Source organism: uncultured Gimesia sp., assembly GCF_963976445.1.
Taxonomy (GTDB): Bacteria; Planctomycetota; Planctomycetia; order Planctomycetales; family Planctomycetaceae; genus Gimesia.
The window spans coordinates 1-115,343 of the sequence record NZ_CAXBKP010000002.1 but is presented as its reverse complement, the minus strand read 5'-3'; the positions used below and the strand labels follow the sequence as shown (position 1 = coordinate 115,343).

Annotated in this window: 94 protein-coding genes and 2 tRNA genes (1 of these 96 running past the window's edge); 42 read left to right on the top strand and 54 right to left on the bottom strand. The window is 48.6% G+C overall.

Annotation, left to right across the window (positions count from 1 at the left end; all coding sequences use genetic code 11):
- Positions 1-239 carry the 5' portion of a helix-turn-helix domain-containing protein gene (locus AAC022_RS02985; protein ID WP_339727829.1) on the bottom strand. It extends 502 nt beyond the left edge of the window, so only the first 239 of its 741 coding nucleotides appear in the window; it begins with the start codon at positions 237-239; its stop codon lies off the left edge, out of view.
- Positions 240-329: 90 nt separating this feature from the next.
- On the opposite strand from AAC022_RS02985, the gene AAC022_RS02980 reads away from it, so the two are divergent.
- Genes AAC022_RS02980 through AAC022_RS02970 form a run of 3 tightly spaced genes read left to right on the top strand, consistent with a single transcriptional unit; the run spans position 330 to position 4,715 of the window.
- Positions 330-1,874, top strand: a complete 1,545-nt coding sequence (locus tag AAC022_RS02980) for a sodium:solute symporter (RefSeq protein ID WP_339727827.1) — start codon at positions 330-332, stop codon at positions 1,872-1,874.
- Positions 1,871-3,454 carry an FAD-dependent oxidoreductase gene (locus AAC022_RS02975; protein WP_339727824.1) on the top strand — a complete coding sequence of 528 codons (1,584 nt, stop codon included), beginning with the start codon at positions 1,871-1,873 and terminating at the stop codon, positions 3,452-3,454. The genes AAC022_RS02980 and AAC022_RS02975 overlap by 4 nt, the downstream gene beginning before the upstream one ends.
- A 13-nt stretch (positions 3,455-3,467) precedes the next feature.
- Positions 3,468-4,715, top strand: coding sequence for an exo-alpha-sialidase (locus AAC022_RS02970; RefSeq protein ID WP_339727822.1), 1,248 nt, complete (start codon positions 3,468-3,470; stop codon positions 4,713-4,715).
- Between the two features lie 4 nt (positions 4,716-4,719).
- Here the strand turns inward: AAC022_RS02970 and AAC022_RS02965 are convergent, their stop codons facing one another.
- From AAC022_RS02965 to AAC022_RS02955, 3 genes are all read right to left on the bottom strand, one after another.
- On the bottom strand, positions 4,720-5,070 hold the full coding sequence (locus AAC022_RS02965) for a DUF6122 family protein (RefSeq protein WP_339727820.1): 351 nt from the start codon (positions 5,068-5,070) through the stop codon (positions 4,720-4,722).
- A gap of 97 nt (positions 5,071-5,167) precedes the next feature.
- Positions 5,168-5,416: a histidine kinase gene (locus AAC022_RS02960; protein ID WP_339727818.1), complete on the bottom strand. Its 249-nt coding sequence runs from the start codon at positions 5,414-5,416 to the stop codon at positions 5,168-5,170.
- A gap of 60 nt (positions 5,417-5,476) precedes the next feature.
- Positions 5,477-5,653, bottom strand: coding sequence for a hypothetical protein (locus AAC022_RS02955; protein WP_339727816.1), 177 nt, complete (start codon positions 5,651-5,653; stop codon positions 5,477-5,479).
- Positions 5,654-6,063: 410 nt separating this feature from the next.
- Here AAC022_RS02955 and AAC022_RS02950 point away from each other — a divergent pair, with 410 nt between their 5' ends.
- The gene (locus tag AAC022_RS02950; RefSeq protein ID WP_339727814.1) at positions 6,064-6,312 is read left to right on the top strand and encodes a hypothetical protein; all 249 of its coding nucleotides are present in this window, start codon (positions 6,064-6,066) and stop codon (positions 6,310-6,312) included.
- 251 nt (positions 6,313-6,563) lie between these two features.
- A complete protein-coding gene (locus tag AAC022_RS02945; protein WP_339727812.1) occupies positions 6,564-7,334 on the top strand; it encodes a DUF1559 domain-containing protein in 771 nt (256 codons plus the stop codon).
- 144 nt (positions 7,335-7,478) lie between these two features.
- On the opposite strand, the gene AAC022_RS02940 is transcribed toward AAC022_RS02945, so the two are convergent.
- Complete coding sequence (locus AAC022_RS02940) at positions 7,479-7,739, bottom strand: SRPBCC domain-containing protein (protein ID WP_339727809.1); 261 nt, start codon at positions 7,737-7,739, stop codon at positions 7,479-7,481.
- 204 nt (positions 7,740-7,943) lie between these two features.
- Between AAC022_RS02940 and AAC022_RS02935 the strand changes: the two genes are divergently transcribed.
- Both AAC022_RS02935 and AAC022_RS02930 read left to right on the top strand, forming a co-directional pair.
- Positions 7,944-9,011, top strand: a complete 1,068-nt coding sequence (locus tag AAC022_RS02935; RefSeq protein ID WP_339727807.1) for a DUF1559 domain-containing protein — start codon at positions 7,944-7,946, stop codon at positions 9,009-9,011.
- A gap of 374 nt (positions 9,012-9,385) precedes the next feature.
- Complete coding sequence (locus AAC022_RS02930; RefSeq protein ID WP_339727805.1) at positions 9,386-9,973, top strand: hypothetical protein; 588 nt, start codon at positions 9,386-9,388, stop codon at positions 9,971-9,973.
- 191 nt (positions 9,974-10,164) lie between these two features.
- Here the strand turns inward: AAC022_RS02930 and AAC022_RS02925 are convergent, their stop codons facing one another.
- The 5 genes from AAC022_RS02925 to AAC022_RS02905 all read right to left on the bottom strand — a co-directional run bounded on the left by AAC022_RS02925 (position 10,165) and on the right by AAC022_RS02905 (position 12,880).
- A complete protein-coding gene (locus tag AAC022_RS02925; protein WP_339727803.1) occupies positions 10,165-10,569 on the bottom strand; it encodes a hypothetical protein in 405 nt (134 codons plus the stop codon).
- A gap of 631 nt (positions 10,570-11,200) precedes the next feature.
- On the bottom strand, positions 11,201-11,701 hold the full coding sequence (locus AAC022_RS02920) for a host-nuclease inhibitor Gam family protein (protein ID WP_339727801.1): 501 nt from the start codon (positions 11,699-11,701) through the stop codon (positions 11,201-11,203).
- Positions 11,679-12,209, bottom strand: coding sequence for a hypothetical protein (locus AAC022_RS02915; protein ID WP_339727799.1), 531 nt, complete (start codon positions 12,207-12,209; stop codon positions 11,679-11,681). Before AAC022_RS02915 ends, AAC022_RS02920 begins: the two co-directional genes overlap by 23 nt.
- Positions 12,206-12,478 (bottom strand): hypothetical protein, encoded by a 273-nt coding sequence (locus AAC022_RS02910; protein ID WP_339727798.1) that lies wholly within the window; start codon positions 12,476-12,478, stop codon positions 12,206-12,208. Before AAC022_RS02910 ends, AAC022_RS02915 begins: the two co-directional genes overlap by 4 nt.
- A 114-nt stretch (positions 12,479-12,592) precedes the next feature.
- Positions 12,593-12,880 (bottom strand): hypothetical protein, encoded by a 288-nt coding sequence (locus AAC022_RS02905; protein ID WP_339727797.1) that lies wholly within the window; start codon positions 12,878-12,880, stop codon positions 12,593-12,595.
- A 61-nt stretch (positions 12,881-12,941) separates the two neighbouring features.
- Here AAC022_RS02905 and AAC022_RS02900 point away from each other — a divergent pair, with 61 nt between their 5' ends.
- The 5 genes from AAC022_RS02900 to AAC022_RS02880 all read left to right on the top strand — a co-directional run bounded on the left by AAC022_RS02900 (position 12,942) and on the right by AAC022_RS02880 (position 18,085).
- Positions 12,942-13,139: a hypothetical protein gene (locus AAC022_RS02900; protein ID WP_339727796.1), complete on the top strand. Its 198-nt coding sequence runs from the start codon at positions 12,942-12,944 to the stop codon at positions 13,137-13,139.
- Positions 13,140-13,469: 330 nt separating this feature from the next.
- Positions 13,470-16,013 carry a hypothetical protein gene (locus AAC022_RS02895; protein ID WP_339727795.1) on the top strand — a complete coding sequence of 848 codons (2,544 nt, stop codon included), beginning with the start codon at positions 13,470-13,472 and terminating at the stop codon, positions 16,011-16,013.
- Positions 16,014-16,181: 168 nt separating this feature from the next.
- Positions 16,182-16,634 carry a VOC family protein gene (locus AAC022_RS02890; protein WP_339727794.1) on the top strand — a complete coding sequence of 151 codons (453 nt, stop codon included), beginning with the start codon at positions 16,182-16,184 and terminating at the stop codon, positions 16,632-16,634.
- A 389-nt stretch (positions 16,635-17,023) separates the two neighbouring features.
- A complete protein-coding gene (locus AAC022_RS02885) occupies positions 17,024-17,212 on the top strand; it encodes a hypothetical protein (RefSeq protein ID WP_145311502.1) in 189 nt (62 codons plus the stop codon).
- A 267-nt stretch (positions 17,213-17,479) separates the two neighbouring features.
- Positions 17,480-18,085: a hypothetical protein gene (locus AAC022_RS02880; protein WP_339727786.1), complete on the top strand. Its 606-nt coding sequence runs from the start codon at positions 17,480-17,482 to the stop codon at positions 18,083-18,085.
- A 105-nt stretch (positions 18,086-18,190) separates the two neighbouring features.
- Here the strand turns inward: AAC022_RS02880 and AAC022_RS02875 are convergent, their stop codons facing one another.
- The gene (locus tag AAC022_RS02875; protein ID WP_339727785.1) at positions 18,191-18,982 is read right to left on the bottom strand and encodes a hypothetical protein; all 792 of its coding nucleotides are present in this window, start codon (positions 18,980-18,982) and stop codon (positions 18,191-18,193) included.
- A gap of 420 nt (positions 18,983-19,402) precedes the next feature.
- On the opposite strand from AAC022_RS02875, the gene AAC022_RS02870 reads away from it, so the two are divergent.
- On the top strand, positions 19,403-19,885 hold the full coding sequence (locus AAC022_RS02870) for a hypothetical protein (protein ID WP_339727784.1): 483 nt from the start codon (positions 19,403-19,405) through the stop codon (positions 19,883-19,885).
- A gap of 321 nt (positions 19,886-20,206) precedes the next feature.
- On the opposite strand, the gene AAC022_RS02865 is transcribed toward AAC022_RS02870, so the two are convergent.
- Positions 20,207-20,662 (bottom strand): hypothetical protein, encoded by a 456-nt coding sequence (locus AAC022_RS02865; protein ID WP_339727782.1) that lies wholly within the window; start codon positions 20,660-20,662, stop codon positions 20,207-20,209.
- Positions 20,663-21,028: 366 nt separating this feature from the next.
- Between AAC022_RS02865 and AAC022_RS02860 the strand changes: the two genes are divergently transcribed.
- A complete protein-coding gene (locus AAC022_RS02860; RefSeq protein ID WP_339727779.1) occupies positions 21,029-21,283 on the top strand; it encodes a hypothetical protein in 255 nt (84 codons plus the stop codon).
- Positions 21,284-21,348: 65 nt separating this feature from the next.
- Here AAC022_RS02860 and AAC022_RS02855 read toward each other — a convergent pair whose 3' ends face one another.
- From AAC022_RS02855 to AAC022_RS02810, 10 genes are all read right to left on the bottom strand, one after another.
- Entirely contained in the window at positions 21,349-21,768 is a 420-nt protein-coding gene (locus tag AAC022_RS02855) for a hypothetical protein (protein ID WP_339727778.1), read from the bottom strand.
- 52 nt (positions 21,769-21,820) lie between these two features.
- Complete coding sequence (locus tag AAC022_RS02850) at positions 21,821-22,123, bottom strand: hypothetical protein (protein ID WP_339727776.1); 303 nt, start codon at positions 22,121-22,123, stop codon at positions 21,821-21,823.
- A gap of 61 nt (positions 22,124-22,184) precedes the next feature.
- A complete protein-coding gene (locus AAC022_RS02845) occupies positions 22,185-22,487 on the bottom strand; it encodes an ASCH domain-containing protein (RefSeq protein WP_339727774.1) in 303 nt (100 codons plus the stop codon).
- 58 nt (positions 22,488-22,545) lie between these two features.
- Positions 22,546-22,725, bottom strand: coding sequence for a hypothetical protein (locus AAC022_RS02840; protein WP_339727772.1), 180 nt, complete (start codon positions 22,723-22,725; stop codon positions 22,546-22,548).
- A 22-nt stretch (positions 22,726-22,747) separates the two neighbouring features.
- Positions 22,748-22,924: a hypothetical protein gene (locus AAC022_RS02835; RefSeq protein WP_339727770.1), complete on the bottom strand. Its 177-nt coding sequence runs from the start codon at positions 22,922-22,924 to the stop codon at positions 22,748-22,750.
- A 71-nt stretch (positions 22,925-22,995) separates the two neighbouring features.
- Positions 22,996-23,226 (bottom strand): hypothetical protein, encoded by a 231-nt coding sequence (locus AAC022_RS02830; protein ID WP_339727768.1) that lies wholly within the window; start codon positions 23,224-23,226, stop codon positions 22,996-22,998.
- Between the two features lie 362 nt (positions 23,227-23,588).
- A tRNA-Phe gene (locus AAC022_RS02825) sits at positions 23,589-23,661 on the bottom strand.
- Positions 23,662-23,886: 225 nt separating this feature from the next.
- Positions 23,887-25,248, bottom strand: a complete 1,362-nt coding sequence (locus AAC022_RS02820; RefSeq protein ID WP_339727766.1) for an HD domain-containing phosphohydrolase — start codon at positions 25,246-25,248, stop codon at positions 23,887-23,889.
- Positions 25,249-25,495: 247 nt separating this feature from the next.
- On the bottom strand, positions 25,496-26,740 hold the full coding sequence (locus AAC022_RS02815; protein WP_339727765.1) for a hypothetical protein: 1,245 nt from the start codon (positions 26,738-26,740) through the stop codon (positions 25,496-25,498).
- A gap of 21 nt (positions 26,741-26,761) precedes the next feature.
- On the bottom strand, positions 26,762-27,610 hold the full coding sequence (locus AAC022_RS02810) for a sugar phosphate isomerase/epimerase family protein (protein WP_339727764.1): 849 nt from the start codon (positions 27,608-27,610) through the stop codon (positions 26,762-26,764).
- 278 nt (positions 27,611-27,888) lie between these two features.
- Between AAC022_RS02810 and AAC022_RS02805 the strand changes: the two genes are divergently transcribed.
- Together AAC022_RS02805 and AAC022_RS02800 are read left to right on the top strand one after the other, a co-directional pair.
- Complete coding sequence (locus AAC022_RS02805; RefSeq protein WP_339727761.1) at positions 27,889-28,359, top strand: universal stress protein; 471 nt, start codon at positions 27,889-27,891, stop codon at positions 28,357-28,359.
- 91 nt (positions 28,360-28,450) lie between these two features.
- Entirely contained in the window at positions 28,451-30,064 is a 1,614-nt protein-coding gene (locus tag AAC022_RS02800) for an SLC13 family permease (protein WP_339727759.1), read from the top strand.
- Positions 30,065-30,073: 9 nt separating this feature from the next.
- Here the strand turns inward: AAC022_RS02800 and AAC022_RS02795 are convergent, their stop codons facing one another.
- From AAC022_RS02795 to AAC022_RS02785, 3 genes are read right to left on the bottom strand one after another with little or no spacing between them, the layout of a single operon-like run.
- Positions 30,074-31,456, bottom strand: coding sequence for a GTPase (locus tag AAC022_RS02795; protein WP_339727756.1), 1,383 nt, complete (start codon positions 31,454-31,456; stop codon positions 30,074-30,076).
- A gap of 24 nt (positions 31,457-31,480) precedes the next feature.
- Positions 31,481-33,619: a membrane protein insertase YidC gene (gene yidC, locus AAC022_RS02790; protein ID WP_339727753.1), complete on the bottom strand. Its 2,139-nt coding sequence runs from the start codon at positions 33,617-33,619 to the stop codon at positions 31,481-31,483.
- 2 nt (positions 33,620-33,621) lie between these two features.
- Positions 33,622-34,368, bottom strand: coding sequence for a metallophosphoesterase family protein (locus AAC022_RS02785; protein ID WP_339727750.1), 747 nt, complete (start codon positions 34,366-34,368; stop codon positions 33,622-33,624).
- 1,075 nt (positions 34,369-35,443) lie between these two features.
- Here AAC022_RS02785 and AAC022_RS02780 point away from each other — a divergent pair.
- Positions 35,444-36,838, top strand: coding sequence for a sigma-54 dependent transcriptional regulator (locus AAC022_RS02780; RefSeq protein WP_339727747.1), 1,395 nt, complete (start codon positions 35,444-35,446; stop codon positions 36,836-36,838).
- A 234-nt stretch (positions 36,839-37,072) separates the two neighbouring features.
- Positions 37,073-38,245, top strand: coding sequence for a hypothetical protein (locus tag AAC022_RS02775; RefSeq protein ID WP_339727746.1), 1,173 nt, complete (start codon positions 37,073-37,075; stop codon positions 38,243-38,245).
- A 21-nt stretch (positions 38,246-38,266) separates the two neighbouring features.
- Here the strand turns inward: AAC022_RS02775 and cmk are convergent, their stop codons facing one another.
- Both cmk and AAC022_RS02765 read right to left on the bottom strand, forming a co-directional pair.
- Positions 38,267-38,929, bottom strand: coding sequence for a (d)CMP kinase (gene cmk, locus AAC022_RS02770; RefSeq protein ID WP_339727745.1), 663 nt, complete (start codon positions 38,927-38,929; stop codon positions 38,267-38,269).
- A 3-nt stretch (positions 38,930-38,932) separates the two neighbouring features.
- Positions 38,933-41,827, bottom strand: a complete 2,895-nt coding sequence (locus tag AAC022_RS02765) for a hypothetical protein (RefSeq protein WP_339727744.1) — start codon at positions 41,825-41,827, stop codon at positions 38,933-38,935.
- Between the two features lie 672 nt (positions 41,828-42,499).
- Here AAC022_RS02765 and pilM point away from each other — a divergent pair.
- The 3 genes from pilM (at position 42,500) to AAC022_RS02750 (ending at position 48,691) form a co-directional block, all read left to right on the top strand.
- Complete coding sequence (pilM, locus tag AAC022_RS02760) at positions 42,500-44,632, top strand: type IV pilus assembly protein PilM (RefSeq protein ID WP_339727743.1); 2,133 nt, start codon at positions 42,500-42,502, stop codon at positions 44,630-44,632.
- Between the two features lie 103 nt (positions 44,633-44,735).
- Positions 44,736-46,442, top strand: coding sequence for a hypothetical protein (locus tag AAC022_RS02755; protein ID WP_339727741.1), 1,707 nt, complete (start codon positions 44,736-44,738; stop codon positions 46,440-46,442).
- A 65-nt stretch (positions 46,443-46,507) separates the two neighbouring features.
- A complete protein-coding gene (locus tag AAC022_RS02750) occupies positions 46,508-48,691 on the top strand; it encodes a hypothetical protein (protein ID WP_339727739.1) in 2,184 nt (727 codons plus the stop codon).
- Between the two features lie 110 nt (positions 48,692-48,801).
- Here the strand turns inward: AAC022_RS02750 and AAC022_RS02745 are convergent, their stop codons facing one another.
- The gene (locus AAC022_RS02745; protein ID WP_339727737.1) at positions 48,802-50,241 is read right to left on the bottom strand and encodes a folylpolyglutamate synthase/dihydrofolate synthase family protein; all 1,440 of its coding nucleotides are present in this window, start codon (positions 50,239-50,241) and stop codon (positions 48,802-48,804) included.
- Positions 50,242-50,447: 206 nt separating this feature from the next.
- Here AAC022_RS02745 and AAC022_RS02740 point away from each other — a divergent pair, with 206 nt between their 5' ends.
- A complete protein-coding gene (locus AAC022_RS02740; protein ID WP_339727735.1) occupies positions 50,448-50,936 on the top strand; it encodes a DinB family protein in 489 nt (162 codons plus the stop codon).
- Between the two features lie 167 nt (positions 50,937-51,103).
- A complete protein-coding gene (locus AAC022_RS02735) occupies positions 51,104-51,433 on the top strand; it encodes a hypothetical protein (RefSeq protein ID WP_339727734.1) in 330 nt (109 codons plus the stop codon).
- Positions 51,434-51,459: 26 nt separating this feature from the next.
- Here the strand turns inward: AAC022_RS02735 and AAC022_RS02730 are convergent, their stop codons facing one another.
- The 6 genes from AAC022_RS02730 to AAC022_RS02705 all read right to left on the bottom strand — a co-directional run bounded on the left by AAC022_RS02730 (position 51,460) and on the right by AAC022_RS02705 (position 59,397).
- The gene (locus AAC022_RS02730; protein ID WP_339727732.1) at positions 51,460-52,671 is read right to left on the bottom strand and encodes an AAA family ATPase; all 1,212 of its coding nucleotides are present in this window, start codon (positions 52,669-52,671) and stop codon (positions 51,460-51,462) included.
- 87 nt (positions 52,672-52,758) lie between these two features.
- Entirely contained in the window at positions 52,759-54,531 is a 1,773-nt protein-coding gene (locus AAC022_RS02725; protein ID WP_339727730.1) for a type II and III secretion system protein family protein, read from the bottom strand.
- Positions 54,532-54,682: 151 nt separating this feature from the next.
- Positions 54,683-55,747, bottom strand: a complete 1,065-nt coding sequence (gene cpaB / locus AAC022_RS02720; protein ID WP_339727729.1) for a Flp pilus assembly protein CpaB — start codon at positions 55,745-55,747, stop codon at positions 54,683-54,685.
- A gap of 310 nt (positions 55,748-56,057) precedes the next feature.
- Positions 56,058-56,609: an A24 family peptidase gene (locus tag AAC022_RS02715; protein ID WP_339727728.1), complete on the bottom strand. Its 552-nt coding sequence runs from the start codon at positions 56,607-56,609 to the stop codon at positions 56,058-56,060.
- Between the two features lie 559 nt (positions 56,610-57,168).
- Positions 57,169-57,342, bottom strand: coding sequence for a Flp family type IVb pilin (locus AAC022_RS02710; RefSeq protein WP_002649391.1), 174 nt, complete (start codon positions 57,340-57,342; stop codon positions 57,169-57,171).
- 606 nt (positions 57,343-57,948) lie between these two features.
- A complete protein-coding gene (locus tag AAC022_RS02705) occupies positions 57,949-59,397 on the bottom strand; it encodes a hypothetical protein (protein ID WP_339727727.1) in 1,449 nt (482 codons plus the stop codon).
- 308 nt (positions 59,398-59,705) lie between these two features.
- Here AAC022_RS02705 and AAC022_RS02700 point away from each other — a divergent pair, with 308 nt between their 5' ends.
- Entirely contained in the window at positions 59,706-60,620 is a 915-nt protein-coding gene (locus AAC022_RS02700) for a glycosyltransferase family 2 protein (RefSeq protein ID WP_339727725.1), read from the top strand.
- 36 nt (positions 60,621-60,656) lie between these two features.
- On the opposite strand, the gene AAC022_RS02695 is transcribed toward AAC022_RS02700, so the two are convergent.
- The 5 genes from AAC022_RS02695 to AAC022_RS02675 form a co-directional block, all read right to left on the bottom strand.
- Positions 60,657-62,396, bottom strand: a complete 1,740-nt coding sequence (locus tag AAC022_RS02695) for a divalent metal cation transporter (RefSeq protein ID WP_339727723.1) — start codon at positions 62,394-62,396, stop codon at positions 60,657-60,659.
- A gap of 599 nt (positions 62,397-62,995) precedes the next feature.
- Positions 62,996-65,731: a pitrilysin family protein gene (locus AAC022_RS02690; RefSeq protein WP_339727722.1), complete on the bottom strand. Its 2,736-nt coding sequence runs from the start codon at positions 65,729-65,731 to the stop codon at positions 62,996-62,998.
- Positions 65,732-65,864: 133 nt separating this feature from the next.
- Entirely contained in the window at positions 65,865-66,776 is a 912-nt protein-coding gene (locus tag AAC022_RS02685) for a rhomboid family intramembrane serine protease (protein ID WP_339727720.1), read from the bottom strand.
- Between the two features lie 80 nt (positions 66,777-66,856).
- Positions 66,857-67,873, bottom strand: a complete 1,017-nt coding sequence (locus AAC022_RS02680) for a hypothetical protein (RefSeq protein ID WP_339727719.1) — start codon at positions 67,871-67,873, stop codon at positions 66,857-66,859.
- A gap of 45 nt (positions 67,874-67,918) precedes the next feature.
- Positions 67,919-70,231 (bottom strand): transglutaminase family protein, encoded by a 2,313-nt coding sequence (locus tag AAC022_RS02675; RefSeq protein WP_339727718.1) that lies wholly within the window; start codon positions 70,229-70,231, stop codon positions 67,919-67,921.
- A gap of 207 nt (positions 70,232-70,438) precedes the next feature.
- On the opposite strand from AAC022_RS02675, the gene AAC022_RS02670 reads away from it, so the two are divergent.
- The 5 genes from AAC022_RS02670 (at position 70,439) to AAC022_RS02650 (ending at position 78,691) form a co-directional block, all read left to right on the top strand.
- Positions 70,439-71,878 (top strand): sulfatase-like hydrolase/transferase, encoded by a 1,440-nt coding sequence (locus AAC022_RS02670; RefSeq protein WP_339727716.1) that lies wholly within the window; start codon positions 70,439-70,441, stop codon positions 71,876-71,878.
- A gap of 356 nt (positions 71,879-72,234) precedes the next feature.
- A complete protein-coding gene (gene csrA, locus AAC022_RS02665) occupies positions 72,235-72,468 on the top strand; it encodes a carbon storage regulator CsrA (RefSeq protein WP_339727715.1) in 234 nt (77 codons plus the stop codon).
- Positions 72,469-72,979: 511 nt separating this feature from the next.
- Complete coding sequence (locus AAC022_RS02660) at positions 72,980-76,219, top strand: hypothetical protein (RefSeq protein WP_339727713.1); 3,240 nt, start codon at positions 72,980-72,982, stop codon at positions 76,217-76,219.
- 345 nt (positions 76,220-76,564) lie between these two features.
- Positions 76,565-77,965: a DUF1501 domain-containing protein gene (locus AAC022_RS02655; RefSeq protein WP_339727712.1), complete on the top strand. Its 1,401-nt coding sequence runs from the start codon at positions 76,565-76,567 to the stop codon at positions 77,963-77,965.
- 108 nt (positions 77,966-78,073) lie between these two features.
- The gene (locus AAC022_RS02650) at positions 78,074-78,691 is read left to right on the top strand and encodes a hypothetical protein (protein WP_339727711.1); all 618 of its coding nucleotides are present in this window, start codon (positions 78,074-78,076) and stop codon (positions 78,689-78,691) included.
- 169 nt (positions 78,692-78,860) lie between these two features.
- Here the strand turns inward: AAC022_RS02650 and AAC022_RS02645 are convergent, their stop codons facing one another.
- The 3 genes from AAC022_RS02645 to AAC022_RS02635 form a co-directional block, all read right to left on the bottom strand.
- Positions 78,861-79,793, bottom strand: a complete 933-nt coding sequence (locus AAC022_RS02645) for an SMP-30/gluconolactonase/LRE family protein (protein ID WP_339727709.1) — start codon at positions 79,791-79,793, stop codon at positions 78,861-78,863.
- Between the two features lie 98 nt (positions 79,794-79,891).
- Positions 79,892-80,431: a hypothetical protein gene (locus tag AAC022_RS02640; RefSeq protein ID WP_339727707.1), complete on the bottom strand. Its 540-nt coding sequence runs from the start codon at positions 80,429-80,431 to the stop codon at positions 79,892-79,894.
- A 952-nt stretch (positions 80,432-81,383) separates the two neighbouring features.
- Positions 81,384-81,457 (bottom strand) — tRNA-Arg (locus tag AAC022_RS02635).
- 299 nt (positions 81,458-81,756) lie between these two features.
- Between AAC022_RS02635 and AAC022_RS02630 the strand changes: the two genes are divergently transcribed.
- Positions 81,757-83,421, top strand: a complete 1,665-nt coding sequence (locus AAC022_RS02630) for a Na/Pi cotransporter family protein (RefSeq protein WP_339727705.1) — start codon at positions 81,757-81,759, stop codon at positions 83,419-83,421.
- A gap of 19 nt (positions 83,422-83,440) precedes the next feature.
- Here the strand turns inward: AAC022_RS02630 and AAC022_RS02625 are convergent, their stop codons facing one another.
- Both AAC022_RS02625 and AAC022_RS02620 read right to left on the bottom strand, forming a co-directional pair.
- Positions 83,441-84,541: an acyl-CoA dehydrogenase family protein gene (locus AAC022_RS02625; protein WP_339727704.1), complete on the bottom strand. Its 1,101-nt coding sequence runs from the start codon at positions 84,539-84,541 to the stop codon at positions 83,441-83,443.
- 128 nt (positions 84,542-84,669) lie between these two features.
- Positions 84,670-85,962: a hypothetical protein gene (locus AAC022_RS02620; protein WP_339727702.1), complete on the bottom strand. Its 1,293-nt coding sequence runs from the start codon at positions 85,960-85,962 to the stop codon at positions 84,670-84,672.
- 237 nt (positions 85,963-86,199) lie between these two features.
- Between AAC022_RS02620 and AAC022_RS02615 the strand changes: the two genes are divergently transcribed.
- The 3 genes from AAC022_RS02615 to AAC022_RS02605 all read left to right on the top strand — a co-directional run bounded on the left by AAC022_RS02615 (position 86,200) and on the right by AAC022_RS02605 (position 90,169).
- Positions 86,200-87,297, top strand: a complete 1,098-nt coding sequence (locus AAC022_RS02615; protein WP_339727700.1) for a tetratricopeptide repeat protein — start codon at positions 86,200-86,202, stop codon at positions 87,295-87,297.
- Positions 87,298-87,860: 563 nt separating this feature from the next.
- Positions 87,861-89,039, top strand: coding sequence for a trypsin-like peptidase domain-containing protein (locus tag AAC022_RS02610; RefSeq protein ID WP_339727698.1), 1,179 nt, complete (start codon positions 87,861-87,863; stop codon positions 89,037-89,039).
- Between the two features lie 203 nt (positions 89,040-89,242).
- Positions 89,243-90,169: a thiamine-phosphate kinase gene (locus AAC022_RS02605; RefSeq protein WP_339727696.1), complete on the top strand. Its 927-nt coding sequence runs from the start codon at positions 89,243-89,245 to the stop codon at positions 90,167-90,169.
- 393 nt (positions 90,170-90,562) lie between these two features.
- On the opposite strand, the gene rpoN is transcribed toward AAC022_RS02605, so the two are convergent.
- The 4 genes from rpoN to dnaX all read right to left on the bottom strand — a co-directional run bounded on the left by rpoN (position 90,563) and on the right by dnaX (position 95,029).
- Positions 90,563-92,053, bottom strand: a complete 1,491-nt coding sequence (gene rpoN / locus AAC022_RS02600) for an RNA polymerase factor sigma-54 (protein WP_339727694.1) — start codon at positions 92,051-92,053, stop codon at positions 90,563-90,565.
- Positions 92,054-92,119: 66 nt separating this feature from the next.
- On the bottom strand, positions 92,120-92,746 hold the full coding sequence (gene recR, locus AAC022_RS02595) for a recombination mediator RecR (RefSeq protein WP_339727692.1): 627 nt from the start codon (positions 92,744-92,746) through the stop codon (positions 92,120-92,122).
- Positions 92,747-92,828: 82 nt separating this feature from the next.
- Positions 92,829-93,182, bottom strand: a complete 354-nt coding sequence (locus AAC022_RS02590; protein ID WP_339727689.1) for a YbaB/EbfC family nucleoid-associated protein — start codon at positions 93,180-93,182, stop codon at positions 92,829-92,831.
- Positions 93,183-93,184: 2 nt separating this feature from the next.
- Positions 93,185-95,029 carry a DNA polymerase III subunit gamma/tau gene (dnaX, locus tag AAC022_RS02585; RefSeq protein WP_339727686.1) on the bottom strand — a complete coding sequence of 615 codons (1,845 nt, stop codon included), beginning with the start codon at positions 95,027-95,029 and terminating at the stop codon, positions 93,185-93,187.
- Between the two features lie 424 nt (positions 95,030-95,453).
- Between dnaX and AAC022_RS02580 the strand changes: the two genes are divergently transcribed.
- A complete protein-coding gene (locus AAC022_RS02580; RefSeq protein ID WP_339727683.1) occupies positions 95,454-96,779 on the top strand; it encodes an amidase in 1,326 nt (441 codons plus the stop codon).
- Positions 96,780-96,852: 73 nt separating this feature from the next.
- On the top strand, positions 96,853-97,482 hold the full coding sequence (locus AAC022_RS02575; RefSeq protein WP_339727682.1) for a hypothetical protein: 630 nt from the start codon (positions 96,853-96,855) through the stop codon (positions 97,480-97,482).
- Between the two features lie 451 nt (positions 97,483-97,933).
- On the opposite strand, the gene AAC022_RS02570 is transcribed toward AAC022_RS02575, so the two are convergent.
- The 3 genes from AAC022_RS02570 to AAC022_RS02560 form a co-directional block, all read right to left on the bottom strand.
- Positions 97,934-98,938, bottom strand: coding sequence for a fatty acid desaturase (locus tag AAC022_RS02570; RefSeq protein WP_339727679.1), 1,005 nt, complete (start codon positions 98,936-98,938; stop codon positions 97,934-97,936).
- A gap of 221 nt (positions 98,939-99,159) precedes the next feature.
- Entirely contained in the window at positions 99,160-99,894 is a 735-nt protein-coding gene (locus AAC022_RS02565) for a response regulator transcription factor (RefSeq protein ID WP_339727677.1), read from the bottom strand.
- Positions 99,891-100,898: a HAMP domain-containing sensor histidine kinase gene (locus tag AAC022_RS02560; RefSeq protein WP_339727675.1), complete on the bottom strand. Its 1,008-nt coding sequence runs from the start codon at positions 100,896-100,898 to the stop codon at positions 99,891-99,893. The genes AAC022_RS02565 and AAC022_RS02560 overlap by 4 nt, the downstream gene beginning before the upstream one ends.
- Before the next feature lie 366 nt (positions 100,899-101,264).
- Here AAC022_RS02560 and AAC022_RS02555 point away from each other — a divergent pair, with 366 nt between their 5' ends.
- The 3 genes from AAC022_RS02555 (at position 101,265) to AAC022_RS02545 (ending at position 103,653) form a co-directional block, all read left to right on the top strand.
- Entirely contained in the window at positions 101,265-101,699 is a 435-nt protein-coding gene (locus AAC022_RS02555; protein ID WP_339727673.1) for a DUF2784 domain-containing protein, read from the top strand.
- Positions 101,700-101,830: 131 nt separating this feature from the next.
- A complete protein-coding gene (locus AAC022_RS02550; protein WP_339727671.1) occupies positions 101,831-102,559 on the top strand; it encodes an SDR family oxidoreductase in 729 nt (242 codons plus the stop codon).
- Positions 102,560-102,597: 38 nt separating this feature from the next.
- Positions 102,598-103,653 carry an alpha/beta fold hydrolase gene (locus tag AAC022_RS02545; RefSeq protein WP_339727669.1) on the top strand — a complete coding sequence of 352 codons (1,056 nt, stop codon included), beginning with the start codon at positions 102,598-102,600 and terminating at the stop codon, positions 103,651-103,653.
- Positions 103,654-103,681: 28 nt separating this feature from the next.
- Here AAC022_RS02545 and AAC022_RS02540 read toward each other — a convergent pair whose 3' ends face one another.
- A complete protein-coding gene (locus AAC022_RS02540) occupies positions 103,682-105,118 on the bottom strand; it encodes an aldehyde dehydrogenase family protein (RefSeq protein ID WP_339727667.1) in 1,437 nt (478 codons plus the stop codon).
- A gap of 148 nt (positions 105,119-105,266) precedes the next feature.
- On the bottom strand, positions 105,267-106,370 hold the full coding sequence (locus tag AAC022_RS02535) for a hypothetical protein (protein WP_339727664.1): 1,104 nt from the start codon (positions 106,368-106,370) through the stop codon (positions 105,267-105,269).
- A gap of 470 nt (positions 106,371-106,840) precedes the next feature.
- Between AAC022_RS02535 and AAC022_RS02530 the strand changes: the two genes are divergently transcribed.
- The 3 genes from AAC022_RS02530 to AAC022_RS02520 all read left to right on the top strand — a co-directional run bounded on the left by AAC022_RS02530 (position 106,841) and on the right by AAC022_RS02520 (position 110,032).
- Positions 106,841-107,380 carry a GNAT family N-acetyltransferase gene (locus AAC022_RS02530; protein ID WP_339727662.1) on the top strand — a complete coding sequence of 180 codons (540 nt, stop codon included), beginning with the start codon at positions 106,841-106,843 and terminating at the stop codon, positions 107,378-107,380.
- A 182-nt stretch (positions 107,381-107,562) separates the two neighbouring features.
- Positions 107,563-108,813 (top strand): pitrilysin family protein, encoded by a 1,251-nt coding sequence (locus AAC022_RS02525; RefSeq protein ID WP_339727660.1) that lies wholly within the window; start codon positions 107,563-107,565, stop codon positions 108,811-108,813.
- The gene (locus AAC022_RS02520; RefSeq protein WP_339727658.1) at positions 108,800-110,032 is read left to right on the top strand and encodes a pitrilysin family protein; all 1,233 of its coding nucleotides are present in this window, start codon (positions 108,800-108,802) and stop codon (positions 110,030-110,032) included. The genes AAC022_RS02525 and AAC022_RS02520 overlap by 14 nt, the downstream gene beginning before the upstream one ends.
- A gap of 31 nt (positions 110,033-110,063) precedes the next feature.
- On the opposite strand, the gene AAC022_RS02515 is transcribed toward AAC022_RS02520, so the two are convergent.
- Positions 110,064-114,332 (bottom strand): hypothetical protein, encoded by a 4,269-nt coding sequence (locus tag AAC022_RS02515; RefSeq protein ID WP_339727656.1) that lies wholly within the window; start codon positions 114,330-114,332, stop codon positions 110,064-110,066.
- 197 nt (positions 114,333-114,529) lie between these two features.
- Between AAC022_RS02515 and AAC022_RS02510 the strand changes: the two genes are divergently transcribed.
- Complete coding sequence (locus tag AAC022_RS02510) at positions 114,530-115,114, top strand: thioredoxin-like domain-containing protein (protein WP_339727654.1); 585 nt, start codon at positions 114,530-114,532, stop codon at positions 115,112-115,114.
- The last annotated feature ends 229 nt before the right edge of the window (positions 115,115-115,343 follow it).

Genomic DNA, 115,343 nt, shown 5'->3' with positions numbered 1-115,343 from the left:
AATTCCACAAACAGATACGACACAGGCTTCCGCTTCGAATACCGGTTTTCACGCAGCCCCGGCGAAAGCAGTCCCAGCCAGCTGGACTGCACCGCAAACTCCTCTCCGGAGATTTGAAACTCCCCACACCCCGATTCCACAAATAGAAATCGATAATGATTAATCCGCCGCGGCCGGAGGTGCAATTCCTGATGAAACCGCACTTGGTTACTGGCTATATACCGCAAAGAGTCTCCCATAGCTGCCTCTTTCCCAATGATCGTTTTTGACAAATAAATAAACGATTCCGACATTCCTTGCAAGCGAGTCGAACGCTAGGATTATTCATTATGACAAATGTGCTCCTAATAAATTCGGTCCACTTTCGCCCCCTTGACCTGGTGGTGATCGTCGTCTACCTCACACTGATGGCGGGCATGGGCATCTGGTTTTCGCGTCGCAATCAATCGACCGAACACTATTTTCTCGGCGATCGTAATTTTCCTGGCTGGGCCATCGGCCTCTCCATGCTGGGCACGTCCATCAGCTCCGTCACCTTTCTGGCATTTCCAGCCGCCGCCTATGCACTTGACTGGCGCCAGCTGATTTCCAATCTTACTCTGCCACTGGTCGCCGTCCTGGCCATCATTGTCTTTATTCCGTTTTTCCGTCGCGGAAATACCACCAGCGCGTTCGAATATCTTGGCGATCGCTTTGGCACCATCCCGCGACTGTATGGCACGCTCAGTTTCATCCTGCTGCAATTGATCCGCTTGGGTAAGGTCTTGTTTCTGGTTTCAATCCCCGTCAGTCTGCTTACCGGCTGGGACATTCGACTCGTCATCATTGGCGTCGGCATCTTCATCTCGTTCTATACCATCGCCGGCGGCATCGAAGCCGTCATCTGGACCGACGTTATTCAAACCATCGTCCTCTGGCTCGGTGGCATACTCTGTTTCACGATCATCGTTCTGCAACTTCCCGGCGGTCTGGGGCAGGTCTTCGAGGTCGGCGCCGCGCAAGGCAAATTCAACGTCGGCTCGTTTGACTTCAATCTCACCGAACGCACCTTCTGGACGGTCTCCCTATTAGGCATCATCAACTGGCTCACGATCTACTCCAGCGATCAGAACGTCGTCCAGCGTTTCATCGCGGCTCGCAGCCTCAGCGAAGCCCGCAAAGCAACTACCCTATATTCGATTCTGGCCGTCTTCACCTGGTCCTTCTTCTTCCTGATCGGTACCTCTGTATTCGTCTTCTATCAGATCCATCCCGATCCCGGAGTCAAAGGTCTTCAGGCCGACGAAATCTTTCCCTGGTTCATCCTGACGCAGGTTCCCGCGGGTCTTGCCGGCCTGGTCATATCGGGAGTGATGGCCGCTGCCATGTCGAGCCTCGATTCCTCAATCAACTCGATTTCGACCGTCATGACAGTCGACTTAATGAAACCCTGGCTCGCTCCAGGCCGCGACGATCGCTTTTATCTCCGCATGGCACGACTGATCGCGATCCTCGCTTCAATTCTGATGATCGCCGGAGCGATTTTCTTCAGTTCCATCGAAAAGGAAAGCATGAACGACTTAAGCTGGATCATCGCCTCGGTCTTCGGCGGCTGTCTGCTTGGCCTGTTCATGCTCGGTTTCTTCACCCGTCGCATCGACAACACGGCCGCCATCATCGGACTGATCGGCGCCGTCGTCGTCAATCTTTACCTCGGACTCAGTTCCGGCGGCTGGCTACCAGAAGACTGGACGCTCCCCATTCATTCCTACTGGGTCGGTCTCCTCGTCAATCTGGCGTTCATCTTCATCGCTGTTGTAGTGAGTCTCTTCCGCGGTACCAATCCACGTGAACTTCACGGCCTGACCGTCTGGACTCTGAAGGAGAAATCATGAACGTACCACTGCAGACAGACATCGCCATTCTTGGCAGCACGCCCGGCGGCATTGCGGCTGCGATCGCGGCGGCCCGCCTGGATCGCTCAGTATTGCTGATCGAACCACAAGCCCATATCGGCGGCATGTCAGCCAGCGGTCTCGGCAAAAGCGACGTCGAACGGCGTGACCTCATCGGAGGCCTGTTTCAGGAATTTACAAATCGCATCCACCAGTATTACCTCAATCAAACTGGTCCCGATTCAGAAAATGAAACGCTCTGCCAGAACGGATATTTCTTCGAACCCTCGGTCGCAGAAACGATCTTCGAGGAGATGCTCGCAGCAGAACCCCAGATCACGCTGCTCAAAAATCACCGTCTTCAATCCGCGACTAGCATTAAGAAGCGTCTAACAGAAATCAGCGTTTCTCAAACCCAAACCGGAGAACGAAAAACCATCCGGGCACACGCCTTCATCGACGCGACCTACGAAGGCGATCTGCTCGCTGCCGCCGGTGCTGAATTTCGACTGGGTCGCGAAGCCCGCGATGATTTTCATGAACCACACGCCGGTGAAGTCTACTTCGACTACCATCAGCAAACGTTTCTTCCCGGCAGTACGGGCAGGGGAGACGATCGGCTGCCCGCTTACACATACCGGCTCTGCCTGACGACTGATCCCGCGAACGCAGCCCCGATAATAGAGCCGCCCCCTAATTATAACCGTACCCACTATCTGGGGTACTTCGACGATCTCGACGCGGGACGACTCGCAGGGCCGACTTCGTTCAAACCGGGACGCGGCTACGAACCGGCTCACTTTAACACCCTGGTCCGCGCACTCAGTGTCACGCCGCTTCCGAATCAGAAAACCGACGTGAACATCAACCCGCGCCCGCTCGGTTTCCCCTTTCCGGAAGAGAACCGCGATTACCTGACCGGCGATGCCGCGACCCGTGAGGAAATCTGCACACGCATTCGCAATCTGACATTGGGACTGCTCTGGTTTCTGCAACAAGACGCACAAATTCCGGCCGAACAACGAGCACTCGCCAATCAGTATCACTTGCCGAAAGATGAATTCACCGACAACGGTCATTTTCCGTTTCAGCTTTACATCCGTGAAGCACGTCGGCTGGTTGGCGAATTCACCCTCACCGAACGGCACATCACCCATCAACCGGAGCAGGGGATCAACGAGAGTGAAACCGAAACGTTTCCCGATACCATCGCTGTTGGTGAATTTCCGATCGACAGCTTTCCCTGTCGCAAACGTCAACCCGGCGACACGATCGTACTCGAAGGTTACCTCGGCATGCTCGATCACATCACACGTCCCTACGAAATCCCGTACCGGATCATAATTCCACAAATAATTGACGGACTGATTGTTCCGGTCGCCGCATCGACCACGCACGTTGCGTTTTCTTCGATCCGCATGGAACCAACCTGGATGGCCCTCGGGCAAGCCGCCGGCGTCGCCGCACATCTGGCGATCGAACACCAGTGCTTACCCCGGAACATTCCAATTCACGAACTGCAAAACCAACTGGCCCAAGACGGCCAGGTCCTGAAACATCAGCCTGTGATTTCAAAATAAAGGAACCCAATCCATGAGAAAACACTTACACACACTGTTCACTGTTCTGACTCTGCTACTTCTGAATACTCCTTCCCATGCCGCTGATAAATCTACGTCGCCGGTCCCGGTCCTCAACCTGCCCGGTTCCGGCACCGATGTGAAAGCGATCGACTATTCCAAACTCCCACGTCTGACCGGCGAGCACACAATCATCAATCCGGCTGCTCTCGGCCCTTATCCAAAGAAATCGAATAAAGTCGACCTGCGCGACCTGCGACTGAATCTGCACAATTACCTGATTCATCATGACGGCAAGTTCTGGTGTATCTGGAGCGACGGCCCACGAATCGAAGACGAACCAACACAGGAAATCAAATACGCCACCAGCGCCGATGGCCTGCACTGGAGCAAAGCCAAGTCGGTCACTGGCACTCCCGAGAAACCAAACGCGTTCATCGCCCGCGGTCTCTGGATTCGAGATGGAAAACTCCTGACACTGGCAGCAAAATACCAGGGACACGGTGCCTTCGGACCCCCAGCAAAAAAGCAGTTGGAACTGGTCGCCTATCGCTGGGAACCCGCGCAAGATAAATGGGTGTATGAGGGACAACTGTATGACAATGCGATCAACAATTTCCCACCACAGAAACTCCCTTCAGATAACTGGATCCTGACCCGTCGCGATTCCCGGTTTAACGTCAGCGTGCTGATTGGCGGCGTCAAAGCGCTCAACGATTGGAAGTCTTTCCCCGTCGTCGGCGTCAAACAGGTCAAAGGTTTTCGCCCCGATGAACCGATCTTCTGGGTCCTGCCTGACAACAGCCTGTATGCACTCTTCCGAGACAACGGCGGCTCGCAGCGATTGTTCTTCTCCACTTCCAACGATGAAGGACGTACCTGGAAATCTCCTGTGCTCTCAAATTTCCCCAACTCCAGCAGTAAGCTCTATTCGCTACCAACCAGCCATGGCTATCGCGTCCTCGTCCTCAACGCACATCCCGCCGTCAACCGCCGCGAACTCTATCTGGCCGTCAGTCCCGACAACAAAACCTTCACCCGCCTGGCGAAACTGGAGATCCCATCGCCGGATGAATTACCTGAAGAGGTCGTATCACTAAAAAAGAAGTTCAGCGCGGGCATCGCCAGCCTGCAATACCCGCACGTCATCGAACACGATGGTTATCTCTACATCGCCTTCTCCCGCGGCAAAGTCCAAACCGAAGTCTTTCGTGTGAAGCTGTCTGATATTGATGCATTACTGAAATCAAATAACAATTGAAGGTTCAGCAAAACAGACAATGTCCACCGAGCAGACAGTCAATTCCGTCAGTCGCCAGATGCCATAAGCAGCCGACGGCGACCGCCCGCCATCTCCAGGAGGGAATGAACAACAAGACGGCATAAACGGCGGCAGCCCACCAGTTATGCAGCGGGTGAAAACCGAGACTACAGCGGTTGGGATCAAAAATGGGATCGGCCAGCAGATGATCGACGTCGATCAGCATCGTCGTCAGCATGATCAACCCCGCCTGCACCCAGTGTTCTTTCCAGAACAGCCGCGCAATCAAAAACGGCACCAGCAGGTGGCACGAATAATGAATCAGATGCCGCACGACATCAGGAACAGGTTCCATTCTATCTGTGAATCCTTAGACCGTTTTACTATATGAAATCTATTATACTTGAGCCTTACGGTCCTATATGAGAAATGAGGACTCATCTTAGTATGAGCTACTTTGCATCATACCCGAGCAGAAACTTGACCACAAACACGCCTTTGCCTTGTTCTTCGTGGCTCCAGCGCATCATTTCGGTCATGCATTCCATCAATCGATCATAGTCCCCCACAACATAAGTCGAGGTCGAACCCGCCGTCACGCGCAGATCCGAATAGCCCTGCAGTTTGGCAATGAATCCCTTGATCAGGGATTTATAGTTTTCCTGAAGCGGATACAGGCTAATTTCGGCGGTACTGATCATTGACGTCATTTCCTTATCATTAATTCCCCTGTCAGAGAGCAGGGGAGTTCCATTGCTCAATCACCCTGATCGTATCAGACACCAACAGGCTGTCAATAAACGTCTCAAAGCAACACAATGAGACAACATCATTGCATGCCAGTCATCTTGACCAGAACCACTGAGTACCGTCGCCTGTCCGGGGACGGGCAGGCGAAACTCATACATCGCGGCATCACTGGAATCGACCTCTGTCATTCACACACCTGAATTGGTTCGGCTGTTCAATCTCAACTGATTTCATGAGGCAGACTGCCCGGTTTATCCCCCGGCATGCCTGTGGTCCATGATAGTATTTACGCAACAATTTAAATATATTATTCTGCAGTGGTATCCCTCATTCAAGTCGTTTCCAGTAAACATCTTACCACCACATGATTCACACTGCAAAGGCTGCGACCTCTTTGGCGGTTACAGCAAGTGTAACAAGCGTGGAGACCGCGACTGGGGGATTTCCCCCATATTGAACTAAACCTACCCGGTGTTCATGTCGATAGTAAACTATTATTGAAACGGCAAGGCAAGTTCCTAAGCCTTGCCAGCAGGCACTTTATCAAATCATCTACCTTGACCAACAATATAAAGAGTTACCGAGAAGAGAGATTAAAATGATTGTCCGGAAAGATAAAGCTTTTACTGCTGTAACGGGAGCAGGCGAAACCATCCATATCACGAGTTACAAAAAAGTCCATCACGAGTACGACCTGAGAGTCGGCTTTTATGAAGTCGAAGATGAGAACCGCTTCCTGCTGGACGAGTCCGGCAGACCCGTCAATTGTATTGAAAAAGGGAATTATCAAATCATTGATGGCAACGAGCTCATCGACGCCGTTTCTGCTGACCCCAATGCTCTGTAATTCGAACAGACTTGCGACTTGAAGTGACCGGGTAAGACGTCTTGCTCGGTCACTTTTTTTTGTCAACCGCATTTGTCATTCCAGATGAGTTTGATTTTATAAGCTCATATACTGGCTAACATTCATTCCGCAGGACATTTCTAGTTTCTTGTTGGCCCGCGTTATTTTTTTCCTATAATGGAAACAGACTCATATTAATCGATGGCTCTGAAGCACAGATTAGAATCTCTTGCGAGGAAAGGGGATTTGAAATGAACGCCCCCAACGAGATGGCTCCGGATAAAGATAAGAAATCTATCACGCGATGGCTTCTAGATCATAAAGCCATACTGCTGATCGTCGTTCTTATTACGGCATTCGCTGTTCATTTTGTGACTCTTTTAAATAGAGCAGTCGCGAAACAACGCGCAATAAATCAGCTTCGCCATATTGGCCTCGCAGCCATCAATTACAGTTCTGGTGCGGCAGGGAATTTTCCGATGGGAGGCACAACAGACCAGGCCGGAAATCCACAACATGGCTGGATGACAACCATTCTCCCTTTTATGAAACAAGGCATACTGGCAGAACAGATCAATTATGATAAGCCGTGGACTGCACCTGAAAATGAGCACGTTTTCAAAACGATGATCCCCGCTTATCTCAATCCTGAAATTCACGACCCCCTAACGAATTCAAAAGGATATGCCCTGTCTCACTACGCAGCAAATCCACACGTATTTGGAATCAATAAGTCTGCCAATATCGGCACTATCGGTTTAGCAGGGCGGATAACAAATACAATACTCATGGGTGAGATTAACGCGAACTATCCTGCCTGGGGATCAACCAAAAACATGCGCGACCCTGCGAAAGGACTTAACGGCGGCCCTGACCGTTTTGGCAGTCCTTCAGGTGAAGGGGCTACAGTCATATTCGTTGATGGAAGTGGAAAATTTCTGAATAAAAACATTAGCCCCCTCATCCTCAAAGCAATCAGCAACCCCACCGGCAAAGGCCCCGTTCCGCCTAACGCGTTTTAGCGGGCTGAATCTAAAAGAGATTTACCAGCCGCATTGACTAGTGGAGTGTCATGTTTAAATTTGGGGTTGATAGATATTACGAGAGTGCGACAACGGAGCACGTAAACAACACCCCCAACCCTCAATTCCTAGCTTGACAAAGCACTAGTCGGGAATCTCTGGTTCAACCAGACTTGCCAGAAACGCCAGCGACTCCTGCCAGCCGAGATAGCAGGCTTCAGTAGGAATGACTGCGGGAATCCCTGCTTGAACAATGCTGAGTTCTGTCCCACAGGAGACCTGTTTCAGAATGAGCTCCATAATCCGTTTGGCCTGCTGGTCAGTTATTCCAAATTCCGAGCCCCGGAAACGGGAAATTATGGTGCAACTCACAGGAGGATGAATTGCAAAGCCGATGGCTTGCATTCACACCTGCCCCTTCGTACAGTCCGCACTAAGCCTTTGTTCTAGTTACTGGGCATTGAATGGGCCGCTGGCGTCAGCCGTCCATGGGTAACTCAAGGCAGGACGCCTGGATGATGACGACGATTCGCGTTTTCCAGGCCAGCCCCAGTTTGTGTCGGGTCGTGTTGAAACGGATTGTCAGGAATTGCACTTGGAAGGGAATCAATGATATCTTGTCACGAAAGTCGGAAACAATTGCAGCGTCGAAGTGGTTTCACTCTGATAGAACTGCTCGTTGTCATTGCGATTATTGGAATGCTTGTCTCGCTACTTTTACCTGCGGTTCAGCAGGCGCGCGCAGCCGCACGACGGGCTCAATGTAAGAATCATCTGAAGCAATTAGGGCTGGCGCTACACAATTTTGCATCGACTTACGACGGCGACTTTCCGTTGATTGGAATTCCCGCCGGTGACCCGGGTGAGTATCGCTCGTGGGCGATCACGCTGCTGCCGTATCTCGAACAGAGTAACGTTTATGAATCCTTGAAGCATAACCCGGCATTCGATTTGAGCAACGTCTCGATCCCTGTTTATACGTGTCCCGATGACGGCTCGGCATCAGGTGTACCGGGCCAATTGACCTACGTGGTCAACTTTGGCTATACGGGCCGCGGTTCATACAACGGGACCCCGACCCCAACAGGATTCATCCAAAAGCCTGGTTATGTCCATCCGGGTATCCCGTTTAGTGTCATCGCGTCAAACCGACATAATACGGAGACAGCCGACGGCGGATGGGTGACAGGAATGTTCTGGTCTGACAGGCATGTAAACCTCTCGTACGTCAGCGGTGGCGACGGTACGTCGAACACGGTTGCGATGACAGAAAATCTGTATGCCGGCAGTTGGGCGCAGACGGTAATCTATTCCGACAGCATTGTCCCGGTCTCCGGGCATACCAGCGTGTGCCAAGTCGCATTCGGCATTGGTGACGACGGCATCTGGCTGGAAGGGGAATCGTCTGTCGGTAACGACATGGCATTTCCAACGTCGCTGCAGATCATCTCAACCAATCTGGAACGTTATGGAATCAACGCGGCTGTTTCGCATTCTGCCGGCGGATTTGACCGTTTGATGCCAGCGCCCAATTCACGGCACACCGGCGGTGTGAACATGTTGTGGGTTGACGGCCGCGTGACGTTCGTCAGTGAGAACATAAACCAGGAAGTTTACGCGGAGTCACTCACCTGGAACGGCGGCAGCCAGAGCGGAAGAAATAACAAGGAATATTGATCCACTTCTTTTGCGTTCCGTTCGCACTCAAATCGATTCCTCATTCATTCCACGCAGCGATTGAACCACCCACGCGGCTGGGGACGTTGTATGTTGGTGAGCAAACAACCCGTGAGTCGCGTCGAGAGCAGGGGACGGTGAAGACCATTCGGGATCCACAACTCATCGTTTGGACTGCAATTATTTCACGGACTTGTCGATTGCGACACAGCAAGTACACCAACCGTTTTAAAAGACACCGTTTAAAATAATGACCGGGTAATAGCTGTCACCCTGGAGAGAACATCGAACCACCTTACGTCAGTTGATAATAGGCAGAAATCCTGATAGATTTAGACAGAATCAAATTCTATCTATCAATAGTTATGCCTTAAATGAACCTACAGAATGAAACACTTTCATTAGCCACTCTTGTCATTGACGACAAGAGCACGTTCAACGCAATTGGCGTCGATGTTGTGTTGACGGACTGCGTCGTTAAGAGTTCCGTTCCCGCCAGAGCTCTTAGCATACGCGCAACGTTCGTGGGCGGTGAATTTAAAGCCAACGTACAACTTAACGGCTTCTATTGGTGCGAGGCCCGAATTGAACGAGTGAAATTCAGCGGACGGTACAGCAACAACAGATTCGGGCATCTGCCCGAGTATGGCAAAAAAGGTGCAGTAGAATCGTGCGACTTCTCGTCAGCCACACTTCTCGATTGCGAATTCTATGATTGCAACGTCGATTCATTGATTTACCCTGTCTGGCCCCATCTTACGATCCTACATCCTAAGCAAGTTCTAACTGAGCTTGAGTCACATACCGTATCGCCCACGATACGCGACTTCTTTGAAATCCTTGAGTATCTTGATGATGACTGCGATGCCATTGTCCGTAATGTCGATAGTCTTGGGCTGTCGGATGATTTTCCGTATACTGAACTGCGCAGCCTCGTCTCTGCTTTGCCAAATCTTCGCTGAAAGCCGAACGATTCACCCCAATAAGCTTTACGATCCACCAGAGTATTCATACAGGAAGAGAACACGACAATACTTTCGTGAAGATTGTTCTCGATCGCGCTAATCTCTATTAAGGCCTCTTTGAATTAATGACCGGGTAACGAACATTACCCGGACATTATTTTAAACCACCTTTAGAAAGGCTGAGGACGTCATTGGGCAATCAACACTGGCCTCATCACGACCATTAACTGCTTTCCCATTTTCGGAGCACATCGATGACCTCGAGGAAGCAAAAACGTCGAACGCTCCGTGTAACTGTCTACCGCCATTCCATCCACGCGCTCATTTGAAGATTCGTAAACCAAGCTTATGCGGAGAATGTCATTGGGAAGCGCCGTCGCCAAGATGGTGCAATCCTTGTCCTTGTCGAGGCTCACGCACTTGGGCGTGGCTGCAATCAACTGTATCTCTCCGAGGTCTTTCACGGGCATGTCAACAGGGATGGAGAAGTCTCGGCGTAGCGCGGCTTCTTCCGGTGTGGTCCCGGAGCAGGAAACGGCAAGGGCTGCGAACAGTACCGCTGCCGCAATCGTGATGATGTGTTGTATGCGCATGGCGTGTGGAGCGACCTAACTTGTTATTCACCTGCATGGATTTGTTGATATATGAAGCTGATCTGGAACAAATACGTATGAAATGACCAGTTTTTGTTCAGATATGATTCCACTGCAGCTTCATCTCACACATAGGTGCTGGTTATGGTTCCAGCATGCTGTATATGATACCAGTCGCAAAAAGCATTTCAACAGGTATTTCCCATTTGGTTTGAGCCTGGAACTGCTCCAAGCATACTTCGTGCATTATTTTAACATTGCGTGTCCCCGTGCAAAACACCTGCTGAATTTTCTGTCAATTTTCACAGCCTCGCCAAGTGACAGTACCGGCTGAGGCCGGACATATTTTGTGCGCGAGCTGGCCTAATCTCTCTGATGTCCAGGAAACGAGAGTTACCCAGGCATTTTCCTTTTGCAGGATCGTTAATTAATGACTGGGTAAATGATGTTACCCGGTCATTTTATTTTCTGTCTCAGAAAATTCAAACTATAAACACCTAGTGGCCAAGAAGTATCAGCTTGAAATGCTTTTGGTAACTGGCATCATGTGCAGCGGTCTAAGACTCTAGTCAGAATCTATGTGGCATCTTATATAAACAAGGGCGTGCAGGTGAATCATAAGTCCGGTGGCTTAATGGTCAACAGCATGATGGTTCGGTCGAATCGTCTTCATCCATGTGATGAGCATCACGATCAACGGAGTTCTCAACAGCTCATCCAACATATCGAAACTAGCTTTGACGTCGACACCTTTCTTGTAGCTGATCGAGTCCCGCTGCTTGTTGAAGCTGATCGCACCGTGAGGAAACTTCTTTGTCTTCGTTTTCCCACTGATCATATTCTTCTTATTGGATTTGCAATACTTCTTCGCTAACTCTTCGAGCTGCTCGACCCGTTTCTGAATGGTCATCGTCTGATCTTCAGACTCACCAAAGTGGATGACCTTACGCTGTTCGTGTTCTTCTTTTGCGGCTTCGATCAGTTCATTGATGCGAGCGTCGACTGACTTGTTGACGGCGTTCAAGTACGACAGCTCATAAAGCACAATGTCCAGATCGTCATCAGTCTCGATCGTGGGATCGATACCGAGAAACTCTGCAGGACGAGCTTTAGCGCTTAGAGTCTTTGACATCCTGACTGCTTCCTTTCAGCATTTTGAAAGCGAGATAGATCAAGACGATCATCCCAATGATTAAAACACTCCATGTACCAAGACCAGAGCTGGTCTCATCGGTGGGAGGATTGTCGGTCTCAATGTCCGGAGCTGCGAACAATGGATCGATCTTCGGCTCTATGATCTCTGCGACCTGTGGATCAGACGCAGTTGTTTTCGGCAAAGGATCAATCTTCTCAATCAAATCCATTGCATCATCGACCAAGACTTCGGTGACTGCCGGCACTGGTGTCTTTTCAAGAACATCGTCGACGCGGATAGCTGCCTCATGGATCGCCGGCCGGATCTTGCCAACGGGATTGGCATCTGGTGCAGGGGGCTCAACAAACGGCTGATACGACTGCTTGTCTGCCTGGCAACCAGGTAGAGTGAATAAGAGCACAACGAACGCGATGATCAACACAATGACAATACAGATCGAATCGCGTATTTTTGATTCTTCCGGATCCGGATAGATCGACATCATTCGTGGTCGCTCCCGTATGGCCCCTTTTGCCAGTGAGGGGCGTACTCATTGAAAAGAGGAGTGGAAAACAGCCAGCCATCGAAAGGAGCTGGTTCGCCCTGGCCGAGCAGCTGCGGTACCGTTTGATCTGGTACTGATATGACATCGGGAGCCGGTTTGCGTTCGTACCGTTCGAAGATATTACAGCCGCTTGTTACGGTGAGTACGAGCAGCAGTGCGCCAGCGATTGAAACGAGACTGAACCGCCTGTTCGTTGCCTTTGGTCGCATCCTGTTGAATCCTTTCAACTTCTTCGAGTCGTTCGTTTTCGTCGCAGTGCTTTTTCTTAGTCCAAAAACAGAGCAGCTCCAAAACGATCGCTATGATTCGTAGAAGACCGCCCATCAGTTGCTGGTTGATTTATCGATCTTGTGACCGATCGTGGTGATACCCAGCGCGGCAGCAATGCCCATGAGCGCTTCGTTCGTTGGGATCTCACCAATCAGTAAACCGCAAACGCAGTAAAGCACGGTCAAGCCGGCGACGACGTACGTCTTCTTACCATTGAGGGGGAGCTTATCCAGCATCGTTACGGCTTCCTTGCCAGGGAAAGAAATGTTATAAAACGGAGTCGCATCCATGCTCGTCCGCTCTTGAAATTTACCGGCGATTCCCGTTCCATCAGTAGGCACCGGCTTTTTCCTTGCACGTACAATTTCGCGTTGTATCGTTTCAAAAAGTCAAGGGCAGATTATGAAGAGAAAAACAAAGCCGGTTCAGATCGAACTCGATATTGATGAATGGTGGCCGCTAAGTCGTTATGCAGCAAAAGAGAAAACATCCATTCGTCGGCTTGCAAAACAGCAGTTGATGCCGTTGATCAATGAGCTGAAAAAGAAGTTCCCGCGGGAGCCAAACAAATCATCTCCGTCGATCGACGATGTTCATTAATTGTTCACGACTTCTGGACTTGCGACCGTCTGAGCCACTGGTAGGCTCCGTGTCGCGTTCTCTCGCAGACGCGTCCGTTTGGACTTAAATGAAAAGATATCGCGTCCTGCGGCCATCCATTAATGAACAATGACCGGGTAACGGATATTACCCGGTCATTTTTGTGAGATCACGTCTTGATGCTTCGAAACTGATATACCCAGGCAATATTCAGATCGAACCTTGGGTATTTAACCTTCTCTGATTTGAAATTCGTTTAATCCAACAGTACCGTAACATATAGTCATTCGTTTACTAGGTTTTCTAATTGGATATTACAGGGTTTTAGTCATGAACGTCCCAATTGCCTCAAAGATGTTTAACAAACTAATCTCCAATTTTCCGTCAGCAGTTGCGATAGGGTGTGGCTTGTCAGGGGGGGAGATTGGTTCAAGCTGTCTCTTGTTTTGCCTGGGGGCACTTGGATTACTCACTCAAGAGCTTATCGACGACATCCAACAGGGAAAAAATATTGATACTATTCGAAAGCATGTCGAGGATGCTTTCGAATCATTAAAGCAACAACATGAAGGGATTGAATTAGTTGCAGACTTCATTGCTATTGAGAAGGATATAGATGTTGATCATTTAGGCTTTGGTGAGTCCAAATCTCCCTATTTGATAATCCATCGCTTCATTCAAGGAGAATTTGATGATTTGACAGAAGAAGTCCAGTCAATTGTTACGTCACAGACTGAACTCAAAGAAGAACTGAATGAAAGTCAGAAACGACAACTTCAGCTACTAACTGTTTGCAGAGAAATTGCAAAAACGAATCCGAAAATTGAACAAATCGAGAAGTTATCAGAAGAGAATCTTGCACTGCAAAAACAGTTACTTGCAACAGTATTGAGTTATTTCGATGATTCTGATGCGTTTTTTGAGTTAACACTTGATGAACTAAATCAACTTTCAGAACGATTCAATACGCTATTGACAGAATTTCAGATACAAAATGCAACACAACTTCCTTTGGATTTCAGAATCTATCCGAATACTGCTCACGATCAAGATATTTTTCGATTCCATTATCGAAGCAGACGAACTCGATTATTAGGTCGTGATCAGGAACTGAAGGATTTGTTGCAGTTTCTGGAACCAGACGCATCGAATCCCTTTGACTTGAAATGGTGGCTCTGGACAGGCCCTGGAGGCTTAGGGAAAAGTCGGTTAGCTTTAGAACTCTGTCTGGAAGCTCATTCAAAAGGATATCACGCAGGATTTCTGCCTACAGATAGTACAGGAGAAATCAACAAAGAGTATTTTCAACAACCTCATTTAATTATCATTGATTATACGGTTCTTCGACCGGATGTGGCATCCAAACTGATTATGCAATTAGAAACTCATAAATCATCAGTTAACGCTCCTATTCGCATTCTAATTTTGGAACGTTCTGCTGACGAAGACCGTGATCGATGGTTTCAATCATTTAGATCTCCTGAGATTAACTCTAACCGACATTTAATGGAGTCATTCAAATATGACGAACCTCGAGAATTAAAGCCACTCTCAGATAGCGCACTTTGGGAGTTAATGTGTTCAATCTTCAATGAGGGCAAGAAAGAATACAATAGTCATCAAATTGAGATTCTACAAACACTCAATTTGATTGACCCACAAAAACGGCCACTGTTCGCTATGATGACAGCTGATGCACTCTCTTCAGACGCAACAGATGATTTACAAGCTATGCGACATTGGGATCAGTCAACACTGTCAGACATGATACTTAAGAAAGAAGTCGGACGTTGGAAAATATCACAGCTCAATGATCGGTTATTGAATAATATTTTTTTCAGTACGATAACTGGAGTACAGCCCTATAAATTATTTGATGACATCAATCAATCAATCAGCGAGGAAGAGTATACATTGATTTCCGGTGATGAAATTGATCCCCAAGATTTGCAGCAAATATTTTGTTTTTCAGAAACTACTAAAGAAGAACAGATCATCCCCTATGAACCCGATATTCTTGGGGAATATTTTGTCTTACAGCGTTTGCTTTCAAAGTTGAGAATTGATAAAAAAAGAACAATGAAAAATAAACATGAAGCATCTCAATTGCTTCAACTTGCTTGGCGTCGATTCCCAACAGAAACCGCTTCTTTTCTATTCAGAACCTCACAGGACTTCCCAGATCATCCAGCAAGAGAAGTCATCGCAAAATTATCTGGCGAGAAGTGTGACGATGAGCAAGATGTATCCAGCACTACTTTTTATTTACGTGGTAGCGCATTTTACTACTTTAATTTATATTCTAGTTCTATCGCTGACTACACGCACATCATCGAAAACTTACCCGAAGCACCAGTGGAATTGGTTGCTCAGGCACTCGCCAACCGCGGCGTTATTCTTTCTCAACAAGGAGCTCTGGATCAAGCAATTGCTGACTACACGCGGATAATCGACAAACTCCCCGGTGCCCTCGTGGAGCAGGTTGTCCAGGCACTCGTCAACCGCAGCATTATCTATAGTCGTCTAGGATCACTGCAACAGGCATTCGATGACTACAGGCGAAGCATCCCCAGCCCCTTTGTGAAGCAGGCCAGCCGTGCACTCTTCAACATTTCCAATAGTTACCCGGACCATGATCAAAAAAAACTAGCGGTTGATGATTTTACACCAGTTATTGAAATCCGACCTAATGATTCAAAAAAAATAATTGCTCGTTCATTATTGAGTTGCGGTGAAGGTTACTATGAACAACAAAAGTATGACTTGGCCACGAATGATATTCAAAGAGCTTTATCAATGGATTCTTTAAATCAGGATGATCAACGGCTTGCACTAATACTTCTGGCAAAACTAATACGCAAAATGAACAACTAACTCTCAGGAAAATTCAATGTCCGGGTAACTTATGTTATCCGGACATTCTTGTTTGTGAGGTCATTGTTCTCTTTTCCCTATCAGCGCAGTATTGCTAAAAATATAGATTCTCACTGAAATTAAACATTGAAATGCTAATTTTGTCCGGTACCATACACAGCACATTATATGGGCAAGTCCGTTCCATTGAATAACAAGTTCTGCGATTCAAACCAAGCCTCAACTACAATGTCAATCGAACCCGCTTTCAAGTCTGCCTCACCGTTCCAAAATGACGTCTTGGCGTTACCGGTCACCGATCTTGATGTGGCCTCCAATTGGTACGCCAAACACTTTAGCATGACGGAGGTCGAACGACACCAAGCCCCTGTGCCAATGGTAGTACTCGAAAGAGATGGGACACGTCTCGGATTCGCTGTAAACGGCGGTGACCCGTCACAGGATGGTGCCGCTATACTCGTGAAGAATATCCAACAAGTTAAAGACGAACTGAAGTCAAACGGCGTCTCGATTACCAATTGGCGTGTCGACAAACGGGACGGTCAAAATTTGCAAGTATTTTTCGTAGTCGCGCCAGACGGTTTGTGCTATTACTTCCATGAACCAATTGATCCGGCATGACTTACGGGGACAGCAATGCCCCGTGCAATCTGTCCTTATTTGCGATGATTCACAGCATGGACGTGACCGCATAACCAGGTGCTCGCGCGAATAATGTCGCAGAACAATGCCATGATCCGGAGCGGCCGTCCGGATCAAACTAGATACTAACGGGACTGGCGGCGTCCCGGTTACATTGGACGTTACTCACGCCGATGTCTCATCAAGTCATACCAGTTCCGAATTGACGCGAGTATCGACCGGTTTAAAAGACACCCTCTAGGATATTGTCCGGGTAACGCACGTTACCCGGACATTGTTCCTTAAGGTAAGCTAAGTGATATCAAATTGTCAGTTAAACAGGTCTTACCCGGAGACTAATTTGTATCAAATGTAGAAAGGGCACAACGATGCCTGAAGAGGAAAAGAAAGGACAGAGACTGGGACGGGTTTGTCCGGTCTGCAAAGGTACTGGCTTGGACAAGACAGCGCATCGTCGCTATACGACCGGCGGACATGATGATCGTTCTTGTAGTTCCTGTCACGGTGAGTGCTACATCTACGAGGATGACGAGATGCAAGGACATTCGGACTACTAGATTGACCGGGTAACAGGTATTACCCGGTCATTATTTATGGATAAAAGCTCTCCATTGACTGGTTGGCTCACTATGGTACGATTGTGAATCGCATGCTACATATTGTATTCCCGATGCGGTCCGTTTAATATTAGATTCTTGTGACTAATGATCATTGGGTCATAAAAAAGATGTGCAAATTCAGGGCAGGTAGTTCTGTATTCTCCAAGCGGAATCCAATCGAGGGGCAGAAACCGCGCCAGGCAGATTTCGTTTGAGGTCCTTATCATGGCTGGAATCGTTAAGCGAATGCGCGAACCCAAAACCACATCGATGCTCAATGTGAAATCTGTGGGGTATCAGATTTCTTTTCACAGCATTATGCGTCAACTCACTCTCCACTCGGCCATCTTGATATTGGTGTGGGGCTGCAAACCGACGGCTCCCGAAACACAGACCAGAAACGCCTCCGATGTCACTACGGAGCCCCAGCAGCAGTTTACTTCCCCCGCTGAAGTCACCGCTGCACTGGAAGACCGCTGGTCGCTGGATGACATCAGGACATTTTGTATTCCGGAACGCCGCCACAACCCGACCTGTCAAAACCTGGTGACAGACGTCGGTGAGACCTGGGAAGGAACGCTCTACGAAAACGTACCGACAGGTTTTAACTCGATCAGCTGGTACGGCACAGCAGTGGACGGCAAGCTGCATGAATATTCGTTAAACGTGAGTCGAGACGATGGCAGCTGGTTGCTGGAAATCGGAAACGTTAAATCATTTGCGAAACAACCCAATATCGCTCCTGATCCCTCAGGACAACGCTTCATTGGCAGCGCACCACCGGAAAATCAGGGCCCTGACGACACTTTTGTTGCACCTGTCAAAAAGTAATTATCCCCTGTCAGTCCGGAAACCGGGGCAGAAAGGGTGTCAGTAACCCGTTTTCGGGCTCAATCGAGTCTAAAAAATGACCGGGTAATATGAGTTACCCGGACGTTAGCCCATATCTAATCCAAACTCCATTTTCTCAAGCAATGCGTCCGCAAACCTTTCTGTGAATGTCCTGGCATCATTCATTGCCATTTCTGTGAAATCATCGAGCATATTTAAAGCTAGAATTCTAACCAAACAAGATTGCTCTTTTCGCAACGGGAGCAACGCTTCTGATGTGGATTCGATTTTTAATTTATCTTGATCGTTTAGGCTCACATTGAACATTTCTGCGTCCGTAATCACAAGCGGAAACACATATTCCACGATACGGAAACCCGGCTTTATTCGCCGTTCTGTAAGTGCAACCATCGACTCAGCGACGCCAACGATCTTATTAATCGACTCATAAACTTTGTCTTGGCCCTGAGTAAAAGCCTCGGTCGCAGAATAGGCCATTCTCTCAGTCGGCTTAAAAAAACTCCATTCGTTGAGTAATTCATGAAAATGTGTGAGGAAACCAGAGGCCTCTCCACTGAGTCCAGCCGATGGAAACCATGATAACCAGAAGAGAGATCCTAAGTCTTCTGTTGCATCACCAGTAAAAAATACCCATGGCTTATTTGTTGTACTTTTGCATTCAATCACAAAAGAAACGTTCATCCACCAGCCGTTTTTAACTGATTGTTGCCATGTAGCGATTAGATCTACTTCTCGAGGCTTCTGAGTTTCTATGTCATTGAGATAAGTAGATTGGGTAACTCGAAATCCTACAGATCTAAATGCGGACGCAACACGCATTTCAAGAGGGTAACCGCTCTTTGCCAGCCATTTTTCAATCTCTTTTTCTTGTGACACTGTGATTCCGCCAAACTAGTAATTTCACCAATGCGTGTAACAAATGCATAGTAATTCTCAAGACACATAAAAGAATACCAACAAGAGAATCCTTGTCAACTAATTACTGAAAACAACCATTTTTACTGGATTAAAAATAATGACCGGGTAAACACCGTTACCCGGTCATTATTAGGGCTAAGACCGCGCATAAAATGACCGGGTAACATAAACTACCCAGCAATTCTTGATTCATTTCTATATCTCACCCTTTGTTTGGCCTACCGTGACCATCGTTAATCTCATTTTTTTCAATCAATGCGTGATATTCGATTACTTCCAACGCCTTTCGAATAGACGAGACAACGAGACACTCCGATTCAAGTAGTCTGATAAGGATGCCGCCCCCTTTTTACATCAACAGGATTGGTACACACAGCTATGCAAACGGAAAACCCCAATGCACCATCTGAGACCAAGTTGAATACCGAAGATCATCGCTTCAGGTTTGGCAAAGCGTTTATTACAACAGCCGTAATCGTGACAATTGGAACACTCGTTCTGTGTTTGCAATCAACGCCTTTCTACGCAGGTCTTTTCTTCGTGCCTTTCGTCTTTGGCCCACTTGTGGTTACCGCAGTGCTCTCCTTCGCATTGCTCTCAACGCGCGCACAAACACTGTTGACGATCAGTTCTATCTTATACGCACTGTGGTTCGTCTATATTTATGCACAAGCTTTCTACATAAACCCTGACCCTCAGTCACCTATAGCCTTTCTGTTTATCGGAATTTATGCTGTGCCCGTATTGGCCATTTTCTGGATCACCGCAGGCTTCACTCAATGGCGAAACACAACGCACGGCAGCGGCAAAGTCGGGCGGTCCCAAATTGAAGATCTTCCGTCGCCGCGACGTAATCAGTGACGTTACCCTTACCCTCGTACGATATCAGCAAACGTTTTCTCACGTGCATTTATTAACGAACGTTTTTAAGAGACACCCCCTAAAAAAGTGTCCGGGTAATAGTCGTTACCAGGTCATTAAGAGAATCAAGACCGCGCACAAAAAAAGACCGGGTAACATCATTTACCCGGTCATGATTCATTGATCCCACAAAGGAAAAATGTCGGGGTAACTATGGTTTCCCGACATCAAACAACAATCTCACAAACAAAAAAGTCCGGGTACAATTCGTTCTGGACATCTTTCTTATTCGTCCGAATTTGACGCCAAAACCAGAAACCGTTATGTATTCCATATCTTGGAGAAAGTTGTCTTGATCTCATCCTCTGTTACAGCATTTCCAGTCATAAGATCCCACATCAAACCGTCAATCTTGGTGTAGTAAATCCTATGCCGCTCCGAACCAATGATGACTTCGCAACATTCGTCATCAACACTTTCGATATCTCTAATAGCCTCGTCCTGAGGAATAAATGCCTTGAACCAAATGCCAATCTCACTATCGATTTGGCACTTGAAGAAATTGAGCATTTGACGCCCAGACTCTTCGTTTTCTGGTGGATCGTTACTATCGCGCCAGCCTTCTCCCTCCACATGCCACGCAGAATGGTCGCGAACCAATATGCAATACTTACGATCAGGAGACATACAAAACTGGACACCAGATTCGATTATGGCAGAGAAATCACCATTTTTTTGGGCTTTGTTCACGACCTCGTTGTCAATCCACAGGCTCATATATTTCCTCTATCATAACTAATATCATACTGAAAGATACAAGATTTGATGCTTTTGAAGCTACGTATATAGCTAGATACAAAGAAGCGTACCAAGCTGAAGCAGTCTGTCAAGAGTCGCTAAATATTGGTCGTAATTGAAAGTGATTCATCAATTTTCGCACCAAACCAAGTATCCGTAAAGAAATGGTTACCCGGACAACAGATCCAGCCAGTAACGTGCTAACTAATGACCGGGTAATTAGCGTTACCCGGACATCAAAAGAATCAGGACCGCGCACATACCCTCACTTATTTTAGTGGCTTAACTGCCTTCATTCGTTTAAGCTGTGTTTGTTAGTTTTCCCAATTTCTGGAGCTTGAAACGATGTCTGAAAGTAAACGATCAAGATTCATTAGCTATCTGGGTTACACCATCATGTTTTTGGTTATCGCTTATCCCCTGAGCGTTGGTCCTGTAGTATCATTTATTTCTAAGTCACAAGGAGATATGCTTGATGCTGCTACGAGAAGAGATTTACAAACGTTTTACGCCCCTTTGATTTACGTGGCTAAAAAAGACATTACGATTGCTAACTGCCTTGAGGGTTACGTTCAGTTCTGTCGCAGGAAATTCAGGTAAATTCTGCTCACTCCCCTTTTCTAAACTCTCTTTAAAATAATGACCGGGTAACCACCTTTACCCGGTCATTTGCTGGCTGGAATTTCGAAACACTTTCCACTCCAAGCCATATTTTTAATTCGTTCCAAACCAGAGACAGACCAACGCTCAATGATCATGTCATTCACTTTTTTCCAATCCGTCGGATAATCCGATTTCAAAGCCAGCGCGTAAGTCATCGCAATCTGTCTCTGATTGCATTTCTGTTTGATCTCATTTTCAATGACCATTTCGACGCACATAATTTGGCATTGAAAGGCATTAACGATTTCCCCTTCTGATCGGATATAACCTCTTTTACCGCAGGCAGTGCAGCAACATACCAGCCGATCGCCGTCCTCGTGCGGCTCATAAAATGCCTGGACTGTGGGATATCCTTGTTCGCAAATGGGGCAAGGAACTACTTTCTCTTTTGGCGCTGGTCTCCAGCCTAAATCTGCTACCATAGGACTATCTCATTTTTAAAAGAGGTTTAAAATGTTGGGTGGGTAATCATCATTACCCGGTCATTGCTGTTGATTGGTTTGAAAGCGGCTTTTTGAAATACGGCCGGCCATTGGCTTTGTCCCGCTCTATCAGCTCGATGGTCATTTCACAGTTATCAATCAGCCCTTTAAGCCCTTCCACGATTCCATCTAGATCATCAGATTCGTATAGATCGATGGTCGCTTTCATCATCCTTCTTCCGCGCACATCGAACCAAGCGAAATCTTCTGTGATCTCAGTTACAACACCGCGATCAAGGCAGCCATTTTCCAAGATATAGACTACTTCCTGTCCTTCTTTTGGATTCTCAATCATCGTTTCGACTTTCTTAAAGTGGTTAAAAATAATGACCGGGTAACAACCCTTACCAGGTCATTCAAACATAAGTAAATTCAATCCGCGTCACCGGCGTCGCTGGTATCACTTTAAATTTCTTGCAAAAGCAATTCACAAATTCTTCTCCGGACAGATACGGATACCCTTCACGAGCCGCTTCCCGTTGACCGTATTCACGGTCGTGTACCATTTTGCTCAATGCTTCTTTCCGGACTGAAACGACGCGAATCACCTTGATCGTGACGCCGAGTTGCCCTTGAGTTCTGACCGCTGCTTTCAGTAATGCACCTGGCTGCAGATTACGGAAACCAAAAGTACGTCTGACATCTTTTGAATTTTTCACCGAAGGATCAGACGAAACTGTGACACTGATCCCGATCACCGGCAATTTTCAGGCGAATTCAGTCAGTGTTTTCTGAGATGCGCCACAGGACTCCTGAGGGATCAATCAGAACGAAGTCGCGCATGTTCCAGGGTCTCTGTTCGGGAGGGGAGATCTGCACGTTGTACTTTTCGGCGATCTTTTGTTTCTGGACGTGAGCCCACCAGGCATCAACGCTCTTGACGGAGAGATGCATCATGAAGTTTTCCGCATGCTGTTTCTCATAAAAAATGCTGCAGCAGAAAAGTACAGTTTCCGTGATGAAGATAAGCCAGTTCATCGGATGACCAGGGGATTTGAAAACCGAGGTCTTCGTAAAACTGTTTCGAAAGCGCGAAGTCTTTCGCGGGAACAAACGCCTTTCGTTCGACAGTTCCCAGATCGGTCATCGCTTTCATCCTAAAATGGATTTCAGAGTCGGGAATTTCAGATCGTTATTCCGTCGGCCCAACACAAACAGCGGAATGATTTAAACGTCCGTTTGATCCTGATCAGGCACGTTGCGCAGCGCGGGCCATTCTGCAAACGCCAGGAAAAATAAGAGTGCTATGTTCAACAACGGGAAAAAGATAGCAAGGCTGATCCAGCCGGGGAATCCCGCCTTGGAACAGATCATCCAAAACGGAATCACTCCCAGGACTACGATACTCCCGATGATGAGCATTTCAAAGAAGCCTGGCAAAAAGAAGGCTGCAAACATTTTGAGATCTCCTGTGCTTGATTGATCAGAGTCGGAACGCGGAGCCGCGCGATGATATACTTTTCCCGCGCCAGTCGCGATCAGAGGAAATCAATGGTGATGTATCGTTTACCAGAAATCAATGAGGCAGGGGGATTCGCCTGACTGCGATTCGTTCCTTGAAAGAAAGGGCAGGGCGCACAAAAAAACGAACGGGAATCTTCATATCGATTCCTGCTCGCTTTTGAATTGTCTCATTGGGCTGGCACCTTAAGGATAGCTTGCTCACAAGCGTCTCTCAGATCTACCGATTTCCCGTATTTGATACCAAGATTATAGATCCCGGTAGAAAGTCTCGAAAAAGCCTGTTTTTTAAGACTTAATGGGCACGGGCGGGATCGAACCGCCGACACCAGGATTTTCAGTCCTGTGCTCTACCAACTGAGCTACATGCCCTTCGTTTCCGGCTGAGACTTCAGAAGCGTTAACTCCCTTTGAAATCGCCGCTTAATGGAAGCGAGATGGAAATATAAGCCATTCCCCGTTCAGTTTCAAGCAAAACCGACCATTCCTCGAAAGGATTCGTCAGTTTTCCTGAATCTGGTTCCGTTCCGCCTTAAATACAGGCTCAGAGAGGGTTTGGACGGCAAGGAATCTACGTATTATAACGATCAAGTCAACTTAGATCTGACCGTCAAACAGCTCAGAGGAAAGATCAATCTCATCTTTTCCGGGCGTCGGCAGGGCCTGATCGATCTCATGATGGCTCTCATTCAGATCAAGAATGTTATCCGGATCCATCGGATCAGCGTTTTTTCCTTCTGAGGTCTGAATGATTTGCACAATCGGGCTCGTATAAAGATTCTGATTCCGTCGGATGATCCGTGCGGCACTGCCATCTGTTAATGTCACGAAACTTCCCACTGGAAAGAGTGACAGCAGATTGAGCAAAGCACGCATGGGTGCGGAATCGATCGTTTTGTCGTTTGTCTGACGCAGGAGAAACTCCATCGCCGCATAAGGCATTAGAGCAGGGCGGTCTTCCCGCGACGTCGTTAAAGAGACATAACAGTGTGCGACATTCAGAATTCGGGCAAACATATGAATCATGTTTTGTGTACGGTTACGTGGATACCCTTTTCCGTTCGGTTGCTCATGTACCTGATAACAAACGACGGGAACCACACTTGGAATGCCTGCTACATCTTCCAGCATTTCCAGTGAAATAATCGGGTGCTTCTGCACTTCCATCCGCTCAAGAGGATTCAATTTACGGCGCCAGGAACCAATTTTATCCTGTACACTGACCATGCCCCAGTCATGCACGAGTCCACAAAGCCCGATGTTACGGACGTTGGATTCATCTAAATTTAATTCTGTTCCGATTGCCATTCCTAATAGCGACATCTGTAAACAGTGTTGGGACAAAGATTCATCCTTCCCCGCTTCTGCCGCTGCTGAAATCACACTGTCGGCATCAGCCGTCAGTTGAGTCAGGTAACTCGCCGCCATCCCCGCAATTTCTGAACCTTTGGGAGTTTGCCCACTGAGCGCGCCCCGCATCATTCCATCCAGAGATTCGCCGAACTCCTGTTGCTGCTCAAACAGCTTTTCTCTGTGCTCCTGGTCATAGCCTTTACAACCATGAATGACCATCGAATCCCGGACGGCAGGTCCGGTATTGGCAACAAACATCGAACCCGATTCGATGAGCTTGTCCAACTTTTCCGTCATCTCAGTCGAAAAGATTCCCGATCCCGTATCCAGAGCTGCATCACCCGAGAACGCGGCACTCAGACTGACTGCGGCTGCATCCTGACTATGGATCTTTACATCTGGCATATTTCGATCGCGTAACAGTTGTTTAAATCGCGAATTAACTACCGCACCGGCAGCCAATAGCAAAACACCGTTGGAATCGAAGATTGCGTTATTTATTTTCCTGCCGACGATCAGATCTTCGACGCGAATCGAAACGGTGTCCTGATCCTTGTCTGGTGATTCGGCAGTTTGGTCTAATTGTTCTTTAATTTCTGTTGTCATTCTCACAACCTGAAACGTGCCTGTTTCCTCTCACTCTAAGAGGAATACAGACATCACCTTAGAGGAATAGGAAACTGACTTTGGGTTCCCAATGGATGAATATCAACAAAAACTTAGGTTAAAAAACATCCAAACCCAGCCAAGGAGGGATATTCGATGCGAAAAATCAACACCAACCTTGACGATCATTCCGATTAAGGCGATCAGCGAACACGAGCAGGAGGGGTATCACTGTCTGCGATGGATTCTAAGCCTGTTTTTTCAGTCGCGTGCTGATCTCAGAGAGCACATCGGCTTCACTGGGCAGCACAGTCGACGCATACCCACGTAAAGGCATGGGAGTTCCATCCAGACGATAAACCACGCCGGGATAATGGATGCCATAAACGCCAGTCGGAAGATAAACTTCCGCATTCAGTCGATCGAGGGCGCTGGGCCCTGTCAAAATCAGGGGAGTGTCTGCCAAACGATCAAGTGCTAACTTAGATAACCCCGACAGTGGCTGTGCTCCGACCAGAAGACAAAGATCAGTTTCGGACTGTTCCAGCAATTGATTGGCTGAATATTCGCAGGGCGAATAACGGGGGTAGCCCGCTGCAAAATTCACACAGGCAGCATAACCGGTCTGCCAGGCCAGCACATTGTCAGCACCTTTGGTCTCGCCAGTTCCTGGAACATTCAGTGTATGACAGCGACGTTCGGCTTGAATTTCTCGAACCAGCAGCGACAAGGCTTCGATTTGTCGATGTGCCAAAGGTCCCTGTTTAAACTCTGGTCCAAAAAAGAACACGATATATTGACTCTGCCGAATCAAGCTGACCAGACTCTGCAGGTCAGCTGCCGCAATTACCGATGAACGCTTTTCTCCCAGATCAATGTCTTTTAATAGTGCTCTCAGGCACCAGATCAGTTCGAGCTCGTTTCCCGGCGCTAATTGAATCGATTGATCGACGTTCTCACCGGAATCCGTTTCTGCGGCGCTAATCGACACGATCTTGCGAGTTGAAGCAGATGCCCCTCGGTTCAAACTGTTTCTGTGACACTCATTACTCCGAAACGCATCAGCGCCCCAGTAAATGATTAAATCGGCACGGCTGCGAACTTCCCCCAGTGTACAAGATGCCTCTCCCACCTGTTGTAATGCCCGTGTCCCAGAAGCAGCGCCCGTATCAATCGTTGCACCGATCTGATCTGCTAAACTGATAGCGGCCCGTTGTGAATCGGTGGCAGACTGATACATACCATAAATCAGGGGAGACTGTGCCTGTTGAATCAGTTCGACGGCCCGCTGGATCGCTTCCGCGTGTGAGACGGTCGTTCCCTTGATTGAAGGCGCTAACTGATCCGTCTGCTGAGACCGGTCAAACCATGCCTGCGCTTGAGAGCAGGTGGATTGCACTTCGGTAATTTGCTGTCCGTCGGTTATCACCTGATTATCATCGCAGACGCAATAACAACTGGGACAAGCAACATCTTCAATCACATTTTCCACAGACGGTCTCCGAAACCGGCATTAACCGATCTGCTTTTTCAGTTCATCTAAAAGGGAAACGGCTTTTCCAATATCCGCTTTCTGCTGCGCGGGGTCTTCCGGAATTTCGCGTTCAATCGTTAATGGGCCGGTATAACCAATCTCATTAAGAGTTTGGATATAGGTTCCCATGCCGACATCACCATCGCCAAGTGGAACTTCCGCCCCCCATTCGATGCCGCGTTTGCCCTCTGCTGCCCAGGTCGCATCTTTACAATGCACACTCGCAACCAGATGTCCTACGCGTTTCAAGGCAGCAATTGGATCGCCCGTACCATAGAGAATCATATTGGCCGGATCAAAGTTAATCTTGAGGTTATCACGAGCGACATCACTGATAAAGTCGAGCAGGTGATCGGCAGATTCCTGTCCGGTTTCCAGATTCAGAGACTGGCCATTCGCTTTGACGTGATCCAGCAGCCCTTGAGTCACCGCAACCAACTCCTTATAGTCGTCCGAATTGCGATCTTCCGGGACGAAGCCGATATGCAGGGCAACGGTGTCGCACTCCAGCAGTTTGGTGAAGTCGGAAATTTCTTTCATTTCTGCTACACGTGCGGCGCGCGTTTCGGCAGGCACCAGGCCGATGGTTTTCTTTGTCGTCGGAATGTCAGCGTAGCTTTCCCCATCAAAACCACCAAATACGCAGGTAAGCGTAATTCCTGCGGCGTTACAGCGGTCCAGAAATTCTTTGGCGACTTCGGGAGTTCGGGTTTGCTTATGAGGCGCATGAATTTGAATCGTCGGAATTCCTAATTCTTGAACGACATCAAAATGCACTCCCAGACCTGCATCTACTGAAGCAAATACGCCAATGGGCCACTTTTCCATTAATCCTGCCTCCACAAAGTGTTCTTTTATGATTCTCAAGGTGATTTGATTTCAATCCGGACACCCCATTTTGAAGTGAGGTTGAGGTTTATCATAAGCAGATTTCCCGTGTTTCACAAACCAGGACCTTGATTTCTTTACAAATTAAAGAAACACATAACTGAATGTGATAATGCAACTTGCCCCGTCTATTGTTTCCCGCTGGTCTCCTCTTATAATGGATTCTTCCTGTGAAGATCGCAATTGCAGACGGCCTTGAATGTGAAAGGGGAAACACCATGATTGATATTAAAAAAATCCTGTTACCAACCGACTTTAGTGAACCAGCTCAAGAGGCAACCCAGTACGCTGTGGAATTCGCCAAAAAGTTCAATGCCAAGCTCTATCTGCTGAATGTGATCGAAGACCCGGTCGTCTACATGCCGATGTTCGAAAGTTACGCACTGCCTCCCAAAGAAGACTTTGAAAATTTCGCGAAGACCAGACTCGAAAATTGGATTCTTGATGAAGACAAAGGCGATCTGGACATCGAAACCCACTGGGTCCACGGCAATCCGTTTGTCGATATCCTGAAATTCGCCAAGAGGGAAGAAGTCGACTTGATTATCGTAGGCACACACGGCCGCTCTTTCACCGCACATTTACTGCTCGGAAGCGTAGCGGAGAAAGTGGTCCGCAAAGCATCATGCCCGGTGTTAACCGTTCGCCCTAAAGGACACCAGTTCGTTCACCCGGAATCGTTAGAATAAGAAATCATCGATACTTTTCTCTGGCATCGCTAATTCTTCACTTGCACGTTGAATGAGACTCTCATTCAGATAAATCAGGAATTTTCCCTTCGTGATTGGCGACTCATCACATCCAGCTGAAAGCCGTATTCCCTTTTACGGGAAGTTATTCAGCATCATCGTTTTTTTGATGATCCTAAATCTGCCGACGCCGTCAGATATGACGGCGTCAGCACAACGCTTAGCCGCGGTCACCGCATTGATGGCTGTTCTCTGGATGACGCAGGCACTGCCAATCGCTGTGACCAGTCTTATTCCCCTCGCGCTGTTTCCCATTTTTGGAATCCAGGATCCGAAAACCGTTAGCCAGTCCTATATTAATCAGAATATCTTTCTGTATATGGGCGGCTTTATGATCGCTTTGGGGATCGAAAAGTGGGGCGTACATCGACGAATTGCCCTACATACCATTCAGGTGATTGGTTCCAGCCCGCGACGCGTTGTCTTAGGCTTTATGTTTGCTACCAGCTTCCTCTCAATGTGGATCAGCAACACAGCGTCTACATTGCTCATGCTGCCGATTGGTATGGCCATCATTGGATCGATTTCTGAACTCACCCAGCTTGAGTCTCCTGAAGATTCATCGAAAGACATCCGTCATTTCTCGGTGGCATTGCTGCTGGGAATTGCTTACTCCGCCAGCATCGGTGGTGTGACCACATTAATTGGCACGCCGACCAATATCGCCTTTCAACAAATCTGGCTTTCGCAGTTCCCGCAAGGGCCTCAGATATCTGCGGGCGAGTGGATGGTGATGGTAGTGCCATTTGGTATCACGTTTTTACTATTGGCCTGGACGGTGCTCTGCTGGAAGATGCCGCGTTTATCCAATTCACAAGAATCATCTCGATCGATTATCAACGATCACGTTCGGAAACTGGGGCGTCCCTCGCGACCGGAAATATTGATGATGATCATTTTCGTGACGACCGCCGTATTGTGGGTCACACGGAAGCCGCTCAAATTTGGAGAATTTGAATTGCTTGCCGGCTGGGAACAATTCCCTATCCACTTTCTCACTCAGTGGGGTATTGCAGTCGAAAGCGCCTCTGGCTGGGTGCATGACTCCACCGTTGCCATGGGCATGGCGATTCTCATGTTCGCGATTCCCGCACAAAAATCGGAGCAGGGAGCGACCGAGTATCTGATGGACTGGGAAACGGCTGAACGGCTTCCCTGGGGCGTGCTCTTGCTAATTGGAGGCGGTTTTGCAATCGCAGGCGCCTTTCGCTCGACCGACTTATCTGGCTGGGTCGGGCACGTTTTCTCACAAGTCATCGCCGACTGGCCTCCCTGGGCTCTGGTCTTTGCCGCCTGCCTGATGCTGACATTTCTTACGGAATTCACGTCAAACATAGCCACCGTAAATACTGTCCTCCCCATTCTGGCTGCGACTGCGGTCAGCCTGGGAATTGATCCACGACTGATTATGATCCCCGCGGCGATCTCTGCCAGCTGTGCTTTCACTATGCCCATTGCGACGCCTCCGAATGCGATTGTCTTTGCCTCCGGACAAATCAAGATGTCCGACATGCTCAAGTACGGCATCATCCTGAATCTGATTGGCGTCTTCCTCCTGACGGCATTCATGTTCTTCTACTTCATTCCGCAACTCGGAATTGAATTCGGAAAAGTTCCTGAATGGGTCCATCAGTCCAATCCCTGATGCGGGCATTTATTTGCCGATGCAGAATTTGCTGAAGATGCGATCCAGAATGTCATCCGTATAAACCTGGCCTACAATCTGTCCGAGATGTTGCAGTGCTTCACGAATCTCAATCGCAACCAGCTCTTCCCCCAGTTTCAACGAAGCTGTTTCTTCCGCAGCCTGTAGTGACAGACCGGCGGACCGCAGGCTTTCTCGACAGCGGGAGGCAGTGGAACCGATCAGCAGTTTGCTACCCCGGCGGTATTCTGTCAGCCGGGCTAAAATCAGATCCTGCAGGTGTTCCAGTCCCTCTCCGGTGGTGACAGATAACTCAACCTCACAGGCCCCAGTCAGTTGGCTTGCAGGTAGAGCAGGGGGAAGATCACTTTTTGTCATGATATGCAGCACATGCTGCGACTCTGAAAGCGGTTCCCGCTGCAGACGATCTGTCTCGTACCACTCAGGTTTCAGATCGGAAGCCGTGCACCAAATCACCAGATCGGCTTGAGCCACTTGTTGCGCACGAAACTGCTGCGCACTGACGGAGATTTCATGCGCTCCCGATTCCATTCCTGCGGTATCAATCAATTGAATTGACTGCCCCTGCCAGTTTAACGAGGTGACAAGATAATCGCGTGTCGTCCCTTCAACATCCGAAACCAGCGCAGCCTGAGAATCTCCCACCAGTGCGTTATACAACGTACTCTTGCCTGCATTGGGAAGCCCGGCGAGAACGATAGAAAGACTGCCCGTCGATTCCATTCGCGTGGAGGAATCGGCATAGAGCCGTTCGCAAAATGTACGAATTTTCTGCAGGCGGGAAACCAGTGTTTCGCGATCTATAAACTCGATGTCTTCTTCGACAAAGTCCAGTCCCGCTTCCAGTTCGGAAAGTAACTCCAGCAGATCAACGCGGGCCTCTCCGATGCGAGTTGAAACTCCACCAGCGAGCTGGCTGAGTGCCAGATTGAGTTCGGCATGATCGTGCGCATCAATCACCCCGAGTACGGCTTCCGCTTGCATCAAATCTACCCGCCCCGCAAGAAAGGCGCGCAGTGTGAATTCTCCCGGCCGCGCCATTCGGGCACCATGGGCGGCGATATTTTCAATCGCCGCTTCGAGCAAGGGAGGGGCACTGATTGTATGAAATTCCGCCAGAGGCTGTCCGGTAAAACTGCGCGCCGTCGGCCAATAATAGAGCGCCCCTGGAAGAGACTGAGTTGATCCTGCCAGGCGTAAGTGACCCGGGTGACGTTCTGAACGGTGGGACTTCTGCCACTCTTCCTTGGAATCGAAACAGGCCGACAGACAGGATCGTATCTCAGTACCGCTGATACGAATCATACCGGCCGCGCCTCCTCCGGGGGCCGATGCCAGTGCCACAATCGTATCGTCAAACTGCAGATTCATGACCAGCCTCGCAGAAAATCATCGTTAGCGACGTTTCTTAGGCTTCTTCCCCGTGCCTTTGCCGCGGGGGTTTTGCTCCTGCTTCTTTTCATTGAGCGCTGCCTGAGTCTGAGCCTGATCAGCAATGTCCTGCAAACGGGCAAACCAGCCCTTTTTCGCAGGCTCTTGATTTTCAGAACTCTCTTTTTTGTTCTTTGTTTTTTTCGATTCTGCTTTGATTTCAATCGTTTTTGAGTCTGTCGTCTCAATCGTACTCGGTTTTCGCTTCGACTGGAAATCGAGCAACTTCCGCTCACAGATGCCCCAGAGACTGGAGGCAATGAAGTAAACACAGAGCCCGGCAGGAACGCGATAGAACATGAAGCCCATCGCAATCATCATGTAGTTCATGATTTTATGCTGCAGTTCCTGGTCTTTGTCTGTCGGTGGCGGCATGAACAATTTCTGCTGTACGACAAACAGGGCCACCGTTACCAGTGGCAGCAAATTGAAGTCATCTCCCAGGAACGGTATCGAGAAGGGGAGCTTAAACATCGCATCCGGAGCTGCCAGGTTATCAACCCAGAGGAACGGAGTTCCCCGAAGTTGAACCGCATTATTCAAGGCAGTATATAAGCCAAAGAAAATGGGTAACTGCAGGAAAATTGGCAAACAACCGGCAAGGGGATTGTAATTATTTTTGCTGAACAACTCCATTTGCGCCCGGCCGAGCTTTTCCCGATCATCGGCGTATTTCTTTTTGATTTCCGCGATCTGCGGCTGCAACTCTTTCATCTTCTGAGCACCAACAGCCTGCTTACGCGAGAGCGGATACAAGCTGCCACGCACCATAATCGTCAGACCAATGATGGCAAGCCCGTACGATAAACCAATGCTGTGCAGTGTATTTAATAACCACAGCATCAATTTGGCTACCGGACCGAAAAAGCCGAAATCCATGACCTCGGTCGCTTTCAAAGGCGGACCAAGTAACGATTCCCGCTTGGGGCCTGCATACAAAGCATAACCGTGATCTGTTTCTCCGCCTGCGTCCAGTTCAATGTCATTGGAATTGACCTGAATTGTAGTGCGGCTTAGCGATTCATTATTGACATTCTGCTGAATGAGCACCGGCTCGATACTGGCAGAATAGTTCGAATGCATTTCACCATTAACCTCTTTCGGCTCGTAATTTTTGCCATCCGGTGTTAACAGGGCGGCAAAATATTGAACGTCGACTCCCGCAAACTGAAACGCGCGTGTATATTTTTCGACGTTCTGCGCCTGAACCTCTTCGATGATATCCGCTGCATATAAGGTCTCGGTATCAACGGTGAGATCATTTTGCAGAAAACCGATACGGACGTCGCGAAACTTCCGGGTATTGTCGGCATTCTCCAGAGGAATCCCAACCGGCCCCAACAAATGATAATCCAGCGTCCTTTTTTCAGAGCTGTGGTTGATGACCTTAATATCAAAGTGAATCAGGTAACCGGCCTGTTCATTATTTCGGAACTCGCGAAATTTCTGATCTTGGGGAACGAGATATTTCTTGAGGGTAAATACCTTTTGAACTTCGAGACTGCCATCCGGTGCCGTCAGCCCCAGACGGACCGACTGAATAATTTTAGGATGATCCGGGTCCTTGATCTCTTCCAGAACTTTCCAGTCTACCCGGCGCGTATCTGTGAGCAGGGGCGCCAGCTGCTTATCCAGCTGTTCGATCTCGACTTCCAGCGACCGAATGGTTGCTTTGTCCCCAATGAATTCATCGAGCACCTTCAAAGGCTGATCTTGCGCTTTGAGATCCCGATACAATGGGTCATTCAAATGCGCATCGATCAGGGAAGCCCCCTGAGTCGTGACCGCTGCCTGCATAAAATAACCGGTTTCCGGATCAAGCGATCCCAGCACAATTTTCTGGCGGGGATTCTTGAGCAGCGGTATCTGTTTCGCCTGTGGAGGCTCAACAGGTTTTATCTCTGCGTTCTTAGACTCTCCCGGTTTTCTCGCAACCAGCGGAGCGTCGCTTTCCTGCTTTTCTTGCGCATCTTTATCTTGCGCTGCCTGCTGTTGGGCAGGTTTTTTTTGAGGAGGAGCAATGACGGGAACCACGAACATTTGCCAAAAAAACAAAACAGTCGCAGACAGAGTGACGAATAGTAAGAGTCGTTTTTGTTCCATTGTTATCGACCATCTCGAAGACGATCGCCCAAGAAGTTATCTAAATCAGAAATTTCGTAAATCTTTTCTGCGGTAGCTGTAAAATCGTATTCGACTCTGCAGAAAGTCACTTTTTCGTCATCGATAATGACATAAGAAGATCGATTATCTGCATCACGAGGCTGGCCCACCGAACCGACATTCACCAGAAACTTTTCCGGACCAAACGGGTGCTCGTTTTCCACTTCCTCTGGTGACAGGAAATTCATACTCTCGGTAAACACGCCGGGAATATGTGTGTGACCTTGAAAACAATATTGATCTACCAGCCCGAAAATGCGTTCCATTTTCCGCTGATTGTAAATGTCTTCCGGAAACACATATTCATTGAGGGGATTTCGCGCCGAACCATGCACAAATAACAGTTTGTCTTCGCGGATCATGCGAGGAAGTTCGCCTAGAAAATCCCAGCGATCCTGGTTCTTAGACGCATCGCCTGTCTCCAGCCTACGTCGCGTCCAGAAAATCGCTCGTTCTGCGCCCGCATTAAAACCTTCCGGATCGAACAAAGCTGCCTGGTCATGGTTTCCCAGTAGAGATTTCGTGCAACGTTTTCTAACCAGATCGATGCACTCCCTGGGGTTAGGCCCATAGCCAATGATGTCTCCCAGGCAATAAATCTCACTGATTTCACGGCGATCAATGTCAGCCAAAACAGCTTTCAACGCTTCAAGATTGCCGTGAATATCACTAATGATCGCTCTTAACAACGGACAACTCCCACTTTCTTTTACCGGGACCATCTTTTAAGCAGGTAAACACCGGTCGTAATCACTATCAGGAGCCTGAACAAGAAAGGCTATCTTCTGTTAACAAAACACCCTGAACGAAGGGAAAATGACTCGAAAATTCGGTTCCAGAAATTGGACTTTCTCCCTGACCGGTTCGAATTTCAGCCGACGGTACCCCGGCTTTCAAGCCATCTGATCTTTGATCTGACTGGCCGAACCCCGCAAGATCGTCTGAAATCGTTCTTCCAAAGTCCCAATAGTAGCAGTACAGGGGCACCATCTCAAGGCTCTGTTTACAGTTATCATTCGCTATCTATTGGTAAATCTTCACTTGGAATCACAAATTACAGCCTAAAACCAGAGCGAGCCTCCCAATCGCCTTGCGCAGTAGCAACTTGAGAGTCTTTCAATCTGTCTTCTGTTTGAATCATATCTGCGCATTGCCCCACAACAGATTGAGCCAAATCTGGTCAAACTCGGCAAAACACAGAACTTGCTGTTATTGGTGCCGAAGATACCCAGTCTGACTTTTGTAGGGAATATGGCAATCTTCCAGCAATGCGCTGCACCGTTAACAGGGCGTTACAAGCCATGAAATCGACAGAACCCGGTTCGGGGCCCCCTCTCAACCGGACTTGTGTGGTTTTTTCACCTCATTCTACAGCGCGTCACCCTGAAATCGACAACATCTGATTCTCAAAAACAACAGGCAGTGCCGTCCGCATGTTGCCTGTTTGAAACTTGTGTCCTATGTTTTCACTATCCCTTCATTAATGTTTGCCTCCCAGTTTGATTGACAGACGAGCGCGTTTACCGATCAGGTAGCAACCTCGTCTGACATGAAAGACCGGAGCGGTTTCCTCTTCTGTATTGAGGAATAAACGCACCCGGCATTTCACTTGATCAAAATCAATGATTGATTTTGTGAAGAGTAACAAGCAGATTTTCAATTTTATTATTGTGAATCCGAGAGACACAACACTGATTATTCACAACCAACACAGCTGTAGGACGATTGCAGCATTACATGGACACTTTGGGCGAGACATATTCAATGAAGACAAATTCTGGTTCATTACTGGTAGTTGACGACGATCAATATATTTTGGAAGCGATGGCAGACTATTTGCGAAGCCTGGGGCATCGCACCGAAACATCACTAACCTGCCTGGATGCGATCGAACGTTTAAAAGAATTCCCATTTGAGGTGGTTGTCTGCGATGTCAATCTGCCAGACCAGGATGGCTTCCATCTACTGGAATGGGCACAACAGAACGCACCGGATACCGCCGTCATCATGTTGACTGGCTATGGAACGATCGAAAGTGCTATCGAAGCGATTCGACTGGGCGCTTTTGAATATCTGACCAAACCGGTGATCGACGAAGAACTCAGTCTGACAATTGAACGTTGCCTGGACCAGAGACAAGTCGTCGAAGAAAATAAAACACTGAAGGCTCAGCTGGATCAGCGTTTTGGCCTGTCGAACATTGTCGGCCAAGACTATAAAATGCAGAAAATGTTCGATCTGATCGAAAGCGTGGCTGAGACTCGAACCACGGTATTAATTCTGGGTGAAAATGGAACCGGAAAAACCATGACCGCCCGTGCCATTCACCAACTCAGTGACCGCTGCAACCAGCCATTTGTGGAAGTCGCCTGTGGTGCGCTACCTGACAGTTTGCTGGAAAGTGAATTGTTCGGACACAAAGCCGGCTCCTTCACTGGAGCGTCACACGATAAAATCGGTAAGTTCCTGCAGGCAGACGGAGGTACGTTGTTCCTGGACGAAATTGCGACAGCCTCTCCCAGTCTGCAGGTGAAATTACTAAGGGTGTTACAGGATCATGAATTTGAACCCGTGGGCGATAATAAAACGCACACCGTTGATATTCGTCTTATTCTGGCCACCAACCAGAACCTGGAAGACATGGTCGCCAGTGGAGAGTTCCGACAGGACCTCTACTACCGCATTAATGTCATCACATTAACACAGCCGGCACTCAGAGAGCGCATGAGCGATATCCCTCTCCTGATTGAGCATTACCTCAAGGTTTACAACGAACAAATCGGCAAATCAATCAAAGGTTTTGACGCCTCTGCCATACAGGCCATGCTCAAATATTCCTGGCCTGGAAATGTGCGCGAATTGATCAATGTCATCGAACGCTCTGTGGTATTGACGAAAGGGGATTATATCCGGGTTCCTGATCTCCCCGAACAAATTCGTCAGGAGCAACCATATACGCTGTCTGCAGAGAACCGCATGGGAAGTGGTTCCCTGAAAACAGCGTTGGCCAATCCCGAACGTCAAATCATTATCGAAGCACTGGAATCCAACGGCTGGAATCGCCAGAACACGGCCAAAGCTTTGGGAATCAACCGCACTACACTGTATAAGAAAATGAAAAAATATGACATCGATTTTGAAAAACAATTGATGCACTAATCAAATGTTCGCAAACTTGAATCAAATCCCAATGCACGTCGACTCGGCGTGCATTTTTTTGTTACCAGCATCTCAATGCAGTATTTCCATGCAATCATGAAAAACAAATAAACTTCAACTTATACACCTATTTTCACAAATTGGAATTGTCGATACGTATTGAGAGATGAAAGGAATCATCTCATCACAGGCGAATAATACGCTCAATTATCTCATTTCCAGGAGGGGGAATACATGAGGTTCGCGCCGATTGTACTGATCACTTTTTCATGCAGCCTGATCTGTTCGGCAATTTACGCCGAAGGGCCTGCTCAACCTCAAACGCTATCCGATGTCTTTGTTGATGGTGTCTATGAAGGGGCAGCTGCACCAGCGCCGCCTGTAATAGATCCTCCTTCCACCTTGAATTCTGCTAACGATGTTTCCGTCACAGAAGCAGAAACTCAACTCATCCAGACACCGACGGGCGAGCAACCAATTTCACTCACAGGACAGCCATGCTCATGTCCGACATGCAGTTCTCAAGCAGCTGACTGTAACAATCAGTCATGCAACTGCAATGCTTGTAATGCCTGCACACTCTGTGATCGAATCCCGCTGTTGAATAAATTCCCCAGCGATCGCTGTTTTGATGACTTCGTCATGCCCGTCAGTAACCCGGTCTGGTCGATTGATCCGCGCTCACTAACCTATGTACGAGGTATTTTCATCAATCAAATGATTGACGCACAAACGCCCGTTCTCGGAGCAGGGGACCTTCAGGTTTACGCCCTCCAACTCGGAATCGCCTTAAACGAACGGCTTTCCGTGATCGCAGTTAAGGACGGCTACAACACACTGCAAACACGAGGCGTTGGCAATTCCAAAGGTTGGTCCGACATCGGCCTGGGACTGAAATACGTATTCATTCGAGATGTCGAAAACCAGTTCCTGCTCTCAGGCGGACTGATCTATGAAGCGACCAATGGAAGCAGCCGCGTCTTTCAGGGGAATGGCGATAGCGTCTGGACCCCTTACCTCTCACTGGGTAAGAAAATTGGTTGCGGACACCTGATTGCTTCAACTGGTTATCATATCCCCGGAGACACGGCTGAAGAATCACAGTCTATCTATTACAGCGTGCACTACGATCACCCTGTGACAAATAAACTCTCTGCAATCGCTGAGTTAAACGGTATCGTCTACACCAAAAGTGGGCAGGCTCTGCCTTTGAATGTTGAAGGAGGAGACTGGATCAACCTGGGTTCAACGAACGTCGCCGGTAACAACTTCATCTCAACTGCATTTGGAGCAAACTACCGCCTCAACCGTTGCTTGTCTGTCGCTGGTGTCTGGGAATTTCCCATCACAGGTCGTAAAGATTTGATGGACAGCCGCACGACTGTAACGATGACACTCCAGTTCTGATCTTCAGAATCGGGAAATGTTTCAGGGAGAGTCAGAGCTGATTCGTGAACGCACAAGCTGTTCCAGTTGATCAATCACTTCATTGATTGCCAAACGGGACGTATTGATCTCAATCGCATCGTCGGCCGGTTTTAACGGGGCGACGGTGCGTTGTTCATCACGCTGATCGCGTTCATAAATTTGCTGTAAGATCGCATCAAGGGTAACCTGCTTCCCCTTTGCCGCAAGCTCCTCATGCCTGCGACGCGCACGCTCCTCTGGATCGGCAATCAGAAAGAATTTGCAGAACGCATCCGGAAACACAACGGTTCCCTGGTCGCGACCTTCACTGACAATCTCAACGCCAGCAGCGGCCTGTTGTTGCAGACGCACCAGCTCCTGTCTCACAGTCGGATATTGTGCGACCACCGACGCAGCCTCGGTAACCTCAGGAGTGCGAATGGCCTCTGAAACATCTTCTCCGTCAAGCAGCACTTGATCATCCGCAAACGTAATTTTGACCTGCTGGCTGACATCTGTCACAGCCTGCTCGTCGGCCGGATCCACATTACGCTGCAGCACCCCCCAGGCGACACAGCGATACATGGCGCCGGTATCAAGAAACTCAAAGCCCAGACGTTTGGATAAACCGCGCGCCGCAGTACTTTTTCCCGATCCTGCGGGGCCATCAATCGTCACGATCATCGGTTACGCTTGCTCCTCGAACAGGATTTCAATTTCGGCAATTTCGTACTGTGATATCTCAATCAGAACCGCGTCTTCTTCAATTGGAAGCTCCACAACCGTCTTCCCATGGAAGTCACGCTGTCGGGCACTGACGGGAGATTTAAAGCAACGCAATTTCACAGAACGATGCATCCCTTCTGTTTCAATCAGACGCACTGAAAAGCCACGTTGACTGTCAGACGCTTCGTTCGACAAATCTCCTTCTGACGACAACAAATCCAGCACGCGCGTCAGCTGCACATTGCTGGCAGAAACATGAAACAGCCACCCCTTTTCTCCCATCCGGGGAGGCCCAACAGGACTGGATACTTGCCCTGCAGGCACCATCACATTCCGGGCAAGCTGCATCGGAAAATTCTGGTTCACCGCAATCGAAAAGGAAAACTCCCGTTTTGTTTCTCCTTCGACGATCAACATACTGTCCAACATCCGCGGGCCAGTTTTGCGATGAAACGGCAACCCATGATTCAAAATCGTGACCCGCTCTTCGCCTTCTGCGATCTCAAAATAATGCGGGCTTTCAAAACGTTCTCCCTGAAAGGCGTGTGCACTTTCCAGGAGGGACCGGGTCAGAGAGGCTGTACTGTCGCCCCAGGCAAAGCGCGCTGCATAATAGTGATCCCAGGGATTCCCATCAGGCATCGTCTGTACATCCAACTCGATTTTCACATCTAGAATCGGACGCCCGCGCCAGAGTTGAAACGTCTGACGAAACGTTGCCAGTGTCGTGTCGCTGACTTGATCATAAATCTCGCCCGTCGTCACGATTTCCCCCATGCCTGGCCCGGCACAGGTCAGCGCGATTTTCACTTCTCGAATCGCAGAGTAGGGGGTCTTTTCTTCTAAACCGCCGAGTGCACCAGGAGTGGAAATCGTTCGCTGATAAGGAAAGCGATACGCAAGCTGCTGACTTAAACGATTTGGCTTCCGACCATATTCTTTGATCTGCGCAATGCCACCTGTCTCTTCATGAATATGCACTTCAAAGAATTCATTCCGGAGCAACAGTGGTTCGGCGATCGGGACACTAGTTTTCGCAGAGACGGCAGGAGACGTGCCCGGTTGAAGCCAGACAAAGCCTGCGCCAGGAATTTCCACCACCGCTTTTTTCTGACGTTCATCAAATTGGGTTGCTTTTACCGCTTCCTGTGTTGCGGGTTCATGGGGAAACTCGGGCAGATCAACAACCACACTTCTGGAAAACGAAAGTGAGTTCATTAACAACACTCCGCTCTGCTGAGCTGCGCCCTGTAGAATGATTTCCGCAAGCTTTGCTTCACCCGCTTCGCAAAATCCCTCCAATATGTTAACCGCACTTTGAACCAGTCCTGGTTCCGCATCCGGATGCCCCTGTTCAACATCCCGCTCAACTTCCAAGAGCGAGTCATCCTGAATCGGTTGACCATAGATGGCTTTAGAAACCGAATGAAACCAGAGCCCCGCGGTAAACTCATCGTGTCGCTGAAAGTGGTCTATAAAGCGGCTGAGCGGATTTGGCTTTCGCATCGCCACAAGTTGACTCAGAAAGGGGGACAAGTATTCCCGTGCATCGTATGACGAATGCCGTCCTGATGATTCCGTATCTTGAAAAAAATCATTCAACAATACAAAACTGCCCAACACCGGGGCATAGCGATGAATGCGTCTAAAGTCTTCAAAAAAAGGAGATTTGACGTCAGGCCAGTGTGCAAACATCAGCGCCCCGACCTGATCTTCTTCCATCGATTCCGCCATGCGCTGCGGAAAGCGAAGATACCCGGCTGAACCTTCAGCCGACATTGGAATTCGGGAAAATGCATCGAGAATTGTTCCGTCTGCACCTTCCCAATGAATTTTACTCTGCTCATAGTCGGGATAAATGCCATCATCCAAAACCAGGTGCAGGGCGGAATGGAATCCAAACCGATGCAGCAACATCGGCAGAATCGAAGCCAGACCAAAACGGCGTCGCGCCCAGGTCGTCGGAGTCCGACCGGTGAGTTCCTGAATTTTACGTGCCCCCGCATTCAGCTGCCAGATCAAGGATTCCACAGGAACAACCGGAGTGGCGATCTGATCCTGTTCCCCCCCGATGACTTCCGTTTCCTGATTCTGGCAACTCGTTTTCAGGAGTTCTGCCAACTCGGGACGTTCCTGATAGATGGTCTCCAAATCGTCAGCAGTGAGCAGCAAATTGAGAGGCTGTTCATCCGCAATCGCGGCCTTTAATGAATCATTCGCCCACTCAGGCGTAACCAGACACAGGTCAATTAAATAACAGTCAATCGGATAGAACCGCTCCCGATTCTCCAGCAAGACCTCAAAACAACCTTTCAAATGAGCCCGCGCTGCTTCAGTATCGTTGGCCAGTGCGGCATCGGCAGCCGCAATCGCCTCCCGTTGAATCGTCGCTTCATCCAGACTGCTGAAATGATGCATGCACCGCGTCAATAACTCTAACTGGATATAACACAGCCCCAGCGCATAAAAATCGGCAACAAGCTCTGTTGATAATTCAGGCGCTGAATCTTGCTCCGTTTCCGCGTGTAGCGGTTTGAGTGCCGCTTCGGCCATCTCGTCTCGGTGAATCTTCCCGCTAACGACGGTCGCCCCATTCGACTCTGCCTCTTCAATCCAGCCATAAGGCAGCCAGTCTTCGGACGTCTTGGGAACAAGCAGCAAACGATCCGCCAGAAACTGAGGGGGCTCATCAGAGCGATGCCAGCTCGGAATGACCCGCGATGAGGCCAAAAGTTCAGGATGCCAAGCCACCGCAAACGCATTCAGCAGGCTCTCGGCGTCTTTTTCTTCCAGTTCCGTCGGGAAATCTTCAAGACTGTGGCAGGGAATCAAAATCACTATATCATTGTATGTCATTGTGTCACAATACTTTAGAAATGTAATCACATTTAATTCGTACCTGTGAGAATGAGTCCAGTTCCTTCTCAGACTTCAATTAGCATAAGCAAAGTTCCTTCGAGTATCTATAGCGCGGTATCCAACAGCTTCGAGAAATCACAAATCACAGGATAACTTACACTTAGTCAAATCTGCCCCACATGCAAGAACATATACACACGAACACAGTCTGTGTAAAAAAATGACGTAAGAATCCATCAAAATAACTGAGAAAATCGTAATAAAAACTGACTTACTGGGAACTCATTGATTTTGACACTCATCTAATTGATTGAATGATTCAAACACGAATGGCTTGCGACAGAAATTTGCAGGTCAAAGCCAGTTGGTCATGAAAAATAGTGACGTTTGGCTTATTATTTTTTATGAAGTCGTTTTCAAACATCCACTATTTCATTGACTTTATACGAAATCCTGTGATAGCCTTATGTTAGGGGATTGTTTAATCTGAAATTATTCCCTCAGCCTATCTAACTGAGACTCAATAAATCTGATACAATTACGCCGGACTGAATCGAATTCATTCAGCCAGCGAAACACCATCTCGTTCATTAAATTTCGGAAACATTTCCGGTTCAATCTGGTACGTACTCATTCAGGTACTTCCAGAAAGTAGGAGTGACCAGTCACATGGCAGAAAACCAAGCTGTTTGGGGCATTGAAATTGGGCAGGCCGGCTTAAAGGCCATTCGGCTTCGCTATGCAGAAGCCGCTGATCAGGTGATTGCCGTTGCATTCGATTATATTCCCCATCCAAAAATTCTCAGCCAGCCCGATGCTGTTCCGGATGAATTAATCAGTCAGGCCCTGGAGACCTTTCTGTCACGCAATGAGACCAAAGAGGACTTGATTGCGATCAGTGTCCCCGGACAGACCTCCTTGGCCCGCTTTATTCAACTGCCGCCGGTTCAAGCGAATCGTGTTCCTGAAATCGTCAAGTACGAAGCCAAGCAGCAAATTCCGTTTGCGCTGGAAGACGTGATTTGGGATTACCAGCCTCTGGGAGGCGGCGTGGAAGAGAGCGGTTATATGCTGGATGCCGAAGTTGGTATCTTCGCGATGAAACGCGACCAGGTCCTCAAAACGCTGCAACCATTTGTCGACCGAAAAATGGAAGTGGAGTTGATTCAGATCGCTCCCTTAGGCTTGTACAACACACTCTGCTACGATTCGCTCGGAATGCGTGTCGGAGAGGAATTCGAAGGCAACCCTGAAGAGTCTGCGATTGTCGTTGACATGGGTGCCGACAGTACCACATTGATGGTTACCAACGGCAGTAAAATCTGGATCCGCAACGTTCCCATCGGTGGCAACCACTTTACACGCGCTTTGACCAAAGAGATGAAGCTCACGTTTGCGAAAGCTGAGCACCTCAAATGTAATGCCACCCGCTCAGAAGATCCCCGTGCCGTCTTCCAGGCACTGCGACCTGTGTTCAATGAATATGTCTCCGAAATCCAGCGTTCGATCGGCTATTTCTCCAGCGTAAACCGCGATGCGAAAATTTCAAAGGTGTATGGAACTGGTAACGGTTTTAAGCTCGCCGGTCTGCAGAAATTCCTGCAACAAAACCTGCAGTATGAAGTCGAACGGCTCGATGACTTCCAGTCATTAGTCGGAGACGCCGTTCTGAACGAACCTCTGTTTCAGGATAATATCCTCACATTCACCGTTCCCTACGGGATCGCGCTGCAGGCCTTGAAACGAACATCCATTCATACTTCATTACTGCCTCCTGAAATTGCCACGGCCCGCAAAATCCGTCGCAAAAAACCTTGGGCCGTTGTTACCGCGGCAGCGTTGCTGGTCGGTCTTTGCATTTCGGCAGTCGGCTACAGCAATGTTGCCAACTCGGTCAGCACAGACCGTTTTGGTAGCGTTGAAAGCAAAGTCAAAAATTTGACCACGCAAGTTTCCGGATACCAATCCAGCTACGCGGGTGCAGAAGGAGAATTCACCGCTCTGATTGAAAAGGGAGACAAACTCGTCTGGAATCTCGATACACGAGATGACTGGCTTGAAATTTATAAAGCCATTGATGAATGTCTGCCCCGCGATGTGGACGATGAAATTGACAACGAACAAATTGAAAAACGCAATCGAATCAAACTGCCCGGCATTACAGTAGAGCATCAGGCAGACCTGGCTCAGTGGTTCGAAAAACTCTCCCCACAGGCAAAGTCACTTCTCTCTAAAGAGGACCAGGCGACCCCACCTGAAGGAGCTGGATACGTCTTCACGCTCAACGGTGTGCATTACCACCATGATGAATCCAAACCAAACACAGATGTCGGCGTTTTATACGTCCACGAAACACTCTTGAAAAACCTGCAGTCCTGGACTGTTAAAAATCCTGATTCAGCCCTCGTTGATGTCCGAAAAATGGGCATCACACACGCGACGGTTTTGAGCGACTCGCGAGATCCCTTTAATTTTTATCCCAATGGTCGACCAAGTGGAATGCGAGGAGGAGGAGGCGAAAATCAATTTGGTGGCCCTGGTGGATTTGCTGGCGGTTTAGGTGGCGGTCGCCGCCCGGGCATGCTGCCTGGCGGTGAAGCTGGCTTCCCTGGAGGCCCTGGAATGGGCCGGCCCCGAGTCGGCACTAATCGTCCCGAAAAAGAACCCAAAGTAATGCCTATTCAACGGACAACATTTGAATTGCAATTCGTCTGGAAACCAATTCCGGTTCTCGAACGACAGGAAAATCCGCCGGAATCATCCAATTCAGAAGGCGAGGAAGCAACGGCGGAAGCAGGCTGATACAAGCCTGCCAGACAGATAGTACTAAACGCTAAGATCGATTCACTTTAAAAGTTATTTACGTGACTTTACATCTCTTTGGAAAAGAGCAGAGGACAACCCGATGGACAAATTAAAACCGATTCTTGTTCATAAGTTTTGGATCATCCTGTTTATTGCTCTGCTGCTGCCTGTCATTGGCTGGAGCATGGCAACCGGGAGCCTGGCGAAAGAGATCGATGAGCGAAAAGCCGCGATCGACAAAGCATTCACCGATGCGCAGGTCCCTTCCAATCCGCCTAATGAAACCTGGTCGACCGCTTTGAAAGAGATCAACAAAGAAAAAGAAAAGTACATCGGCCAATCTCACAAGTACCTCTGGGACAAACAAAAGAGTTTATTCCTCTGGCCACCAAATGTGACGCCCCTGATGAAAGAGACGCCATACCATGGTGAAATCTCGCGTGTTCCCCGAAACCTCTATCGAAGTGCGTATAAGTTTGAAATCATGCGTGCCCACAAACTGGCCAATCCTTTCAGTTTGAAAGATGGAACAGGAACCGTTGATATCAGCCTGAATACGATCCCTCACGTTCCGTTAAATAAATGGAAAACACTTCCACCGACTTCGGAAGAAATGTGGGATGCTCAGGAAGATGTCTGGCTCATCAGTTCGATCCTCGAAGCCATTGCGAAAGTCAATAAAGGCGCTGCTAATATCAGCGAATCGCCCGTCCGTCAGATCACTGTGCTGGAACTCCGTGGCGGTACGGTCGGCGATGATGGTAGTGCTCCCGCGAACGGTGATAGTGGTGGTATGGACCCCATGATGGAAGGTAGTAGTGGAGGATTCGGCGGCGGCGGAGGATTCGGCGGAGGCAATTCTCGCCCCAGTATGGCGGGTGGCAGGGACGGCATGCAGCAGATTAATGTTGATATGGATTTAACCAAGATCTTTGGAAACGACGCTGATAGCTCTGGCGGAAGCGATGATGGCAGCGGCATGGATGATATTATGTCCGATGGACCTGGGTTTGGTCCTGGCCCAGGTGGCCCAGCCTCACAAAAACTCAAGCGTTATTATCATGAAGAGGAATCGCTGCCCTATAAAACCCGTGCTTTTTATATTAAAGCCGTGATTCAATCTTCAAAACTGCCTCACCTGCTTGCGCAGCTGACCAGTATGCCTTGGCCCGTAGAAATCGTCCGCGTTCAACGCGCTGACATGTTTGATGACAACCTGACCCCCATTGCCAGCCTCACTGGTGGGGCGACAAACCGCCGCAGTGGTAATTCTATGGGAAGAGATGGCGGATTCGGTGCAGATGCCGAATTTGGCGGAAGTGAATTTGGAGGTCGTTCCAGCTTCACTCCTGATGCCGGCGGAATGGGAAGAGAACAAGCACAAGGCCTCGACAACAAAAGCCTGCTTGACGCTGCTTTACAGGACCCTGAACTGGCTGTCGTGACCATTGCCGGTTTAATGACGCTTTATAAACCGTACGAAGCTCCAGAAGGAGAGATGGTCGCTGAAACAGAAGGCGCTAAACCGAATTCGGGTGAACCAGCGGCTGTCACAGCAGCACCAGCCGCTGATGCAGCCAATGCAACTCCTGCATCGGCTGAAGGAGCGGAAGCAGGCACTGCTCAACCGACCGCATCAGATGCAACGGCCCCCAACAAAACGGAAAACCAACCTGCACCAGCAGATGATACTCCTGAACAACCAACAGAACCTGCGGACACCTTGACGCCCGCAGCAGAGTCAAAACCGGATAACCCCCAGCCTCCTCCGAGCGAATCAAAGCCAGAGGAAGCGGTAAACCAGTAATACAGACTTACTAGAAACTGAACTCAATCAGCTACAGTAAAATTTCATTAAACGGAGAAAGTCCCGTGAAGAATTTAATGGCCAATCTCAAAGGAATGAATTACAAAGAATTTGCAGTGAACCATGGCGAAAAAATCGTCTTGGGTTTTGTTGGATTGTTTGTAGTTTTTGTCATCTTTACGTCAAAGTGGACGACCGAAAAACGGACTCCGCTTGAATTAACTCAAAAGGTCGATACTGCAGAATCGCAGGTCAAAACGAGTCAATGGCCAGAAGAAAAACGGAAGGAATTTCTCAAGGACGATGACCTACGGGAAAAAGTTACGGAACTGATCGATAAAGGAATTGAAGTCACAAACTACCGTTTTTCAGTTAGCCTCTCTTCGCCACTCTATGCCAAAAAAGAGCGTGCCAAAGAAGTCGATTGGTTGCCTGTTGAAGATCTGGTTGCCAACTACGAACGGTTTATCATGATGACCCGACCACTCGATGCTGCTATGGAAGAAGGCTTGGAAGGTTCGAAATCACTGGAAACAGAAAAAGCCAAGCCTGATGAGCCAGAGTACGACCCCTTTAAAAAACGAAACACGGGCGCTGGTATGGGAGGCCCTGGAATTCCGGGCATGACCTTTGGCAGCATTCCTGGCGAATCAGAAATGATGGCGTCCGGCCCGGGTGGTTATAATCCAAGTGGTTATTCCACACCGATGGAACCAGGGGCGTTGCCCGAAGAGTCGATGATGGGAATGGAAGGGGGCATGTCAGGAGGCATGGCAGGTCCGGCCCGTGAAGGGCGTGGCTTAAGATTTATCGCCGTGAGAGGCGTCTTCGATCTGGCAACGCAACAGGATAAACTGGAACGCTCTTTAGGTGATGCCTATTCAATGCAAAACATGCAGACTGGCAAAATCCTGGAATTCCTTGATTTTGAATTACAACGTAAAAAAGCAATACAGGGAAATGATCCCTGGGCCGGTGATTGGGAAGACGTCGATATCGAAACGTCTATTGAGGTCTTAAAAGAAAGCGCCGACTTTGACCCCGAAGTGGTCAATACGGGGATCACAGATCGCGTATTCACAATGCCGCTTCCCAGTCGAATTGCCGGTTTCTGGTATAAGGTGGCGACGCATCCACGCGTCGAAAACTTCACCCTCAGCCAGGAAGAAATTGAACAGGAACTGGAATTCAACCGACTCATTCTGAACCAATACAAAAAATCACACGCCGGTGAAAAAGTCTTTAAAGAAAAACAAAAAGGCTTTTCTACCCTGCAGCTTGGCATGCGTGAAATTCGCAACGACCTCATGTCGGCTGGACAACCCGAAGAGATGGATTCGGTATATCAAGGCATGACAAATTCCATGCGACAGGAGAATCCTTCTGGAGAATTGGACGAAAAGAAGCTCATCCAGAAATTAAAAACGAGCGTCACGGCCGCGGGCCGCCTGCTGTTGTTCCGCTACTTTGACTTTGACCTGAACCCGGGTGAAACTTATAAGTATCGTGTCCGGCTCGTTGTACGAAACCCCAACTACCAGCGTCCGATTGAAGAAGTAGTGCTCCCTGCAGTTGCCGAAGGAGAAACACGGACGACTCCCTGGAGTACCGATACTGCTGCTGTCACCGCCAAACAGGACGTCCACTACTATCTGCAAAATGTTCGCCCCCCGCGTGGAGTCAACGGCACAACGGCGCAGTTTGAAGTTTACCAGTGGTATCCGAAAACAGGAACCACGATTCACTCTGTTTTAAAAACAGCCGTGGGAGACGAGATCGGCGGAGAGCAGGCTGCAGAACTTTATGATGTCGCAAAAGAAGAATATGATGCAAAAGCGACCGTCGAATTCGATACTCAAAACTATCTTGTCGACGCGATTCCATCACCTTCCATTCGACTGGAAGATCACCCCGACCTGAACCTGCCGAAACAAACGCGAGGGCATTTACCCATTGATGCCGAAGCAATTATTGTTGACAACCTGGGGAACCTGAAAGCGTCACTGCCCCCAGCGGCATCTGATACTTATACCACTGCCAAGAACCTGTTCGATCGTGAACGTCAGAGTCTGGCCTGGGTCAAAACAGCATCAGAAGCCAGAGCCAATACAGGCACCGATGGATTTGGCTTCGGCTCTGAAGAGGAAATGTCTTCTGAATTTTACGGTATGGACGCAGAAATGCTCGGTCGTCCCAAAAAAGGAAAGAAGAGCAAACGCAAAAAAAACCCCATTCGAGTGGGACCATAATTTACTGATTTGATACAACCAGAAGGGAAGGGTAGCTCTGCTGACTCTTCCCTTTTTTTACGGATTCCACAATCTGAGTATCACCTTCCCATGAACTGTCTATTCGTAGCTTAGCAGGATTCGGTGATCAAGGTCTCGTCAGTGGCGCCTAACAAGAGCTCTCGCATTTCGGCGGCGATAAAAAAGGAGCCGGTCACACAAATCAAGGTCTCTGATGTCGAATTCTCTTTGGCCCGTAACCAGGCATCAGCAGGACTGGCGGCGGAAATGATCTCGGCAGCACACCCCGATTCCTGCTGAATCGCTTGAGCGATCTCAATCAATTCATCCACAGGAATACGACGTGGATTTGACCGATACTGGGTCAGTATCACTGTATCAAAACAGGGTAACAGTGTCCTCAGCATTTCGCTTACATCTTTTTCCCGCGTTGCAGCAAAAATCAATAAACGCCTCTGTTGCTGAAAACACTCCTTGAGCGTTTTAATCAACGCATTGATGGAAGCGCCATTGTGAGCAGTATCAATAATCACCGTTGGATTCTTCTGTACCACTTCAATGCGTGCCGGCCATTTTAAACCAGCCATCCCTTCCCGCATTCGCTCAGGCTCAATCGAAGTCCCTATGTGACAGAGATAATCCAGCAAAGCGACAGCCACTCCGGCATTCGTCGCCTGATGTGCCCCCAGTAAATTGACTGGCATCTCATCAACCACAGACCAAGGCGTCGTGACCCGAATTTTCTGTTGTGGGATCTCTTCTGTGGAATGACCCGTATCAGTCAGCACTGTCTCTTTTCCAACCCCACTGACTGGCTCAATGAAAAAGTCCCGGTTTAGCAGGTATAATGGCGCCTGTTTCTCTTCACAGACCTCTTCAAGAACGGCAATCGCTTCTGGCTGTGTCACGCCACTCAAGACAGGAATACCCGCTTTAATAATTCCCGCTTTCTCACGTGTGATCTGTTCGATTGTGTTGCCCAATAAGGCAGTGTGATCATAGCTGATATTGGTAATCACAGTAGCCAGTGGTTCACAAATGTTGGTTGAATCCAGCCTGCCTCCCAACCCCACTTCCATCACTGCATAATCGACTTCATTCTGCTTGAAATGCATCCACGCCAACGCGGTAGTCAACTCGAAAAAGGTAGGGATCATATCCCCCACACCAAAATCAATCTGCATTTGATCGACAGCCTGAGAGAGCACTGACACCTGATCAACCAGTTGTTGAGGCGCGATCTGCTTCCCATCAATTAGAATTCGCTCTTCATATTGTGTGATATGTGGCGAAGTGAAAAGACCAGTCCGATACCCCGCAGCTGACAACATTTCAGCAATCATGACTGAAGTGGAGCCTTTACCTTTCGTCCCAGCAATATGAATCGTTGGCACACTCGACTGAGGATTTCCCAAAGCTTCAAGTAGCGCTTGCATTCTCCCCAATTTGAAGTCTTTGGTGGAATACTTAGTACTCCCCATTCGTTCATAATTGAGGCGACCAAAGAGAAAGTCCAGACTGTGTTGGTACATTTCTGCCGAGACTCCCATGTCAGGCAGTTCCTTTTATATAATTGACGGTAGATACGATCGGTTAACTGTCGAAACAGCCAGCTTAGAAAAAATAACGCAATATAGAGGCCAAGTCGCGGATATTATAGCTAAGCACTTTTCGGATGTAGACCGTGAGGTATACAATCAAGCAAAGATTTTCACAACTGTCAGAACCATTTAGATACCTGAGGTAAACAGGCATAATGAGTATTGATACCGCAACCATCGGCCAACTTCTGGAATTGAATCGAACGATGACATTGAAATTGCTCAATGAAATCGGCCAGTTTGATGACCCACAAAGTGCGTTAGCATATCGACCCGGCCCGCAAAGGGCTCACATAGCCTGGCAAATCATGCATGTCGCGATTACCGAAGAATTATTCGCCACAGACCGCCTCAGAAAGACCACTTCCAATCTGTCTGACTGGTTTCCGATCTTCCAAAAAGGGAGTATCGCGGGCGATGATATTCCAACGCTAGAAACCATTCAATCAGTCCTGGCAGAATCGCGAGCGAATCTACTGGACACGATTTCTCAAATCTCTGAAGCCGAAATGGAACAGATTCCGGATGGGTTAAAGGAGCGAGGTTGGACGAATCAAATGGCACTGCAAATTGTCTGCTGGCATGAGCCTCACCACCAGGGACAGGCTCATTTACTGTTAAACTCGTGGAAAACAGAACAGTAGAACAAACCTCTCGCATACCAATGGTGCCATTTGAAGCAGGATCACTCTTGACATTTTTTCAAATTCACCCAAAATAACTGCTCCCACGCAAGAATTGAGCCTTACACTTCAGACGTTACACCTGACTTCATCAGTTAACAGGTACTCCAGCTGAAGGATCTGTGATTATGAGTTCAATCAATCCCAGTTCTGTCAATTTAGCGAGCTCCTTTGCCGGCGCGCAGAGAAGTGATGCTAGCGCTGACAAGGAGAAAGCGGAAGCGGCTCAGCAAAATATGGCCATCGACAAAAAAGCGATGACCGATCACCAGCTTCACGACGTCGGTGATGCAGACAAAACAGGTGACCGGGACGCTGATGGCCGTATGCCTTTAGGGCATGAAGAGGAGCATGGCGCACAGGCTGAGTCTGATGAAGAACAGGAGCCTGAGGAAGAACACCCCAAAGCCCCCGATGTGGAAGGGACCTTAGGCACTCATCTTGATCTTGATGCCTGAAGAAATTGAGTAGCGCGTTCTGATTCTTATTTGGAATTATTCAAAAATCCAAACAGGCTCTTTTTTCTTCGCGATACAGAATCATCGGCAACAGAAACCGGTTCGCCGCCAACACTGTTCGCCAATTCCATAATCGTTCGTGTCAACTTCGCTTTCGGCGCCTGCATCACCAGGGGCACGCCATTATTTCTTGATTCGACCATTGTTGCATAGTCATTCGGAATCTGGCAGAAGATATCGCGACCGATCGTTTCCAATGCTTTACTGATACTGATCTGAGTATCTTCCAGCCCCAAACGGTTCATCACCACTTTGATTTTATCGGAAATATGTTCATTATTGTCAAAGAATTGTGACAGCCGGACCACATTTCGCAAGCAAGGCAAATCCAACTGTGCCGTCAGCAAAACGGAATCCGACAATTCCATCGCCGCCATATCGAGGCTGTTATAGGATTTACTGACATCAATCACCAGATGCGTGAACGTGGCACGCAACAGAGCAATAATCCGCCTCAACACTTCGGTCGTAATCTGCACCGACATATCCATTTGGACGGGGCGGGGCAGTAGAAACGCACCACAATTGTGCTTGGTCAATGATCGCTTTAATAACGAATAATCCAGCCGTGCAATATTTTCGGCAACATCCTGAATCGTATAATCCGGGATAATATCAAGCCAGACATCCGTGTCACCTAATGCTAAATCCAGATCGATGACTGCGACGCTGTTGCGCTCATTGCTTGCCAGACAACAGGCCAGATTGATCGCCAGTGAAGTACAACCAACGCCCCCACTGACCCCAGCCACGGTGATCACCTGACTTGATCGAGGTGCATTAAGATCACCTTCCAATTTGCCCGAAGTCATCTGAATTCGATTTAAAGCAGACAGAAAATCTTCCAAGACCAACGGATAGCCTAAGAATTCCTTAGCGCCATTTCGCATCGCCTTTAAGATCAGGCTGCCTTCCTGCGAACTACTTACCACAATCACATTGCAGGTAGGCATATCCCGGGTTACCTGAGCGATCAGATTCAAAGCCAGCTCCGGATTTGCATCCAGCGAAATTAACGCGATGTCGGGCTGGGTCTGTGAGACAACCTCCGAGAAGAATTCGTAACGACTACATTCTGCCTCAAGCCAAACCATATCAACGCCAATCAGCATATTCTTCAGCTCATTGCGTGTTGATTCATTTGGATCGATGATTGATAATCGAACAACTCCACTCATTAGATGATCACTTATTCTTAAGGATTAAATAGTCTCATATGTATTTTACTATTATCGAATTAGATCATGACGACTCTTAATTTTTTTCTAACCTCCCGGAGCAATTAGACCTGGTTGATCCCCGGCAGGTTTTCTCAAATTACTCGTACTCTTTGCCGGCTTCGGACTGCTTGCTTTCTGTTTAGCCTTCCATTCTTTTTGGGGAGGACTTGACAGATCAGGAACTTTTTTATTCACGGGAGTTTGTGCAGGCACTTTATTCAGCCTCTGCTGGTCCTGCAAATTCTTCACGTTTTCCGGTGATAAAGAAGACTTCTTGATCACTTCAGAACGAATCGTCGGTACACCTGGTGCCGGCGGTATTTGTGAGGCGGATGTCGGTGGCAAAACATTTTCCATATTCATCATTGCCTCCGGACCAATCGGCCCTGGAACGGAATACCGGCACTCAGGACAATCGCTGCCATAGCTGGGTACTTCCAGTACGCCATCCAGATACAGCTCGCGATCTGTCGGCGTAGCAGTAAATTGCCCAGGACCGCCCGGAGGCATCTGTTCGGCCTTCAGTGGTGAGACCAGTTCTGGCGTTACCATAATCACTAGTTCTGTTTCTCCTTCAGTGTATTTCACGCGACGGAAAGCAGCCCCAATCACAGGAAGTTCACCCAGGAATGGGGTTTTGGAAGTTTCTGCTGTTTTTCGACTGGAAATCAAACCGGCAATCACCATGGTTTCACCAAAGTTCATTTCGACGGCCGTATTCGCACGACGCACGGTTAACCCGGGAACGGTCGTACCGGCAACCTGAACCGCATTAGAAAAATCGCGTTCACTGACTTCCGGCTGCACCTCTAATCGCAGCCGGCCATTGCCGAGAACAATCGGAACGGCTTCCATGCGGACACCAAATTCACGCCATTCAATAGTAACGGTTCCCAGACTTTGAGGAACCAGAATGGGAAATTCACCACCAGACAGCAGGTTGGCAGGGCGACCACTGGTTGTCACCAGTTCCGGTTCAGCTAGAATTTTCAACAATGCTTCCTGCTTCAAGGCTTCAATGAATGCCTGAAAGATGCTTGAGCTGTTGACCAACCCAAAACCCATCGATGTTCCACTAATCAGGTTCTGTGAAGCGGTGATTGCTGGAGGTCCACCAAAGGGAATGGTAATTCCCGTAAGCGGAACCAAAGATCCCGGCGTACTGTAAGCATAAGAGGATTGATTCAGGAATAACCAGTTGACGCCTAACTGACGAATCTTGGACCGCTGAACTTCCATGATTTTGACCTTGAGCAGGACCTGCTGCACGCCAGCCAGCTTCATATGATTCAGCACGCCATTGGGGAAGAACTGCTCTGCAATTTCAACCATTTCCGTAATCGCTCCGGGCTCAGTTACCCAGCCACGCAAGACGACAGAATCCTGGACTTTTATCGCGTTCACGGAAGACTGGGGAAACAACTCGCGAAGATACGCCTGTAAGTGGCGTGCATCACCACTTACAAATGTTTCAACAGTAAAGACTTTCCCGTCTTCATCCGAAATCACCAGTGTGGTCACGCCCGGAACCAAAGCTTGCACCCGGATCTCATTGGGAGTGAGTGCAGTGATCCCCAGCACGGTGGGATCGAAACCATCCACGCGTTTAATCTTATTGGGAAACTTCAGAATCTTGGAGAACTTTTCAGTAATTTCCAGCTTGATCTTGTCAGCTGTAACCTGAATGACCTGCTCGCTTGCTCCGGGAGGAGCAGGCAGTGTTTCCTGCGAATACCCTGTTGCATTGATGAGACTGCACACCAATGCGATTAACAAAGGAAGACGATTCATTCTTAAGCGTTTTTTTAAGGCCAGCATCCTTGCCCCTTACTTGTTTAACAGTTAAGCCATTGAAATCTGGAAAAACCCATCCTTCAATTCACTCATTAAATAATATAATCCCATTCCGGATCGGAATATTTTCTGGCCCGCCAACTACCTCTGCACTCCCTGAAAGGGCAGGGCAGAATCAGTTAACCTTCTCTAGCTCTTGCTTCTTCTCTGGCTCTTGTTTGTTCGTAAACACTTCCCACAAATCTTTTAATGCCGCTTTTTGATCATCCAGCTCTTCTTCCAGAAGTTCCACTTCCTGAACAATCTTTTCTTCTCCGGCATAAACTTCAATCTGCCACATCTTCTTGGCTTCTTCCAGTTCTGGTTCAACTTCTGTAGAGGTCATCTCCTGTGGTTCCTGTTCTTCGTCCAGAAACCTCTTGGCAGAGGAGTCTTTGTCTTTTTGAGCCAGTTTTTGAGAGTCGTCTTTTTTCACATCGCCTTCTGAGTTGTCTTGTTTATCATCCAGATACTCGCTGCCATCAATCGAAAAGACTTCCGCCAGATCATCGTCGTTAAATTGAACATCTTCCGTATCCGAGTGATCAGAGGCAGCTCTCAGAGCCAGGTGAACCTCTCCCTTTTTCTCTGCCAGTTTCAGGATGGCACCTTCTCGAGGAGCAAGTAACAAAGATATATTCTTTGATTTCACCTGGTTATTGTCCGTTCCCCCAACATCCGTTAAGTTGTCCGTTGCAAAAATCTTGACGCGTTCCAGAATGACTTTCGTAATCGTCGACATTCCCCCTCCTGGCTTTCGTGCCGTGAATGTGACATAGACATCCACAAAGTCACCCGGAAGAATCAATCCACTGTGTGTTTTGGTCATATCCACCGATGTCGTAAAAACCCGTTTTCCATCCGGAATTTCCACAGATGCCCCACGCACCCCTTGTTCACTGAGCTTCGCTTTCATCACGATTTCGCCTGGAACAGCCCGGGTTTTAATCGAACGATCTTTATACTCTTCCAGTTTTGTAACTGACCCTTCAGGTACCTGGTCGATTGGCCATGACTTGAATTTCACATTGGACTCATTCAGAGGAGTACCAGGAGCGATCTCTGCAATCGTCATCAGAACATCTGCAGTCTTGACCGGTTCCTTATCTCCATCTTTACTGAGGACTTGCCTCACGCCCAACATCGCAACCAAACCACAGCCGACTGCGACTACCAACATCATTAACGACTTAGCTTTCATATCTGTCACCCGTCAAAGAGAAACAAATCAAGCGACTCTCATATCTGAAAACAGCCCTGTCTCTACTCAGAGTCAGTTACTGTTTCCCAAAGTGTCAGACTTGATTTCATCCTGATTTTACAGGCTAACAGAAAGAAAATTCTGTCATCATAGTCAACATCGGCACTTTGAGAGTGCTTGCTTCAATTTATAACGATTTTATCGTTTGGAATAATAATTCTGGTTACGGCGTCCCGATAGAACGCCGTAACCAATAACCCGCACTTGACATATTTCATCTATTTTATCAGCAGCTTTTTACCACCCGCCCCTAGAGTAAGCCGGCATAGAAAAAGTAGGCAATCGATCCAATGCAAATGGGAATCCCATAAGGCAGTAGATACATGGTCGGTTTTCGTTCTTTAGCGATCCGAGAGAGTTCACGTGGATTTTTGACAGAACGCCATTCGTCCAGAATTATGATGGCCTGTCCCAAGTGCTTGTAGAAGCTCTTACGGTAGAGCACCATACCCACAGCCATAATGGCTCCGACAACTGTCGTAACGCAAAATGCGTAGAAGGTAATTTTCACACCCAACCAGGCACCAATCCCTGCCATCAACTTCACATCACCGGCTCCCATGCCACCAACGCTGTACAAGGGGAGCAGTGTTGCCAGACCGACAACCATTCCGAGTACCCCCCAACCCAGACCAGCCAGTCCGCCGGTCCAAGTCATATAGACCAGCCCGGAAAGTACCATCGGGTAGGTAATCCAGTTAGGAACCCGCAGCTCTTTTCCATCGATGTAAGCAGCATAAATCAAGACGATGGAAACAAACTTAACATGCCAATTTTCGAGAAGTAACTGTTGCCAATCCATCAATCTGGCCTTTCTTATTGAATCTTATTGAAATGCGTTTCATCACATTTCGTTGGGGATATTTCTTGTATGAGGTCACAATTCAGAACTGGTTCCGATTGCGAAAAGAACCAGGAAGACCAGAGCTGAATCATGTTACTTTTGTATTCTTATTATTCAGTTTAGGTCACAAGCAGAGCAGAGCAGGGAATATCTTGCAAAATAGTGTGGTTTTTTTACAACCCGGTTCAAGCACTCTGGGTTGTCAGCAATCCCGGCGTCATCTGTTTCAGACAGACTAGCAGCGGCTACATGTTAGTAGTGATGCAAACCAAACAATGATCGGAACGATCAGCATGATCAATTCCAAAATCGCTCCCGCCTGGGCATCTATGCAGAAAGGAAACATCCTGCTCTCTCCTCGAAATTAAAAAATGATTATGAACACACTTCGGGTAAAGCAACGGGGTCAAAAGATTTCAAACTCATTTTAAAGAATCTATTACGCGAGAAAACGCCCAGCCGAACTGTTCGGCTGAGCGAATTACACGCAATTTTGTTGCGAGGCAACTAACCAATATTAGGTCAATGCATCACGAACAGCTTCGAATTTCGCATTCGCGTTCGTACCGACAGCTTGAATAGCAGTCAGACAGACGATCACGATCAGGGCAAGCATTACAGCGTACTCAACAGCTGTAGGGCCATCTTCTGAAACCAGGAAATTCTTGATGCTCTTTGTCAGATTCTTCATCGTTGTTGCTCTCTTTCTTTCCGATTGGAGTCGACCCATGAACCACATGTATCGACACTAAACAACTAAGCTATGGAAGATACGAAATGCTCGCATTTTCTCACAACTCACCCGAAACATTTGCTTCTTTGAGTTACATCCTCAAATGAAGCGACCAATATGCCCCCTCTTTAGAAGAGCAAACTTCCTGCACTTCCATCAGAACTGCAGAAAAGGTATTGGAGATTTTAAAGTTTCATAAAAACGGAACAGGAGTTCCGAAATAATATTTTTTAACTTGTTAGACACACTTGATTGATTGTTTCTCAATTTCGTGGGCTGACACACAAAAGTAGGTCACCGGTTGAAACAGTCAAGGAGAGATACAAAAGATTTTCCGAGAAAACCGATGCGTTTTGAAAAAGAAACACTCAAGTGCCCGCAAAGTCTATGAAATCAGAGAACAAAAAGCATGATGCCCAAAAACGACATCCACTTTTTTTACGGATGATGCGATCAACAATCGCAAGCGGTGCACTGACGATTGAAATTTGAATATTTAAATAGGCGAGTGCGAGAGCAATTCCGCGCAGGCAGACAGTAAAACCAGGAAGCTAAGCAGCCCATTTATTTCTGTCGTTCCCAATCCTGAACCTTCTGCTCCATGCGCACGCGATCCAGTTCATCGGGATTCGTATCCTGTAGCGCCTGTTTGATAATCGCGATCGCCCGCTCCGAATTCCCCTGGCTGTGATAGCTGTTAGCCAGTTGAATCTGCACTACAGGCAGCTGAGGTACTTGTTGTGACGTATAACGCCATAACGTGAGACCATCCCGCCAGACGGTCAGATAACGCTCTGTCAGCAGGCTGTATCTGGTTAATAAACACAATACGAGGACGCCAAATACCCCCGGAACCAGGTACCCCGAAATCCGTTTTGGATTCAGTAGAGGTTTCAAAATTCGTTCCCGCATTAATTCCAGTAGCTGCAGACTGCCACAAAACACAAGAGCAAAGAAGGGGATGCAGGGCAGATATAAATAGCGATCATTCATTAATGTGGTGATCGGAAATAAGTTGAGCACCGGGATCAGCAACAATATAAACGTCGCGCCGGCAAACAGAATTAAGGGCTGGCGTTTGCCCATCCGTACAAATAGCCAAGCTGCGATCAGCCAGCTACCAATCGATATCATGATGTTCAAGCTGATCCCCGTTGTGGGCGGATCATAGAGGACGGATCGGGTTTCAGGCCAGAGCAGCATCTGGATATATTTTGACATGATCACGGTATCAACCGAGAGGATTTCCAGTTTACTCATCCCGAAGTGATCGCGCACACCCCCCAGTTCACTGGTCTGCGCCAGCATTGTGATCACCAGCAATAACAGGGCACAGCATCCTGGCAAGATCTGGCGTTTTACCGCTTCCCGGAACGGCACTTTGGCCACCCAGTAATCAAAACAGAAGACAATTGCAGGTACAATCACGGCGAGTGCTTTGGACAGCAAGGCAAAGACAAAACAGAGAAAGCCGCAGGTATTCTGCTCTAAAGTTCGATCTTTCCGAAGCCAATACCAGAGTGACGCCAGAATAAACGCACCGGATAACAGGCCTTTGCGTGAGGAAATCCAGACCACAGTCTCGACTTGTACCGGGTGAATCGCAAATACGGCCGCTGTTGCCCAGCCAATCAATCGATTTTGAGTCAACCGCGTGACCAGCAGGAACACCAGGATCGAATTGACCAGATGCAGGAGAATATTGGAAAAATGGTATCCGCCGGCCCACAGACCATACAGGCTATGATCTATCAGAAATGAGAAGACCGTCAGCGGAGCATAATTCCGAGTGACGACCTGAGTGGAAATCTTCTGTAGATTATCCGGCCCCCAACTCTTCACCAACGGATTGTGAATCACGTACCAGGGATCATCCCAATTGACGAAATCAAAGCTGATCGCGATCCCAAAGCTGACAAGAACAGTCAGCCCCAATGAAATAATGGGAACTTTCTGCGCTTTAATCGCCTGAAATAATTGCCAGGGCAGTGTTTCTTGATTTTGATTCGACATAGATTTGATCCGTTTTCTCACAGGGCAAAACGAGACGCACCCTGTGTACTCTTAACATAGGTCGTGGATGTATTTCTGCTGATGCTTTGGAACGATTGATGATTAATTGAAACATCAATCACAGAATCAAACACGATGATCGGCACAATCGATCCAATCAGAATCAACGTGAAATGAGATCTGGCTTCCCCATTTTCCTTCCTGAATCAAATGATTCGCCGTTTCGTTCTATAAGCTAGGCTTTTCAAAATTGGACATCGAACGACCATACAGAGAATTTATAACTAGACTATTTCCCGGAGACTGACGTGCTGGAATCCACCTCATCATTAAGCTCGAATTATCAACTGGCAGAACCTGTGATTGCACCCGATAGTGCCGAAGCCATGTCACAGTTCCGAAATCTGGAACCTCTGCTCGAAGAAATAGAACGTGCCAGCGCTCCGACAGGAAAGACAATCGTGGTGATGCCTGCCTTTAATGCAGCTTCAACGCTTTTGAAAACACTGTCCGACCTGCCGAAAGATGTGGTGGATGAAATTATCCTGGTCGATGATGGCAGCACCGATGGAACAATTGATCTGGCTTTGCGGGAAGGGTTAACCGTCATTCAGCATAAGCAGAATCGGGGATATGGTGGTAACCAGAAAACCTGTTATGAGTATGCACTGGATCACGGCGCAGACTATATTGTGATGCTGCACCCCGACTATCAATATGACAGTCGCGTGGTCGGAATCGCCGTCCAGCTACTCAAGCTGGGTAACTGCGATGTCGTAATGGGATCGCGAATCCGTACGCGTCAGGAAGCATTGGCGGGGGGCATGCCTGCCTGGAAATATATCGCCAATCGCCTATTAACGATTACCGAAAACGTCGCTCTAGGCCAGAATCTGGGTGACTTTCATAGCGGATTTCGTGCTTATCGCAAAGAAGTTCTGGAAACCATCCCGTTCGAACAGAACTCAGACGACTTTGTGTTCGACAGCCAGTTCCTGGCTCAGGCGGTTTACTTCAACTTCCGTGTTGGCGACATTCCTGTACCAGTCCGCTATTTCCCGGAAGCCTCCAGCATTAATTTCAGACGCTGTGTCAAATACGGACTGGGAACGCTCACAGTACTAGCACGCTTCTGGGCACAACGCCTCAGAATTCGTCCTTCGAAAATTTTCTTCAGTAAGAAAATTGACTCCGAAGCCGATAACCGCGTGCAATTGCAGTAACTGCAAATCCCACTGCGGCATCGGGTTTTTCGAAAATTATTCTGCTTGTGTATCAGACGATTTGCCACCGGCCATTCGCATGATATGCACAATGATCGCCAGGCCAATAAACGCGCCTAATGCAATGAATCCATAAGTAGCGTACGGGCTGGACTTGATACTCCAGATGCAACCAAAGGTCGCCAGTAGAGTCGAAATCCCCATCGCCAGGTTCCAGGCAACACGCTTGCCTCCCTTAGGAATTTGGTCGCCCAAAATCTTCGACGAATTCATCATAAAGAAGAAGGTTGCATAAGCGATCGGCAGTAACACCATCCCAAACATTGAGGTCGGAACTGCTAACCAGGCCTTGGCATCCCCTTTCCAGAAAAAGGACCCCACCATCCCAGTAATCGCCGGCATATAACAGCCGATGCGGTGATACATTCCCCGAGGTGCTACCCCCAGCATTTCACAGAACACAAACCCATTGATCAACATTAGAATGATAATCGTCGAAATGGCCATTGACACGACCCCGAGTCCGAACACAACCTGTGAGACCGTTGCACCGGCTAGAGGTTTGAGTGCCGCGGCCAACTGGAATGCATCCCGATTGACCAGCATTGCTGCCAAGGTTCGTTCTGGGAGAGGAATTTCATTCCGTTTCTGTTCCAGTGCAGGCTGATTCTCTTTCCGCTGCAACTCGCTCCAGTCTGTTGCCGGGACTTCAGCTTTGATTCGGTTATCCAATAATTTGTGATACTGCCCTAAGAGACCGGGATCGGCCTGCACGACCTGACCTTCGGCATTTTTTTCACCCAATAAGCCTGCGGCCGGTTTGGCATGAAACTGAGAGGCGGCGGCAATCACGACGCAACTTGTCGCGAGTAAGAAGGGAATAAACAATCCGGTTGACAAGTCAAAAGCTGCCAGTCCGCGGAAATCCTTATCCCAGCCTTTGGCCCGCATGGAGTAGGGAAGCAGGAATGTCATATTAATCCCCACTGCAGTCGCGGCTGCCGTAATCATCACCTTCTGTTGATTACCAACAATCAGATTTTTCCAATAGTCACCATATTCTCCTGCCTTTGACAGGGCATCTGAAAACTCAGGTGAAGGGTTCGTAAACAGGCTGAAATTGGGGATGTAGCCGGCTAGAATTTTGCCCCAGTCCAAATCGTTGGTGGAGAGGCTCATTTTTAAGACCACCCCGAAGAAACAGAGTACGACGATACCAACCAGAATTTTCAGGATGGCTTCAAACAATTTGATCCCCCATCCGCCGGAATCATAAAACCAAATCACTGTTCCCGAAACCACAAACAAAACTGCTGCCGCCATCATTTTGCCTGTATCATTGTCTGCAAAATATTCAGGAGCTAAATTCTGCTGCAGGGCGGCTGTCCCCAAGGCATATTGAGGCATACACCAGATCAAGTTCGCCATCAAAGTCGCAATCGCCCAACCCCAACCCAGAACAGGGCTGATGTGAGTATTAATCGAAGCAAAAGGGCGTTCCTTCGTTGATAACGCCACATACCCGATGGCACTCAGCATGACCACACCCATGATCATCGCTACGGGCTGCAGCCACATCAGGTGATATCCCGAAAGAATACCAAGATATAATCCACCGGCCAGAGAGCCGCCACCTAAGGTAATGGCACTCTGCAACCACCCAGGGCCAGATAGCCTGGTATATGCGGCAACCTTAGCCCCAGTACCACGCTGTTTGGCATCCAAGATCAGTTGACGGTCTTGTTCAATTCGGGAATTTGCTGCTTCGTCTGTCATTGCAAACTCTTACTATACCAATAGTTATTGGGTATGTTAAATAATAATGAAGTCTCAGATACAGGAAGAACCAAGGTAACCAGTTATTGGTTAAGAATCAAGCATTGCCCATACATCCGAACGGAGAATCAATTAACTCAAATGAAGCGTAAACGAGTTCTGCGATTCACACACTTGAACAACCTGAAATAACCGCTCATGTTTGAGATTTCAATTCATCCAACCACCGTGACGAATCGAAAATGAGAGACGTCGGTTGTGGTAAGGATTTTCCTCTGTGGGCTTCGCGCGAAATTTTTTGGAAGACGAAGTGGATCCGATTGAAATCAAATAGCAGGCACAAGCGACTGCCAGGTTTCAAATTCAGAATTCTCAGCGAACCAGTATGTAAGACAAGATTTAATCGCGGCGTAAACGGATCGCGATCTAAACATGCCAACTGATCCAGCAGCACACGTTCGGCTCCTCCCCCAGACTTCCGATGACAAAAAGAATCTGTCTCTTTTTGTCATCGATTTTGTCACCGCATGCGCAATTGCAGGCGATCAAGAGGAACCGAACTTCTTGTACTCCACTAACCGGAATCAAATTCCGTAGTCCTATTTCTTCAAGCTGCCGGAAATAACAATAATCAGATTTCCAGGATGAATATACTTCGCAAACGCCTGCTGCGCTGCGTCAGCCGTCACCGCGTTGATTTTCTGTTCCAGCTCTGAATAGTAGGTCATATTCCGATCTGCGAATAAATTCGTTGTCAGAATCGAAGCCAGCGAAGCATCACTAGTCCGGGAAACTTCCTGCTTTTCCAGATAACCTTTTTGGGCATTGGCCAACTCATCTTCGGTAATCCCTTTGGAGATCAATAGCGCCAGTTCTTCTTGAATGGCGGTTTCTACTTTCTCCATGTTGTCGGGGTTACAGCTGGCATAAATCGAAATCGAACCACGTTTATCAACCGTACCAGCGTGAATGAATGCGCCCACACCGTATGCCAGCCCCTCTTTCTGTCGTACACGATCTCCTAATCGAGAAGAGAGCCCACTTGAACCCAACACAGACCCGGCGACAACCATCCCTGGGTAGTCAGGGGACTCACTGTTCATTGGAAAGGTCAGACCGGAAAAGTAGAACGCATTCGCCTTGTCAGGAATGATGATTTCCGTGAGCTTCCCTGGAATCTCATGGGGTTCTGCGGGAATATGCTGATAGGCGGCTTTCGATTCCCAGTTTTCCAGAACAGATCCGAGTTGAGCGTACACCTGATCTTCTGAGAAGTCGCCGACGACCGCAATTTCACCAGCGGAAGCACCAAGAAAATTTTCATACAACGATTGCAGGTCACTTTGCGAGAGTGCTTTCACACGCGCTATTTCCTGATCGATATCGGGGACGTAACGCGGATCTTCCTCTCCGTAGGGCCTGAGCTGTCGACGCACAGACAAAATAGCCCGTGACTGAGGATCGGTTTTCTGTTTTTCCAGCATTGCGACCTGCTGGGTTTTCAATAGTTCTAACTCTGCTGCGGGCAATGTTGGCTCGCGAAGAATCTCCTTCAGAATCTCTAGCACTTTCCCCAGATTTTCACTACGGGTTTTGATGCCGACGTTCAAATCACCAGCCGATCCAGAAAGACTCAACTGGGCACGAAGTTTATTCAGTTCGTCCTCAATTTGCTGGCGGGTTTTAGTTTTCGTTCCCCGCTTCATGATCACAGGTAGAAACTCACAGGCAGTCCGTTTGCCTTGCAGGTTTTCCAGATTCCCATAACGCAGGGTCATCTTAAGATGGACCTCTTCGCCGCGGGTCTTCTTCGAAAGCAAAGCGACTTTCACGCCGCCCGGCAAGGTTTTGACGGACGTGCGTTTGTCGATATTTTCTGGTGACACATCGAAGTTTTCACCCATTGCGACCGCTTCACGCCCTTTGTAGTCGCCGATCATTTTCTCGATTTCGGCAACCTGAGGGATCGCCACTTTCTGGCTTTCCTTTACAGGTTCAAAGATTCCGACAGTCCGGTTATTCGCTCTCAAATATTTGTCCGCGACTCGTTTGACATCTTCGGGAGTCACCTTTTCCAATGCATCCCGATACAGGAACCGCAGTCGCCAGTCTCCCATCGCGGCCCATTCGGACAACTCAACGGCGAGACGGGAACTGTTATTTTCCGCCTGCTCGTATTGCTTCAACAGTTTTTCTTTGGCACGCGCGACATTTTCCGCGGAGACTCCTTTTTCCTGTACTTCCTGCAGCGTATCAAACATGATCCCCAGTATGACCTGCGGATCGTTGCCTTTGACGATTTCCACCATCAGTCTTAATACACCCGGATCGTGCAACGCAAAGATCGATCCTGAAACACTGGAAGCCTTCTTGGTTTTGACCAATGCCTGATACAAGACGCCGGAAGGATCATCGGTCAGTGATGATTCCAGTACATCCAAAGCCGCCATATCTTCATGGGCGGCTGCGGGGATGTGATAAACCACACCGACCACAGGAACTTCACCAATCCGACGCAGGGTGACGATGCGTTCGCCTTCCTGAGCAGGTTCTTCTGTATAAGTTTGATCCAGTTTCCGTTCAGGGCGGGGGATCGTTCCGAAATATTGATTAATCAGCTTCAGCGTTTCCGCCTGATCAAATTTCCCCGCGACAATCAGCACGGCATTGTCCGGCTGATAATATTTTTTGTAAAAACCTTTCAAACGATCAACGGGAACCCGTTCAATGTCGGCACGGTTACCAATCGTTGATTTCCCGTAGTTGTGCCATTCAAAAGCAGAGGACATTACTTTCTGCATCAGCATCCGCGAGGGGCTGTTTTCGCCGCGTTCAAATTCGTTGCGTACAACGGTCATTTCCGAAGCCAGATCTTCCGCCTTGACGTAACTATTCATCATGCGGTCGGATTCCATCTTCAGCGCGAACTCCAGATTGTCCTCACTGGCCGGTAATGTTTCGTAATAATTCGTGCGGTCATACCAGGTGGTTCCATTAAACTGGGCACCGCGGGACTGCAGTTCCTTAGGGATATTTTGATGCGTCGGCGTGCCTTTGAACAACATATGTTCGAGCAGGTGGGCCATGCCGGTCTCGCCATAACCTTCATGCCGGGAACCGACCAAGAGTGTTAAATTGACTGTCACCTTGGGACTGGATGCATCTGGAAACAGTAACACTTTCATGCCGTTTTCCAGTGAATACTCGGTAATGCCTTCTACGTTTCTGATTTTTTCAGGAGGAGCAGGATCTCCTGCTGCTGAAGAGGTGTGGGAAGCAAAGCTCATTACTAAAAGTACCCCTGCGATTAAACTCCATTTTTGTCGATTCATCATCCGAAATCTCGCTCCACTTGAGAGGGTAAGCAATATTGATGGTCCTAAACTCAACAGTCGATGTCTACTATTGTGAAAATTATAGGCGATTCTCTAAAAGTGAACAATCACCGTCTGTCAGAAATCGTCGAGTTCACGTTGATTTGCGTCTTTGCTTTAAAAAAGAAGATCCAATGCCGAGCGCCATCCCAGTCCCCAATCCAAAACCATGCGCCATATTGGCAATGGGGCCGACCATTCCGGTCATACACAGAAAGAACCAGCCAATCAGAATAAACACCATGTTCGGGGGCACATAAAAATTGGACCTCGGATCAAACTGGCTCTTCATCCACATATAACCAAACATCCCATACACAACCCCCGATAAGCCACCAAAGCCAGGACCAGACCAATAAAATTGAGCGAGGTTGGATGGAATCGCCGTCAACAGAACCAGCAACGCCAGCCGGATACTGCCGCGATTCATTTCAATCGCGCCTCCCAATTGATAGGTCATCACACTGTTGAACAAAATATGAAACAGCCCGAAATGAATGAAAATTGGTGTCACAAGTCTCCAGACTTCACCCTCTCGCACATCCACCAATCGTGTATCATAACTGATCATATTACCTGAAGTATTGAAGGAGCAAATACTCAATGCCTGCCTGACCTGATTTTCATATTCATTTGACTGCATGGAAAGAAATACGACCACACTGATGCCGATCAGCAATGAAGTCACCGGGCAGCGACTGGTAAAAGGGCGATTCCAGGTCTCGCGCACATCAACCTGCTTTTTCACATCTTGGCGCGCTTTTTTGATGCGCGCATCGCGAATTGCATTCGCCTGAAGGGGCGCACTCAGATATTTTACTGCTTCAGGACTTTCTATATAATCAGCTAATGCGGCTTTGGACTGTTCGACTTGATCTTCATCAAACACCCAGACCGACCATTGATCGCCTGACGACTCGATATTGATGTCGATTCCCTGCGTCAACAGATAGTCTACGAAATTCCTTGCCTGCTGCTCGGTTTCGAGCGAGCCAATTTTTCTCATCGTAAAGTCAATCCATGCCTTGGACAACAAACCTGATTTCAATCCTGAAACCAGCTCATTTCGGAAAATGATTGTCGAAATTATTCTTGCGCCAGAGCAGATAAATGTGTTTGAACTGCATGCTGTAATGAGCCGTGATCTGTCCAGGGAGCATAATGCGCCCGCATGACAAATCCATAAGCCTCACCCACTTTGTAATCAGGAATAAACCACTGAAAGTCCCAAGCGGGGTTTTGATTCCCACCTCCCGTAGGCGACTGGGCAAACCAGATTTGATCACGATTACGAAACATCTGAGTATAGGAATATTTCTGACGAATACCATAGTACCACGGCTGTGAATAAACATACCGCGAAGGATGATTCACCAGTGTCAGCGGAAACTCAGCCGACACATTGGGAAAATAAACGGCATTGGCAGGAGGATGTGTGCTGTCAACTCCATGTGCAGGCGTCCTGGCGGCAATCAATGCCACCGCCTGATTAACTTCTGACTTTGATTTCCCATAAAAATAAATCCGACGATCCTCTGGTGCCTGCATATAACTGGCCCAAAACAGACCAATATACCCATTTTTAAACAGAGCCGCATGAGGCATACATTCAAACGTATATTCAATCGTCCCGTCATCCAGTAACTGATAGCGGCTGCAGCTCTCCAGTTTCCAGTTCTGAGTCGGCGCCTGATACAGTTCGACCGTGTCATCAGAAATGATCCGCAGTTGCATTGGAGATTTTCGGGGCTCGCATTTTTCCTTCAGCGCGGGAGTCCCATCGTGGATATGTTCGAAATTCAAACCTGCCAGCGCAGGCACGAACAGATTCTCAGTTTGTCCCTCGTACTTCAGCGACGCCACACCATTATAGCCGGCACGGTGACCGGGAAGCTCCTTAGTATTCACGGCAGCATTATCCACAATGATGGCGGTGACTTTGCCACGTTTTAATACAACCGCATGTTGATCCGTCAACTCATACTTCACACGGGAATTGGTCAGACTGGTGACTCCGGGTGCGGCGTAAGGATGTGCTCCTGCCATCAGAGCCACATACACAATTAAAGCCGACAAAATCAGAAACTGCTTCATCCAGCTCATACAACGCCTCCCCTCTCATTTAGAAATACAACCAAATCAAGCATTTTATTCTGACTGTTTGACTGTCTCCAGATAATCCCGGAACTCTTGAATGCGACGCAGATCAAATCCCTCTGGTGATTTTTCCAGCAGGTAATCGGCGTCTGCCATCGCTTCCGTAACGCGCCCTGTTTGATAACGCAGTACCGCACGTAACCAGCGTTCCTGCAGCAACTCGTCATCGATGGCAATCATCGTCTCGACGTAACGCAACATCGACTGAATGTCTTCACTGTCCCGCGCCAGATTCAACAGATTCCGCAACATGCGTTTGATGATTTCCCGTTTCGGCTGCGCTTCCAAAAATGTTTCATCGAACCGGCCACTGTTTGCAGAGACAATCATTACCTTGGCGGCTGCATCACTCACGGTGGCGCCAGCTTCAAAGACATCGATCAACTCACCTTTCTCAGCGGTTGAATTCACGCGGACCACAAAGTGGCCGGGCAGCCCAACCCCCTCGATATTCAGTCCCAGGCGGCGTCCCATTTCCATATACAAAATGGCCAGAGTAATCGGCAATCCTTCGCGGTCTTCGATCGTCTCATTAATATAACTGTTCGATCGACTGTAATAATTGGTTCGGCTACCATGAAAACCGGTTTCGTTAAATAGGTATTGATTCAATGCCTTGAGTTTCGCTTTCGGACTCGCATCCTCAGGCAGCGTCTTCTGAATCTCATTCACCATGCTGGCCACCTGATTCAAGTAGACTTTCAATTCCACTTCGGAATTATCCAGCCGGGCCACCAGCAGAGCCGCAGATAATAAATCGATGTCCGCTTCTTTTTTATCGACAAACTGTGAGCGCAGCTCATCCCGCACCGCGCGCTCATGAATCGACTGCGCCAACTGCTGCAACCGCTCCGCCTGCTTCTTGAGCAATCGTGCCCGCTCCTGCAATGCCTGCTGAACGCGTTTTCCATCCGTCTCTTTGACGACTTCTTCAATCAGCGATTCTTTCGGCGGCCGATCAACTCGCAAGTCCTCGGTCAGGTCAAGAATTTTCTGTGCTGTCTCCTTGGAAGGGCGATAGGCGGCAATCTGCGACGCGACCTGAAACCCTCGGAAGGATGCCACCGTGTTTCGAAATTTTGCCAGCCCCACTTTGCCTTCCGTATAGCGTTGATCCTTCACCTCAAAGACCTGCTCATCATTCACGAAACATAAGATACGATCCGCTTCGAGACGAACTTTAAGTTGATTCCACTCGCCATCGCGATAGGAATTGCTTTTCTTCTCTTCCAGCACACGCCACAAAAACACATCAGACCCGTCAAAACGGCTGATTCGCAAGCTATTATTACTGGGATAAAAACCGTAATGCTTCGTATTTTCATCAGAATAAAAAATCAGGCCAGCCGCCCCGGATTCATCATCCAGTTTGACCTCCACTGCAATTTCATAAGGCAGCTTCGGCAATGCTTCCTGTGAAACACACAACGAACGGCTTCCCAGACCAGAACCAAAACCATCCACCTTGATGCGGCCGGCCCGCTGTCGCCAGCGCGAACCGAATAAAGGTTTCCAGAGCCGCTCGTCCAGAGTCCCAATGGTTAACCAGCGATTGATTGGCACCGGATTCGGCTTCTCAAGCAGTCCCTTCAGTGCGCTGATGTTGACGGCATACCCCAGATTCCTGGTGACCGCAGACTTCAAAGTCACAATTCCCTGCACGCGTCCTAAAGAGTCAAGCACAGGACCGCCACTATTGCCCGGCTCAATCGGAATGGCGAGTTGAATCATCGGCTTGCCATCGACCTCTCTCGTCCCCGAATTCACTCCCTTGACGACACTGTATCGCAGCCCTTGAGGATTTCCGAGTACAATGATTTCTGCGCCCTGTTTCAATGAACCCGGTTCCGCCAGAGGCAGCGGCGTTAAATCGTTGGCATCAATTTTCAAGACCGCCAGATCCATCTGCCGATCCGTCGCATACACTTCTTTAACGTCATACTTCGTGCCATTGGAAAGCTGCACCGTAATCGGCCGCGCTTCACCAATCACATGCAAATTCGTCGCGATCAAACCATCAGCGGCGATTACAAAACCAGTCCCCAAACCTGCCTGTTGTCCATCCCGCCCCGCAAAGGAAACAGAGGCCACTGATTCTTTTACTTTCTCGGCTAATTCTTCCACCGTCAAGATATGATTGGAATCAGGCTGACGGACAGCAGGACGCTTCGCGACAACCGGCTGCTCCGAATCGGAGTCGGCCCCCAATGTCGCCGACACCAAACAGAGCACAAACAAACCAGACCACAGCGAGAATCCATGCCGCTGTTTGAACCGCACGATCTGATTTTGATGTTTGACCATTTGAAGAGATCCCACTGGAAGGAATAACGAGGAAAGCGCACAAAGTAATCCTCATTGTATTTCCTTCGGCCATAAAATGCAAAAAAGAACCCCCGGATTCATATTCTTCCCCGCAGAAAACGAGAACACTTGACGCCTCTCCCACCACATGACAAGCTGGGGATCAGGAATCTTTCAAATTCTGAAGTACTATCCGAGGCAATCCATATGCGTTCTCTTCTGATCACTTTCGTCTTACTGCAATCACTCTTCTTCCTGGAAACCAATCAGGTCGAAGCGGCTTCTCCGCCGAATATCCTTTTCATTTTCACCGATGATCAGGCCCCCTGGGCATTAGGACAATCGGGCCACCCGCATGCCAAAACGCCAAACATCGACCGAATCTTTCAGCAAGGCGCGTATCTGGTCAATTCTTTCACGACGACGCCTGTCTGTAGTCCCTCTCGTGCCAGTCTGGTCGCCAGCCGATATGGGTCAGAACTGGAAATCACCGACTGGATCCATCCCCGCACGGAACCAAACCATGGCTTAAAACCAGATACCGTCACCTGGATGAAACTGCTCAACGAATCCGGTTATCGCACCGGGTTGATCGGGAAATGGCATCTGGGCCTGCTTGACAAACATCATCCCACACAATTTGGATATGACTATTTCATGGGCTTTCGCAGCGGCGGAAACGTGCCGAAAGACCCCACTCTCGAAGTAAATGGCAAAAACACCAAACTGAAAGGCTTGCTCCCGGATATCCTGGTTGATGATGCAATCCAGTTTATCAACAAAGAGCAGGGGACTCCCTTCATGCTGTCGCTGCACTTCAGAGCCCCGCATACCCGCTGGTTGCCAGTCGCCGAGGAAGACTGGGCACCGTTTAAAGACCTCGATCCACAAATCCCTAACCCGGACTACCCTGATTTGAATGTAAAACGCGTCAAGAAAATGACGCGTGAATACCTCGCCAGCGTTGCCAGCGTGGACCGTAATGTAGGACGTCTGCTGCAATCATTAAAACAAAATCAGCTGGACCAGAACACGATTATCATCTTCTCCAGCGATCACGGCTATAACATGGGACATAACGGAATCTGGCATAAAGGCAACGGGCATTGGGTCCTTAACAAAAATCCCAAACCAACCCCCAACATACCAGCAGGCCAGCGTCCCAATATGTATGACACTTCTCTCAAGATCCCCACCGCCGTCCTCTGGCCGGGTGTGACTCAGCCGAATCAGATGATTAAACAGACTGTTTCGAATCTCGACTGGTTTCCCACGCTCCTCGAAATGGCACAGACTTCGAAACCGGACAATTTAACCATCCGAGGCCGCAGCATTGTCCCCTTATTAAAAAATGAAAAGCAGACTGAATGGGACAATGATTTTTACGCGGAATACAGCACCAAACATCAGTCAAAGACCCACATGCGAATGTACCGCACCCCCGAATGGAAGCTGATTCGCGACTTCTTAAACCCAAGTCGTGATGAACTATATCATCTCACAAAAGATAAGGACGAAACCAATAACCTGATCAACTCCAAAGACCCGCAAGTCATCAAAATTCGCAATCAACTGCATCAAAAAATCCTCTCCCAGATGAAATCGATTGATGACAAAGTCCTGCTGCAGCAGGGGCAGGGGACCTAGCCCCCAAGCTTTTTTGTAAAAAAGTAAAAACTGCTATTGCCAAAAAACAGGGGTCGAGGTAAATTCCCGGTCAGCAATCAACAACTTGTCCGGCAGGAGCCGGCCGCATGCTCACCGCTGGAGGTGTGAGCCCTTGATAATATTGAGAGATGCAACAGCAATATTTTGCTGAATTGAACTGCACAACTAGTTCAATAGTGCTTTTGGTTGCCTTAATCTTTAGACCGTTGCTTTGAGTATTTCGGTTAAAATGTGGAACTCCCTTGCTTACTGAAATGCAATGGTTCCCACCCCACAGGCAATCTTAAAGATTGTTCCAAACACGTACCATCCACATTGCAAGAAGGAGTCTTCAAATGTTGGTCTTATCCCGCAAAGTCAACGAAACCATCCAAATTGGCGACAACGTCCAGATTACCATTCTCGAAACGAGAAAAGGGAACGTCCGCATCGGAATCACGGCACCAAGGGAGATTCAGATTTCCCGCCCCGAGCAGGCAAAACAAACGGTAACCCAGGAACCCGCCACACAAGAAGGATCACGAGAACACACCCAATTCTCCCTCGCCTTCTGTGGCACGATTTCCTGATATCACGACAATTTTCGCTGCACGAAGGAGAGCGCATCGCAGCTCTCCTTCGTTTCTCAATGCTTGCGTTCCCATGGCTTCTCTGCTACCCCGAAGCCCCACAAGTCAGTTTTCTTTAATTCGAAGATCAAATACTGACTTGCAATTCTATGGCTGGGAAACAATCTCCCCAATAATTGCATTGCCTGATTCCCACCTGATTCAATCAGGCTTTTATATCCTGACAGAGCAAATCAACTTTCCGTATTCTTCCTAGCCCCCCTAATCAGATGTGAGTATAGTTCCATACTATCATTACAACATTTATACAGTAAGCATCAGTGGACATTTACAACATTGAAGGTATTCTGCTTCCACAAATGATAAATGCTTTTCCTTACCCTTTCCCAATTAAGTGATCAAAAAGCCAAACAACGCCTCATTTACACGAGGTCTTTTACTCAGTGTCACTTAACAGAATCGCATCTATCACCAAATTCTCATACTAGTATTGATTCATTGGAGGATTACCATGCGAATTACGAATTGGCTGAATGCTTTTACTTCCCGTCTTCATTTTCGTCCACGTTATAACTCCCGCGCGCGGCGCGCCATGCGCAGGCGCATGCATCAAAGGTCATATCTGAATCCTCCGGCTGTCATCGAACTACTCGAAGTCCGGCAGATGCTGACGAGCACCCTGTTCCTGGATTTTGGAGCTGGTTTTACAGGCAGTGAACTGCATACCACAGTTGAAGATTATTTAGAGATTGACGGTACGGGGACAGGAGATGGGACAGGGCCGGATTTAGACGGCTATGGATTTGGGTCCAGCTTTCTTGGATTAACTGATGATTTAGTTTTCAAGTCACTCGATTATGATTTTGACGGAAATGCGACAGTTAACACAGCAGACTTAACGGCATTAGCAAATGCCGTAGTACCTCTGATAGAACGCGCGCTGGAACCGTTTGATATCGATGTCGTAATCGCGTCAGCAAGTGACTTCAGTGATGTCCAGACAACATTGGGACTCAATGATCTCGATGCTTCGGGGGAATTCGATGCCTACGTCTTCGTCACAGAAATCTGGTCCACTGTATTTGGAACTGGGGGCAGTCTTGGCTCAGTAGGCGATACATTGGGCCTTTATGGAATCGCAGCGGCCAGTGATTTATTGACCAATTCGTCTAGTACCTACCATCAAGGCAATCAGTATGATGAAGCCGCTCATACTTTTGTTGATGAGGTCTTTGCTGACACAACTGGTACCTCAGGGACGGCTGCGTTTAATGCCAACCTCTCTCAGCGATTAGCTTATACAGCAACTCACGAAGCCTTCCATACCTTTAGCGCCATCCACACCACTGATGCGTTAGATGCCGGTGACGTGATCGAACTGGGGTCTGCCACAAGAGAAGATCCCTTCATGGTTACGCGATTTGATCTTGATCGACAATACGGGGTTTCTGTTACAACAAAAAATAACTATGATCTACTCGCAACGGATTCCGACATCGGCCTCCGTGATGACGACAGCGATGGCACTCCTAATCTTGCCTACGTCACCGGGACCGGAGGGCACGATCAAATCACCCTTACCGATGCTGGTCTCGGTAATGTCTCGGTAACAATCAATGCTTACAGCGATGCAGCCAGAACCACACTGATTGGCACTGATAGTTATACCATCGATCTGTCATCAGATACCGAAGGTGAAATCTTAATCGACGCGGGCATCGGTGATGACGAAATTATAATTGACGCTTCCATCGAAGCTTCATTCCGCGTGCGGGGGAATATCGGCGATGACACTCTGATCATTGATGTAAGCGATGGTCTAGCTGCCTCACTCGGAGATATCGCCTTTGATGCAGAAGGGGATGGCGGCTCGATTCTGCTGGATCAAGGCACTAATGTCGGAACCTTTACGACTATCGCGCATACACTGAGCAGCAATACCGCCGGCAGTATTTCCGTCGACGGCCAGACGATTACTTACACTAACACAACTTCAATCACCGATGAGTTAGAGACGACCAGTCGTACATTCAGTTATACAGGAGCCTCTGAGACAGTCACACTATCTGATTACGGAGCCAGCGCCGATGGGTTGTCCAGTATTTATTCCACACAGGGGGCTGCAGTCACCTTTGCATCAACTGGCGCAGCGATAACCGTTTCTACGAATTCAGGTAGCGGCGCAGATACAGTCAACATTGAAGGACTGGACAGTCTGGACCTGGGGTCGCTCACAGTCACTGGAGACACCGATGATGAGGTGAGATTCCAAACGAATGATACTGTTCTGGGAACCAGTGATCTGACAGTCACAGCGCAAACCATCACGGTGGTTAGTAACGTTTCTTCTACTTCCGGTGTGATCTCTCTTACCGCCAGTCGGAATATATTTCTTGCAAACAATAGCAGCCTGACCACTGTAGACGGAGGAATCACCCTACTGGCCAATAATGGAGGTGGGACGACTGGTCAATTTGCTGGTGTCAAATCTAATAATACAACAATTGCGACAACAGGATCTGGTGACATTTCGATTACCGGATATGGCGCGAATGGGACGGGTGACAATAATTACGGAATCAATCTGGTTTCCAGTACAATTTCATCCAGCAGCACCAGCGTTGATGCAGGTACAATCACCATCAATGGGACAGGGGGAGTCGGAACCCAGTGGACCAGTGGACTTCGTTTTAATAACAGCACGCTTTCCAGTATCGAAGGTGATGTGACTCTGATCGGAGAAGGGGGTAGCGGATCACAGTCTGAAAGTGATGGCGTGATTTTGGGTAATACGAGTGTCACCATCGTCAATGCCAATCTGGATATCGATGGTCAGGCAGGCGGCACTTCCGGTTCCTCTACAAACTTTGGTTTTACGATGAAGACCGGTTCTCAGATTACATCTACCGGGACGGGAGCCATCACGATTTCAGGAACGGGAGGCAGTGGAACATCAACAAATCGCGGAATCCATATTTATAATTCAGGGATTGAGAGCAGTTCCGGCGATATCGAACTGTCCGGTCAAGGCGGAACTGGCAGTAGCAGCAATAACTTTGGACTGTACCTGCAGGTTGCCACAATTACTTCAACCGGAACTGGAGTTGACGCTGCCAGTATTACTCTGGATGGAACCGGAGGCAGTGGAACTAATTCGACTCGAGGACTCGTGATGAATGAGGGAGTCGTGACCAGTATTGATGGGGATATTTCATTGACTGGTCAGGGAGGTAGTGGAACCACGACTGAAAATCATGGTGTGAATCTACTCAACTCTGAAGTCACTGCAACCGGGACAGCCGCGATCACGATTGACGGAACTGGGGGGAGTTCGGGAACGAGTTCCAATCGTGGAATATTTACTTACCAAACTGATATTACGAGTGTCAGTGGAGATATTTCTCTGGAGGGACATAGGGGAGGGAATAGCAACAGTAATAATAATCAGGCGATTGTACTCCAAGGTTCCAGCATTATAACGACAGCAAGTGGAGCAGGCACAGGGGATATTTATCTGGAGGGAGCAGGAGATATCTTACTGACAGGTTTAAGCTCCTTAGGACATGTCCGTGTTGAGACCACTTCAGGTTCGATTCTTGATAATGGTGATACTGACCTCGACATTGTTGCCGATTCAGGAACCCTGATTGCCACCGGTTCGATCGGTCTTTCCGGCAACCTTTTGGATACCTCGATGGGGTCTTACACCGCGGTATCCGGAATCAGTGACGTGAATATCTATAATATTTAATCAGAGAAAGCGATATTTGATGAGTACCAGAACAGCCCCAGTTATAACAAATATGACACCGCTGGGCTGATGACCATTCTGGCGTCACAAATCAACTCGTGACATGCATCGATCATTCGTATCTTGACACAGGAAGTCAGCCCTCTGGAACATTGGTTCTGGATGGCTTTTTTAGTTGCCTTTCATTCTCTGAAGAAATCAATTCTCTCGTTTTTCCACTTGCGATGAGTTTCGACGTCAGTTACACTAAAATTAACAAAGTTGCGAAATTCAGATTCCCTCCACAGCACTACCCCATAGACCTGATACACTCCGAACGCGTTTCTCTTGTATAGAGGTATCTTCATGAGTCCTGATCAGTCCGTCTTTTGTCCCGGCCCCCTGTCTCGACGCAGCTTTCTGGAAGCGGGTTATCTGGCACTTGGGGGGCTCGGATTATCAGACTTGCTCCGCCGCCGCGCGCTGGCCGATTCCATCCGCAGTGCCACAAACTCAAACGACGATACCGCGGTCATCTTCATCTGGCTACTAGGCGGACCCAGTCATATGGAAACGTATGACATGAAGCCGAACGCTCCCAGTGATTATCGAGGGCAGCTCAACCCCATCGCGACCAATGCGCCGGGTATTGAAATCTGTGAACTGCTGCCGCTGCATGCCAGGGTGGCAGACAAGTTTTCAATCATCCGTTCGATTTCTCATGAAGATTCCCAACACGCGCGTGGCTCGGTCCGCTTCCTGAGTGGTCGAAAAACGCAGAGCGTCAATCCGATTTCCGAATTCCCCACGGTCGGCCCGATTGTTTCCAAGATGCGAGAGCACCGGAATGTCGGGGTGCCCAACTACGTCGCCAGTTCGGCCCGCGCGTATGGCGGGGGCAGTGCCTACCTGGGTGAATCGTCAATGCCATTTGTCGTCGGCGGCAATCCTGGTGCCCCGGGTTATTCGGTTCCGAATTTGTCGTTATCCAATGGATTGAAAAATCGCCTCGATGATCGTGTGGAGCTGTTAAAAGCATTTGACAAAATGCGAAAAGACATCGACTTGAACGGCTCGATGGAGTCCATGGATGACATCAACCAACAGGCGCTCGGTCTGTTAACCAGCGAAAAAGCACGGCTGGCATTTGATCTCACACAAGAAAGTGATGCCACACGCGACCGCTACGGCCGTCACAAATGGGGCCAGCGTGCATTACTCGCCCGACGGCTGGTGGAAGCCGGCAGCAGTTTTGTCACCATGTATATGAATAACCCCGACGTCCCCGGCACACAGAAAAACCGCATCCATTCCAACTGGGACATCCACGCGATTAACGGCGATTTGTATTACGATCTGGGAGTCCGCATGCCGCCGTTCGACCGTGCCGTTTCCGCTTTGATCGAAGACATCTATGCCCGCGGCCTGAATAAGAAAGTTTTGCTCGTCGTCTCGGGTGAGTTCGGCCGCACGCCGCGGATTACCGTTCAACCGGGAACCAAAAGCAAAGTCATGCAACCGGGCCGCGACCACTGGCCGGGCGCGATGTCGGTGCTCGTCTCAGGAGGCGGCGCCCCGATGGGCCAGGTCATCGGCTCGACCACCGCCAAGGGAGAATACGCCAAAGACAATAAGCTCGATCCCAACGATCTCCTGGCAACCGTTTACCGCTTTATGGGAATCGACCAGAACCATGAATTCCTCGACCGCAGCGGCCGCCCCATGCCCATCCTGCCGCACGGCGCCCCGATTAGAGAGTTGATCTGAGGCAGGGGAGCATAACAGCAGGAAATCTGATTCCTGGATCCGTTTTCTCGCTAGACAAATTCAAATTCACTCTATCAATATTTATGAGGCAAGACTAAGCTTAGTTTCATGGCTGATCTGCTAAATAACCTGGATTCAGAGTTATGGAATTGCGAACATGCGTTTTCCAATCTCTGTCCCAAACGGTGGGCGGAACTGACTCCCACCGATACGCCCCGCGTTCGTTTCTGTGATGTCTGCTCCGAAAACGTGACTTACTGCACCACGCCTGAGGAATTCGTGCAACTGGGAAATGCCGGCCAATGTGTCGCTGTCCCCGACGGCTACAATTTCAGCTCACTGCGCCGCATGTTACTCGGAAAGCCTTCGGTCAAAGCGATACAGTCCATCCGCGACCGCCAGGAGAGGACCGCAAACTGGTGGCACACTGTGATCCAATCGGCCCCGGAGTTTGGCAAAGCAGCCCTTGAGGAAATTGCACAACTGACAAAGCGGCATCGTTTGGGGGCTCAGGGGCTTTCAGACGAGCAGCGCGAATATCTGGTACAACTGAAACAGGCGATTTCGGCAGGCCCCGAAGCACTCTATCGGCACCTGCGCATCAAACCAAACGGACAACGAGACAATCAACAAAACCTCTTTCGCGTACTACGCTACCACTTCAAACTAACCTATCGCGAATGCAAAGAACTGGCAAAGCGGGTTGAATCTACCGAAACCGAGTAGCAGTCTCTGGATGATTGTTTTTCATTACCTGAAACCTGTGTCCTGTTTATTTCGTTCGTGAAGAGCTTTAAGGGGTCAGGTCCAGATAAACCGAGACCAGACCCTTTAATTCTGCCCCTACCACGATTCTCTAAACCTCAACAGGACGATCCGTTGCTTTAATTTGTGATCACTTGATTCTTCCTAGATAGAGCTTCCCTTCACCTTTCTTATAACTTGTCACGACGAAACTTTCTTGATCCAGGAAGCACAAATTGGATGGTTTCAAATCCGTATCTTTCGGATCCGGACAAAAACAATCACGGCGATTTCCATTTGGATCTATCACGTAAATATAGTTTCCCGAGGTAACATAGAGATCTCCATTCGGATGAATCGCCATGCCATCTACAGGACGTTCCGGAAATTCCACAAAGATCGCTCCCTCTTCCAGCTGGCCGGGGCCAGTGATCAGAAAACGCCAGACCAGTTTTTTAAACGAGTCTGCCACATAGAGATATTTGCTATTCCCGTTTGAATCCTTTTGTAATTCAATTCCGTTGGGAAGTGCGAACTCGATCCTGGTTTTTTCCAGACAGGGAACAGGGTCAGCAACACCATCCCGATGGAAATAGACTCGTTCTTTTTTTTGAGGCTTTTTTGCAGGGAAAAATGGAATCTTAGGATCTGTAAAATAGACTCCATGATGTTGCTCATCTATCACGATATCATTCGGACAATTGAATTCTTTGTTTTCGAATTGGGTCACACGCTTCGTCAAGTTCCCGGTAATCAAATCCACTTCAACGATACGTGAAGGACTCGACATCTGGCATGCCCAGAGACGTTTCTGAGAATCAAACTTCAGGCCATTGCAAACTTCGCCCTGATAAAGAACAGGAGGTGGCGAACTCAATGGTCCCTGTTTCAACATTGCTGAGTCTATTTTATAAATGGTACCTTTCCTTAGTTCAAATTCGGTAAAACAGAACTGCGTGCCATCCGGAGAGAGTGCTGGTCCCTCAAAGTAAAAGAAATTCTTAGTACTTGTATTGGACCATAGAAACTCCATTTTTATTTTATTTGAAGGAGTTGAACATTTCTTAATCATGGGATGGGGCATGCGAGTTTCCTTCATTTCAGAGGGGGCAAACAAACAGGGCCGTTTTTCTATAATAAAATATAGAGTCCTGGCCCTCTGAATTAATTCTCAATGTTCTCTTAACTGCTGATCAACTTGATGATGACGAAACCGCCAACGATGAACCACAGGAACAGAAATGCCTGTTGTAGAATCAGGCTTCTCAGGAACGCTTGATTTCGATAGATGTGGGGTAACAAACACATTCTTTTACCCAATACCGGTAGCCACGAAACGGCCTCGCAATCTTCACGTGACTTTCGATACGTTGTCGAGAAGTACCGAAAGCTCTCTGGGAGTGATTCTTCCAGTTCCCGAAGACGATTTAATCTTCCTTTTGACATGTAAAATTCACGCTGCTGCCGCGATGCCCAGGCGACGGTCAGGAAAATCCCAAAACCCGTGGCGATAGCGATCATCAAGAGAGATAAGAGTGAATTGGTGCTTCCCCCGGAAAGCGAAGAAGCGACGAGTCCAAGTACAACGACTTCAATCGTCAGGAAAAGCCGGGCATCGCGCTGATATGTATCATAGGTCCATTTCTGAAACTCCAAAAGCATCTTATATGCCTCAATCACTTCGTCGAAAGACTTCTGAACGCTCTCTTGGCTATTCTCCATTTACTTGTCCCTTACCAGGTAAAGAAGATATGCAAAATAAAGTGACACGAGCATCGCCCCACATACAGTGCACAAAACTGTACAGTGTTAAAGTGGCATGTCAACCGGGTCTGTTCTTTTATCCACATAGAGACAATCATTTGGACTTCGCGCCGAGCCTCAACAAATTGACTGCTTTACTTCTGAGCCTGTCCCAATACTGCGGAATGTTCATCTGAGTTGGTGCTGATGATATCTGGTAGGATTCCTCCTGCGGTTGGTTTGGATTGCTGTTTGACATTTAAACGGCGGCTGGTGCCGGGGTGTTTATGTTTTGTGTGGGCGGCGTGGTCTTGTGAAGCTGATATCTGGTTCCGCTCTTACAGTGATTTGGGATCGAACGTCGCCAGGCGGGCGGACACATGGGTCTCGCCCCTACTTTTTTGAGGATGGATTTGTGATTTTTTGTTGTATGTCGATCAGTCTATTTCCTGCTCGCTGCGCTCGGACCGAATTTACATTCGGGCCTCCCCATGGTTGGAATGAAAATACAATATTTGTGATGCAGACCATCTTCAAGGGCGTGGAAAAGTCAATGGGGAATGACAAATATTGCTTTCGAACGACCTGTGATAGCCTGGGAAGTCTTTACGAAGCTACGGGAAGGTGGTGCGAAGCGTTGCGATGTCGTTTGATAAGTGAGGTGCGAGTGAGCAGGGGTTTGGAAAATCGGGCTGAAACGAGTGGGTTTCATAGTGCTGATTTTCTCAGCGGTTCAGGAACGTCAGCTGAACCAGTAGTGCTCTCTCACGTGCGCGACGTGATCTCCGCATGATCATCCCGCTGAGCACGTTGCCGTCAAGTCGGATTTTTTCAGCAGGCGGTGCTGGATATTCAGGAGTGAACATCGAACTGGGAACACGCGTTCTGACTGCAGAAATGGAACTGGACCGGGAAGTGGTACTCGTGAAAATACCCCCGGCTGGGCTCGAACCAGCAACCTCTGGCTTCGGAAGCCAGCACTCTATCCAATTGAGCTACGGGGGCAAATTTTGGGATCAGATCACTTGAACAGGTTCGTTTTTAAGCCAGTTATTGGCTCTGACTTAGATTCCCAAGTATGTCTATGAACTGATTTACCGTCAACCACGTGATCTCACAAGGACCAGCAGCATAATTTTAGTGCTGAGTTGAAAGACAGTCCGGCTACAGGCTTGTATTATTAACAGATCTTCATAATAAATAGGCAAAATCTTAACATGCTTCAAAACAAATGAACACCATTCCATTCGGCCCTGTTTCCACAATCTGGGCCGAGAAAAAAACAACAGGGTCCAAAAAATACCATGTTTGAAATGACGACCACCCTCATTGGAGGTTTGGGGATCTTCCTCCTGGGAATGAAATACATGTCCCAGGGGCTGCAATCGATTGCGGGTGCCAGCCTGAGGCGCTTGATCGGGGCAGTCACCAATAATCGTGTCCTGGCGATCATCGTTGGCTTTCTGGTGACCGTGCTGGTGCAGTCCAGTTCTGTGACAACGGTGATGACCGTGGGGTTCGTGAATGGCGGGCTGATGTCGCTGACACAGGCCATCGGTGTGATCATGGGCGCCAATGTTGGCACGACAGTGACCGGCTGGATTCTGGTTTTGAAAATTGGCAAATACGGGCTGCCGATTCTGGGTGTCTCTGCCTTCGTCTACCTATTTTCCAAACGTGAAAAGTTGCGTTATACGGCTCTGGCGATCATGGGCGTCGGCATGGTCTTCTTTGGTTTACAGCTCATGAAAGAGGCCTGTAAATTCCTGAAAGATCTGCCTGAGTTCCAGGAATGGTTTCTTCACTTTACGGCAAACAGCTATCTCGGCTTGTATCAGTGTATGCTCGTGGGGTGTATTTTAACGGTACTCGTTCAATCTTCCTCAGCGACATTGGGGATTACGATTTCGCTGGCGGTCACCGGGCTGATTCCCTTCGAAACCGCAGCGGCACTGGTACTGGGAGAAAATATCGGGACCACCGTTACCGCGTTGCTTGCCTCGCTGGGCGCGACCACCAACGCCCGCCGCGCAGCTTATTTCCACGTACTCTTTAACATTACCGGGGTCATCTGGATCTCGACGATCTTTTTCTGGTATGTCGAATTTATACCGTGGCTGATCGATGTGGATGTGACCAAAGTAGTCATGGTCAACGGGGAGGCCACTTATCCCAGTTGTGTATTCGCGATTGCAGCGACACACTCCGTGTTTAATATTGTCAACACCATCGTCTTCCTTCCCTTTGCCGGGAAGATCGCAACTTTGCTGACCCGGATCGTCAAAGATCAACCCCAGGAAGTCGCTCACCTGAGAAGCCTGGATATCCGCATCCTGGAAACACCAGTCCTCGCCATTGATCAATCGCGCGGAGAAGTGATCAAAATGGGAGTCCGGTGTGATGAAATGATTCAGATTCTGTATCGGATTCTCTCTCAGGAAACACCAGATCCCCAAGATGTCGATAAACTCTTTGAACATGAAGAAGAGCTGGATCGGATGCAGGATGAGATCACCACATATATCACTCATTTGCTGGCTATGGACCTGCCTCAGGAAGTGATTTCCAAAGGACGCTGCCAGTTGAGAATGGCAGATGAGTATGAATCCGTCAGCGATTACCTGGAGCGAATCGCTAAATTCAGACTGAAGTTGAACAAGCAGGGTAGAGCCTTTGATGAAACCCACAACAACTCTTTACTGGATCTGCTCAGCATGGTGGAACAACAGTTAAACCATGTGACCAATGCCTACAAACAGGAAAATACAGACATTGTCTCTGCGACTGTCCGTTCCGGAAATGAGATCAAGCACAAAGTAAAAACGTTACAGCGCGAGCATCTGGATTATCTGTCGGCAGAGAAGGTCGACCCGTATATCAATGTCTCATATACGGCGACGTTGAACGCACTGCGCCGTGTCAGGGATCATGTCATCAATCTGGCAGAAGCACTGGCTGGCGAGAAATAGCTGGTAAAGAACAAACGGATCAATCGAGCACGCAAGCAAATTCTCGCATGTTGGCTTGCACTACAGGCTGCGGACAGGACCAGACGAGAAAGAACATTGCCTCGCGAATCGCCCGTTCTGCGGGGTGACCTTTGACAAACCCGGCGCCTTTGACAGCCGCCAGCAAGGCTTGCGAAGCGCGGAGTACCAGCGAGTTGGAGCGTTCGCGAATCTTCTCGGAAATCGAACCATTCAGGGTTCCCGCTGCGAGTGTATCAAACATCTCATCAAAGATGCCTTGATACTCTGCCTGGAGCGGGTTAAATATCTCAAGCAGATCCGGCCGTTTTTCGGCTTCTTCTTTCAGTTTTGAAATCGCTCGACGGGCGACGCCTAGTGCTAACGCAGATGTCGTTAACGAACCAGCGCCTCCCTGACCATCAGGACGTTTCATCACTTTTTCCACGGGACCGGCGATCAAATTCTCATCGGGAATCGTCACCTGATTGAGTTTAACGGCGCCTGTTTGCGATCCTGTCATTGCTAACATATCAATCGGCGGTTGCGGTTCGACACCCTGAAAATCGGTGCTCACCAGTCCGAGAATTTGCGTTCCATCTTCACAAACGCCTCCCGTCACAATGTAATCGGCATGCACGGCTCCGGTCACCCAGGGAACAAATCCGTCGAGTAACCAGCCTGCTGAGGTTTTGGTTGCTGTCACTGTTGGTTTACTGATGTGCTGTCGTGATGTGGTGAGATGTGAAATTCCCACCGTGGCGAATTTGCCCCCCGAGACCAACTCATTAAACACATTCGTTTTCAGATTCCGGTCTTCCGACCAGTTAATCCTCTGACAGGCCGCGTTGAACTGAGTCAGTACAAACGTCGTAGTCAAACAGGCTTCGGCCAGTCTGATGTAGCCGTAGGTCATCTCGACTGAATTCAAATCGGTTCCGCCAAATTCCAGCGGCACATTCCAGCCCAGGACTCCCGCCTGCTTCAGCGACTCCCATGCTTCAGCAGGCCAGAGATGCTCTGATTCGCTGCCTTGCGCTAACTCGGAAATGGTCGTGATTAAACGTTCAAACTCGTCTGTGAATCGTGCCGGCTTAGTGAACTGCGAAGAAGATTCGGGCATCAGGTTTCTCATTGATAAAGCGAAAAGTGGTCAACTCTGATAGTCAGTCTATAAAAAAAGCCTCATACCCGAAAGTATGAGGCTTGTATCTGACAGGGAAGAACGCCGAAGCGATCCTCATTTTTTACTTATTTACACTTTGAACAGCCTGTATCACAAGCAGAGCAGACTGGAACCTGTACCAGGACTTTTTTGGCAATCTGCCGACAGACCTGGACTTGAATCTCTTTCTCGACTGTGTAAGGAACACAAACCGTATAATTTTGCTGAACGACTTTCGGCACACGCTTACAAACGGTGATCTTGCGAGTGCATGTCTTTTGCTCAGGCACGCAGACGGTATAGTTGACTTGACGTGTTTTTTCTTCTTTAACGTAAGAGCAAACTTGCACATCACAGGTTCTCGTTTCCTGCTTACAAAGCTTGACCTGATAAGTATACTCTTGCGGAACGCATTTGACTTCGCAGACTTTCATCGTACGAGTCCGTTTTTCCGGCTTACACAACTGAACTTCATACGTATATTTTTCAGGCACGCAAACGGTTTCGCACACTTTCATAGTGCGGGTTCGTTTTTCTGGCTTACAAAGTTGAACTTCATAAGTATAAGGCACCTGCTCGCACTGCTGCTGGTACGAAGTATATTCCACTTTCTTCTGTACAAATTTCGGAACCCAGACACGTTGAGTGCAAACAGGAGCACAAGCAGTCTGGCAGCAGTCGCCACAAGTTCCGCAATTACCACAGGCCGGAGCAGGGCACGCCGATTGGATCGGACGATCTTCCCAGTGGCCTTGATTTTCACAAACCGTACGAAAACGTTTTACGGGAACGCATTTCATCACAGTTCGTGTTCCCTGACGCTTTTCCGTGTAAGGAACATTAACACAATATTCCTGTACGACATCTTTCATGACTACTTTTTGAACCTGACGCGTTCCGGTTCGTTTTTCAGTGTAAGGCACGTTGACCGTGAATTCCTGAGTGACATCTTTCCAGAATGTTTTTTTTACTTGACGTGTTTCTGTGCGTGACTCATAGTAAGGAACGTTGACAGTATAAGTCTTCTGTGAAGTCTTCCAGACCGGCTTGCAGGCTACATATTTTTCCGTGCGTGTGCGTGTTTCCGGACGAAAAACAGTATAGGCCTGAGTGACTTCCCGGGTTTCCGGAATGCGTTCATAAATCGTGATATCCCGCTGGCGAGTTTCTGTCCGGTACTCTGTACATTTGACCCTACGTACTTCCGTCACCATTTCAGGGACCATGACAGTCTGCTCGATGGTCTGGCATACGGGCTTACATGCCATCGTCGCACACGGGTTACAACCACTCAGACAAGGTGCCGCACTCACACAACACTGCTGGGATTTGCATTTCCCAGCCTGAACTGTGGAGCCTACCAGCAAGATGGCTGCCATAGCACACACTACTCTAATCGACTGATTCACTTTCTTCCCCCCTCATCGCTATTTTAAACTGCGTGATCCGAATAAATTGAAATTTTCCGTTTTCAAATTCCCTTTAAGTTTGGGAAAGTGTTGTACGAGCCTATAGGATACCATGTTAATATAGGAATTCTACGAATTATACCACTTATATCAAAAAACTAACAAATCAACGGAGTTTGATCGTTAGTTAACCTTGGATCTCTATCAATGCCGACCGAATTGAAAACGAACCCACTACTGCTGATCCTTGCCTGCCATGTCGGCTTTTGTCCAGATTTGGCATTGAGTGCGGAAGCCCCTCAAATTCAGCCCCGCATCAGAATCGTGACAGCAAAAGATGCGGAAATCAAAACCAGTGGAGGCACGCTTCAGAAAGTCAGCCCCGGTGAAGTCGTTCTAGTCACACAGAAAAACAAGGAATGGCTTTGGATTCCTTTATTGGCAGGCTGGATCAAGCAAACCGATGTCAGATCACCTGAGGAACTGGTCAAGTTCTTAAATCAGGCGTTGGAAACAAAACCGACTGCCGAACGCCATCATCTTAGAGGGATCGCCTTTCAGGTTCTCAAAAACTATGAACAGGCCCTCTCTGATTTTAACGCGGCGATCAAACTCAAAACAGACAACCCACATATCTATGTGAACCGGGGAAACATCTGGCGTTTGAAAGGGGATTACGCGAAAGCACTGACAGACCTCAATCAGGCCATTCAACTCGATCTCTCCAGCTCCAACGCGTTTCATATTCGCGGCTTGACTTATTTTGAAAATGAACAGCCCCAGAAAGCCATCGCTGATTTTAACGAAGCCATTCGTCTCAACCCCCAGATGGTCTCGGCGCTCAATGCGCGGGGAATTGCGTATCGCAGTCTGAATCAACTCGATCAGGCACTGCAGGATTTCAATCAGGCGATCAAAACCAACAAGTTCGTATCAGAAGTATTCAACAACCGGGCCACGCTCTGGGAACAGAAGCAACAGTACGAATCGGCCGTTAATGACTATCAGCGAGCCTTGGAACTCAATCCCTCTTCAGCGACGGCGCATAACGATTTAGCCTGGCTCTACGCGACCTGCCCGGACACGAAGTTTCGAGATCCCAAAGCAGCGGTATCACATGCGGAACAGGCTTGCGAACTGACGCAGTCTGCGGATTGGAACATGCTCGATACTCTGGCAACCGCGTATCGAGAAAACCAACAGGCTGACCTAGCAGTGAAATCCCTCACGAAAGCAATTCAAAAAGCGCCCGCGGAGCAAATAATTGAGTTACAAAAGAAACTTGAGATTTTCCAAAAACTGTAAATTTCAGCTCAAGTAGACCCTCTCAGGATGAGATCACGGCTCAACTTACGCACAATTGGTTCCAATTGCTGTATCACTGACTCACCGTAACAGAAATTCATGAGTCATTTTCATTTTCGCTCTCGAATTCCTGAAACATCCAGCCAAACAACCCGCACACCTTACCCATTCTGACGCCTTATCAACTAGGTAAACTATTCCAGAGAGTTCGTTCATGATTAAGACACAAAAGAGTTCAATCCGATATTCAGTTCTACGGAGTATTGATGGATCGTCTCCGGTCGGTAGATGGAACTAGGACACGCGATTACTCGTACCGCCACCTCGATGAACTGAGCCACCGAATGATAAAGTGCTTTTATAAACTCACACTGTGCGCCATGATGCTTGTCACAGGATTAGGTGCATTCTGCGAGAACAGTATAGCGTCCGATGTACGCAAGACACCACTGGTTCGCGCTATTGAACGTGCTAAAACTTCTGTGGTGAATATCCACAGCGAGAAAACAGCCCGTTCAGAAGACTCACTTTTCGGTTCCGGAAAAAGTCGAAAAGTGAACGGTATGGGCACTGGAATCATAGTTGATCCCAGAGGATATATCGTAACCAATCATCACGTCATCGACGGAGTCGATTCACTCCGCGTAACCATGATAGATGGCAGTAACTACAACGCGCGGATTATTTCTTCGAACCAGAGCGAAGATCTGGCGATCATCAAAATCAATCCGACAAAAAAACTGACGGTAATGCCGCCGGGAACCTCATCAGATTTAATGCTGGGGGAAACCGTAATAGCAGTCGGAAACGCTTTTGGATACGAGCATAGCGTGACTTCCGGAATCATCAGTTCGTTGTCTCGCGATGTCGAAGTCAACGAGAAGCAATCATACAGAAATCTAATCCAGACCGATGCCAGCATCAACCCGGGTAACAGTGGCGGCCCACTGTTGAATTTGGATGGGGAAGTCGTCGGCATCAACGTTGCCATTCGAGCCGGTGCCCAGCGTATCGGCTTTGCGATTCCCATTGATGACGCACGAAAGATTATCGCCGATCTGATCAGCACCGAGTTAATTGATCACACATACCATGGCATCCTGGCGAATGATATCAAACAGGGTGACAAGCAGATGCTTGTGCTCGGAAGCCCCGAAAAAGATAGCCCGGCAGATATATCCGGCCTCAAAAAAGATGACATCGTCATGAAAGCTGGTTCCGTGAATGTGGTTGACCGTGCCGACCTGGAACGTGCCTTAATGGGACACAAGCCAGGCGATACGATTGATCTGCTGATTCGTCGCGACGAGAAAACCCAGTCAGTTCAAATCACTCTGGCTGATGTCACGACAGTCGCACGAACAACACCGGTAAGTGCTCCCATAGTTCGAGCACAAAACAACGAAATCTCAAACGACCCAACGCTTGAAAAGACCTGGGAAGTACTGGGGATTCGTATTACGAAAATTTCAGATACTCAAAAACACATGCTCAACCCACGCTACGAGGGTGGCATGCTGATTGAGGAAGTTCGCCCACAAAGCCCCGCCGCTATGAACGGAATGCGAAGAGGCGATATCCTGGTCGGGCTCCATATTTGGGAAACTGTAAATCTCAGTAACATTTCATATGTGTTGAGTAATTCAAAACTTCCCAATTTCAACCCGCTTAAGTTTTACATTCTCCGTAAAAACGAAACCCTTTACGGACACTTGCCGCTGAACCTCACCGGCACCCCCTAGAACCATAGCTCAGTTTATCAAACTGATCCATCAACCCGACACAGATTTTTGGATGTGTGTCGGGTTCTTTTTTTAGCGAGACTAACAGCCCTTGGACTCGCCAGAAACAAGATCGGTCTGCTATGATATAATGAACGTCAATTGAGTTACCGTTTTAGAAATCACAATGACTTCTCTTTTCTGTTGATACATCGACTGAAATCATGGCAACCTCATTTCACGAATTTGATCTCATTCAATGGATTCGTGCCCAATGCCCCAATTCAAAAGCGAATCTCATCGGCATTGGCGATGATACTGCCATTCTACAACCGCCCCTCAACTGTGAACTGCTATTCGCAACAGATATGCTGATGGAAGGCACTCACTTCACGTTTCCATCAGCAACGCCCGAGCGTGCAGGCCGTAAAGCATTGGCAGTGAACCTGAGCGACATTGCCGCGATGGCCGGCCGACCTCACTCGGCTCTTATCAGCCTCGCCTTACCAAAATCAAAAGGCCCTGAATTCGCGAAAGCCGTCATGCAGGGGATCATTGATCTCGCAAATGAATTCCAGGTTCAATTGATCGGCGGCGACACAAACAGTTGGGACGGCCCTCTGGTTATCAATGTCGCCATCATCGGAATCGCGCCTGAATCCAAGTCAATCAAACGCTCCGGTGCCATGCCCGGAGACTGGATCTTTGTGACAGGCGAATTAGGCGGCAGCCTGCCTGCTCATCATCTCACATTTACCCCTCGTATCAATGAAGCCTTAATCCTGAATCAAACTGTCTCCCTCAATTCCATGATTGATCTGAGCGATGGTCTCACCTCAGATCTGCAGCACATTCTCCGCGAATCCAACGTCGGTGCGATTCTGGATGCCACTACCATCCCGATCAGCAACAGACTTTCATCGGACGATTCAAATCAAGTACGCCTGAAGCGTGCACTCTCTGACGGAGAAGACTTCGAGCTACTGTTCACTCTATCTCCCGAAGACGGAAAACAGTTACTCAACCAAAACCCGCTGTCGATCAACTTAACACAGATCGGCGAAATCTCCTCTCGACTAACCGCCATTCTTCAACACCCCGATGGTTCTCAAACTACACTTGAAGATTCAGGGTGGAAACACGAACTCTGATCATACTCCAAACCCGATTCTGAGATCAGATTGACTTGCTCACGACTGCCTTTGACCGCGAATTGACTGAACTTCAATACGCTTTCTTGATCACCTTGACCGGCTCACGCCTCTGCTTAAATTATGTGACATGCGTCGTGCGCGCGAGTAAGCATCCTGCAGATCGATGCACCTGTGGATTTCAGCACCATAAATCCCACTGGATCAAGCCGATTTTGAGCAAGAGACACGACCGGGAACTTCACTCTGATCACTATTAAAACGGGTCTATCAAATGACGTTCGTGGGCGATCAGAGGCGTATCAAGGAGACACCGTGGAACATGGAGGGTCGTTCAAAAGCTTTCAACGTCGTAGTTTTGAGAGCCGCAAACAGAGCAGGGGACAACCAGACTTAATATTCGCGACGTTGCCTTGAGGAAGGAATATTCATCGCCTTGCGATATTTCGTAACGGTTCGACGTGCCAGATTGTAACCTTCTTTGGACAGTGCTTCCACAAGTGCATCATCGCTAAGCGGCTTGTTCTTGTCTTCCACTTCAATGATCTCTTTGAGCTTCAGGCGAATGATGCCCCAGGCGACATCTTCCCCTTCAGAGGTTTTAGTTCCCCCTCCAAAGAAGCGTTTGAGGGGATACAACCCACGTGGCGTCTGAATCCATTTATCATCGACGGCGCGAGAAACCGTCGTTACATGCACGCCCACGACGTCAGCAATCTGCTGCATCTTCAAAGGCACAATATGCTCAGGGCCGTTATTCAGGAAATCAATCTGAAAATCGACAATCGCCTGCGCCACGCGTTTCAAGGTACTGTGCCGCTGCTCAATTGCTTCAATCAACCACTTCGCGGAGTCAATTTTCTTCTTGATGTAATCCTTGGTCTGATCGTCGGTCTTATTTCGTAACAACTCCGCATACCGCCGGCTGATGCGTAGTGGGGGCGTGTATTCGTTTTCCAACTCAACGACATACTTGCCCTTTTCATCAAGTTTGACAAAGATATCTGGCGTCACTTTCAAGACCGGTTCTGATTCAAAACCGCGCCCCGGAAACGGATCCAGATAACGCAAATAGGACATTGCGTTCTTGATCATATCGATTGAATAACCAGTTTTACGCTGAATCACCGGCAGCCGATTCTGCCCCAGATCTTCCAGGTGCGCGCTAATCAGAGTCACCAGCATATCACGATACGGAGCATCGGGCTTCAACTGTAACAGTAAACATTCCCTAAGATCCCGTGCACCCACACCAGGAGGATCGCATTTTTGAATCAGGTGTAGAGCCGCTTCTGCCTGCTCTTGTGAAATGTGTTTGCCGTAAACCTGCACGATCTCTGGTAACGAACTTTGCAATCGGCCGTTATGATCCAGGTTCTGAATCAGATACTCGCCAAATTCCTTCAATTCCGCCGGGCAGTTGAAGAAATGGAACTGCTCAAGCAGGTACTCATTGATGGTTTGCTGACGTTCGGAGATATTCGCAACCGCATCGTTACTGCGTTCCATATCGTCGCTGATTCGATTCGAAGACGGTTTTGTGGCAGAAGTCACATTGTCTTCCGGCCACTGTTCTGCCATCTCCAGCAAACGTTCGAAGTCCGACTCGTTATTCTCCTCGCTGCCGGCAACCATTTCTTTTTCATCGAGGTCGGAACTATTGGAATCAGCATCCGCCTGATCCTTCATCATCTCCGATTCCGTATCGGGCGTATTCTCGTTCTCGCTCACACGTTCCAGGCAGACATTCTCAGCCAGCTCCTCGTCGATCCGTTCTTCCAGCGCCTGTAAGGGCAGCTGCAAAATTTCCATCGACTGGATCATGCGGGGAGCCAGCTTCATTTGCTGGCCCAGCTTCATTTGTTGTGAAATATTCAGATGCATGTATTATCCGAATCCGTACTCATCGTTGTCGTATTTAGAAAAGTGAAAAAAATGAAAATCGAATATTTAAAATCTCTGCCGTCCCTGAAGCGCATCGGACAACATCTCTTTATTAGCAAACTCTAGCACACTTCCGGAGGCGATTCCCCGAGCCAGTCTGGTTATTTCGACATTATCATTTTCCAACAGGTTGGAAATATATAAGGCCGTTCCATCCCCTTCGAGCGTTGGATTCGTTGCCATGATAATTTCGGTCACCCCATCCTGTCTTACACGACGAACCAGAGCGTCAATCGTAAGATTCTCTGGACCAATCCCTTCCAGTGGAGAAATGCGACCTTGCAGTACATGAAAGACGCCTTGAAAGGAACTCGTCGCTTCCAGTGAAACAACATCCCGAGGCTGCTCAACCACACACACCAGCTTTTTATCACGCCGGGAATCTGAGCAAATACTACAGACTTCATTTTCGGTAAGATTGTAACAAACCGAACAGTGACGCACTGACTGCTTGACCGCCAGGATCGCATCGGCCAGTTGACGTGCCTTTGGCTCTGGTACCGACAGAATATAATGCGCAAGCCGCTCTGCCGATTTTCGACCGATACCGGGAAGCGTGGCAAACTGATCGATCAATTGACCGACACTGGGCCCATAAGGATGAGACTGGCTCTCTCTTCCACGTGACGACATAACATTGACTCTTTAAAAACTTAAGAACGTCAGACCTGTAGCAGCAGTCAGGTCGGAAAACTTGAAACAGGAAAGTAACGCACTAAGCATTCGGATTGAATTTTGACAATGCATCTTCCAGCCCCGGAATATTCATCCCCCCCGTGATTTGCGACATCTCTTCAGCGGCACCTTCACGCGCTTTATCCAAAGCCTGATTCGACGCGGCAATCAGAAGATCTTCAATCATTTCTTTGTCGCCACTATCGAAAAGAGTTTGATCAATCTTGCAACCCAGAATTTTTTGCTGGCCATTTGCCTCAACATTAACCATTCCGCCACCGGCAGAACCTTCAAAACGAAGCTGACCTAGTTTTTCCTGCATTTCCTGCATTTTGCCCTGCATCTCTGAAAACTGTTTCATCATGCCGGCGATATTTCCCAGTCCTTTGAACATGGTCACGAATCCTCTTTTTTATCTTCTGTTTGCATTTTCAAGACATCAACTCGCACACTCTGAGCATTAAACACCGATAGTGCATCCTGCAGAAAATCGTCTGAGGCAGGCGCTAAATCCCGTTGCTCAGCTCGTTGTTGTGCCATCGAAGGCTTGCTCGGTTTGTCTTCTGAATTGTCGGACGAAGTCACGGATTGCTTCACGGTCAGGTGAATTTTAATTCGCTCTCCCGTCACTTTTTCCAGCGAGCGTTCCAGTTGACTCAACATTTCGGGACGCTCACAGTACTGTTTCGCAAAATTATAGCTCTTGGAGAATTGCAAATCCAGCTGTTTCGGCCCAGAAATTGCTATTGACTCCACTCCCTTCAGAGAGCTTTTTAACGAATCCTCTGTGACATCAACAAGTTGCGTCAATAATAAACTTTCCATCCCGGCCTGAAATGGAACTAGCTCCTGGGTAGCAACAGGGCTTTCAATTGAATTTGACGCTACAACCGCTTGACTTTCATTTTTTTTTTCAATTTTTTTTTGATCGGGAGTCCCAGAATCAGCGGCTGGACTCGTCTCGATAGCAGGTGCAGGAGCGGGCGGAGCTGAGTTTTCAGGCGGCCTTTCCGGTGACCTTACAGGAGACGCACCCGATGACGCACCCAGAGACGCCTGCTGCATGGGGACTCGCGAGGCAGAAACGACAGCAGGCAGCTTTCCGGCAGAGGCAATAAAGGTACATAACTGGTCCAGATCTTCCAGCAGCGAAATGCGAATCAATGCTAATTCCACCAGTGCCCGCCCATGACTGGCGCGAAACATCTTATTTCGTGCTTCGTTCAGAATCTGAAATGCTGCCAGACAGGTCTGAATTCCCCAAACCTCTGTCTGTCTCTGCAAACTGTTACGATTGATTTCGGAAATGGCCAGCAGAGTGACCTCATTCGCGCCCGTGGCGACGACCGATAAGTCCCGAAAATAATTCAGCAACTGATCCACAAATTCATTGAGCTGCACGCCCGAATTCAACGCCGCGTCAAACAGCGATAACGCCACATTTCGCTTGCGTTCAATCAAGGCATCGACCAACTCAATCAACCGCTCATCACTGGCGGTTCCCAGAATCCGATGCACACTTTCCGCCGTCAAATCTGACTCACCAAAAGAGAGCAGTTGATCAAAAATCGACTGGCTGTCCCGCATCGAACCGCCGGCGCGGCGGGCCACAAGCTGAATCGCATCATCAGCCACGCTGACCTGCTCAACTTCGGCAATCTGTTTCAGACGATCACAGATGCTATTCTCTTCAATATAGCCAAAATCAAAGCGTTGACAGCGGGATAAGATCGTATCTGGCAGCTTATTTGGCTCGGTGGTACAGAAGATAAACTTCACATTCGGAGGCGGCTCTTCCAGCGTCTTTAACAGAGCATTGAACGCCTCTTTTGTTAACATATGCACTTCGTCGATGATATAAATCTTATACTTCGATCGCATCGACCGCACGTTGACATTCGCTCTCAACGAACGGATATCATCGATACCGCGATTAGATGCACCGTCGATTTCCAGCACATCGACATCGCTGCCTACCGAGATATTCTGGCAGACTTCACACTCTCCACAGGGGATTCCATCCAGAGAATTTGGACAGTTTAAGGCTTTCGCCAGAATCCGGGCCATCGACGTTTTGCCCACACCCCGCGCGCCGGTAAATAAATAGGCATGCGCCACCCGATCAGAGCGAATTGCATTTTGCAGCGCTTTGGCAACCATGTCCTGTCCCACGACTTCCGAGAAGTTTTGTGGTCGGAAGCGGCGCGCCAACACTGTGTACTGTATTGCTTTTTCAGACATGTGTGTTTTCAGATATCGAACTCAGAATGAGGCAAGAATGATTCACAAACAACAATCAACCGATTGTACAACCACTAACAATAAGTGACAGAGGTTTGTTTATCCAGTGAGAGAGCGGTTCCGATTTGCACCAAGAGGCGCGAACGAGTCGATATAAATAAAAAGGGGCGAAATGCTGCCTCCTCGTATACCTGAAATAAACCATTGTGGGCTGCTTCGATTAAGATCTGACCCGGTCAACGACTACCCCACCATACTCGGAGACAGCATTTCACCCCCTGATAGATAGCGAATCAACGCTTGAACAATGCATTATGGAGCTAAATTTCCAAGCGTCAACCCACTGCCATTTGATTTCCGGCTGTGAATCAGCGAAAATCACAAAATACTGCAATAATCCTAACTCACGCATCAGAAATCGATTATGAATCTGTTCCAGACGCCCCCTCAAACCATAGCCCACGTTCAGCAGGCCATCAAAACCCGCGAACTCTCCTGCCGCGAACTCCTGGAAAACTGCTTCCTGAATATCGAAGAAAAAGACCCCACTCTACACGCCTGGGCGCACCTCGACCGTGAAGCCGCTTTCCAGCAGGCAGACGCCCTCGACCAGGAATTACAACGGGGACGCTGGAGAGGCCCGCTGCACGGCATACCGGTCGGTATCAAAGATATCATCGACGTCAAAGGCATGCCCACCCGGGGCGGTTTAGAGTGCCGCGATGAAACGCCAGCAGCACGCGACGCCACCATCGTGGAAAATCTTCGTCTGGAAGGGGCCATCTTCCCGGGCAAAACGGTCACCACACAATTAGCCTGTTTCGATCCTTCCCCCACACGCAATCCCTGGAATCAGGAGCACACGCCCGGCGGCTCTTCCAGCGGGTCCGCAGCCGCCGTCGCAGCCGGCATGTGCCTGGCCGCCGTCGGAACACAAACCGGTGGCTCCATCATCCGCCCCGCTTCCTTCTGCGGCGTCGCTGGCTTAAAATCGACGTTCGGTATGGTCGATCGCCGGGGGCTGATCCTGCTTTCACAGCATCTGGATCATATCGGCCCACTGGCACATTCCATTGTTGATCTGGTCATCATGCTGGACGGCATGACTGACCAGGCCACCTATCTACCCCTATTGATCGAACCCGTCACGGATGCCCCCCGAATTGGCTGGCTGACCGACTTCTTTGAGAGCAGGGCAGATGCCTCGATGCAACAGGCATTAAAAATAGTCCGAACGAAACTGGAAGCCGCCGGTGCCGCCATCAGAGACTCCACGCTACCGATGGAATTTGAACCGATCCTCGAATATCACCTGAATCTGATGCAATATGAAATGGCGCAGAATTTGGGTGAAGACTATGAACAGAACCAGGAATTCTACGGCCCCGCGATCAGCCAGATTCTCGACGCGGGCAGGGAGGTCTCTCAAGAACGCTACGAGAGCTGCCTGGACTACCAAAACCTGATCGGACAAGTCACACGGAGATGCTTCGCCCGCGCGGAAATTCTGATTTCCCCCGCCACATTGGGACCGGCCCCCGACCTCACCACCACCGGCAACCCCAGCATGAACGCCCCCTGGAGTCTGACCGGCTTCCCGACCCTTTCCATTCCGGTCACCGTTACAGAAACCGGCCTGCCACTGGCAATTCAAATTACAGGTCACCCCGATAAATTCGACGATTTTCTCTTAGCCGCCCAATGGTGCGAAGACGTATTGCGACCGGGTTATCTGGAACAGATTTCGTAATCACATCTACGGTGTTACTAAACAGCTAAACCCACCGCAAAAGATACTCAATAGTCTAAGGAAATACTCTACAATGAGTCGATCAACATGTGCATATGCAATCGAACTGGAAACAATAAGGAATCTAGACACCGAAGAAGCAAAAGGATATGTACAACTTTTTATTGAAGATCTTAAGCTGGAAAATGGCTTAAATCCCGATGACGAAATCCCCAGTGAACAAGTTGAGTATTATCGAGATGAAGAAGAAATCATGAAAAAAATATTCAATCTCGGCGATGGCCCTGACGAAACAAATGGCTGTCTGCTAAAGCAATTCTGGTGGCTATGTGATCTTTTTGGAACAGGACTGGACGGATTAGGAGAATCGCTAACAAGTCCGCTCACAATTGACGCACTCTGGCTCAAGCCTAGCCTCTTAGACGGCTACTATAATCCTCCGTTTGGTTTTCCTCCACATGATGAAAACATAGGACACTTAACATTAGAAGAAATCAAGAAAGAACGAGAACTCATAGACGGTTGCCTTGAAGAAACGTATGAAGAGTCATGTCCTGTACCTGTAGGACGGCTACCCCCCGAAATGCTTGAGAGAGAAATAAAAGAATGGAATGAAATCGTTTTACCTGCAAGAAAAGACTATCTGGAGTGGCTAGATTTTTGCATCCGTGAAAAGACTGATCTGATTATTATTGAAACGTAAACAAACAGAACTGCCATGTGTCTCCCCGCGGAATTGATCTGCTTTGTGTGTTGACGTACAGAGTCGAATCCGACTCCGTTCTAAGTATGATTCAAAATTAAATGCCGCCAGGCGGGAGGACACATGGGTCCTCCCCTACGAATCTGTTAGCGACAGACAAACATGAAATGAATTACCTAACAGCGGGTGGGACCGAATGCAATTCGGTCCGAGCGCAGCGAGCAGGAGGTTCCAGGGTAATCCTACATATCAAAAATAGATCAACCGATCACAAGAATACACAATAGGCAAGCCTCATCGAAATCCCTCGTGATCCCAGCCACCTCCTGTTGTCTATGACAACTTCGAATTTTATGCGAAGCCCCCCCATCCATGTGTTGCTGCAGTCACAAAAAAAGCCATGACTGGCTTTCACCGGTCATGGCTTGGATATTTCATTCAGCGGATCAGTTTACTTGGAGACCAGAATCCCGTTTTTGCCGGGTTCCGGATCAACTTCTGGTTCCGCATTTTGTTCAGGAATACGATCGTTGACATCATAGGCCTGACCGATGGCTCGCAGAAAGCGGATCGACCACCAGGTAATATCAATTTCCCATTTTCGGTGACCAGCGGGTGCGACCGATGGATGAGCATGGTGATTATTGTGCCAGCCTTCGCCGTAAGCGACAATAGCCACCCACCACAGGTTTTTGGACTGATCTGTCGTTTCATAGTTTCGGTAACCCCACAAGTGAGTCGCGGAGTTTACGAACCAGGTGGAGTTGTAAACAAAGGCCATCCGGGCACACAGGCCCCAGAGCAGCATTGACCAACCCATATAGTTGCCACCCATGGCATAGCCGATTCCATACATGGCAAAACCGGAACCAATCAACCACAGTGGATACGTTTTTTCGAAGAACTGAATCAGTGGACGATCTTTGAAGTCAGGAATATAGTGATCGGCAAATTTCTCGTTGAGTTCACTATCACGATAAACGAACAACCACAGCAGGTGAGACCACCAGGTTCCTTCAAAAGGGGAGTGTGGATCGCCGACTTTGTCTGATTTCTGATGATGCAAACGGTGTGTCGCAGCCCAGGTCAAAGGCGAACCTTCTCCGGACAGCACTCCACACAGCAAGACAAAGAATTCCGCGGGGGGTCTCAGTTTAAAGGATTTGTGTGACAGATAGCGGTGGTATCCCAGACAAATGCCGATACTGGCAGTCGCCCAGTGCAATACCAGACAGGTCACAATGGCTTGCCAGGAGATGAAGAACAAAGCAGCCACGGCACCGATGTGAATGCCTGCCATCCATACCAGAACGACCCAGTCCACATTGCCCCAGTTCAAATGCTCTTTATGAAATTTGGATATAATCTGCTCACGCTCTTCGCGTTTTTTTGATTTCTTAGGAGAAGACAAAGCAGATTGTTTCTCAGCTGGTTGATCAAGAATGACACTCGCCATGATGTCCCTCATCGTATAATTAGGTGCCCTGAATAATTTACAGCAGAAATCCGTGTTTCACTGATCCCCACACTTCAGCGGAATTCTATCCATAAGATCGGAATCAGGTGTCTGGTAAAGGTCATAGAATTGTCAAAGTTGTGTCAAAGCGAAAAAAAATTCGCAATTTCAGGCATTTCTCACAAAAACAAGTTAAGAAACACCACAACTGTTCACAACAATTACTCTGAGGCCTCTTCCGGCATGAAGCGATAGCCGGCGCCGCGTACGGAAACGATATGTACAGGTTCGGCGGGATTACTCTCTACCAGCTTGCGTAATCGCAGCACAAAATTGTCGATCGTCCGTGTCGTCACGAAGGCCGACTGTTCGCCCCAGACATCATCCAGAATCTGGGTGCGCGTCAAAACCATGCCTTCGTGTTCAATAAAATATTTCAGCAGTCGTAACTCAAGGTTCGTCAGACTTTTTCGTTCGCCATCGACCTCAACCTCAAACGCTTCAAAATCAACTGTCACATTGCCAAAATGATAGAGGGCCGGCAGTTTTCTGGTCTCGACCGGCACAGGTCGAACTACACTTTTACGCTTCAGTAGATTCTTGACGCGACTGAGCAGTTCGGGCAGCGCAAACGGTTTCGTCATATATTGATCGGTGCCGCAGTCAAACGCATAGGCTTTATCTTCACTCAGCTCGCGGGCACTGAGCACCAGAATCGGAACCACTTCATCAATCCGGCGGATCTCCTTGGCGATTTCATAACCGCTCATCCCGGGCAGCATCAGATCCAGAATCACGAGATCGATGTTGTCCTTCTCCGTTTCGTAACATTCCCGAAAATAATTGAGCGCCGTCGGCCCGTCTTCGGCTGTCAGAACAGAATAACCTTCCTGTTCGAAGTTAAACTTTAAACCTTGCGCAAGTGCTTTTTCATCTTCGACCACCAGCAACTTCATGTCTCCGCTCTCCCCGGTAAATCGATGGCAAACACACTTCCGGGCTGATCCAGTCGATCATGAACGGTCACTTTTCCTCCCAGCAAATGCACCAGCGTCCGTACGATATACAGGCCCAGTCCAGTGCCCGTTTTTCGTCGTTCGAGTTCACTTTCGCCCCGATAGAAGATCTTGAAAATATCCTTGCGGATTTCAGGATCCACACCTTCGCCATTATCCATCACACGGGCAATCACACGACCGCCTTTGCTCACACGCACCTGTACCTGAATCCGAGGCTCGCTACTGCCATATTTAATCGCATTATCAATCACATTCCGAAAGATCATTTCCAGCAAGATCCGCCGCGTATGAATCAACGCTGGCTCAATATCAAATTCGAATATCTGATCGACTTCCAGCTGCCGCCGAGTACATTCCACACGCGCACAATGCCTGATTAAAGGCTCCAGCAGAATATCTTCCGGGTCCGTTTCCATCCCCAGCGCGTCCAGGCGTTTGACTTCCAGTAGTTGGGAAATCAGGTGATCCAGCCGCTCCAGTTCGGTTTTCATCGTCGAATAAAATTCGTCCCGCTTTTCTTCGGTAAGCGACCGCATCTGCAACGTTTCCAGATACAACCTGAGTGAAGCAAGCGGCGTCTTCAATTCATGAGTCACACTATCAATAAAATCGGACTGTCGCTGACTTAAGCGGACTTCTTTAATCGTCAAAACCAGATATAGAGACAGCCCAACCAAAATCAACACAAATACCGCCGTGCCAATCGCCAGGGCAGTCCACCAGTAAATTTGAGCCGCCAGTATGATCCAGAAAACCATCAACGCGACGTTCATGACCATCAGAACCACACTCAACGTGATCGGCAGCCGTAAACGGCCCCTGCGCACTTTGCGCATCAACTGCAATCGGGATTTGTGATTCCCTGATCGGGACGGCGTCCCCGCAGTAGAATCACCTTCCGGGTCTTGTTGATCGAGTTGCTGATGCCCCGTAGACGACATCAATTGTTCCTTTCGAAGGTATCGCTGGATAGGGAAAATCTTACGTTTGATAACCATAGTAATCACACACCATTGCCCCAATTCAAATACAACCTGGGACGCCGGGAATGCTCTCTAAGAGTATATCGAATCACAAACCGGCAGTGTATGTACAAACCGGGCAAACATGAGAACTTCGTTTACTTGAGTCCCACCGAGAGTCCAATTCGCTCATTCTTTTTTCAAAATGTCTTCCCGTCTAGGGAATATTCTCCCTTTTCGAAGACTCTAAAACGGTAGAGAAGTAAGCGACTTCCTCGACAATCACAATTCTGCCTCAATTCACATTACCCAACACAACACAACACAACACAACCGGACCCGGGAATGAATTTCCACGACACACAATTTCTCTATCGCCTGGGTGCGGACGCGACCGTGGTGATTCATTTCGTATTCGTGCTGTTCGTCTTATTAGGCCAGATTCTGATCACCATTGGTGTACTGGCTGGCTGGAACTGGGTCCGGAATTTCAAGTTCCGCGTGATCCATCTGGTCTCGATCCTGTTCGTCGTGGCGGAATCGCTCACGGGAGTCATCTGCCCGTTAACCACACTCGAAAAATGGCTGCGTAGTAAAGCAGGGCAGGCCAGCTATCAAGGCGACTTTATCGCCACCTTAGTTCATGACGCACTATTTATGACTGCGAAACCATGGGTCTTCACCCTCTGCTACTCCTTATTCGGCCTGCTGGTGCTGATCACTTATTTTCTCGCCCCCCCTCGTAGAAAACCTGAACAAACACCGGAAAAAGAAGTCTGATTTTCAACGTCATTTCTGCAAGAACATCATTTCCTTTCTTTTCTCTATTTCGTAAAATCTGGGTAAGCCTTATACTCGCTCACAAATAATGCATAACCCAAATTACGGACAACAGATAGAGAAACACATTCATGTCGGGATTAGAGAATAAAAACGTGGTGATCACCGGGGGAGGGACCGGTATCGGAGCTGCCTGTGCCTTAAACCTTGCTCAGGCAGGCGCCAATGTCATTATTGGTGGCAGACGCCTCGAACCGCTTGAAAAACTCTCCGCACAGGCCGAAGGCAAAATTGCCTTTCACGTGCTGGATGTCGCAGACCGCGAAAGCGTTGCGACCTTCTTCAACTGGGCCAGTGCCACAGCAGGGCACATCGATATTCTCGTCCACTGTGCAGGCATTAACTGTCGTGACCGTTCCATGGAAGACGTCACCCCGGAAGACTGGGACCGCCTGATGAATGTCAACGCCACTGGTGCTTTCAATTGCATGCAGGCGGTTTTACCTCAGATGCGAGAGCGGAAAGACGGCCTGATTATTAATATCTGCTCGATTTCTGGAATTCGCGCAGCCCTGTTAGGCGGAGTCGCCTATAATGCTTCAAAGTTTGCGATGACTGCACTCGGAACGACCGTCGCTCAAGAAGAAAAAGATCGTGGCATTCGTATTTCCACCATCTATCCGGGTGAAGTCGAAACCCCCATTCTGGATGATCGTCCCGTACCCGTCAGCAAAGAACACCGCGCTCAAATTCTGCAACCAGAAGATGTTGCTGCTGCCGTTATGATGATTTCACAGCTACCCCCTCGTGCTCATGTTTCTGATTTAACAATTAAGCCCACTACTGCCGCCTTTGTTTAATCAGTTGATATAGAGAACGTTCTGCAGGACAGAACTTAATGAAGAGTGATCTTGTTTTTCCGCCGTTCATTCCGCATCGATTTTATCGGAATGCACATCTACAGACGATTGTGGGACAGTTTCACTCTCGTATCAAAGTCCCCTACCAGGCAGAGCAGCATAGTCTTCGCCTGCCTGATAACGATTTGTTAATCATTCACGACGATTGCCCCGGCAGTTGGAAACCGGGTGACCGCGTTGTCATTCTGCTACACGGCCTCTCAGGCTGTCATCGCAGTTCCTACATGATCCGCCTGACACACAAACTGAACGAAAGAGGCGTCCGCGTCTTTCGCATGGATCTTCGCGGCTGCGGAGCAGGGACCGGCTTGGCAAAGTCCCCGTATCACGCAGGTAGCTTTCTCGATTTACAAGTCGCATTGGAACGCGTTGAGTTTTTATGTCCCGGCTCTCCAATCGGCATCGCCGGCTTCTCGCTGGGCGGCACAATTACCCTGAATTATCTTGGCCGACCGAATGCTGTTTCCGATATGGTCGACCGGGCATTCGTGCTCAATCCACCGGTCAGATTATCCGAAAGCGTCCAAATGTTCGGCAAGCCGCTCTTCGGACATTACCAGCGACACTTCATCAGCAATCTGACGAAACATATCCGTACCTCACACCATTTGAATGAACACACGCACAAAGTCTCGGGAGAAAATTATCCCCGTAACATGCGCGACTTTGATGATCAGTTTACAGCGCCACTTGTCGGATACGAATCGGCCGAAGACTATTACTCCCAGTGCAGTCCCGCGGAAGTTGTCACGCACATTGATGTCCCCACATTGATCATCACCTCGCAGGATGACCCGCTGGTTCCCGCCGACACCTATTCCGAAATTCGAGATCACTTGTCTAATCACAGCAAAGTAACCCTGCATCTCACGAAGCACGGCGGTCACCTCGGCTTCATCGGTGCCCCATCATCCGACCCCGACCAACGCTGGTCAGACTGGCGCATCGTTGACTGGATGCTCTCGGATTCACCCGAAGCCCTGGCAAATCATATCCGGGAAGACTCTCGCGAACCGCTCGCACAATCGGCTTGATTGCACGAGCGAGCCAACAATCACCGGCTCAATGAGCGGCCGGTGATTCATTCTGAAATGCACGCGCACGAAACAGGAATTCAACAATATTCCCTTCGTGTGGCTGCAGCCAATTCAAAGAGTTGGTCTTGATCGGCCCGATATTCAGCCGATCGATCTGCGTTGCATCGAGCAACTGCTGCGACCACGCTTCATCGTTCGTGATCGCCGTACAAACCAGTGTCGGACCAATCTTCTTCAACATGTCCTTCTGCTCGCATTGCACCACCGACGCCATCGGGAACATGTATTCCGTATTCGCCAGAGTTGGATCGGTACTGGCACAATGCACGATCGTCGGCCGCAGATAATCACAACGTTCGAGCTCAATCAATCGCTCGCCGTCTCGATACTTCGCGGTCACTTCCGTCACGCCGGACTCTTTCAGTCCCTCTTCAATCTGACCGTTCATCGCTTTAGCAGCACCCGTCATCGTAAACGCCGCCAGGGGCGCTTCGGGATCGGTCATCGAAGTCGGCCCCGCGGGACCAATTCGTTTCGCAATCGCATCGGCAATCGCTTCAGTATGACGCGATGCCCAGACACCGGAAGCGTTAATACAGCTGCGGCCGCCGTTCTGGAAAATACTGTCGACCAGCAGATCCAGATGGTCTTCCCATTGATCCACAACATCGTCGCCGATCAGAATCTTACTGAAACCAGGACCATGTGCCTGCACGTTCGGATTGCCTTTGTATTTGTCAATCGTCTGCTGGCCGCCGAACAACATCACACGCCCACACAGTTCTGTCACCGTCGCACCGACATCGTGCGGCCCCGGATAAACAGAGATACATTCGCGAGGAATTCCCGCCTGACAAAACGCTTCGGTCATCCGGTAAGGCGTCCAAGGTTCCGAGGAACCCGGCTTTAACACCAGACCAATCTGCATCGGCAGGATCGGCATCCACAGCGTATGCACGCCGGGGGAGTTCGAAGGCAGCACCAGCCCCAGCACGGGTGAATGGGCCTGATAGCTCATCATCACGCCGCGTTCTTCTTTGCCGTAACCCTTGGTGAGAATATCCAGAGGCAGCCCGCGGGTTAATGAATCGAGAATCGACTCCATATTCTCCAGCACGAATGCCACTTTTTTCATGTTGCCCGCACACATCCATTCCGGCATCCCGGTACTGGCCGACTGAATCCGGCAGAATTCTTCGGGAGTCTGCGTCCCGTTGCCCAGCGGCAGTTCCGCCGTCATATACAGGTCGGCTGCTTTTTTGCAGATCTCCAGCAGCTTCGAAATCGGAATCTCTCGCAGCAGATCACGAGCCCGTTGTGCTTTTCGCATATCCATTTTAACCAGGCCGGCATTCGCCTGATGCACCTTCGCCAATGGCTCGCCCGTTTCAAAATGAACGACTTCCTGTTGATCAAAACTTTCGTAAGGTTTCCCCCAGCGAATGACAGGTATTTCCAACACGGCAGTGTTCCTTTATCAAGCGAATGCGATTCAAACTCTGAACTCGCATCAAGGCAAAATGGATCATAATTTCGTTAAATCAAGCGGGCTAACGAGAGCTTACCGGCTTGTTTTGTCCGGTAAGCAACCCGCTGGTATCATCGGTCGATTAATAAACGCCCACGGTGGTCGAAGCGGCAATTTCATGGAACGGACGCACGCCACTCACACCATCCCACGGATATTTCATGTGCGGCACTTCGCGTTCGCCTTCGTCTCTTTCGAGGAAGCCGGGAATAAACAATTCCTTGGTCATCGTAAACAACTTCACGCGCCCCGTCTCACCATAGCCGACGACTTTCGTGTGATCATCAAACTCGACAACACGAATCACAGCACGAGGCTGCGGGGCGTAATACGTAATTTTATAATCGTCTGCCGGATCAAAAGGGCGACCACAGGCCAGCCCCATCAGGGTGTTTCCATAAGTGGGGGTAATGTAAACGTTCTCGCCCAGCAGTTCTTCGCGGGCAAAACGATACCATTGCTGCGTGAATTCAGTCCCGCCACAGAAAATGCCTTTGATGCCGGCTTCTTCAATGCTCGAACCTTCGTCCATCAACCGCATGGCGAGCGCCTCGAGCAGTTTCGGCGTCGTAAACATACACTTGATCTCATGGCCGGCTCCTAAAATGGCCATCGCCTGATCAATCACATGCGCACTATATTCTTTAACTTCGTCGATCTTCCCTCTCTTGATCAACTTGACCACCCAGCGAGGATCAAGGTCAACGCAGAAGGAAATTCCGCCCCGATGTTGTGCCATATGCTCCACAGCCAACCGCAGACGACGTGGACCGGAAGGCCCCAGCATCAGCCAGTTCGAACCTTTCGGAAACGATTCATCGGGCAGGGTGTCGCTGAAATTTTCATAGTCGATCCGGAAATCGTCAATCACCACGCGCGACTTGGGAATCCCCGTCGTACCACCCGTTTCAAATACATACGTCGGCTTGCCTAACAACGCTTTGGGAATCCAGCGATCAACGGGCCCGCCACGCAGTTCGTCATCTTCAAACAGCGGGAACTTATTTAAGTCTTCGAAACAGTTCACATCGGTCAACGGATTGAAGTCGAACGACTTGGCTTTTTCCAGCCAGTAGGGAGATCCGGTTTCCGGATTGAAGTGCCACTGAACGTGCTCCCGAGTATGAGCATCGAGTGCTTCCTGGTTCTGTTTTACCAATTCGTCAAGGTTACTGTTATCGGTCACGTGAGACTCACTCCAAACAGGGAAGGAATAGTGGCGGGGAAAATTCCATGTTCACCGGGAAACATGTACTCAAACTCTGATTTCATTCTAGAACTTTTGACCGTTTTTTCAACTAAGCGAAACCACAGCAATTTCAGAAGCTCACAATACTCCGGTTTTCCCACACATCCCCCCGCATCTTGAATAAATTCGCCCAGAAAGAAAGTCAAATCCGGACTTTTCCCCCCGGACTGGCTTTAACCTGTATTTTAAGCAAATTGAGTGCACTGCTCGAATCGTGCACATCGCACACGACAGGCCCGCTCCCAAAGAAAACAGGCCGATTCCCATGCAAAACCGCTCTCCCAATTGACAGTAGTATAGAGTGTGGTAAAATTAAGTATTCTACTTTTCGCCCCGTTTCTGTTCGGCTCCTCGTTTTCTGCGAGACTCTCATGGATTTCAGCGACACTTATTTTCGTAGATTTCGAATGGAAATCGAGCTGACGACGGCGCGCCTCGAAGACGCACCACTCCCGAGCGGTTATCGATGGTCTCCCTGGGAACTCTCCACCGTCGATCGACACGCGATCGCCAAATACCACAGCTTCCGCTCTGAAATGGATGCACGCGTTTTTCCCTGCCTGGGAGACATTGATGGCTGTCGCAAACTGATGCACGACATCTCCAGCCAGCGCAATTTCCTCTCCTCGGGTACCTGGCTCATCACCTGGGATGGCACAGGCAATGAAGACGCCGTCGATTGTGGCACCATTCAGGCCATCGTCCCCAGTCGCATCATGGGCGCCATTCAGAACGTCGGCATCACCCCCAAACACCGCGGCATCGGGCTGGGCAGGGCACTCGTCACCAAATGCCTGATCGGCTTTCGCGAAGCCGGCGTCAAACGCGCGTACCTCGAAGTCACCGCAGACAATGAACCTGCCATCAATCTCTACCGATCTCTCGGCTTCCGCCTCACGCGCACCCTCTACAAACCCAGTCATTATATTGAAGCACCTTCTTTGTGAATCAAACTTTCAATTCACTTCTTCAATCGCTAAGATCGCCTGAATAGTCTTTAGAATCGAGTCTTTCACAGGCGGCCTGTCAGCCGGCAGTATCCGTCCGTCATCAGCATCATGCGGGCATTCCGCCAGTGCGACGCTGTCCTTTAAGAAATCACACAACAAGCAGGAAGGTTGCACCCCGCATGGGTAAACAACTGATTCAAACGCATCGGTTCCCGAACGGTCTGACGCTGGTCACAGAATCGATGGTCGATGTCAAATCGGCTGCGTTTTCCATTCTGGTCCCCAGCGGCAGCATTTACGATCCCGCCGACCGTCGCGGCACCGCCAGTATCCTCTCCGATCTCATCTCCCGCGGCGCAGGCCCTTACAACAGCGAACAGCTCTCCTGTGCCCTGGATGACCTGGGAGTCCAGAGGCACGAAGGCATCTCCGGTGCCCACATCTCCTTCAGTGGCGCCACGCTGGCAGATAACCTTACGGAAACATTAAAACTCTACGCACTCATTCTCCGTGCGCCGCACTTACCCGAAAATCAGTTCGACGCCTCCCGCGCAGGCGTCGCACAATCTTTGCTCTCTGTCGAAGACGATGCCCGGCAGAAAGCCCTCGTCGAACTCAAACGCCATTCCTTCCCGGCCCCCTGGGGACTCCCCAGCGACGGCGAACTGGAACAGCTCGGACTCATCACCATTGAGGATGTCCAGCAGCATTACCAGACATCCTTTCATCCCGACGATACCATCATCGGCGTCGCCGGCAATATCGACTTCGAACAGATTAAGCAACTCATCGAAGACATCTTCGGTGACTGGCAACCGAGTGAGGGCAGGGAAGAGCCGGCACTTGTATTCGATACCGAAAAACAGTTTTTCACCGAACAGGAAACCACACAATCCCATCTCGGCATCGCTTACGACGCCGTCCCCTATGGGCATCCCGACTATTACGCTGCCTGGGCCGCCGTCGGCATCCTGAGTGGCGGCATGAGTTCGCGACTCTTTACCGAAGTCCGCGAAAAACGCGGCCTGTGTTACACCGTCTCCGCCTCATTGACCGGCATGCCCGGCTTGGGCCGCGTCCTGTGTTACGCCGGCACCACATCCGAACGTGCCCAGGAAACACTCGACGTCACGCTGCACGAACTGAGCCGTCTGGGTGAAGGCATTGAAGAATCCGAACTCGAACGCTGTAAAGCCCGCGCCAAAAGTTCGCTGATCATGTCGCAGGAATCAACGTCGTCCCGCGCCGGTTCGATTGCCCGCGACTGGTTCTATCTGAAACACATTACCACACTCGACCAGATCAACGAAGAAATTCAGCAACTCACCATCGAGCGGGTGCTCGGCTATATCCACGCCCACCCCGCAGCGAATTTCACCGTCTTAACGATCGGCCCCCAACCCTTAGAGGTTCCCAGTGATATTTCATGAAGCTAAATTAGACAACGGACTGCAGATCATCGCCGAACTCAACCCCAACGCGCACAGTCTCGCGCTGGGCTACTTTGTTCGCACCGGTTCCCGTGATGAAACATCCGAGGTATCCGGCGTCAGCCACTTCCTCGAACACATGGCCTTCAAAGGCAACGAAAAATACACGGCCGACGATGTGAACCGCATCTTCGACGAGATCGGCGCCAACTACAACGCCTCCACCAGCGAAGAGATCACCCTGTTTTACGGCTCCTTCCTGCCGGAATACATCGATACCGCGATGGAGCTCCTCTCCACCCTGATCTACCCCAGCTTAAGGCAGGAAGATTTTGACATGGAGAAGAAAGTCATCCTCGAAGAGATTGGCATGTACGACGATCTCCATAGTTTCACCGCTTACGAAAAAGTGATGCAGGCCCACTTCAAAGGGCATCCACTGGGTCAGAGCATTCTCGGTTCGGTGCAGTCGATTACCGATCTGACGTCCGAACAGATGCGCGATTATCACGCCAAACATTATCTGGCCGGCAACCTGACGCTGGCCATCGCCGGTAATGCCGACTGGGCTACAGTCCTCGAACTGGCCGACAAGTTCTGCAAACACTGGCCCGCCGGCCAAAGCGAACGCCCGACCGACGAGGCCCAACCGCAGACCGGCGTACAGACCATCATCGAGAAAAAGATCCAGCAGCAGCACATCATGCAACTCGGCCCGGCCCCGGCAGCAGAAGACCTGCTCCGCCTGCCCGCCGAGATCCTATCCGTCGTGATCGGCGACGATTCCAACAGCCGGATGTACTGGAAGCTGGTCGATCCGGGCCTCGCCGAATCCGCCGAGATCGGCTTCAACGAATACGACGGCAGCGGCACCTGGCTCACCTACCTCTGTTCCGATCCCGAGTTAACCGAAAGCAACCTGCAACTGATCCAGGAAATTTACAACGACGTCAACGAGAATGGCATCACGCAGGAAGAACTCGACCGCGCCAAAAACAAACTCGCTTCAAGGTTAGTACTGCGAAGCGAACGCCCCATGGGCCGCCTCTCATCCTTAGGCGGCAACTGGGTCTACCGCCAGAAGTATTACTCGGTCGAAGACGACCTGGAGTTGTTAAACGGTATCAGCTTAGACGACATTCAAATGCTGCTCAAGAAATACCCGCTGGGGCATAGCACAACAGCGGCCGTAGGGCCGATGACGAGTGTGGTGGAGTAGACTGCTAACAAAGTATTAGCAGCCATATCGCCTACTCAACCTGTGTAAAATCAAAGCTATCTAGTCCAAGTAAATCAGCAATGAAAAGACAACGCGCCACGTTTAAAAGTACAAATCCTTCCTGAATTCTTTCACGCCAACTAACTATTTCACCAAAGGATAAATTAGCTTCTTGACTGTAGTCCTCGCATGGGTAGATTGCATCTTTCATAGCAACTAAGAGTTTCTTACACTCCCAAATATCCGGTCGATCCAAAATCATTGACACGTTCAATTCTGGAAGTTCAGCCAATAGTCGAACACTGGTATCAAATGTCGCTTGAAAAAAAGGTTTCGTGCGTTTCTCTTCGATTCTTATATAATCCTGTAATATTTTCCCACCGGCTTCATCTAAATCAACCGAACAACGTGAAAAGTCAGCAATATGACTTACATGATAGTACAACGCACTGTAAGCGGTACTGAATTCTTGAAACACTTCCCATTCTTGCTCTTTCTCCCAATATTGTAAATTTAATTGGTCCCAAGCAGTTACCGGTATTGGCTCGGGGGTGAATCCCCTATTTTTTTGCTCTGGGTCATCATCCACCATAAAAGTCACACCACTGATATTCGGAAAAGCTTGCTTTTCCAAGCTTCGTCCTTTCACCAAAGGGATAAGTACAATTTTCTTCCAATAATATTCGACTGCTTTAATTTTGACGATTTTGTGTATATCTGGTTTGAAGCTATCAACAAATGAATGCCAAATATGCTCTATCGCAGCAAATGTACCCAACGGATGCTGTGTATTAAAAACGATCCATAACGCTGAGTCTTGATCCCATCGAACTTGATCTGTAAGAATCTGAGCTTCTATCCCCTTTGATTTCAATCTTGTCAAAGCGTCTTTAATTCGGTTTTCAGTACTTTTCAGAGAATCTCTCAATTCTATTTTTTTCTTCTTTTTTCTCCCAGCTTGTTTATTCGCCTGTTTTTGTCTGGGAAGGATTTGCTCCGGATAGCAGAAGATACACCATACTCTCATAGTTTCGAGAAATTCGCGCAATTCTACTTTTCGATTCAGTTCATAAATCCCAATTTCGTTGATACTTTCCGACATCAGTTTTTCAATACCATGTACCTCTTCAACTGCAGTACATGCATCAATTCCGTTATATACTGAAAGTCTGATTGAACCCTCTTCAATGTTGTGTTTTTTGGCCTCTTCAATAATAGAGTTTCTCGTGGTTTGATTTGTAGCAGAACGTAAAGGTGGAACTAATACGAGTGCTTGAATTGCCTGTTTCATAAAATTGTCAACAGTTCTCTTGTATTCACTGATAGCATTAATCAGTGGCTCAAGCGTTGATATCGCACTAAACTTTCTACTTCTATCTCCATTTAGGGAATTGGGAGGACTTGATTCTGTAACATACCCCCATTCATCTACAGCAATACAAGGCAAGTACAATTGAGAGTTGACCATGCGCCTACATTCGTCCCATTCTTTAAGATCTCTTAAAGCAGCTTCTTTGCGAGTAACTATATTCGCTACTGACTTTCGCAAATCCTGAAATGCAGTAAGAACCCTTACTCTCATATTTCGAACTTCCTCGAAATACCTACCCCAAGATTTAGGTCTGAATCTTAAATCAACAACTCCTTGGGCTAATGCATTAAATTCTGGTAACCATGGCTTCATAATATTTTCAACAGGAATAGCTTTTGTTGATTCATCATACATATCCTCAGTCAGCGACATTTGATGTCCATAACCGAATGTGCTGTACTTTGTAAATCCCGGCAAGCATCTAGAAATTACTTCGACGCGTTCAACAGCCAATTCGTTTATACTTGCAACATCCTCATACGAACGTATTTCTGAAGTTTTTCTATCGATACCATCAATAATAAAGTGAGTAACAAGGCAGTCATCTTCTTCTACTAAAGCAATGATAGACAATATTTTACGAAGTCGAAGCCGCACTTCATTGTTATTCTTTTTTAGCCAATGCGAATACGTCTCTGGTTGAAATGTTCTAATTGCGTACGCAAAATCAGCAAATAAATGTATTGGGAGGACATTCCATGCTTTAGTAATAATTTCTTCATAGAACCAACCTTGAATCGGTTCTTTTATCAACTTTAAATGTCCCAGCCAAAACAAGACTTCCGCCAAAGCCATAAGCTCTTTTATGGTAAATAGTTCACTATCTGGAACAATAAAGTCTTTCATCCAGCTTGAAACATAAACGAACACGTCGTCTTTATCTGTCTGTAATTCTTGTATTTTTTTCGCTGAGTCTGCTGTGAATTTCATGTCCTTAGATATATGACGAAATATTTCTAAAAAACCAATACCATCATTCCCATAAACTTGTGCCAAATCCCAATCCAAGATAAGGCACCACCCACCGCCATATATTTCTCGCATGTTTTGAATCAGTATTGCATTTTCATCTACATATCTCTTTAAACCAAGCCACTTTAATGCAGTAAACATTCCCCTCGCACCTGACCAAGTTTGAAGAGAGATACCACCAAGTGACTTAGCGATGTTATCTGCTGAAAGTGGATTTCGCGAAAAAGAGCAGAGTACAAAACTTTCTAAATCATCCTCTACTAACAATGGGATTACTTTTTCTTCAATCTCTCCTCTCGATTGAAGTACAGCATCGGTTAATTCAGCAGAAATGATTTCGCTACGTATGGCATGAAAGCCTTCAACAAATTGCCCGTCATCTGAAGTTCGAAGTAGATACTCATTGCTAAATCGTTCCAACGTTCTAGTCGGCTCAGGAATCCCAACGCTTTCAACTAGCTCCTTAAGCTTAATACGTGATTCGTATGCCGAAGCGATTGCAACAAGACGCAACAGCTTTAATTCACCTTCTCCCAGAGATCCATTATTCACCTGATCTTTCAGTAATGAAATCTGTGCCTTAATCCTGTCTGACAATTGTTCATTCTGAGTCGTCAAATAGACAAACTCGAAAAGAGTCTTTCGCTCCCCTAATTTTGACCAGGCTTCAGTAAAATCAAGTAGTGTCTCTCCAAAACCGCTTGATTTTAAAGCACGAAACATCTCACGTCCCGTGGTTTCATCAAACACCACTGAATAGTCAGAAAAAGAAAATTGATCTTTCGTAACACGTGAACGAAACCAGTCTTCTTCCCGGATCGTTACAAGAATTCGAAGACTTGACACATCTGACAATTCACGGACAAATTCTACCCACAGATTATCTCCAGGGCGGACATCAAGATATACAACAGTCGGAACATCTATAGCTTCAGTATGTCCCTTGATCGCTGCAGACATGCGACGAGCATGTTGTAAATCAGCTGCTTGTAGAATTTCGTAGCGAAAATTGTCTGGAGCCCATTCCAGCAAATATCGATAAGCAAGAGTTGTTTTCCCTTGCCCAGAAGCAGCTCTTAGTATCACAACATTTTCTTGTTGAAATAACTTATTGATTTCTTGAAGTGCTTCTGTACGTGGAACATCGAGATTGGCAGCAATATGCCTCGGTCGAACACGGCCCCCTTGAAAGAATTCGCTCCTCAGCTTTCCCTCTTCTGATCGATCAGAAGTGGAATATTCAATTGGTTTGATCGAGATATTCCATTCGTGCTCATGCGCAGCTCGATGATCAATAAAGCGACCAATTTGATTCAGTTGGTCAACTGTTTTAAGGCGATCCAATTTCTGCTGCTGCTCCGAAGCGATTTTCAACCACCACATCAACGCATCAAAAGCGATAGCTGGATCACCACAGGTAATCGTTGTTTTAAGTTTCTCTAAAACTTGTTTCTTTAAATGTTCTTCGTCAACTTTTACTATTTCAACGTGACTAAATATTGAGATAGCTTCTTCTTCACTGACTCCTGATATGGTTTTCTTATTCCCCTTTGAATCAGTGTCATTCCTATCTTTAGTAAGTGTATCCAAGGTACGCTTCGGAGTTTCCTGTTCGTTGTCAAAGGCTTTCGCCAACTCTGGTCCCACATCTCCAAATGAAACTATTTTTACATCGACTTTTGACTCAGGTACGCAGTATTTTTTAATGCGTTTATAAAAGGGTGGTTCGAGAGAGGATGCAGTTAAAGGTCTTGAATAGTCCTTTACTTGGACAACTTCGATCGGATTCCCACTTGGATCTAAAATTTCCAGATCTTCGTTTCCCTCAGGATGGATTACATAATTTTCAGGTAAGCCGTCATCAAAAAGGCGAAATAAACAATACAATGCTTGACGCCGATAACCCCGATAAGTTGCGGTTGGGTCGTCTTTATATTCAGGAGCAGGGGAAGTCATTCGGGACTGTTACTTTCAAAATATCGATTCGGGGACAGCAGATTGACGCTTTTTTCAAATGGGTGCCGACAAATCATTTTTTCTTCATTACCGAATATACCCCAGTCGACACCATTGCACCACCACATTCATACAGTATCATTAGATGCAATTCTAAATAATTGAGGAACAGGCTTGGCTTCTCCTAGAGGTCCCTAATGAAACACTTTCATCTTCTCATCCTGTGTGGTGTCATGCTTGCTTCTCTGTCCCAGACAAGCGCAGAGGAGCAGGGGGCTGTGTTTAAAGTCGGCGATCCCGCTCCTGAGTTCTGGGGGTATCATGCCGGGGGTGAGGCTTATGATTATGGGAAATCGTTTCGGGGCAAAACGATTCTGTTGATCTTCTGGTCGCTGGATGATCCCGACCATGAACGGCTCAACCAGAAGTTGAGACAGATCCGCCGCCGGTTTCTGGATCAGCCCGATTTCATCATGGTCAGTCAATGCGTTGATCAGGACTATGAAAAGTGGATCGCGTATTGCAAGCGGCAGAAACGCCTCGATGGGAATGCCTTTTACAGTGACGGGAAGTGGATCCACCAGACACAGGGGGGATTCAACCTGGAAGAATTGAATTCGGCAAAAGAATTCGGCGTGACCAAAACGCCGGCCTTTTTTCTGCTGGGGCCGCAGCGGAAATTTCTGGCGGTGAATGTTCCGGAGAAACAGCTGGTGGAGCAGATTCAAGCTGTTTTGAAACAGCAAACGAGCCAACTCCAGCGTAGGGGTCGTCCCATGTGACGACCCGCAGGGTTCGCGTTGATGACAGAGCCCGCGTTTGCATGGTGAAGTTGGTTCCATTCGATCGGTTTCCTATGGTCGATCATCGTCAGGCGGGGCGACACATGGGTCGCCCCCTACTTCTGAATGTGTTAGAAACGTTTGCTGCCGGTGTTGTGCCGGGATGTTGGTTCAAAAACGGTGGCTAGCGCCTAATGGCACTTACTTTAGAAAATCATTGTAACCCACG

Excerpts from the sequence above, each read along its gene's own strand:
- recR (WP_339727692.1), bottom strand. The coding sequence starts at position 92,746 with ATGTCGTCACGTGGAAGAGAGAGCCAGTCTCATCCTTATGGGCCCAGT.
- AAC022_RS02765 (WP_339727744.1), bottom strand. The coding sequence starts at position 41,827 with ATGACATACAATGATATAGTGATTTTGATTCCCTGCCACAGTCTTGAA.
- AAC022_RS02680 (WP_339727719.1), bottom strand. The coding sequence starts at position 67,873 with ATGAGCTGGATGAAGCAGTTTCTGATTTTGTCGGCTTTAATTGTGTAT.
- AAC022_RS02810 (WP_339727764.1), bottom strand. The coding sequence starts at position 27,610 with ATGGAAAAGTGGCCCATTGGCGTATTTGCTTCAGTAGATGCAGGTCTG.
- AAC022_RS02705 (WP_339727727.1), bottom strand. The coding sequence starts at position 59,397 with ATGTCGAATCAAAATCAAGAAACACTGCCCTGGCAATTATTTCAGGCG.
- AAC022_RS02915 (WP_339727799.1), bottom strand. The coding sequence starts at position 12,209 with ATGATGTCGATCTATCCGGATCCGGAAGAATCAAAAATACGCGATTCG.
- AAC022_RS02820 (WP_339727766.1), bottom strand. The coding sequence starts at position 25,248 with ATGACAACAGAAATTAAAGAACAATTAGACCAAACTGCCGAATCACCA.
- AAC022_RS02645 (WP_339727709.1), bottom strand. The coding sequence starts at position 79,793 with ATGCCCCATCCCATGATTAAGAAATGTTCAACTCCTTCAAATAAAATA.
- AAC022_RS02630 (WP_339727705.1), top strand. The coding sequence starts at position 81,757 with ATGTTTGAAATGACGACCACCCTCATTGGAGGTTTGGGGATCTTCCTC.
- AAC022_RS02715 (WP_339727728.1), bottom strand. The coding sequence starts at position 56,609 with ATGGATTGGCAACAGTTACTTCTCGAAAATTGGCATGTTAAGTTTGTT.
- AAC022_RS02865 (WP_339727782.1), bottom strand. The coding sequence starts at position 20,662 with ATGAGCCTGTGGATTGACAACGAGGTCGTGAACAAAGCCCAAAAAAAT.
- AAC022_RS02855 (WP_339727778.1), bottom strand. The coding sequence starts at position 21,768 with ATGGTAGCAGATTTAGGCTGGAGACCAGCGCCAAAAGAGAAAGTAGTT.
- AAC022_RS02950 (WP_339727814.1), top strand. The coding sequence starts at position 6,064 with ATGATTGTCCGGAAAGATAAAGCTTTTACTGCTGTAACGGGAGCAGGC.
- AAC022_RS02605 (WP_339727696.1), top strand. The coding sequence starts at position 89,243 with ATGGCAACCTCATTTCACGAATTTGATCTCATTCAATGGATTCGTGCC.
- AAC022_RS02575 (WP_339727682.1), top strand. The coding sequence starts at position 96,853 with ATGAGTCGATCAACATGTGCATATGCAATCGAACTGGAAACAATAAGG.
- AAC022_RS02555 (WP_339727673.1), top strand. The coding sequence starts at position 101,265 with ATGAATTTCCACGACACACAATTTCTCTATCGCCTGGGTGCGGACGCG.
- AAC022_RS02730 (WP_339727732.1), bottom strand. The coding sequence starts at position 52,671 with ATGAGTGGAGTTGTTCGATTATCAATCATCGATCCAAATGAATCAACA.
- AAC022_RS02840 (WP_339727772.1), bottom strand. The coding sequence starts at position 22,725 with ATGATGCATCTCTCCGTCAAGAGCGTTGATGCCTGGTGGGCTCACGTC.
- AAC022_RS02775 (WP_339727746.1), top strand. The coding sequence starts at position 37,073 with ATGAGGTTCGCGCCGATTGTACTGATCACTTTTTCATGCAGCCTGATC.
- csrA (WP_339727715.1), top strand. The coding sequence starts at position 72,235 with ATGTTGGTCTTATCCCGCAAAGTCAACGAAACCATCCAAATTGGCGAC.
- AAC022_RS02515 (WP_339727656.1), bottom strand. The coding sequence starts at position 114,332 with ATGACTTCCCCTGCTCCTGAATATAAAGACGACCCAACCGCAACTTAT.
- AAC022_RS02655 (WP_339727712.1), top strand. The coding sequence starts at position 76,565 with ATGAGTCCTGATCAGTCCGTCTTTTGTCCCGGCCCCCTGTCTCGACGC.
- AAC022_RS02620 (WP_339727702.1), bottom strand. The coding sequence starts at position 85,962 with ATGGCAGCCATCTTGCTGGTAGGCTCCACAGTTCAGGCTGGGAAATGC.
- AAC022_RS02695 (WP_339727723.1), bottom strand. The coding sequence starts at position 62,396 with ATGACAGACGAAGCAGCAAATTCCCGAATTGAACAAGACCGTCAACTG.
- AAC022_RS02565 (WP_339727677.1), bottom strand. The coding sequence starts at position 99,894 with ATGAAGTTGCTGGTGGTCGAAGATGAAAAAGCACTTGCGCAAGGTTTA.
- AAC022_RS02660 (WP_339727713.1), top strand. The coding sequence starts at position 72,980 with ATGCGAATTACGAATTGGCTGAATGCTTTTACTTCCCGTCTTCATTTT.
- AAC022_RS02920 (WP_339727801.1), bottom strand. The coding sequence starts at position 11,701 with ATGTCAAAGACTCTAAGCGCTAAAGCTCGTCCTGCAGAGTTTCTCGGT.
- AAC022_RS02755 (WP_339727741.1), top strand. The coding sequence starts at position 44,736 with ATGGACAAATTAAAACCGATTCTTGTTCATAAGTTTTGGATCATCCTG.
- AAC022_RS02625 (WP_339727704.1), bottom strand. The coding sequence starts at position 84,541 with ATGCCCGAATCTTCTTCGCAGTTCACTAAGCCGGCACGATTCACAGAC.
- AAC022_RS02735 (WP_339727734.1), top strand. The coding sequence starts at position 51,104 with ATGAGTTCAATCAATCCCAGTTCTGTCAATTTAGCGAGCTCCTTTGCC.
- AAC022_RS02545 (WP_339727669.1), top strand. The coding sequence starts at position 102,598 with ATGAAGAGTGATCTTGTTTTTCCGCCGTTCATTCCGCATCGATTTTAT.
- AAC022_RS02570 (WP_339727679.1), bottom strand. The coding sequence starts at position 98,938 with ATGGCGAGTGTCATTCTTGATCAACCAGCTGAGAAACAATCTGCTTTG.
- AAC022_RS02670 (WP_339727716.1), top strand. The coding sequence starts at position 70,439 with ATGCGTTCTCTTCTGATCACTTTCGTCTTACTGCAATCACTCTTCTTC.
- AAC022_RS02650 (WP_339727711.1), top strand. The coding sequence starts at position 78,074 with ATGGCTGATCTGCTAAATAACCTGGATTCAGAGTTATGGAATTGCGAA.
- AAC022_RS02850 (WP_339727776.1), bottom strand. The coding sequence starts at position 22,123 with ATGATTGAGAATCCAAAAGAAGGACAGGAAGTAGTCTATATCTTGGAA.
- AAC022_RS02970 (WP_339727822.1), top strand. The coding sequence starts at position 3,468 with ATGAGAAAACACTTACACACACTGTTCACTGTTCTGACTCTGCTACTT.
- dnaX (WP_339727686.1), bottom strand. The coding sequence starts at position 95,029 with ATGTCTGAAAAAGCAATACAGTACACAGTGTTGGCGCGCCGCTTCCGA.
- AAC022_RS02870 (WP_339727784.1), top strand. The coding sequence starts at position 19,403 with ATGCAAACGGAAAACCCCAATGCACCATCTGAGACCAAGTTGAATACC.
- AAC022_RS02890 (WP_339727794.1), top strand. The coding sequence starts at position 16,182 with ATGGGCAAGTCCGTTCCATTGAATAACAAGTTCTGCGATTCAAACCAA.
- AAC022_RS02510 (WP_339727654.1), top strand. The coding sequence starts at position 114,530 with ATGAAACACTTTCATCTTCTCATCCTGTGTGGTGTCATGCTTGCTTCT.
- AAC022_RS02615 (WP_339727700.1), top strand. The coding sequence starts at position 86,200 with ATGCCGACCGAATTGAAAACGAACCCACTACTGCTGATCCTTGCCTGC.
- AAC022_RS02795 (WP_339727756.1), bottom strand. The coding sequence starts at position 31,456 with ATGAATCTGCAGTTTGACGATACGATTGTGGCACTGGCATCGGCCCCC.
- AAC022_RS02590 (WP_339727689.1), bottom strand. The coding sequence starts at position 93,182 with ATGTTCAAAGGACTGGGAAATATCGCCGGCATGATGAAACAGTTTTCA.
- AAC022_RS02530 (WP_339727662.1), top strand. The coding sequence starts at position 106,841 with ATGGAAATCGAGCTGACGACGGCGCGCCTCGAAGACGCACCACTCCCG.
- AAC022_RS02960 (WP_339727818.1), bottom strand. The coding sequence starts at position 5,416 with ATGATCAGTACCGCCGAAATTAGCCTGTATCCGCTTCAGGAAAACTAT.
- AAC022_RS02675 (WP_339727718.1), bottom strand. The coding sequence starts at position 70,231 with ATGGTCAAACATCAAAATCAGATCGTGCGGTTCAAACAGCGGCATGGA.
- AAC022_RS02880 (WP_339727786.1), top strand. The coding sequence starts at position 17,480 with ATGGCTGGAATCGTTAAGCGAATGCGCGAACCCAAAACCACATCGATG.
- AAC022_RS02640 (WP_339727707.1), bottom strand. The coding sequence starts at position 80,431 with ATGGAGAATAGCCAAGAGAGCGTTCAGAAGTCTTTCGACGAAGTGATT.
- AAC022_RS02900 (WP_339727796.1), top strand. The coding sequence starts at position 12,942 with ATGAAGAGAAAAACAAAGCCGGTTCAGATCGAACTCGATATTGATGAA.
- AAC022_RS02910 (WP_339727798.1), bottom strand. The coding sequence starts at position 12,478 with ATGCGACCAAAGGCAACGAACAGGCGGTTCAGTCTCGTTTCAATCGCT.
- AAC022_RS02560 (WP_339727675.1), bottom strand. The coding sequence starts at position 100,898 with ATGTCGTCTACGGGGCATCAGCAACTCGATCAACAAGACCCGGAAGGT.
- AAC022_RS02805 (WP_339727761.1), top strand. The coding sequence starts at position 27,889 with ATGATTGATATTAAAAAAATCCTGTTACCAACCGACTTTAGTGAACCA.
- AAC022_RS02710 (WP_002649391.1), bottom strand. The coding sequence starts at position 57,342 with ATGAAGAATCTGACAAAGAGCATCAAGAATTTCCTGGTTTCAGAAGAT.
- AAC022_RS02690 (WP_339727722.1), bottom strand. The coding sequence starts at position 65,731 with ATGATGAATCGACAAAAATGGAGTTTAATCGCAGGGGTACTTTTAGTA.
- AAC022_RS02580 (WP_339727683.1), top strand. The coding sequence starts at position 95,454 with ATGAATCTGTTCCAGACGCCCCCTCAAACCATAGCCCACGTTCAGCAG.
- AAC022_RS02525 (WP_339727660.1), top strand. The coding sequence starts at position 107,563 with ATGGGTAAACAACTGATTCAAACGCATCGGTTCCCGAACGGTCTGACG.
- AAC022_RS02685 (WP_339727720.1), bottom strand. The coding sequence starts at position 66,776 with ATGAGAAAAATTGGCTCGCTCGAAACCGAGCAGCAGGCAAGGAATTTC.
- pilM (WP_339727743.1), top strand. The coding sequence starts at position 42,500 with ATGGCAGAAAACCAAGCTGTTTGGGGCATTGAAATTGGGCAGGCCGGC.
- AAC022_RS02780 (WP_339727747.1), top strand. The coding sequence starts at position 35,444 with ATGAAGACAAATTCTGGTTCATTACTGGTAGTTGACGACGATCAATAT.
- AAC022_RS02740 (WP_339727735.1), top strand. The coding sequence starts at position 50,448 with ATGAGTATTGATACCGCAACCATCGGCCAACTTCTGGAATTGAATCGA.
- cmk (WP_339727745.1), bottom strand. The coding sequence starts at position 38,929 with ATGATCGTGACGATTGATGGCCCCGCAGGATCGGGAAAAAGTACTGCG.
- AAC022_RS02975 (WP_339727824.1), top strand. The coding sequence starts at position 1,871 with ATGAACGTACCACTGCAGACAGACATCGCCATTCTTGGCAGCACGCCC.
- AAC022_RS02745 (WP_339727737.1), bottom strand. The coding sequence starts at position 50,241 with ATGGGAGTCTCGGCAGAAATGTACCAACACAGTCTGGACTTTCTCTTT.
- AAC022_RS02860 (WP_339727779.1), top strand. The coding sequence starts at position 21,029 with ATGTCTGAAAGTAAACGATCAAGATTCATTAGCTATCTGGGTTACACC.
- AAC022_RS02940 (WP_339727809.1), bottom strand. The coding sequence starts at position 7,739 with ATGCAAGCCATCGGCTTTGCAATTCATCCTCCTGTGAGTTGCACCATA.
- AAC022_RS02965 (WP_339727820.1), bottom strand. The coding sequence starts at position 5,070 with ATGGAACCTGTTCCTGATGTCGTGCGGCATCTGATTCATTATTCGTGC.
- AAC022_RS02725 (WP_339727730.1), bottom strand. The coding sequence starts at position 54,531 with ATGCTGGCCTTAAAAAAACGCTTAAGAATGAATCGTCTTCCTTTGTTA.
- AAC022_RS02550 (WP_339727671.1), top strand. The coding sequence starts at position 101,831 with ATGTCGGGATTAGAGAATAAAAACGTGGTGATCACCGGGGGAGGGACC.
- cpaB (WP_339727729.1), bottom strand. The coding sequence starts at position 55,747 with ATGAAAGCTAAGTCGTTAATGATGTTGGTAGTCGCAGTCGGCTGTGGT.
- AAC022_RS02610 (WP_339727698.1), top strand. The coding sequence starts at position 87,861 with ATGGGCACTGGAATCATAGTTGATCCCAGAGGATATATCGTAACCAAT.
- yidC (WP_339727753.1), bottom strand. The coding sequence starts at position 33,619 with ATGGAACAAAAACGACTCTTACTATTCGTCACTCTGTCTGCGACTGTT.
- AAC022_RS02925 (WP_339727803.1), bottom strand. The coding sequence starts at position 10,569 with ATGCGCATACAACACATCATCACGATTGCGGCAGCGGTACTGTTCGCA.
- AAC022_RS02885 (WP_145311502.1), top strand. The coding sequence starts at position 17,024 with ATGCCTGAAGAGGAAAAGAAAGGACAGAGACTGGGACGGGTTTGTCCG.
- AAC022_RS02935 (WP_339727807.1), top strand. The coding sequence starts at position 7,944 with ATGATATCTTGTCACGAAAGTCGGAAACAATTGCAGCGTCGAAGTGGT.
- rpoN (WP_339727694.1), bottom strand. The coding sequence starts at position 92,053 with ATGCATCTGAATATTTCACAACAAATGAAGCTGGGCCAGCAAATGAAG.
- AAC022_RS02930 (WP_339727805.1), top strand. The coding sequence starts at position 9,386 with ATGAACCTACAGAATGAAACACTTTCATTAGCCACTCTTGTCATTGAC.
- AAC022_RS02980 (WP_339727827.1), top strand. The coding sequence starts at position 330 with ATGACAAATGTGCTCCTAATAAATTCGGTCCACTTTCGCCCCCTTGAC.
- AAC022_RS02835 (WP_339727770.1), bottom strand. The coding sequence starts at position 22,924 with ATGAAAGCGATGACCGATCTGGGAACTGTCGAACGAAAGGCGTTTGTT.
- AAC022_RS02895 (WP_339727795.1), top strand. The coding sequence starts at position 13,470 with ATGAACGTCCCAATTGCCTCAAAGATGTTTAACAAACTAATCTCCAAT.
- AAC022_RS02945 (WP_339727812.1), top strand. The coding sequence starts at position 6,564 with ATGAACGCCCCCAACGAGATGGCTCCGGATAAAGATAAGAAATCTATC.
- AAC022_RS02830 (WP_339727768.1), bottom strand. The coding sequence starts at position 23,226 with ATGTTTGCAGCCTTCTTTTTGCCAGGCTTCTTTGAAATGCTCATCATC.
- AAC022_RS02955 (WP_339727816.1), bottom strand. The coding sequence starts at position 5,653 with ATGACAGAGGTCGATTCCAGTGATGCCGCGATGTATGAGTTTCGCCTG.